The organism is Brachybacterium fresconis (genome assembly GCF_017876515.1).
In the GTDB taxonomy this organism is placed as follows: Bacteria; Actinomycetota; Actinomycetes; order Actinomycetales; family Dermabacteraceae; genus Brachybacterium; species Brachybacterium fresconis.
In genome coordinates, this window is record NZ_JAGIOC010000001.1 from 4,166,555 (window position 1) to 4,281,897 (window position 115,343).

Below are 115,343 nucleotides of genomic sequence, written 5' to 3' on the forward strand. Positions count from 1 at the left end.
GCGTGGTCCTCGGGGAGGATGCGCTGTTCGGGCGGGGGAACGCGGGGGACATCGACACCATGCGCGAGCTCGGGCGGCGATACGGCTTCGAGGTCGTCACCGTCGCGGACCTCGGACCGGAGGGGGAGGGCACCGGACGCATCTCCTCCTCGCGGATCCGCGACAGCCTGCTCGCCGGTGACGTCGAGACCGCGGCGGAAGGTCTGGGGCGTCCGCACACCGTCACCGACATCGTCCACCACGGCCATCGGCGAGGTCGCGAGCTCGGCTTCCCGACCGCGAACCTGGGGCCGACGCCCGACGGGCTGATCCCCGCCGATGGCGTCTACGCCGGCCTGCTCACCGTCGTCGACCAGGCCCCAGCGCACAGCGGCACCTCGCCTCTGACCGGGGCGCCCGCGACCATCTCGATCGGGACGAACCCGACCTTCGAGACGGGCGGCGCTCCGCGACGGACCGTCGAGGCCTACGTCCACGATGATCACGACCTCGACCTCTACGGGGACCGGGTCCGGCTCGAGTTCGTGGCCTTCCAGCGCCCCACCCTCACCTTCGACTCGATCGATGCCCTGGTCGAGGAGATGCAACGTGATGTCGAGGTGACGCGCCGCACTCTCGAGGCGGTGCACTCCCGCCCGGCCATGACCGACTGATATCCTGCGCAGGCCGTGAAAATCGGCCGCGGAGAGTTCGTCCGCCCCTCCTCCTGCTCGCGTCCTGGACGCGAGTGAGCCGTGGACGGGGCGACGCTCGTCCAGAGAGCCCGGGGCAGCAGGCCCCGGCGCGCCGCGCAACGACCCCAGGAGAGCCATGGCCTTCGACACCGCCACCAAGCAGGAGATCATCAAGGAATACGCGACCGCCGAGGGCGACACCGGCTCGCCCGAGGTCCAGGCCGCGCTCCTGACCCACCGCATCAAGTACCTGACCGAGCACCTGAAGACCCACAAGCACGACCACCACACGCGTCGTGGTCTGATGCTCATGGTCGGTCAGCGCAAGCGCCTGCTGAAGTACCTGCAGGCTTCCGACATCACGCGGTACCGTGCGCTGATCCAGCGCCTCGGCATCCGCCGCTGACACCCGCCGCCGCTCGCCCTCAGGGCGGGCGGCGGTTGCGTCTGCCCGCCTCCCGGCGGGAGACCAGACCCCGCCCCGACCAGGTTCGGTCCTCGGCAGTGACCTGCGGTCCGGTATGCGAACGATCCCGACCGCACCGCACGTGACTGGCGAAGGCCGCACCGGCAGGGGCACCCCCGGAACAAGGAGATATCCCATGGCCATGGAAGGCCCTGACGTCACCACCACCACCGCGGTCATCGACAACGGCTCGTTCGGCCGCCGCGAGGTCCGCTTCGAGACAGGGCGCCTCGCCCAGCAGGCCGCCGGCGCCGTCGCCGTCTACCTCGACGACGACACCATGATCCTGTCGGCCACCGCCGTCTCGAACCGTCCCAAGGACCAGTTCGACTTCTTCCCGCTCACGATCGACGTCGAGGAGCGGATGTACGCCGCCGGGCGCATCCCCGGAGCATTCTTCCGTCGCGAGGGCCGCCCCAGCACCGACGCGATCCTCGCGGCCCGTCTCACCGACCGCCCGCTGCGCCCCGCCTTCGTCAAGGGCCTGCGCAACGAGGTCCAGGTCGTGCTGACGGTCATGGCCAACGGCCCGGACGACGCCTACGACGTCGTCGGCATCAACGGCGCCTCCGCCTCCACCCAGATCTCCGGCCTGCCCTTCTCGGGCCCGATCGGCGCCGTGCGCATCGCGCTGCTGCCGACCGCCCAGGGCGGCCAGTGGGTCGCGTTCCCGACCTTCTCGCAGCTCGAGGACGCCGTGTTCTCCATGGTCGTCGCCGGCCGCATCGTCGGCGAGGGCGACCAGTCCGACGTCGCGATCATGATGGTCGAGGCCGAGGCCACCGACAACTCGTGGAACCTCGTCAAGGAGCAGGGCGCGATCGCCCCCACCGAGGAGATCGTCGCCGAGGGCCTCGAGGCCGCGAAGGTCTTCGTCCGCAGCCTGTGCGTGGCCCAGCAGGAGCTGGCCGCGACCGCCGCGAAGCCGGTCCGTGAGTTCCCGCTGTTCCTGGACCACCAGGACGACGCCTACGAGATCGTCGCCGCGGCCGCCACCGATCGGCTCGCGGAGGTCATGTCGATCGCCGCCAAGACCGAGCGCGAGGAGCGCACCGACCAGCTGCTGGCCGAGGTCACCGAGGAGCTCGCCGGCGAGGGTCGGCAGCTCGAGGGCCGCGAGAAGGAGGTCGGCGGGGCGTTCCGTGCCCTGTCCAAGCAGGTCGTGCGCCAGAGGGTGCTCACCGATGGCGTGCGCATCGACGGTCGCGGTCTGCGGGACATCCGTGCGCTCTCCGCCGAGGTCGAGGTGCTCCCGCGGGTGCACGGCTCGGCCCTGTTCCAGCGCGGTGAGACCCAGATCATGGGTGTGACCACGCTGAACATGCTCAAGATGGAACAGCATCTGGATTCGCTGTCGCCGGTGCGGCACAAGCGCTACCTCCACCACTACAACTTCCCGCCCTACTCCACCGGTGAGACCGGACGCGTCGGCTCCCCGAAGCGTCGCGAGATCGGCCACGGCATGCTCGCCGAGCGCGCCCTGGTGCCGGTGCTGCCCAGCCGCGAGGAGTTCCCCTACGCGATCCGTCAGGTCTCCGAGGCCCTCGGGTCCAACGGCTCGACCTCGATGGGCTCCGTGTGCGCCTCGACCCTGGCGCTGATGAACGCCGGTGTGCCGCTGCGCGCCCCGGTCGCCGGCATCGCCATGGGCCTGATCTCGGACACCATCGAGAACACTGCGGGGGAGTCCGAGGTTCGTTACGCGGCGCTGACCGACATCCTCGGCGCCGAGGACGCCTTCGGCGACATGGACTTCAAGGTGGCCGGAACCAGCGAGTTCATCACGGCGATCCAGCTGGACACCAAGCTCGACGGCATCCCCGCCTCCGTGCTGGGCAGCGCCCTCTCGCAGGCCAAGGAGGCGCGTCTGGCGATCCTCGGCGTGATGCACGAGGCGATCGACGCGCCCGACGAGATGAGCCCGCACGCTCCCCGCGTGCTCGCGGTCACCGTCCCGGTCGACAAGATCGGTGCGGTCATCGGCCCGAAGGGCCAGATGATCAACCAGATCCAGGACGACACGGGCGCCGACATCACCATCGAGGACGACGGCACCGTCTACATCGGCGCGACCGACGGCCCCTCGGCCGAGGCCGCCCGCTCCGCGGTCAACGCCATCGCCAACCCGATGGTCCCCGAGGTCGGCGAGCGCTACCTCGGCACCGTGGTGCGCGTGGTCGACTTCGGCGCCTTCGTGTCGCTCACCCCCGGCAAGGACGGCCTGCTCCACGTCACCCAGCTGCGCAAGCTGAACGGCGGCAAGCGGGTCGAGAACGTCGAGGACGTCGCCCAGGTCGGTCAGAAGCTCGAGGTCGAGATCCGCGAGATCGACGCCCGCGGCAAGATCTCCCTGGCCGTGAGCGAGGACGACGAGAAGCCCGCCGAGGGGGACTCCTCCGAGGCGGAGTGATCCGCACGGCGACCTGAGGGCCGCCGACAGCAGGACGGGGAGGCGCCGCACGGTGCCTCCCCGTCCTGCTGTGCGGACGTCCTCACCGCGCTGCTCATCGGCCTCCCCGCCGGTTTCCCCGCCGGACTCCTCGTCCGCCGGACGTCCGCCGGTGACGAATCCCGCGATCACCATCGCACCCGGCGTGGAACAATCGATCGATGCCTTCTCTCCTCGCCTACGACGATCCCGCCTCCGACGTGATGCTCGATGCCGCCACCGGCGTGCGGCGCAGCATCCTGCCCGGTGGGGTCCGGCTGCTGACCCAGACCGATCACAGCGTGCGCAGCGCGTCCATCGGACTGTGGCTGCCGGTGGGCTCGCGGGACGAGCGCCCGGAGCACGCCGGATCCACGCACGCCCTCGAGCACCTGCTGTTCAAGGGCACCGAGCGTCGCACCGCGATGGACATCGCCACCGCCTTCGACGAGGTCGGCGGGGACTCCAACGCCGTCACCGCCAAGGAGCACACCCTCTACTTCGGTCGCGTCCGCTCCTCCGATGTGCCCCGGGCCATCGACGTGCTCACGGACATGATCACCGCGAGCCGCCTCACCCCGGAGGCTCTTGAGACCGAGCGCGAGGTCATCCTCGAAGAGCTCGCGATGGCCGAGGACGACCCCACCGACGTCGGCTACGAGACCTACCTCGCCGACGTGCTCGGCGCGAACACCGCCGTCGGGCGGCCCGTCGGCGGCACCGCCGAGAGCGTCACCGCTCTGGACATCGAGGACGTGCGCGCCCACTACCGCGAGCACTACCGTCCCGAGAACCTGGTGGTCACCGCCGTCGGCGACATCGACCACGACGAGCTCGCCGAGCTGCTGAGCACCGGGCTGCGCCGAGGTGGCTGGGAGCTGGAGGCAGGAGAGCTGCCCCGTCGACGGCCGCACCTCACTGATCTCGCCGGGTCCGGCCCCGCGCTGACCACCGACGTCGCCGCGATCTCCCCGCACCGGCTGGTCCGCCCCACCGAGCAGAACCACATCTTCCTCGGCGGGCCGGGCATCAGCGCCGTCAGCGAGGACCGCCACACCCTGTCGGTGCTCATGTCCGTCCTCGGCGGCGGCATGTCCTCCCGCCTGTTCCAGAACATCCGCGAGCAGCGGGGACTGGCCTACTCCGTGTACTCCTTCACGGCCGGCTACCGCGACGTCGGCCTGTTCGGCCTGTACGCCGCCTGCCGGCCCGGCCGCACCGAGCAGGTCGTCGAGCTGCTCGCCGCAGAGCTCACGCAGATGGGCGCGGACGGCATCGGCGAGGACGAGCTGACGCGGGCGAAGGGCCAGATCACCGGGACCTTCGCCCTCGGGCTCGAGGACACCAGCAGCCGCATGGGCCGCCTGGGCACGATCGAGCTGGTCCACGGGCGATACACCAGCGTCGACGAGACCCTGGCGAAGATCTCCCGCGTCGACGTCGCCGCCGTGCGCGATCTGGCCGCCCGCCTCGGAGAGTCCTTCAGCACCCGCGTCGAGATCGGCCCCGACGCCTGAGGGCACCGGCCGCCACCGACCACCGATCACCTCGAGCATCCAGGAGAGCATCATGACCCCCACCGACACCATCCCGCTGCGCGTCGCCGTCCTCGGCGCCGGAGGCCGCATGGGGTCCGAGGCGTGCCGCGCCGTCGAGGAGGCCGCGGACCTCGAGCTGGTGGCCCGGATCAGCCGCGAGGACCCCCTCGAGAAGGTCGCGGAGGCCGGGGCGCAGGTCGCCGTCGATCTCACCGTCCCGGCCGTCACGGCCGAGAACGTCAGCTGGCTGGTCGACCGCGGCATCCACGCCGTCGTCGGCACCACCGGCTGGACCGAGCAGTCCCTCGCGCCGCTGCGCACCCAGCTCGAGGGGGCCGCCGGGGTGGGGGTGCTGATCGCCCCGAACTTCGCCCTCGGCGCCGTGCTCGCCATGCGCTTCGCCGAGGTCGCCGCCCGGTACTACGAGAGCGCGGAGGTGATCGAGATGCACCATCCGAACAAGCTCGACGCACCCTCCGGCACCGCCCGCCATACGGCGGCCGCCATCGGCCGCGGCCGTGCCGCCGCCGGCCTGGGCCCCGTCCCGGACGCCACCGAGAAGGATCCGGATGGCGCCCGCGGCGCGGTCGTCGACGGGATCCACGTCCACGCGGTGCGTCAGCGCGGCCTGGTCGCCCACGAGGTGGTCCAGTTCGGGGGCCCCGGGGAGCAGTTCCAGCTGCGCCACGACTCCTTCGACCGCGCGAGCTTCATGCCCGGGGTGCTGCTGGGCGTGCGCGAGGTCGCCGCGCACCCCGGGCTCACCGTGGGCCTGGACGGCTACATGGACCTCGGCTGAGACCGGCCGGGCAGATGCGAGCGAAGATCTTCGTCGCCGCGCTGGTGCTGATCACCGCGGCGTACTGCTGGGGCCTGGGCTGGATCGCCTGGGGCTTCGTGCAGGTCGACAGCGCCCTGGGCTACGGGCTCGCCCTCGGCATCGTCATCCTGCTGGCGCTGAGCGTCTGGGTGATCTGGCGGGAAGTGCTCTTCGGCCTGCGCGCCGGGGGCCTCGCCCGCCGGTATCAGGTGCCCCCTGACGCCGTCGAGGACGACCCGCGCGCCGAGTTCGAGGCCGCCCGGACCGCGGTCCAGGACGGTGGCGAACAGGACTGGGCCGCCTGGTTCCGTCTCGCGCTGGCCTACGACGCGCTGCGCGATCGCGCCGGCGCGCGCAGGGCGACCCGGCAGGCGATCGACGTCCACCGCGGCTGAGAGCGGCGGGGGAGCGGCCCGGTGACCGGACCCGACCGGGGACGGGTCGGGTCCCGTCCGGCCCTCAGCCCCACCCGAGGGCCCGCAGACCCGCCGCGACGACGGCCGCACCGATCACGACCACCAGGAACGGGGCGCGCAGCATCAGCAGGACCGCGGCCACCCCGAGCGCGGCCACCCGGGCGTCGAGCACGATCTCGGGCCCGCTGGTCGCCGCCTGCGTCGCGACCAGCGCCCCCAGCAGGGCGATCGGCAGCATCGTGGTGATCCGCGCGATCCGCGGACGCTCGAGCACGTCGGGCGGCGCCTGGTAGCCGACCCACTTCTGGGCGAAGGACAGCACCGACGCGGCGATCACCGCGACCCACAGCGTGCTCATGAGATCTCCTCCTCCCGGGTGCGGTGCGGGCGGTCGTCCGCGCTCTCGGCATCCTCCTCGCCCCCCGCCGCACCCCGGCGCCCGGGGAGCAGACCGGCGCCGACCGCCACCAGAGCCGCCGCCAGCACCGGCAGACCGGCCGGCAGCGCCGGAGTGGTCACCAGGGCCACGAAGGCCGCCGCCACCGCGATCGCGACCGCGTCCCGGGACCGCAGGCGCGGCCACAGCAGGGCGAGGAAGGCCGCGGCCGCGGCGGCGTCGAGCCCCCACGCGGCCGGATCGGCGATGTGCCGGCCCATGAGGGCGCCGAGCAGCGAGAACAGGTTCCAGAAGACGTAGACCCACACCCCCGCGGACCAGAATCCCGCCCGCCGCGACTCCTCGTCCGCGCCGGTCGCCGCGAGCGCGGCGGACTCGTCGATCGTCAGCTGGGCACGCGCCCACGCCTTCCAGCCGCGACGAGGGAGGGACGGCGCGAGGACCAGCCCGTACAGGGTGTTGCGCACCCCCAGCAGGAGCGCGGCCAGCGCCGCACCGAGCGCGGATCCGCCCCCGCCGAGCACCCCGACGAAGGCGAACTGGCTGCCGCCGGTGAACATCACCGCCGAGAGCACCATCGCCTGCCAGACGTCGAGCCCCGACGCGGTGGCGAGGGCCCCGTAGGAGATGCCGTACAGGCCGGTCGCGAGCCCGATGGAGATTCCCGTGCGGCGCACGGCGCGCAACCGGTCCGTCCCCTCGCGGGGCCTCGGCCCGACGGGCTGGGAAGCGGTGGTCATGATGGCCCTCACAATACGGTCACCTGGGCGGACGCCATCGCGGCGTCCGCCGTGCCCTGTGAGATCGTAGATCCATGACGGCCTCCCAGGACACCTCCGACGCGCCCCGGCCCGCCGCTGCGCTCCCGCTGCGCGCCCGGGCGCTCCTGCTGGACATGGACGGCACCCTGATCGACTCCGGGCCGGCCGTGGAGCGGGCCTGGAACACCCTGCTGCGCGAGCACGGCACCGACCTCGAGTTCGGGCACGCCCAGCACGGCCGACCGGCCCGCCAGGTGCTCGCCGAGCTGCTGCCCGAGCTCGACGCCGAGCAGCTCGACGCGGCGCATGCGCGCATCGAGCAGCTCGAGATCGCCGACGTGGACTCCATCGTGACGCTGCCGGGCACCGAGCGCATCCTGCGTGAGCTCGACGCGGCCGCCCAGCAGCTGGGACGCGACACCTGGGCGATCGTCACCTCCTGCACCGCGCCGCTGTTCGCCGCCCGCTGGGGCCGGACGGGACTGGCGGACCCCGCACAGCTGGTCACCGCGGACCAGGTCGAGCGCGGCAAGCCGGATCCGGCGCCGTACCTGCTCGGCGCCGAGCGCCTGGGCGTCCCGCCGGAGGCGACCATCGTCCTGGAGGACTCCGTCGGCGGCCTGGTCTCGGGCACCGAGGCGGGGGCCCGCACCGTCGCCGTGACGAGCACCACGCCGGCCTCGGAGCTGGCCCCGCTGGCGGACGCCCTGGTCACCTCGCTCGATGACCTGGAGGTCCGCGTCGACGGCGAGGATCTCGTGCTGGCCCGTCGCGGTAGCTGAACCTCACGCCGCGCCTGGGCTCGAGGGGCCGACGGCGTTGATAGGCTCAGGCGGCCGATCCCGGTCCCGCGTCGATCTGCGGCGATGCCCGTGCGGATCGGAGCCGCCCCCTCGAAAGGACTCGCCCCATGTGCGGAATCTCCGGCAGCTACGGATTCGGCGTCGACGCCGAGGGCATCGCCCGGCGGATGAACAGCGCCCTCGCCCACCGCGGCCCGGACGGTGAAGGCCTGTTCACGGACGGCCAGACGTCCCTGGCGCACCGTCGCCTCGCGATCATCGACCGCGAGCACGGCGCCCAGCCGATGACCACGGCCGACGGCCGCTACACGATCGTGTACAACGGGGAGACCTACAACTACCTCGAGCTGCGCGCCGAGCTCGAGGGCCTCGGCCGCACCTTCCGCACCGACTCCGACACCGAGGTGCTGCTGCAGGCGCACGTCGAGTGGGGCACCGCCGCCTACGATCGCTTCAACGGCATGTTCGCCTTCGCCATCCACGACGCGCAGACCGGCACGGTCACCGTCGCCCGCGACCACTTCGGCATCAAGCCCCTGTACTACTGGATCGACGAGACCGCGGCCGACGGTCCGCAGGTGCTGTTCGGGTCCGAGATCCGCGCCCTGCTGGCCGCGCAGCGCTTCGAGGCCGCGCCCGACGATCGCGCCGTCTACCGCTACCTGAAGTACCGCGTCCAGGACGACGACGCCCAGACCTTCTTCCGCGGCGTGCGCCGCCTGATGCCGGGACAGGTGCTCGAGATCAGCGCCGCAGGCACCTCGATCACGCCGTTCACCTCCCTGCAGGAGGAACTGCGCGAGATCGCGGCGCGTCCCAGCCGCCCGTACAGCGCCGAGGTCGTCGACGAGTACCGCGGGCGCTTCCACGAGGCGGTGCGGCTGCGTCTGCAGTCCGAGGTCCCCGTGGGCACCTCGCTCTCCGGCGGCCTGGATTCCTCCGCGGTCGCCGCTGTCATCGCCCGTCACCTGCGCGAACAGCCCCAGGACGAGAGCTTCAGCGCGGTGGGCGCACGACAGAACACCTTCTCCGCGGTGTTCCCCAACTCCTCCAACGACGAGGAGCGGTACGTCGACGCGCTGCTGGAGGAGAACACCGGGCAGATCACCTCCCACAAGATCCATCCGCAGCCGGAGACCTTCCTCGAGGACGTGCGCGATTTCGTGCGCACCCAGGAGGAGCCGATCATCTCCACCGGGCCCTACGCCCAGTACGCGGTGATGCGCGAGGCGAGCGAGCACGTCACCGTGCTGCTGGACGGCCAGGGCGCCGACGAGATGATGGCCGGCTACAACCCGTACTTCTACGTCTATCTGCGCCAGCTGCGCCGCCAGAAGCGGTTCAAGGAGCTGGCGAGCGAGGTCGTCGGCTCGCGCGACATCCTGCGCAAGCTCGCCCGGACGAAGTACTCCGGACGCACCTCGGTGCCGATCGAGGCGCTGCTGAACTCCGGCTTCGTCGCCGAGCACAGCTCCGAGAAGATCACCTCCGTGCAGGACGATCTCAAGGAGCGTCTGCTCGAGGACACCTTCCGCTCCTCGCTGCCCTCGCTGCTGCGGTACGAGGACAAGAACACGATGCGCTTCAGCATCGAGGGCCGTGTGCCGTTCGTCGACAAGGAGCTGCTGAAGTTCCTGTTCTCCCTCGACGAGTCGGCGATCATCCACGACGGCTGGAACAAGCGGATCCTGCGCGAGTCGATGGACGGGATCCTGCCCGATGCGATCTCCAAGCGGCGCAACAAGATCGGCTTCACGACGCCGGAGGGGGAGTGGTTCCGCACCATCGCCCCGGAGCTGATGGAGATCTTCGCCTCCGAGTCCTTCGCGAGCCGCCCCTACTTCGACGCCCCCAGCGTCATCGCCCTGTTCGAGGACTACATCGCCCATCCCGGCAACCACGGCACCATGATGTTCTGGCGCCTGCTGAACGTCGAGCTGTGGATGCGCACCTTCTTCGACGACCCCGAGAACTCCTCGCGATCCCTCGGGGACGAGGCCGCGGCCGATGAGCGTGCGGCCCTGGCCGCCGCGAGCGGGGCCGCCGCGACCGACGGGCCCGGGACCACGGCCGCCGCCGGGACGGGGGCCACAGCGGACCCTGCGTCGGCGAGCGCCGCCACCGACTCCGAGCAGCCCAAGAGCGACTACGTCGCCAATCCGGACAAGCAGCTGGACCTGGTCTCGGACGTCGATCGCCGCACCTGGCGCCGGCTGCCCCTGCAGACGGAGCTGGTGGCCCGGGGCGACGATCTCCAGACGCTGGTGCGCGAACGCATCGAGCGCTTCGCCGCCTCCCTGCCGACGGACGTCGTCCCGGACGGATCCCCGTGGTACTTCGTGATCAGCGAGAAGATCATCGCCATCACGCAGGGCCGTTCCTGGTTCACCTGGGAGATCACGCCCCGACCCGCCGCGAAGGTGCTCAGCCGCTTCGTCACCCGCACCCCGGCCGGCATCGGCCTGGGCGACCCGACCACGATGGAGCTGGCCATCAAGGAGGTGGGCCTGCCGCGGGTGGTGGCGGCCTCGGCCGCCGGGGCGGCCGGCAAGATCATCGGCAGGAAGGGGCTGTTCTACGAGGTCGTCGGCGCGAACGTGCGGGCGATCGACGGGCCGACGCCGTACTCGGCCTTCCCCTCCAACGTCTCCGCGAAACTGCCCCCGAAGGACCCCGACGCCGTGTCCGCCTCGCTCTCGGCGGCGATCCGCGGCGCCGACATCCCGGCCGCGCTGCGCGACAGCTTCGTGGGCACGGTCGTCATGGATGCCAACGACATCGGCCGCAACGTGCTGGGCTCGGACGTCTCCGTCCCGCACGAGCGGCTCGAGGCGACCTTCGCCGACAACCCCCTCGGCCAGGGCCGCCAGCGCACCCCGCTGGCGATCCTGGTCGATCTCGGCGCCGCGTCACAGCGCTGAGAGCGCACGGGGCTGGACTAGGCTCCGTGCGACAGACCTTTTCGGGAGGAGACCATGACCAGCACCGCCCCGCGACCCGCCCGGCCCTTCGGCACGGTGGGGACCGCCATGGTCACGCCGATGACCGAGGACGCCCACGAGCTCGACCTCGACGCCGCCCAGAAGCTCGCGGTGCACGTCACCGAGCACGGCAATGACATGATCGTCGTCTCCGGGACCACCGGAGAGGCCCCCACCCTGACCGACGTCGAGAAGCTGGAGCTCGCCCGGGCGGTCCGGGCGGCCGTCGGCCCCGAGATCAAGGTGATCGCCGGGGTGGGCACCTACGACACCGCGCACTCGATCGATCTCGCCCGGGAGCACGCGAAGCTCGGGCTCGACGGCCTGCTCGTCGTGACCCCGTACTACTCCAAGCCCACCCAGGCCGGGATCGTCGCGCACGTCTCGGCGATCGCCGATTCCACCGACCTGCCCCTGATGCTCTACGACATCCCCGGCCGCACCGGCACTCCGCTCGCGTACGAGACGCTGCTGCGCCTGGGGGAGCACGAGAAGGTCCTGGCGATCAAGGACGCCAAGGCGAACCTCCAGCAGGCCTCGCTGGTGATGGAGCAGACGGACCTGACGTACTACTCCGGCGAGGACGCCCTGAACCTGGCGTGGCTGAGCATCGGTGCGTCCGGCATGGTGTCCGTGGTCGGCCAGGTGGCCGGTGATCTGGAGCGGAAGATGGTCGACGCCGTGGACCGCTCCGATCTCGCCGCCGCCCGGGACGCCCACCACCGCCTCGTCCCCATCGTCGAGGCCATCATGAACCGCATCCCCGGGGCCGTCGCCGCCAAGGCCGCCCTCGCCCTGCAGGGAGTGCTGCCCCACGCCGCGATGCGCGGCCCCCACGTCCCCGCCGACGCCGACCAGCTGCGGGCGCTCGCCGCGGCGCTGGAGGCGGTGGACGGCATCCCCTCCTGCGACCCGTCTCGGAGGCCCTTGTGACCACTGCCTTCTCCCAGCGTCTGGACCCGGCCCCGACGCTCCGCAGCGGCTCCCTGCGCATCACGCCGCTGGGCGGCCTCGGCGACGTCGGCCGGAACATGACCGTGTTCGAGGTCGACGGTCGCCTGCTGATCATCGACTGCGGCGTGCTCTTCCCCGAGGACGCCCAGCCCGGCGTCGATCTGATCCTCCCGGACTTCGACCTCCTCCGGGACCGCCTCGATGACATCGCGGCGATCGTGCTGACCCACGGGCACGAGGACCACATCGGCGCGGTGCCCTACCTGCTGCGCATGAAGCCGGACATCCCGCTCGTGGGCAGCCGGCTCACGCTCGCGTTCATCGAGGCGAAGCTCCGCGAGCACCGGATCCGGCCCTGCACCCATGTGGTCGAGGAGGGGTGGACGGAGAGCTTCGGGCCTTTCGACTGCGAGTTCATCGCCGTGAACCATTCGATCCCCGACGCCCTGGCGGTCCATGTCTCGACCCCGGCGGGCACGGTGCTGCACACCGGCGACTTCAAGATGGACCAGCTGCCGCTGGACGGCCGGATCACCGATCTGCGCGCCTTCGGCCGCCTCGGCGAGGCCGGTGTGGACCTGTTCATGACCGATTCCACCAACGCCGAGGTCCCAGGTTTCACCGTCGGGGAGCAGGAGATCGGCCCGACGCTGGACTCGATCTTCGCCACGGCGCGGCAGAAGATCGTCGTGGCCTCGTTCTCGAGCCATGTCCACCGGGTCCAGCAGGTGCTCGACGCGGCAGCCGCCCACGGGCGCCGGGTGGCCTTCGTCGGCCGCTCCATGGTGCGCAACATGGGCATCGCCGCCGAGCTGGGGTACCTCGAGGTGCCCCCGAACACGCTCATCGACGTCAAGAAGATCGGCGATCTGCCCGATGAGCAGGTGGTGCTGATGTGCACCGGCAGCCAGGGCGAGCCGATGGCCGCCCTGAGCCGCATCGCCCACCGGGATCACCGCGTCAGCGTGGGCCCGGGCGACCTGGTCGTCCTCGCCTCCTCGCTGATCCCCGGCAACGAGAACGCCGTGTTCCGCGTGGTCAACGGGCTGATGGCCCTCGGCGCCGAGGTGGTCCACAAGGGCAACGCGAAGGTCCACACCTCCGGTCATGCGAGCGCCGGCGAGCTGCTGTACTGCTACAACATCGTGCGCCCGAAGAACGTGATGCCCATCCACGGCGAGGTGCGTCACCTCATCGCCAACGGACGCCTCGCCGAAGCCACCGGCGTCCCGCCGGAGCGCATCATCCACGCCCGGGACGGCCGCGTCGTCGACCTCCGGGACGGCGTGGCGACGGTCGTCGGCGAGGTGCCCAACGGGTACGTGTACGTGGACGGATCCAGCGTCGGCGAGGTCTCCGAATCCGATCTGAAGGACCGTCGCATCCTCGGCGACGAGGGCTTCATCTCCCTGTTCGCCGTGGTCAACTCCCAGACCGGCGCGCTGATCGCGGGCCCCGAGATCCACGCCCGCGGTGTGGCCGAGGACGACGTGGTGTTCGAGAAGATCCGCCCGGAGATCGTGAAGGCTCTCGAGCAGGCCGTCGCCGATGAGACCGACCGCCGCGACACCCACCAGCTGCAGCAGGTCATGCGCCGGGTGATCGGTCGCTACGTGTCCCAGCGCCTGCGCCGCCGCCCGATGATCATCCCGATCGTCATCGAGGCCTGAGCGACGCTGGATGGCCGGGACAACGACCGGCTCGGGCGTGAGATGCGTCCGCTGCGACGGGCCGCAGCACGCCGCCTCCTCGGCCTGAGGGGCGGGGAGCGGTACCCTGGGGTCCATGGCGACACGTACGTCTTCCCCCGCACGTGCGTCGAAAGGCTCGTCGCGGACCTCGGCTGCCGGTACGTCCCGCACCTCCGGCTCCGCAGCTCACGACCCGTCGACGCTCCCTCTGCCGGTGCGCGCAGTGCGCTCCGGCTATCTCGCGATCGCTCGCATGGTCGGCGGATTCGTCCGCTCCATCGGCGTGGCGCGCTGGGAGGTCGGCCCGGAGCAGCGGCGTGACGGCTACGCGCTCTTCCTCCTGCTGATCGCCGCCCTCGTGGCCATCGTGGAATGGTGGCAGTCCGCCGGGCCCGTCTTCGGGGCCGTGCACACTGTGGTCGCCGGCACCTTCGGCATCTCCTCCATGGTGATCCCGCTGCTCGCCGCCGGTTGGGCGATGCGCATGTTCCGTCGGCCAGACCACGTCCGGGCCAATACGCGCATCGCGATCGGCATCGCCCTGCTGCTCACCGCGATCTCCGCGATCGCCTCCGTCGCCGCGCGGCTGCCCGCCCCGGCCGACGGCATCGACGCCCTCGCCCGCGGCGGTGGTGTGCTCGGCTTCCTCGCCGCCGCCCCGCTGCAGGCCCTCGTGCCCCCGGTGGCCGTGGTGGTCCTCCATGCCGTGCTGATCGCTTTCGGGATCCTCGTGCTCACCGCGACCCCGGTGGAGTCGATCCCCTCGCGCCTGCGCGGCGTCTACGACGTGATGGTCGGGAACAGCGAGGAGGAGGACGCCGAGCGTGTCGCTTTCGGTCTGCGCTCCCGTCGGCCGGATCCCGCCGTCCACGAGCAGGCCACCGAGGCACAGCCGTCCGGTCGCCCGCGCCGCCGCACCCGCAAGGAGAAGGCCGAGGACGCGGCCCAGCGTGATCACGAGAGCTTCGGCTATGTCGGGGACGAGGCCTTCGAGCAGGGCGTGTCCGAGCAGGAGGGCGCCACCGCCGCGCCGAAGAAGGGACGCACGAAGGGCTCGACGCGCGGTGCGCCCGCCGACTCCGCCCGGGCGGTCGACTCCGTCGAGGGCGAGAACAATCGTGCCAAGACGTTCCCCGGTGCCGGGGCCGGCACGGCGGCCGCGGCCGGAGCCACCGGTGCGACCACCCCGATGCCCACGGCCGCGACCGGGAAGGCGCCGACCAAGCCGGCGTCCACCCAGGCTGCCCCGAGCTCGTCGGCCGCCGAGGAGAAGTCCGATCTGGTGCCGCCGCCGATGGGCGACCTGCCGCGAGCGGGGGAGCAGCTCGAGCTGGCCGGCGACGTCGTCTACACGCTGCCCGAATCCTCGTTCCTCAACGAAGGCCCGCCCCACAAGACCCGGTCCGAGGTCAATGATCAGGTGGTCGCGGCCCTCGGAGAGGTCTTCGAGCAGTTCAACGTCCACGCCGAGGTCTCCGGCTTCTCCCGCGGGCCGACGGTGACCCGCTACGAGATCGAGCTCGCTCCCGGCACCAAGGTCGAGAAGGTCACGGCCCTGGACAAGAACATCTCCTACGCCGTGGCCAGCGCCGACGTGCGCATCCTCTCGCCGATCCCGGGCAAGAAGGCGATCGGCATCGAGATCCCCAACACCGACCGTGAGACCGTCGTCCTCGGCGACGTGCTGCGCAGCTCGGTGGCACGACGCAATGAGCACCCCCTGGTCATGGGCGTGGGCAAGGACGTCGAGGGCGGCTACGTGGTCGCGAACCTCGCCAAGATGCCGCACCTGCTGGTCGCCGGCGCCACCGGCGCGGGCAAGTCGAGCTTCGTGAACTCGATGATCACCTCGATCCTGATGCGCGCCACCCCGGAGGAGGTGCGCATGGTGCTGGTGGACCCCAAGCGGGTCGAGCTCACCATCTACGAGGGCATCCCGCACCTGATCACCCCGATCATCACCAATCCGAAGAAGGCCGCCGAAGCCCTGGAGTGGGTGGTCAAGGAGATGGACGCCCGCTACGACGACCTCGCCACCTTCGGCTTCAAGCACATCGACGACTTCAACAAGGCGGTGCGCGCGGGTGAGGTGCAGGTGCCCCCGGGCAGCGAACGTCGTCTGTCCCCGTACCCGTACCTGCTGGTCGTGGTCGACGAGCTCGCGGACCTCATGATGGTCGCCCCGCGCGACGTCGAGGCCTCCATCCAGCGCATCACCCAGCTGGCGCGCGCCGCCGGGATCCACCTGATCCTCGCCACGCAGCGCCCGTCGGTCGACGTCGTCACCGGCATCATCAAGGCCAACGTGCCCAGCCGCCTGGCCTTCTCGACCTCCTCCCTGCAGGACTCGCGCGTCATCCTCGACGCCGTCGGCGCGGAGAAGCTGATCGGCCAGGGCGACGCCCTGTTCCATCCGATGGGCAAGGCCAAGCCCATGCGCGTCCAGGGCGCCTGGGTGGGTGAGTCGGAGATCCACAAGGTCGTCGACCACGTCAAGACCCAGATGAAGCCCAACTACCGCGAGGACGTGCAGGTCGTCGCGGCCAAGAAGCAGATCGACGACGACATCGGCGACGATCTCGACGTGCTGCTGCAGGCGGCCGAGCTGGTGGTCACCACGCAGTTCGGCTCCACCTCGATGCTCCAGCGCAAGCTGCGCGTGGGCTTCGCGAAGGCGGGCCGTCTGATGGATCTGCTCGAGTCCCGCGAGATCGTCGGCCCCTCGGAGGGATCCAAGGCCCGGGACGTGATGATCCACCCCGATGAGCTCGGCACCGCCCTCGCCCGCATCCGCGGCGAGGAGGCCTCCGAGGGCGACCAGGCGTACGGTGCGGACCGGGCCGTCGAGCTCGACGAAGCCCCGGGCGCGACGCCCGCCCCCGAGGGGGCCGACGGGCTCGACGGGGCGGAGGACCGCTACGGCAGCGATCCACTGGCCGACGACGGCTCCGAACCCGCCACCGACTACTACGACGCGGACGACGACGAGGACAGCGAGGACGCCTGGAGCCTCACCGGCCGCTGACCGCCCCCGGCTCTCGGAGCACCCCGCCCCGCTGAGCATCTCGGCCGCTGCCATGAGCGGGCGTCACCCTTCCACCACCGACTGCAGGAGCACCGATGACCACACCGCGCACGGAGCCGGTCCCGCTCTGGAACATCGCGAACATCCTGACCATGGTGCGGTGCGCGATGGTCCCGCTGCTCGTGGTGCTCGCCATCCTCTACCCGGACACCGTCCCCGGCCGACTGGTGGTCGCCGCGGTCTTCCTCCTGGCGATGATCACCGACTTCCTCGACGGCCATCTGGCCCGCAGTCGGAACCTGATCACCGATTTCGGCAAGATCGTCGACCCCATCGCCGACAAGGCGATGACCGGGGCGGCGCTGATCATGCTGTCGGTGTGGGAGTACGTGCCGTGGTGGATGACCGTGCTGATCCTGCTGCGCGAGATCGGGATCACCGTCATGCGCTTCACGATCCTGAAGTACGGGGCGCTGCCGGCGAACATGGCCGGCAAGGCCAAGACGATGGTCCAGACGATCGCGATCGCCTTCTGCCTGATCCCGTTCGAGCTGTGGTGGGAGCCTGCCCGCTGGATCGGTCTCGCCCTGGTGCTGCTCGCCGTGGTGCTGACGGTCTGGTCGGGCCTGGTGAACCTCAAGGACGGACTGCGCCTGCGTCGTGAGGCCCTCGCCGGTCCCACCTCATGAGCACGGACCCCGCGACGGTCATCGCCCGGGCGGCGGAGCAGGGGCTCACCCTCGCCACGGCCGAATCCCTGACCGCCGGTGCCGTCGTGGCCCGCCTGGTGGATGTCCCCGGGGCGAGTGCCGTGATCGCGGGGGGAGCGGCCTGCTACTCGTACTCCGCCAAGACCCGGGTGCTGGGGGTGGACGCCGGGCTCCTGGAGGAATCGGGAGCGGTGACCGCCGAGGTCGCCGCCGCGATGGCGGACGGAGCGCTCGCCCTGTACGACACGGACCTCGCGGTCGCGACCACGGGCGTGGCCGGCCCCGGCCCCGACGGTCGCGGCGTCCCCGCCGGAACGGTCCACCTGGGACTGGCGCGATCCGGCCGCACCACGTCCACGCGTGAACTCCATCTCACCGGGGGAAGGGCCCGGGTCCGGGCTGCGGCCGTCACCGCGGCGATCGACGAGCTGGCCGCCGCGCTCGAGGGCTGACCTGGTGCGCTGGTCAGCGCCGGACGGAAGGCGCCGCCGGCCGACGTCTCGTCATGCACACCTCCCGCTCAGCCCTCGGTGGCGTGCCGGTAGACTTCCGGGAACACTCTGGGCGGTCGGGGCGTTGTCCTGGTCATGATGACTTCGACGCACCGCACCCCCGAGGTGTTCCACCAGTTCCATCCGAGGAAGGGAGGCAAGGCCATGGTGCTGTTCCGTCAGGAGCTCGGAGACGTGCTGCGCGACGCGCGCCGCTCCCAGGGCCGCACCCTGCGGCAGGTGTCCTCCGACGCCCGCGTGTCCCTGGGGTACCTCAGCGAGATCGAGCGCGGACAGAAGGAGGCCTCCAGCGAGCTGCTGGTCTCCGTGACCGAGGCTCTCGGTCTCCCGTTGTCCTTCGTCCTGCGTGAGGTGTCCGACCGCATCGCCCTCGCCGAGCGCGTCACCATCCCCGACACGGTGCCCGAGGGCCTCGCCGACGACGCGAGCCCGCTGGTCGGCGCCCACTGAGGTGCGGCGCAGCGAATTCACGGAGCTGGCCGACCACGTGTTCGGCCCGACCTTGGCTCGCACCTATGTCCGGGACCTCGTCCTCGTGGACGCCGGCGGCCTGACCGCCGAGCAGGCCCTCGAGCACGGGGTCCCGGTGCGTGCGGTGTGGACCGCCCTGTGCGACGAGATGGATGTTCCCGAGCAGCGACGCTGGGAGATCCCCCTCGCGCAGCGCCGTCGCTGACGCCGCCGGGAGGGTCGATGATCGCTGATGCGCCCACGGCTCCGTGCGCCCGGCACGACCGCGCCGCATGGCGCGGACACGACACGCGACACGCCGCCGAGCGCCCCCGCCTGCGACGTGTTCGAACGCCTGTTCGGTACAGTGGTCCCCGACGGTCTCCCCGGCACGACCTCCACCACCTCGTCGATCCTCCCCAGACCCCGGCCATCCACACCGGGAACGGGGCGACGACGAATGTCGGGGGCCCGGCCTAGTGTGGCCGCACGGTCACAACGTCGGCCCGCCCGGCCACTCGGAAGGAACGAAGCACATGCCTGCACCGAAGTCCTCTGCTCCCAAGCCCACCGCGAAGGATCGCGGATCCTCCCTCGACAATGCGCTCGCGCAGATCGACCGCCAGTTCGGCAAGGGATCGATCATGCGGTTGGGCGATGACACGCGTCCGCCGATCGAGGTCATCCCCACCGGCTCCGTGGCGCTGGACGCCGCCCTCGGCGTCGGTGGCCTGCCCCGTGGCCGCGTCGTCGAGATCTACGGTCCCGAGTCCTCGGGCAAGACCACGCTCGCCCTCCACGCGGTCGCCAATGCCCAGCGCAACGGCGGCATCGCCGCCTTCATCGACGCCGAGCACGCCATGGATCCCGATTACGCCAAGAAGCTCGGCGTGGACACCGATGCCCTGCTGGTCTCCCAGCCGGACACCGGCGAGCAGGCCTTGGAGATCACGGACATGCTGATCCGCTCCGGGGCGCTGGACGTCGTCGTGGTCGACTCCGTCGCAGCCCTCGTGCCCAAGGCCGAGATCGAGGGCGAGATGGGTGATTCCCACGTCGGCCTCCAGGCCCGTCTGATGTCCCAGGCGCTGCGCAAGCTCACCGGCGCGCTGTCCTCCTCGGGCACCACCGCGATCTTCATCAACCAGCTGCGCGAGAAGATCGGGGTCTTCTTCGGCAGCCCCGAGACCACCACCGGTGGCAAGGCGCTGAAGTTCTACGCCTCCGTGCGCATGGATATCCGCCGCATCGAGACCCTCAAGTCCGGCACGGACTCCGTGGGCAACCGCACTCGCGTCAAGGTCGTCAAGAACAAGATGGCTCCGCCCTTCAAGCAGGCCGAGTTCGACATCTTGTACGGCGAAGGCATCTCCCGCGAGGGCGGCCTGATCGACCTCGGCGTCGAGCACGGGGTGGTCCGCAAGTCCGGCGCCTGGTTCACCTATGAGGGTGACCAGCTCGGCCAGGGCAAGGAGAACGCCCGCCAGTTCCTCAAGGACAATCCCGACCTCGCCGTCGAGATCGAGGAGAAGATCCTGCGCACCCTCGGTGTGGGCAAGTACGCCGCCGAGCCGGAGGCCCCGCAGGCCCCGGAGGCCGCGCCCGCGGAGGACGCGCTCGGCGAGGACGAGTTCCTCGACGAGGACGTCCCCGCCACCATCTGACCCATGGTGGATCCCCGACCCGCCGGGAGCGATGGCGCGCATCCGCCTGCCGCCGCTCCCGGCGCTCCGGGTCACCTCCGGACCGCGCCCGAGATCCGTGCCGAAATCGGGCGGCGCACTCAGGAGATCCTGGACGCGCCTCGCGATGCCGAGAACCCTCAGGCGCGCGATCGCGAGAAGGCCGTCGTGCACGAGTGCCGGTACCTGATGCGCCTGCTGGCGATGCGGCGTCGGTCGGACGGAGAGATGCGCACCCGGCTCGCCCGACGCGAGGTGCCGGCCGACATCGCCCACGAGGTGATGGCGCGCATCGACCGGGCGGGGCTGATCGATGACGCCGCCTTCGCCCGGGACTGGGTCGCTCAGCGTCGCGCACTGCGGTCCCTCGGCGACGAGGCGCTGCGCCGCGAACTGGCCGATCGGACGGTGGATCCCGCCGTGATCGACGCCGCCCTGTCCACCGGACAGAGCGATGAGGAGACCCGCTGCCGAGACCTGGTCCGCTCGCGGATCGACCACCGGGACCGCCAGCGGCTGCGCACCGACCGGGACGGCAGCCACCGGCGCCGCCTCTCCCGACGGCTCGATGCGCTGCTGACCCGCAAGGGCTACCCGGGCTCTCTCGCGGTCCACGTCATCTCCTCCGAACTGCGCGACGCCGCCGATCCCGCGGTGCGCTGAGGCCGTCCCGAGCCGTATTCTGGAGGCACTATGTCCCTCAGCTCCCTCACCACCGGCCCTGCGACGACTGCCGAGGACGAGGCCTCGACCCGCGGCACGTACCAGGTGCGCACCTTCGGCTGTCAGATGAACGTCCACGACTCCGAGCGCCTGACCGGCCTGCTCGAGGACTCCGGCTACGTCGCCGCCCCGCCCGGGGCGGAGGCGCGTCGAGGCGAGGTCGACGTCATCGTGTTCAACACCTGTGCGGTGCGCGAGAACGCCGACAACAAGCTCTACGGGACTCTCGGCGGCCTGCGCCCCGGCAAGGATCTCCACCCCGGCATGCAGATCGCCGTCGGGGGCTGTCTCGCCCAGAAAGACCGCGACGCCATCGTCGAGCGCGCCCCCTGGGTCGACGTCGTCTTCGGCACCCACAACATCGGCTCCTTGCCCGTGCTGCTGGACCGGGCCCGGCACAACTCCGAGGCCCAGGTGGAGATCCTCGAATCCCTCGACGTCTTCCCCTCCACGCTGCCCACCCGCCGCGAGTCCGTCTACGCCGCCTGGGTCTCCATCAGCGTCGGCTGCAACAACACCTGCACCTTCTGCATCGTGCCCTCCCTGCGCGGGAAGGAGAAGGACCGCCGCCCCGGCGACGTCCTCGCCGAGGTGCGCGACGTCGTCGACTCCGGTGCCACCGAGGTGACCCTGCTGGGCCAGAACGTGAACTCCTACGGCGTCGAGTTCGGCGACCGCGGGGCGTTCGCGAAGCTGCTGCGCGCCTGCGGCGAGATCGACGGGCTGGAGCGGGTGCGCTTCACCTCCCCGCACCCGGCGATGTTCACCGACGATGTGATCGACGCGATGGCCGAGACCCCCAACGTCATGCCGCAGCTGCACATGCCGCTGCAGTCCGGGTCCGACGACGTCCTGCGTCGGATGAAGCGCTCCTATCGCTCGAAGAAGTTCCTCGGCATCCTCGAGCGAGTGCGCGAGCGCATCCCTGCCGCAGCCATCACCACGGACATCATCGTCGGGTTCCCCGGGGAGACCGAGGAGGACTTCCAGCGCACCCTGGACGTGGTCGAGGCCTCCCGCTTCTCCAGCGCCTTCACGTTCCAGTACTCGATCCGCCCGGGCACCCCGGCGGCGACCATGGCCGACCAGATTCCGAAGGAGATCGTCCAGGAGCGCTACGAACGGCTGACGGCCCTGCAGGACCGGATCACCCACGAGGAGAATCGGAAGCTCGAGGGCGGCGTCGTCGAGGTCCTGGTCGCCGAGGGGGAGGGGGAGCGCGAAGAGATCACCCATCGTCTCTCCGGGCGAGCCCGGGATCATCGCCTGGTGCACCTGTCCCTGCCCGCCGAGCTGGCGGAGTCCGAGCGTCCGCGCCCCGGCGACCTGGTGACGGCGACGGTCACCCGCGCCGCCCCGCACTATCTGATCGCCGACAGCGCCCTCGACGTCGCTCCCGGCGCGTCTGCGACGAGGGAGCAGTTCTCGGTGCGTCGCACCCGATCGGGCGATGCCTGGGAGGCCGGCGCGGAGGGGATCGACGGCGGATCCGCCTGCGGCACCGGCCACGGAAGCGCGGCGGCGGGCGGCCCCGTCACCCTCGGGATGCCGAGCCTGCGCCGGGCGTGACCGGTCCGGACACGAAGGGCCGGCACCCCGGAGGGCGCCGGCCGTTCGTCGGGACGATCAGGGGCTCGCAGAACAAGCCGTCGAGGTCAGCCGTCGAGCTCGTCGAGCTCCGGACCGAGCCTCTCCTCGAGGCTGTGGAAGAAGGCGATCACGGTGCTCAGCCCGCACTTGATCGCGCTGTCGATCTGGGAGTCCAGCGCACCGGCGCGGAAGTCGGCGGCGAGCTCGCCGTAGACGCCCAGCAGGCCCTCGGACTCACGGCGCACGTAGACCTTGGGCCAGACGCGGTTCATGTTCCACTCGTTGCACAGCTTGACCATCTCCACCTTGCGGGAGATGTCCACGGAGTGGTTCCAGCGCCCACGGGTCTGCATCACGGCCTGGTCCTCGCCGGAGAGCATGAACTGGAATCGGTAGTCGTCGAACCGGGCGCGGAGGATCTCCGGGTGCTCCTCGTCCTCGACGAAGGCGTACCCACGACGGGCGAGACTCTCCTCGACCCGCGTCAGGGACATCGGGGCCAGAGCCGCGGCCGAGTCCGGCAGCGCGGAGGACTCGTTCGGTGCAGTCACTTCCAACCTCAGGTATCGCACTAGAAGATGAGGACGGCCCGGGGACCCGGACCGCGGCTCACCCTACTCCCTCCCCCTGGTATTCGGCCCCTCACCAGGAGTGATCCGCCTGACGATCGGTGAGCGCGCAGGTAGGGTGCAGGTATGGACGACCCCTCGGATTCCCGTGGCGGGCCACTCCCGGGCGCCGCCCCGCTGATCGCGATCGTCGGCGCCACCGCCACCGGCAAGTCCGACCTCGCCATCGCCCTGGCCCGGCAGCTGGACGGCGAGGTGGTGGGCGCCGACGCCCTCCAGCTCTATCGCGGCATGGACATCGGCACCGCCAAGGTGCCGCCGACCGAGCGGGATGGCATCCCGCATCACCTCATCGACGTGCTCGAGGTGACCGAGGAGGCCAGCGTCTCCGCGTACCAGCGCGCCGCCCGGGAGGCGATCGCGGCGATCCGCGCCCGGGGCCGCACCCCGATCCTGGTCGGCGGTTCCGGCTTGTACGTGCGCGCCGTGCTCGACGACATCGAGTTCCCTCCCACCGACGCCGCCACCCGCGCACGCCTGGAGGCTCGCGCCGCGCACGAGGGACCCCGAGCGCTGCACGCCCAGCTGGCGGGCAGCGATCCCGAGGCCGCCGCCGCGATCGGGCCCGGGGACACCCGTCGCATCGTGCGTGCCCTCGAGGTGGGAGAGCTGACCGGACGCTCCTTCACGGCCTTCCTGCCCCGTCCGCAGTACGTCCAGCAGGGAACCGTCCAGATCGGACTCCGCCTCGAGCGCGCCGACCTGCACTCCCGCATCGCCCGCCGCGTGGACCGGATGGTTGACCTCGGCCTGCTGCAGGAGATTCGCGATCTGCGCGTGCGCGGGCTGGACCGGGGTGCGACCGCGCGTCGGGCGATCGGCTACGAGCAGGGCCTGGCCGTGCTCGAGGGCACCATGAGCTGTGCCGACGCGATCGAATCCACCATCGTCGGCACCCGCCGCCTGGTGCGCAAGCAGGACACCTGGTTCCGCCGCGACCACCGCGTGCGCTGGATCGACGCCGACGCCGACGGCGACGCCGACGGCGCCCCGGGCGCTCCGGGGGCCCCGGCGACCGCCCCGCGCCGAACGATCGACAGCGCCCTGGCCCAGATCGAGGCGGGCATCACGGCTGCCCGGTCCGATTCCGACGCAGGCCGTAGGCTCGAGCCATGACCGAGAACGTGCGATTCACCAAGGGCCACGGCACCGAGAACGACTTCGTGCTGCTCGACGACCCCGAGGGCCGGGTGGAGCTGGATCCTCAGCAGGTCGTCGCCCTCACCGACCGTCGTGCCGGCATCGGCGGCGACGGCGTGATCCGCGCCGTGCGCACCCGGCGGGCCGGGATCGACGCCCCGGCGGACGCCCCCGAGTGGTTCATGGACTATCGCAACGCCGACGGCTCGCTCGCCGAGATGTGCGGCAACGGGGTGCGGGTGCTCGCCGCCCACCTCCGCCGCACCGGCCATGTCCGCGAGGACCGCTTCGCCCTCTGGACCCGCGCCGGGGCGCGCACCGTCGAGATCCTCGAGCGCCCCGCCGACGAAGGCGCTCCCTGGTCGGTGAGGGTGGGGATGGGCGTGAGCGCTCTCGTCCCCGCGGCCCGCGCCGTCGAGGTCGACGGGCACCGGCTCGAGGCGACCGACGTCGACATGGGCAATCCCCACGCCGTCGCGTTCCTGCCGGCGGATCTCGACCTGGCGGATCTCGACCTGATGCGCCGGCCCCCGGTCCTCGACCCGGCACCCCCCGATGGCGCCAACATCGAGCTGGTCGCCCGTCGCGGTGACCGTCACGTGGCGATGCGGGTGCTCGAACGCGGGGTGGGGGAGACCCGCTCCTGCGGGACGGGCGTGGCCGCTGTCGCGGTCGCTGCCGCTCACCGCGCCGGCGACGGGACCTGGGAGCCCTGGACGGTCGATGTGCCCGGTGGTCGTCTCCAGGTCGGCTGGAACGCCGAGGGCGAGGTCACCCTCACCGGTCCGGCCGTGCTCGTGGCCGACGTGACCCTGCTCGCCTGACCGGGGCTCAGCGCCGCGGCCCGACCTCCAGGACCCGGAAGCCCTTGGCGCTGGCCACCTTGGTGACCTCACGGTCTCCCAGCTGTTCGGCGAGCCAGCGGGCCAGCGGATCCGCCCCCAGGTTCTTTCCGACCACCAGGGCGGCGGTGCCCTGCGGCGACAGCCGTGCCATCCACCGCAGCAGCAGCGCGTGCAGGGCCTGCTTCCCGATCCGGATCGGCGGATTCGACCAGATCGCCTCGAACATCAGATCCTCGGGAACGTCCTCCGGGGCGGCCACGCGCAGGTTCGTGACCCCGGCCCGCACGGCGTTCTCGGCGGTCAGCGTCCGAGCGCGTTCGCTGACGTCCACCGCCCACACCTCCGCCCCGGGGTGCTCCAGCGCAGCGGTCAGAGCGATCGGCCCCCAGCCGCAGCCCAGATCCAGGATCCGGGCCCCGGGGCGCGGCACGGTGAGCGTGTCGAGACGTCCCAGCAGCACCGCGGTGGCTTTGTCCAGTCCGCGCCCGCTGAACACCGAGGCGCTGGAGACCAGGTCGAGGTCTCTGCCGGCCAGCCGCACGGGCAGGGGGACGCGCTGGTCGTCGGTCGCGGGGGAAGGGGTGAAGTAGTGCTCGTCCACCCCAGCAGGATACGGACCTCGCGGCCGGGCGTCGGCGCACGGGCCCCGTCGCGCCCCCGCAGCGGATCGCCGCCCGATCCGCCCAGGGCAAAATCGCTCGACCGCGGCGACGCGGCGTGGGATTCTGGGATGACAGCTCGTCCCCGACCCCAAGGAGCGCCCCGATCGTGCCCATTGCTTTCCATCCCGAACCCGATTCCGACACGGACGTCGACGGGACCACCACGGGAGGGACCGGGGCCACGGCGCGCACCGAGACCACGGACGCCGCGACCACCCCGTCCCGTCGGGACCCGTTGACCGAGCGGATCCTCTCCCGCGGCGACGCCTCCGTCTCCGCCGTGACCTACGACTCCGAGGCCGACGGCGCGCAGTACGACCTCGCCGACCGCCAGGCCCTGCGCCGCGTGGCGGGGCTCTCCACCGAGCTCGAGGACGTCACCGAGGTCGAGTACCGCCGACTCCGCCTGGAGCGCGTCGTCCTGGCCGGTCTGTACACCTCCGGCGACTCCGCCGAGGCGGAGACCAGCCTGCACGAGCTCGCGGCGCTCGCCGAGACCGCCGGCTCCACCGTGCTCGACGGCGTGCTCCAGCGCCGCGCCCACCCCGACCCGGCCACCTTCCTGGGCAAGGGCAAGGCCGCGGAGCTCGCGGAGGTCGTCGCCGAGCACGGCGCCGACACCGTGATCGCCGACGGCGAGCTCGGACCCGGCCAGCGCCGTGCGCTCGAGGACATCGTCAAGGTCAAGGTCATCGACCGCACCGCGCTGATCCTGGACATCTTCGCCCAGCACGCCAAATCCCGCGAGGGCAAGGCGCAGGTGGAGCTCGCCCAGCTCGAGTACCTGATGCCGCGACTGCGCGGCTGGGGCGAGTCGATGTCCCGGCAGGCCGGTGGCCAGGTGGGCGGCGCCGGTGCCGGTATGGGCTCGCGCGGCCCCGGCGAGACGAAGATCGAGCTGGACCGACGCCGCATCCGCGACCGCATGGCCAAGCTGCGCCGCCAGATCACGGCGATGACCCCGGGCCGGGACACCCAGCGCGCGGACCGCAAGCGCAACCAGGTGCCCGCGGTCGCGATCGCCGGATACACCAACGCCGGCAAGTCCTCGCTGCTGAACCGGCTCACCGGCGCCGGAGTCCTGGTCGAGAACGCCCTGTTCGCGACCCTCGACCCGACCGTGCGGCGCTCACGGACGCCCGACGGCCGCGAGTTCACCTACGCCGACACCGTCGGCTTCGTGCGGCACCTGCCCACCCAGCTGGTGGAGGCGTTCCGCTCCACCCTCGAGGAGGTCGGGGACGCCGACCTGCTGCTGCACGTGGTCGATGCCTCCCACCCCGACCCCGAAGGGCAGATCCGCGCCGTGCGCACCGTGCTCGGCGAGCTCGAGGGCTTCGACGTGCCCGAGATCGTCGTGCTCAACAAGGCGGACATCGCCGAGCCGGAGACGATCGCTCGACTGCGCAGCCAGGTCGGCGACCCGCTCGTCGTCTCCGCCCGCACGGGGATGGGCGTGGCGGAGCTGCGTGACCTGATCGCAGAGCGACTGCCCCGCCCGGCGGTCGAGGTCGACGTGGTCGTGCCCTATTCCCGCGGCGACCTCGTCTCGCGGGTGCACAGCAGCGGTGAGGTCCTGGCCGAGGAGCACATCATGGAGGGCACCCACCTCCACGCCCGCGTGGATGAGGCGCTCGCCGCAGAGCTGCACGGCGCGGCCTGACGGGGCGGGGACGACGGCGCGGATACCCTGATCCGATGACCACCGCCACCGCTCACCAGGCCGCCCCGGAGGCCGCCGACATCCAGCTGTCGACCCTCATGGACGCGGCGGTCACGGCGATCGGCGGCACCCAGCGTCCGGGCCAGCAGGCCATGGCACAGGCGGTGGAGACGGCCATGACCGGAGGGCGCCACCTGCTGGTCCAGGCCGGCACCGGAACCGGAAAATCGCTCGCCTATCTGGTGCCGGCGCTGCGCCACGCCCTGGTCAGCCGTCGGCCGGTGGTGATCTCCACCGCCACCATCGCGCTGCAGACGCAGATCGTGCGCAAGGACCTGCCGTACCTGGTCGAGGCGCTCTCCCCGCACCTGCCGCGCACCCCGACCTTCGCCCTGCTCAAGGGGCGGGCGAACTACCTGTGCCGCCACAAGATCGACGGCGGCTACCCCGTCGACATCGACCCCGGCGCGCTGTTCGCCGAGGCGTCCGCGGACCCCGCCCGGGGCGGCGGCGAACGCCTGGGCGACCAGGTGCGTCGCCTGCGCGAGTGGTCCGAGGAGACCGACAGCGGCGACCGCGACGCGCTGGACGACCCCGTCTCCGATCGCGCCTGGCGGCAGGTCTCCGTCACCGGCTCCCAGTGCTTGGGCGGCACCTGCCCGATGGTCGAGTCCTGCTTCGCCGAGCACAGCCGGGAGCTCGCTCGCGAGGTCGACATCGTGGTGACCAATCACGCTCTGCTGGCGATCGACTCCTTCGACAACCACGGCATCATCCCCGACCACGACGTCGTCGTCTTCGACGAGGCGCATGACCTCACCGGCCGGGTCACCGGCGCCGTCACCGAGGTCCTCAGCCCCGGCATGCTGCGGGGCACCGTGCGGGAGCTGCGCGGCCTGGGGGTCGCGGCGACGGCTCTCGACGACGCCGCCGAGGAGCTGCGGGAGGCCCTCGAGCTGGCGCCGGACGGCCGGGTGCTCGGTGACCTGCCCGACCGTCTGGCCGATGCCGTCCAGCAGCTGCGCGTCGAGGCGCGGACCGCCCACTCCGATGCGAAGGACGCCGGCGAGGACGGCTCCGCGTCCACGGCCGGGACCCGCAAGACGGTCCGGGCGAACCTGCAGGAGATCATCGACGTCTGCGAGCGGCTCGGCGCGCCGGGGGAGGACGACGTGGTCTCCGTCTCCCGCTCCCAGGCCACCGGTCGCTCCAGCATCCAGGTGGCGCCCCTCAGCGTCGCCGCCGCCATGCGCGGCGCGATCCTCGAGGACCGCACCGCCGTGCTCACCTCGGCGACGCTCGCCCTCGCCGGCCGTTTCGAACCCGCTGCCGGCGAGGTGGGCCTGGGCCGGGCCGGTCGCACCGAGGTGGACGAGCTGCCGCCGGGGGAGGACAGCGGAGCCTGGGCCGGCCTCGACGTGGGCAGCCCCTTCGCCTATCGGAGCCAGGGGATCCTCTACACCGCCCGCCACCTGCCGCAGCCCGGACGGGAGGGACCATCGCCGGCGATGCTCGACCACCTGACCGATCTGGTGGAGGCATCCCGCGGGGGCGCGCTGTGCCTGTTCTCCTCGCGCCGCGGCGCGGAACTGGCGGCCGAGCACGTGCGCGCCCGACTCGACCTCACGATCGAGGTGCAGGGGGAGGACTCGATGGCGAACCTGGTGCGGAACTTCCGCGAGGACGAGGACGCCTCCCTGTTCGGCACCCTCACTCTGTGGCAGGGGGTGGACGTCTCGGGCCGGTCGCTGCGTCTGGTCACCATCGACCGGATCCCGTTCCCGCGACCCGACGACCCGCTGACCTCCGCCCGCCAGGAGCGGATCGCCCGGCACGGCGGCAACGGGTTCATGTCCGTCTCCGCCCAGCACGCCGCGCTGCTGCTGGCCCAGGGCGCGGGGCGCCTGATCCGCTCGCAGGAGGACCGGGGCATGGTGGCCGTGCTGGATCCGCGCCTGGCCACCGCGCGCTACGGAGGCTTCCTGCGCGAGGCGGTGCCGCCGTTGTGGCCGACGGCCGATCCCGAGGTCGCGCTCGGCGCTCTGCGCCGTCTCGCCGATTCCTGAGACCGCCGCGGCGGCGGGCCCGAGGGCCGGTCGCAGCGGCCGGGGCGCTCAGACCGCGCGCAGCACCGCGACGACCTTGCCGAGGATCTCGGCGTGGTCGCCCAGGATCGGGGCGAAGGCTGGGTTGTGCGGCATGAGCCAGACGTGGTCGTCGCGCTGCACGAACGTCTTCACGGTGGCCTCTCCGTCGATCATGGCGGCGACGATCTCACCCTTCTCGGCCGAGCGCTGAGAGCGCACCACCACCCAGTCGCCGTCGCAGATGGCGGCGTCGATCATGGAATCGCCGACGACCTGCAGCAGGAAGAGGTTCCCGTCGCCGACCAGGCGCGAGGGGAGGGTGAAGACGTCCTCGACCTGCTCCTCGGCCGTGATCGGCACCCCGGCTGCGATCCGGCCGACCAGCGGCACCGTGACCGACTCGGGGGATATGTCCGGGATCGGCACGGGGGCCGGGGCACCGTCCTCCTCGGGCATCACGACCTCCATCGCCCGCGGGCGCTTCGGATCCCGTCGCAGGAAGCCCTTGCGCTCGAGCGCCTGGAGCTGATGGGACACCGACGAGGAGGACGTCAGGCCGACGGCGTCGCCGATCTCCCGCATCGTGGGCGGGTACCCGTGGGCGGAGACCGCGTCGTTGATGGTCTCCAGGACGAGGCGCTGGCGACGGGTGAGGCCGGCCGTCGCGGGATCCGCCGGGGCGTCGCCGCGGGACCGGATCGGCGGGGGGGTGCTCGGCGTCATCGTGCGGCCTCCTGGCTTCGTCTGTCGGACCCTCGCGGTTCCGTTGTCCTGTCACCCAGCCTAGGGCGGCGCGCACCGGATGCCAAACAGGTGTTCGAGATTCCTCTTGCGTGTCGCGCCGCTCCCCGGCTACAGTCGCACAAAGATTCGATCGAACAGGAGTTCGGATATGACGACGCAGACCGCGACGGTCCTTCCCTTCCGGCAGCATCGCGACCAGCACGACGCGCAGGCCTCTCGAGCGGATGTTCGACTCGAGCCCACCCGGCGCGGTCGCGCGCTGCTGACGCTGGCAGCCTTCGTGCTCGGGCTCCTCGTCGCCGGCGCCCTGCTGCTGGTGTTCGACGTGCCCTCCGCCGTGGCGGGCCCTGAGCCGGAGCCTCCGACGACCATCACGGTCGAGGCCGGGGACACCCTGTGGGGCTACGCCGAGCAGTACGCTCCGGCACCGATGAGCGAGCGGGAGTACATCGCCGAGGTGCGCACGCTCAACCAGTTGGCCACCGGGCGCGTCACCGCCGGTCAGCAGATCGAGCTGCCGTCGCCGGGATCCCTCGAGCGCTGAGCGGGCGACGTGCCGGTATCCTGACCGGATGCACTGCCCGTTCTGCCGCCATCCTGACTCCCGGGTCGTGGATTCGCGCACGTCCGACGACGGCGCGACCATCCGGCGCCGTCGTCAGTGCCCGAACTGTTCGCGGCGCTTCTCGACTTCCGAGACGGCCTCCCTGTCCGTGCTCAAGCGCTCCGGCGTCAGTGAACCGTTCAGCCGGGCGAAGGTGATCTCCGGCGTGCGCAAGGCCTGCCAGGGTCGCCCGGTCAGCGACGACCAGCTGGCGATGCTCGCCCAGCGGGTCGAGGAGACGATCCGCTCCAGCGGCCAGGCGGAGATCGACGCGCACCAGGTCGGCCTGTCGATCCTGCAGCCGCTGCAGGAGCTCGACCTGGTCGCCTACCTCCGGTTCGCGAGCGTGTACCAGGACTTCGACACGCTCGAGGACTTCGAGAGCGAGATCGCCCGGCTGCGCGCCGAGGCGGCCTCCGCGTCGGTCTGAGAGACGGGTCGATCCCGACGGAGCGTGGGGGTTTCCAGATTTCTGCGCCGATCGGTTCGAAGCAGCCGTCGGCTGTGCATAAGATGTCCCCCGTGCACTCTCGCAGTGCACGACCGATCGGCGGTCGCGGAGGGGAAGCCGCGGCCGCCGATCCCGGTCTCAGGACGGGCCGATCCCCGCCGGCAGATCCCGGGCGTGGACCACGCCGAGGTGCCGGGTCGGCCGGCTCATCGCGACGTAGAGGTCGCCGGCGCCGTGAGCGTCGATCAGCTCGGCCGGTTCCAGGATGATCACCCCGTCGAACTCCAGCCCCTTCGCATCCTGCGCGGTCATCACGGCGATCTCGTCGTCCACGCCGGCGGAGCCCGCGCCTGCCCGGGGCAGCTGAGGGTGATCGTGCAGCCGTGCGAGCACGGCATCGATGCGCTCGGCCACCGTGATCACGGCCAGGCGTCCGGTGCCGGTGTCGTACGCGGCGCTCACCGCCTCGGCCGTGCGGTCGGCGAGCTCGGTCTCCTCGCTCCGCTCGATCAGCGGATCATGATCGCCTTCCCGGACCGAGCTGACTTCGGTGACCGGCAGCTGATGGGCCTTCGCCATCGCGACGGCCCGGTCCATGATCCGGCTCGGGGTGCGGTAGTTGACGGTGAGATGCTCGACCTGCAGGCGATCTTGGATGTACGGGCCCAGCGCATCCGTCCAGGACGAGGTCCCTCCGGCCGAGGAGGTCTGGGCGACGTCCCCGACCACGGTGAAGGACTTCGTGGGAGCGCGCCGCATCAGGGCCCGCCAGCTCATGGGGGAGTGCTCCTGGGCCTCGTCGACCACGACGTGCCCGTAGGTCCAGCTGCGCTCGGCGGAGGCGCGCTCGGCGAGGGTGCGGCCGTCGCGGATCTGGCTGACCTGGTCGGCGAGGTCCTCGGCGCGCACGATGCCCGAGGTGTCGACGTTCTCGATCACCCGGCGGGCGTAGTCGACGTCGGCCTCCCGCCGGTCGGCCGCCTCCCGGGCCCGGGCCTCGGCCGGAGCGGCATCCTCGCCCAGCAGCTCGGCGACCTCGTCCAGCAGCGGGACGTCCTCGACCGTCCAGGCCGAGTCCTTCGGGCGGACCAGCAGCTGGAGCTGCCCGACGAGAGCCGGTGGCGCCGCGGCGCGCAGCCGGTCCGGTCGGGACAGCAGGATGCGCAGGAAGCCCTGCGGCGTGTAGGGGAGCCAGGCCAGGTTCAGCCGACGCTTGATCTCATGGTCGTGGCGGAGGTCGGACAGCAGGTCGGGACGGTCCTCCGGCACCACGGTCCTGCCGCGCGCGATCAGCGCCTTCTCGTAGGCCTCGACCAGGCGGTCCATCGCCGCCCGGACGAACACGGAACGGGCGGCGTTGTGCGGCTTGTGCGTGGAGCGGGCCTCCCGCCGCGCCGCGCGGAGCGCGTCACGGGTGAGCGTGATCGGGGTGCCGTCGATCCTCAGCTCGAGGTCGTCCGACGGGATGACCTGGCGCTGCTTGACCGCACGGGCGAGGAGCTCGGCCATCGCGGTATCGCCCTTGACCCGGGCGACCTCGTCGCGGTCGTGGACGAAGGTCTCGATGCCGGGGAAGAGCTCGCCCGGGGTCAGCATGACCACTCCGGACTCGCCGAGGCTCGGCAGGACCCGTTCGATGTACCGCAGGAACCCCGAGGTGGGGGCCATGATCAGCACGCCCGTGTGCTCGAGCCGGCGGCGATGGGTGTAGAGCAGGTAGGCCGCCCGATGCAGGGCGACGGCCGTCTTGCCGGTGCCGGGGCCGCCCTGGACCACGAGCACGCCGCGGTTCGTCGAGCGGATGATGCGGTCCTGCTCGGACTGGATGGTCGCGACGATGTCGCCCATGCGCCCGGTGCGCTGCCCGGAGACGGCCGCGAGCAGGGCTCCCTCGCCCTGCAGCACCACGTCGTGGTGGTCGCCCTCGAACACCGCCTGGTCCAGGACGTCGTCCTCGAGCCCGATCACGCTGCGACCGCGGCTGATCAGGTGGCGGCGCAGGCGCACGTTCTGGCGGTCGGTGCTGGTGGCCTGGTAGAAGGCGGCAGCGGCGGGGGCGCGCCAGTCCACCAGGAGCTGCTCGCGATCGGCGGTGAACAGTCCGATGCGGCCGATGTAGTGCCGGGCCGCCTCGTCGGTGTCGAGCCGGCCGAAGACGACGCTGCGGGCCACGGAGCGCAGGAGGGCCAGGCGGTCCTCGTACATCGCCATGAACGAATCCCGCTCGGACCGGTTCTGGTGGGTCGAGGCATGCTGGGAGGCCTGGATCTGCTCCAGGTTCCCCTCGACCTGCGTGATGAGCTCGTCGAGCCGAGCGTAGAGCCGGTCGGCGTAGGCCTGCTCGCGCGCGATCTCCCGGGCGATCTGCTCTTCCGCCTCGTCCACGGACCTGCCCCCTTCGACGGTTGATCCTGCCGCCGCCCAGGAAACACCCGGGGTCGGCGAAGCACGGTGGTCCATTATGGTGGACGGGCCTGGGTGCGCGTGCCATCCGGACCCCGACATCTGGCCGGCCACGAGGGAGGAGACGCCGATGCGTGACCCACGTGACCTGTACCGGTTCGAGGACGCCGAGGTGCTGGCCGCGGTCCCTCGCACGGGACTGACCCTGGTCCATGCCCTGCCGGGCCTGGTCGACGCCGGCAGCGCCTGCCGGATCGCCTCCACCTACCTGCGGGACGAACTGCGCCACCTGCGGCTGGTCACCTTCGACATGGACGAGCTGCTGGACTACCGCGGGTCCCGCCCGCAGGCTGTGTTCGACGGCACCTCCTACGCGAGCGTCGACATTCCGGAGCTGACCCTGTCCCTCATGTACGACGAGGCCGATCGCCCGTTCCTGTTCCTCGACGGACCGGAGCCGGACCTGCAGTGGCGGCGCCTGTCCGAGGCGCTCATCGATCTGGTCGAGTTCTTCGACGTCGAGCGCGTGGTGGGCATGCAGGCGGTGCCCATGGCGGTCCCGCACACCCGCCCGATCGGCTTGATCGCCCACGCCAACGACCCGTCCCTGCTGGGGCGGCCGGGGTCCCGGCCGACGCCGGCGCCGGGGACCGCCCCGGCGGCGGACAGCGAGGAGGCCGCCGAGATCGTGGTGCCGGCCGCCTTCGGCGCGCTGCTGGAGCACGAGCTCGGCCGCGCCGACCATCCGGCGATGGGCTACGCCGCGCAGATCCCGCACTACCTCACGCGGACCGACTTCCCGGCCGGCGCGCTCGCCCTGCTGCGCCGGGTCAGCGACGCCGCCGGCCTCGACCTGCCGCTGGTCCACCTCGGCGACCTCACCGATGCGGCGACCGTCGCCCTGCAGGGCACGCTCGCGCAGAACGACGAGGTGCGCCAGATCGTCACCGCCCTCGAGGAGCAGTACGACTCCCTGAGCGAGGGCGAGGACGCCTCGTCGCTCGCGACCACGATGGATCTGCCGACGGCCGACGAGATCGGCGAGCACTTCGAACGTTTCCTGGCCGATCACGACGGTGACGGTCCGGACGATCCGCGCTCCTGGTAGGCCCCGGGAATCCCGTGGGCGGTGCGTCCTGCGACGAGTTGTTACTGCTTCGTGACCGCTGATCGCCGATCGGCGTGTGAACGAGGACACTGCCGTGACAGAATGGCGGCGTTGCGGTGATGCAGGTCCAGCAGGACAGTCCGTCGAAGGTGCCTCGGCACAGCAGTACGGCTTGCACCTGACGCCACCCGCCTCGGCGGGGGACGGCTTCACGCGGCGCCGCGATCGCGTACCGCGATCGTTGATGGACGACACAGAAGGTGACAGGTATGGCACAGGGCTCGGTCAAGTGGTTCAACGCCGAAAAGGGCTACGGATTCATCGAGATCGACGGAGGCGGCGCTGACGTCTTCGTGCATCACAGCAAGATCGACATGGACGGTTACCGCGCCCTCGATGAGGGCCAGCGCGTGGAGTTCGAGGTCAGCCAGGGAGACAAGGGCCCGCAGGCCGAGCAGGTCCGCCCCCTCTGATCCCGGGTTCTCCGAGATATCACGGACCGGGCAGGAGCAGATGCTCCTGCCCGGTCCGTCGTCGTCCAGGGGTGGCCCGCCGCCGACGGCGGCCGAGCCGGCGGGTTCAGCGCTCGGTGAGCACCTTGCCCGCACGCGCCAGCGCCTGGACCTGAGCGGGCTGCGCGAGCCGCACCGAGACCGCGTCGGACCTCAGGTCGCGGTCGATCCCCTCGGGCAGAGGCCGGTCGGAGGCCAGGAGCACGCAGTTGCCCCGCCGCTTGCCGGACAGATGCGCCGGCTCGGCGATCACGCCGACGTGGACGAAGACGGAGCTGAGGGTGGCGACCTCATCGGCCATCAGCCCCGTTCCCGGGGGAGCGGCGCAGTTGGCGAGGTAGAGCCCACCGGGCCTCAGCACCCGAGCGGCGTGCTCGGCAGCCTCGCGGGAGATCAGCGGGGCGGGCGTCGTCGCCCCGGAGAACACGTCGCGCACCAGGACATCGAAGCGGTCCTCCCGCCAGGAGGCCAGGGCGCTGAGGGCGTCCTCGATCCGCAGGCGCAGCTGCGGTGAGCGCGGCAGGTCGAACCAGACGCGGACCTGATCGGCCAGCAGCTCGTCGAGCTCGACCACGATCTGTCGGGAGCCGAGACGACTCGCCGCGATCGCCCGGGGCAGCGAGCAGCCGCCCCCGCCGAGATGGGCGAGCTGGGGCCCGGAGCGCCCGCTCGTCGACGGGCCGGTCACGACGGGGCCGAGGTGCTGGTCGATGGCGATCAGCATCCACCGCATGTACTCGAAGACCAGATGCTCGGGATCCGGGTGCAGGTGCGAGGAGGGCACACCGTTGACCTCGAGCAGGACGGAGCCGTCGTTCTCGAGCGTGAGGCGGGCCGTCCCCGTCGAGATCGGCAGGGCGGTATCGAGCGGACCGAGGTGCTCGAAGGGGGCGTGGCGGACACGCGCGCGTCGGGGCATCGTTCCACTCTAGAAGACGCGACGCCGGGGAAAGGCGCGGTGCCGGCAGGAGACGTGCGGTGCCGGCAGGAGACGTGAGTGCCGGCAGGAGACGTGATGCCGACGGACGTCGCGACGGCGCAGACGGCGCCATGCCCATCCTCCCCACCCCCTGACCGTCCCCACCGACGGCCTGCCCCGTTCGTCTGTCGGACCCCGCACCTAGCGTGAGGGACATCAGCAGTCGAGGCGGTCCCGAGCTCGTGCGGGCGGCGGGGCCCGGGGAAGGAGGACCAGCGATGACCACCACCACGTCCCGCCGGCGAGGGCGGGCCGGTCAGCTCCCGTCCGACGGGCGCAGCCTCCGGCTGCGACTCGCGCATCTGGACCAGGACCAGGCGGATCTGGACCGGGCCCGCGACCTGCTGCGCCGGGGACGTGAGGCCGCCGCCGACGATCCGCGGGAGGCCTTCGAGCTCGTGCACCGGTCGGCGCTGCGGGGTGCGGGGATCCTGGTCGCCCGAGCCAACCGTGATCGGCGGCGCCGGCTCCCGCTGAACGTCTGGACGGCGCTGGAGAAGCTCGGCGGCGCGGAGGCCGAGCGGGCGAGCGCCCTGCCCCCGCTGGTGGCGGAGCGGGCGCGACTGGACCGCGACCCTTCGGCGCACCCCGACCCGCAGCTGCTCAGCGAGCATCTGCGGGAGACGGCGGAGCACCTCGACGAGGTCTCCCGGCGTCTGCTCGCCGATCTCCCGGATCACGTCATCTCCCTGGCCGGATGACGCATCCCGGGCGGGCCTCGCGCCGTGCCGCGCCGAGTACAGTGCCAGCACGAAGGAGGTGCCGATGCACGCACGGATGGGCGCGGAGTCCTCCCCGGAGATCCCCGGGATCCTCCACCTGGATATGGATGCCTTCTTCGCCTCCGTCGAGGTGCGCGACGACCCGGGCCTGCAGGGCCTGCCGGTCGTGGTGGGAGGGGCCGGGGCCCGCGGCGTGGTCGCCGCCGCCAGCTATCCCGCCCGCACCCGCGGGATCCGCTCGGCGATGCCGATGGCCTCGGCGCGGCGTCTGGCCCCGGACCTGGTCATCGTCCCGCCCCGGATCGCCCACTACCGCGAGGCCTCCGCCCGGGTGATGGAGATCCTCGGATCGGTGGTCGCCGAGGTGGAGCAGATCAGCATCGACGAGGCCTTCCTCGACGTGCGCGGCGCGCGGCGACTGTTCGGGGAGCCCGAACAGATCGCCGCCCTGCTGCGACGGACGATCCGCGAGGAGCTGGATCTGCCCAGCTCCGTGGGCGGCTCGGTCTCCCGCGCGGTCGCCAAGATCGCCTCGGCGCGGGCGAAGCCCGACGGTCAGCTGATCGTCGCGGCGGCGGAGACGGCCGACTTCCTGGCCCCGCTGCCGGTCTCTGCGGTCTCCGGGATCGGACCCAAGGCCGTCGCCGCCCTCGAACGGATCGGGGTCCACACCATCGGCCAGATCCGCGAGATCCCCGCATCCGCCCTGGCCCGCGCGCTCGGTCCGCGTGCGTCGGAGATCGCCCAGCTCGCCGCGGGCAACGACCGCACAGGTCTGGGACACCGCGTGCGCGACAAGTCCCTGGGCACCGAACGCACCTGGGACGAGGACCTCACCGACGCCGCGCAGGTGCGCCGAAACATCACCGTGATGGCCGATGACGTCGCCCGGCAGCTGCGCCGCGGCGAGCTCGTCGCCCGCACGGTCGTGCTCAAGCTGCGCAGCCCGGACGGGACCACCATCACCCGCTCCTCGACCCTGGACCAGCCGACGGCGAGCGGCGAGCGATTGCGCGAGCACGTGGTGGCTCTGTGGGAACGGGAGAGCCACGGCCTGCACCGCATCCGACTGGCCGGCGTGCGCGCCACCCACCTCGAGCCCGAGGCCTCGACCCCGTACCAGCACGAGCTGACCGTCCGGTCGGGGCAATGGCGAGATCTCGAAGCGGCGATGGACCGCGCCGTGGACCGTTTCGGGACCACGAGCCTCAGCCGCGGGTCCACCCTTTCGGGGGCCCCGGAAGCGGCACCGCGCGGGGATTCCCCGCCCTCTCCCGACCAGGATCGGCCCTGAGGCGCCGCCCGCTCGTGTGATGCTTCGCGGTCGGAGTTCCCATTACTCAGGAAGTGGCTCTAAACTGGGGGAAACGCCGATGGGGGCTCCGGACCACGATCGGCGGTCGGTGCGCCCACCAGCGCGAGAGGACCGGGGACAAGGAGCGGGAATCATGCCGCTGTCTGACCATGAGCAGAAGATGCTCGACGAGATGGAGCGTCAGCTCTTCGCTGACGATCCACGGCTCGCGCGCGCGTTCGCGCCGACCAAGAATCGTCGGCGCAGCGGGCGACGGATCGCGATCGGCCTCGGGGGCGTCGTCGTCGGCCTCGGAGTGCTGATCCTGGCCGTCTCGCTGCCCGCCATCTGGCTCGGCGTCATCGCCTTCATCGGGATGCTCGCCGGTGCCGTCTACGCGGTGACCACCCCGAGCTCCTCCTCGCAGGAGGGCCCCTCCGATTCCGGGGGCGGCGGCGGTGGGGGCAGCGGCCCCAGCACCCCGCGGGGCGACGACGGGGGAACCTTCATGAGCAAGCTCGAGGCGCGCTGGGAGAAGCGCTCCGGAGACGACCCGCGCCTCTGAGGCGGTCTCGCCGACGCGGCATCACGCGCCCGTCACCACCACGACCCTGAAGCCCCGGCTCCCGCGAGCCGGGGCTTCGTCGTGCCCGGGCCCGGGTTTCGCGCCCGCCGGCCACCCGCGATCGGTCGCCGGACCCGAGTGATCCCCGCCGTCCGCCCGCGATCGGTGGCCAGGCGCCGGTGATCCGTCCTCCCCGGGATCCGCGTCGACCCGGACGGCTGGAGCCCTGGCCGACCGCACGGTTCGTGCGGCGATCCGGCCCGTCCGACGCGCTGCGCGAGCCGTCGTGCCGACCACTTCCCCGAGAATCCCCACTTCCCTCCACCCCATCCCTCCCTGACCCTCCACCTCCATCCCCGCCAGACCTCCGCGGCCCCCTGAAACGCTGTGACCTGCGAAGTTCTCCGGGCTGTCGCGGGGAGAGGGCTCGCAGACCGACCGGTGACTCCGTCTGAGGCCTGCTGCCGACGCGCCGCGCGTGGAAATCCCCCCACTGTCCACCACCGTGTTGACCTGCGGTGACGCATGCCATCTGCGGCGATTTCGCCGATTCGGTAGCCCTGTGTGGGGGTTAGTGGGGTAAAGTGGAGCGCGTTGGGAGGAGATGGGTTTCGGATCGCGAGTCTCGGCGAGTGAAGGAGGGCCTGGATGTTTCTCGGCACCTTCACGCCCAAGCTCGACGACAAGGGGCGCCTGATCTTCCCGGCCAAGTTCCGCGACGAGCTCGCCTCGGGACTGGTCATGACTCGTGGGCAGGAGCACTGCATCGCCGTGTACCCGCTCGCCGAGTTCCGCCAGAAGCTCGAGGAGGCCCGTCGGGCGCCCACCACCGACCGGCGCACCCGCGACTACCTGCGTGTGCTGCTGTCCGGAGCGGAGGACGTCATCCCGGACAAGCAGGGCCGCATCACCATCCCGGGCCACCTTCGCGGATACGCGGATCTGGACCGGGAGTGCGCCGTCATCGGCGCTCTCGATCGACTCGAGATCTGGTCGCTCCCGGCCTGGGAGACCTATCTCGAACAGAAGGAAGAAGGCTTCGCCGAGACCTCCGAGGAGGTGGTCCCCGGCTTGTTCTGAGCTCGGCTCGAGGGACATCCGTCCTGTGAGACCTCTCGTCGTTCCCGCCCCGATGCAACTTCCCCGGTGGCGGGTCGGGAACGACGGGGAATCTGACAGGGCGGCGCCGCAGCCGGACAGCGGAGCCGAGGGGAGCGGAGAGATCTGTTCCCGCCAGCAGCACAGGAACGACCCAGGACAGGGGGGACATGGACGAGACGACGGACGGCCCGCCGGCCCACGACCGGCACGTCCCGGTCCTGCTCGCCACCTCGGTCGAGCTGCTCGTGCCCGCGCTCCAGGAGGCGGGCGCGATCTACGTCGACGCCACCCTGGGCATGGGCGGGCATGCCGCCGCCGTGCTCCGCGCCGCTCCCCAGGCGCAGCTGGTGGGGATCGACCGGGACCCCCAGGCGCTCGAGCTGGCCCGGCAGCGGCTGGACCGCGAGGGCGTCGGCGACCGCGCCACCCTCGTCCACGCCACCTACGACGAGATCCGCGACGTGCTGGCGGCCCTCGACCTGCCCGGCGCCCACGCCGTGATGATGGATCTGGGGCTGTCCAGCTTCCAGATCGACACCACCGATCGCGGCTTCTCCTACGCGGCGGACGCGCCGCTGGACATGCGCATGGACACCGACTCCGACGGCCCCACGGCCGCGGACCTCCTGCGCGAGCTGCCCGAGGCGGAGATCTCCCGGATCCTCCACGACCTCGGCGACGAGCGCTTCGCCCGCCGCATCGCTCGCCGCATCGTCGAGCAGCGCGAGACCGCGCCGCTGGAGCGCAGCGGCGAGCTGGTCGCCCTGCTGGACCGGGCGATCCCGGGCGCCTCCAAGGCCTCCGGCGGGCACCCCGCAAAGCGCACCTTCCAGGCGCTGCGGATCGCCGTGAACGAGGAGCTCGAGATTCTCGCCTCCGCACTCGAATCCGCTCTCGACTGCCTGCACGTCGACGGACGCATCGTCGTGGAGTCCTACCACTCGGGCGAGGACCGCCTGGTCAAGACTGCCTTCGCACGCAGGACCCACTCCTCGGCCCCGCCCGGACTCCCGGTCGAGCTCGACGAGCACCTGCCGACGTTCACCCCGCTCGTGCGCGGTGCCCTGAAGGCCGCCGACGCCGAACGAGACACCAACTCCCGCGCCGCCTCCGTGCGCCTGCGCGCTCTCACCCGTACCCGTCCCGCCCGGAGAGGTCACTGATATGGCCAGCACGTCAGCCGTTCACGCCCCCGCGGTCCGCCCCGTCCGCGGACCGCGATCCTCCGCCGTCCCTCGGCCGCGCCTGACCGTCGTCTCGTCGCCGCGGACCGCCGGCGGGTCGATGCCGTTCACCCTCCTGTGCACCCTGATCGTGGTCTCGGCCCTGGCCGCGCTGCTGTACCTGAACATCCAGATGTCCGACACCAGCTACGAGATCACCCGTCTCCAGAGCCAGTCCCAGCGGTTGACCGAGGAGAAGCAGGCGCTCTCGGAGACCAACGAGCGTCTGGGCACCCCGCAGTCGCTCGAGCGCCAGGCGCGCGAGATCGGCATGGTCCCGGTCACCGATCCGGCCTATATCGACCTCGACACGGGCAAGATCCTCGGCGAGACGTCCCCGGCACAGCAGACTGAGGTCAATCCGGAGCTCGCGGACGTTCCGGCCGAGAAGGCCGTCCCGCCGGCTGAGATCTACGACGAGCCCACCACCTACCACGGCATGGGCAACGAGGGAGCCTGACCATGGCGCGGTCCCGCACCACCCGGTCCACCGGGGGCACGCGTCGCCCCCGCGGCGGCGGCGGCAGCACCCGCCCGGGCAGAGGCACCCGGTCGGCGGCGTCCCGGGTCGGGGTGCCGCACGTCCGCCACCGTCTGCTGATCTGCATGATCCTGGTGGCCGTGCTGATGATCTCCGGGCGACTGGTCTGGGTCCAGGGCCTGGACGCCAGCGCTCGCGCCCAGGAGGCCATCGAGCAGCGCACCGTCACCCGCTCGATCCCCGCTCTGCGCGGCGACATCCTGGACCGCGACGGCACCACGATGGCCAGCTCCGTCGAGCGATACGACCTGTGGGTCAACCAGAAGCAGGTCGACCAGTACCGCCAGGGCGAGGACGAGGGCCCCACGGGCATCGAGGCCGCCGCCCAGGAGCTCGCCCCCGTACTGGGCTGGTCCGTCTCCGACACCGAGAAGGCGCTGACCGGCGATCGCGGCTTCCTCTATCTCTCCAAGAACGTCGAGCCCAAGGTGCGCGACGCGGCCCTGGCGCTGAAGATCCCGGGCATCGGCGCCGACCGGGTCGCCGACCGCATCTACCCGTCCGGATCGGTGGGCGGCAACGTCCTCGGCTTCGTCGGTGCCGACGGCGCCCCCCTGGCCGGCATCGAGTACTCCTACGACGACGCGCTGAGCGGCACCGACGGCGAGCGGACCTACGAGCGCGGCGCCGGCGGTCAGATCATCCCCACCGGCACGCAGCACACCACCCCCGCGGTCGACGGGAGCGACCTGATGCTGACCATCGATCGCGACCTGCAGTGGAAGGCGCAGCAGATCGTCGCCGGGGCCGTGGACAAGTGGGGCGCCGAGGGCGGCAGCGCCGTCGTGCTGAACTCGCACAGCGGTGAGGTCCTGGCCCTGGCCGACTACCCCTCCTACGACCCCAACGCCCCCAAGGAGGACGAGTACCTCGGAAACCGGTCGATCTCGAACGTCTTCGAGCCCGGCTCCACCGGCAAGCTGTTCACCTTCGCCGCCGCCCTCGAGGAGGGCACGGCGACCATGGACTCCGAGTACGAGATCCCCTACGAGCAGTACTTCGAGGGGGAGCGCGTCAAGGACTCCCACCACCACCCGGACCAGCAGCTCACCCTCGCGGGCGTGCTGAAGCACAGCTCGAACGTCGGCTCCGTGCAGATCGCCGAGGAGATGACCCCGCAGGTCCGGTACGACTACCTGCGGGCCTTCGGACTCGGGGAGCCGACCGGCGTGCAGCTGCCCGGAGAGTCCGCCGGCACCGTGCACCCGCCCGAGGACTGGAACGGCCGCACCCGCTACACCACCGCCTTCGGCCAGGGCTACAACGTCAACGCTCTGCAGATGGTCTCCGCCGTCGGCACCTTCGCCAACGACGGCGTGCGCGTCCAGCCCTCCCTCGTCTCCGGGGTCCGGCAGGACGACGGCACCGTACGGCCCGCGGGCCAGCCCGAGAGCACCCGGGTGATCTCCTCCGACACCGCCGCGACCATGCGGTCCCTGATGGACAACGACGTCGACGAGGAGAAGGACCGCGCCGCGGTGAGCGGCTACGCCACCGCCGGCAAGACAGGCACCGCGCAGGTCGCCGACGGCACCTACACCGCCTCCTTCATCGGCTACGCCCCGGCGGACGACCCGGACATCGTGATCGGCGTGTTCGTCTTCGGTCTGGACTCCTTCATCTCCGGCAGCCGTGCCGCCTCCCCGGCGTTCTCCGAGCTGATGACGTTCACCCTGCAGAACCAGGGCATCCCGCCGACCGGAGTCCCCGGCCGTGAGCTCGAGAACGAGTGGTGAGCGCCTCATGAGCACGCAGCGCGATCCCGCCGCCGAGCCGCCCCGGCCGCGCCGCCCCCTCGGCGCGGCCGGGGCAGCCCTCGCCATCGCCCTCGGGGCCGAGGCCCCCTCGAGGGACCTGACCGTCACCGGGGTCACCCTGGACTCCCGCAGCGTCGCCCCCGGGGACCTCTGGTGCGCCCTGCCCGGGGCCAACGCCCACGGCGCCGACTTCGCCGCCCAGGCGAGCGCCCGCGGAGCCGTGCTGGCCCTCACCGACCCCACGGGGGCTGAGCGCTGCCGGGACGCCGGACTGCCGGCCCTCGTCGTCGCCGACCCGCGCGAGGCCACCGCCCGGGCCGCAGCGCTGGTCCAGGGCCGACCCGCCGAGCGCCTGGCCACCATCGGAGTGACCGGCACCAACGGCAAGACCTCGGTGACCACCGTCGTCACCCGCACCCTGGACGCCCTCGGCGTCGCCGCCGGCATGATCGGCACCAGCGGCACCAGCTACCGGGACGCCCACGGCGACGAGCACGCGATCGGCACCGTCCGCACCACTCCGGAGTCCCCCGAGCTGCACGGCATCCTCGCCCGCATGCTCGAGGACCGGGTCCAGGTGGCCTCGATGGAGGTCTCCAGCCACGCCCTGGTCCTGCACCGGGCCGACGAGGTCGTCTTCGACGTCGCCTGCTTCACCAACCTCACCCAGGACCACCTCGACTTCCACGGCACCATGGAGGCGTACTACGAGGCCAAGCGAGCTCTGTTCACCCCGGAGCACTCCGCGCGTGGCATCGTCTGCGTCGACGACGAGTGGGGTCGTCGCCTGGCCCGCGAGGCGAGCGTTCCCGTGACCACCTACACCACCGCCCCCGACGCCGAGGCCGACCACAGGGTCCGCGAGATCGTCCCCGAAGGCTACGGAAGCACCTTCACCGTCGACGGCCCGGAGGGGACGCGGACGCTGCATGCCGCGCTGCCCGGACGCCACTACGTCGCCAACACCCTGGCCGCCGAGCTGCTGCTGGCCGGTATCGGCCGGCACGGTCCCGAGGTCACCCGCGCCCTCGGCGAGGCCGGGACCGTCCCCGGCCGCATGGAGCTGGTCGCCCGCACTCCCATCCGCGGCGTCGTCGACTACTCCCATACCGCCGATGCCCTCGACCAGGCCCTGACCACCCTGCGCGACGTGCCCGGCACCCGTCGGCTGCTCGTCGTCATGGGGGCCGGCGGCGACCGTGATCGCGGCAAGCGCCCCGCCATGGGAGAGGTCGCCGCCCGCCTGGCCGACGTGGTCATCGTCACGGACGACAATCCCCGCACCGAGGACCCCGCGGCGATCCGAGGGGCCGTCCGCTCGGGCATCCCGGCGGACACGAACGCGCAGGTCCACGAGGTCGACGGGCGCGGGGCGGCGATCGATCTGGCCGCCGATCTGGCCGACGTGTCCGACACCATCCTGGTCGCCGGCAAGGGCGCCGAGACGGGGCAGCAGATCGGCGGTATCGTCCATCCGTTCGACGACCGTCTCCGCCTGCGCACCGCGCTGGCCGGCCCCGGCGGCGCGGGCGACGACGACACGGACGGAGAACGCTGACCATGCTGCAGATCACGGCACGGGAGATCGCCGACATCACGGGCGGGCACCTGGTGGCCGGTGCCACCGGTGACGAGCTCGTCACCGGGACGGCCCGGATCGACTCCCGGGACGTCGCCGCCGGGGACCTCTTCGCGGCCTTCGCCGGCGAGCACGTCGACGGCCACGAGTACGTCGCCGCCGCCCAGCAGGCCGGAGCCGCGCTGTCCCTCGTCTCGCGGGAGACGACCGTCCCGGCGGTGCTGGTCGGCGACGTCCGCACCGCCCTGTGGGACCTCGCCCGGGCCCAGCTCGAGCGCGCCCGGGGAGAGAACCCCGAGCTGGTGGTCCTCGCGATCACCGGCAGCGCCGGCAAGACCGGTGCCAAGGACCTGCTCGGCACGATCCTGCGCACCACGGGCGAGACGATCGCGCCCGCCGGCAGCTTCAACAACGAGCTCGGTCTGCCGCTGACGGTGCTGCGGCTCACCACCGGCACCCGCTTCCTGGTCCTGGAGATGGGCGCGCGCGGCATCGGCCACATCGCCCAGCTGACCTCCATCGCCCGCCCTGACATCTCCCTCGTCCTCAACGTCGGCAGCGCCCACCTCGGCGAGTTCGGCAGCATCGAGGCGATCGCCCGCGCCAAGGGGGAGCTGGTCGAGGCGCTGACGCCCGCGGGCCGTGCCGTCCTGAACGCCGAGGACCGTCTGGTCTCCGCGATGGCCGAGCGCAGCAGCGCCCCGGTGCTGACCTGGGGCTTCACCGCCGGCGACGTGCGCGGCCAGGAGCTCACGCTCGACGACGACGCCCGCGTCGCCTTCACCCTCGTCGTCCCCGAGGGTCTGCGGACCCTGGGCGGGACCCCGATCACGGCCGGCCGCTTCGCCGTCCGGCCCGATCTGATGGGGGAGCACCAGGCCGCCAATGTCCTGGCCGCGCTGGCCGCCGCGCTGAGCGCCGGAGTGGACCCCGCGGCCGCCGCCGCCGCGCTCGAGGGCGCGAAGCTCGCCTCCGGCCAGCGGATGGAGGCCCTGCGCGCCGGGGGCGTGCTGGTGATCAACGATGCCTACAACGCCAACCCCGATTCGATGCGCCAGGCGCTGAAGACCCTCGCCCACCTCGGGCGCGGCCGCCGCACCGTCGCCGTGCTCGGCGAGATGCTGGAGATGGGACCGGACTCCGTCGCCCTGCACGACGGGATCGGCCGCCTCGTGGTGCGGCTGAACATCTCGCAGCTGTACGTGATCGGCGACGGCGCGGCCCCCATCCACCACGGGGCCAGCCTCGAGGGCAGCTTCGGTGGGGAGTCCGAGTACCTCGACACCGTGGACGAGGCGATCACCGTGCTGGAACAGACCCTGGCCCCCGGAGACGTGGTGCTCCTGAAGTCCTCCCGGGATGCCGGACTGAGGCAGATCGCACGCCCCCTGATCGAACATCTGGGACGATATGAGGCGCCCGAGGAACGGGCGGACGGAGGGGACGACGCATGATCGCGATCATCATCGCGGGAGCCGCCTCTCTCGCCCTGTCCATCCTCGGCACCCCGCTGTACATCCGGCTGCTGGTCAAGAAGAGCTACGGCCAGTTCGTCCGCGACGACGGCCCCACCTCCCACGCCACCAAGCGCGGCACGCCGACCATGGGCGGCGTCGCGATCATCCTGGCCACCCTGCTCGCCTACGGCCTCTCGCACGTGCTCACCCAGACCTGGCCGAGCGTCTCGGTGCTGCTGGTGCTGTTCCTCATGGTCGGCCTCGGCGTGGTCGGCTTCCTCGACGACTACCTCAAGATCGCCCAGCAGCGCAGCCTGGGCCTGCGCCCTCGCGCGAAGCTGCTCGGCCAGTTCCTGGTCGCCACGGCCTTCGCCGTGCTCGCCCTGCTGTTCCCGGACGGCACCGGCAACACCCCGGCCTCCACGCAGATCTCCTTCGTCCGCGACATCGAGTGGCTCGATCTCGCCTTCGCCGGCACCGTGGTCGGCTTCATCCTCTTCGCGATCTGGGCGAATTTCCTGGTCGCGGCGTGGTCCAACGGTGTGAACCTCACCGACGGGCTCGACGGCCTGGCCAGCGGCGCGACCATCATCTTCACCGCCGCCTACCTCATCATCTCCTTCTGGCAGTGGCGTCAGGTGTGCAATGTCGACCTCGACGCCGGGGGAGTGGTGCACTGCTACGCCTCACGCGACCCGCTGGACGTCGCCGTGCTGTGCGCCGCGATCATCGGCGCCTGCGTCGGCTTCCTGTGGTGGAACACCTCACCGGCGAAGATCTTCATGGGTGACACCGGCTCCCTCGCCCTCGGCGGCGCGATCGCCGGGCTGACCATCGTCTCGCGCACCGAGGTCCTCGGCGCCATCATCGGCGGCCTGTTCGTCCTCATCTCGCTGTCGGTGATCATCCAGGTCGGCAGCTTCAAGATGACCGGCAAGCGCGTGTTCCGGATGGCGCCGCTGCAGCACCACTTCGAGCTCAAGGGCTGGAACGAGGTCACCATCGTGGTGCGCTTCTGGATCGTCGCCGGCATCCTCGCCGGCGTCGGCCTGGGCATCTTCTACCTCGACGCCCTGCCGAGGCTCACCTCATGAGCGGGCCCGTCGCGGACCGTCCCTGGCCCGGCCTCGACGTCTCGGGGGTGCGGATCCTGGTCGCCGGCTTCGGCGTCTCCGGCTATGCGGTGGCCGACCAGACCATGCAGCGCGGCGCCGACGTGCTCGTCGTCGACGGCGCCGAGACCTCCGAGATCCGCGAACGCGCCGACGTCCTCGAGGTCCTCGGGGTCGAGGTCCGCCTGGGGGCCGAGCACACCCGCGCGCTGCCGGAGGACCGCGAGATCGACCTCGTGGTCACCTCGCCCGGATGGCGCCCCGACCAGCCCCTGCTGGCCGCCGCGGCCGCCGCCGGGATCCCGATCTGGAGCGAGGTCGAGCTGGCCCGACGCATGCAGGCCGCCGACGGCCCCGCCTGGCTGGCCGTCACCGGCACCAACGGCAAGACCACCACGGTCACCATGCTCGAATCGATCCTCCAGCACGCGGGCCTGCGCGCCGTCGCCTGCGGCAACGTCGGCCTGCCCGTGATCGAGGCGGCCCTGGACCCCGAGGGCTTCGACGCGCTCGCGATCGAGCTGTCCAGCTTCCAGCTGCACTGGACCGAGCACCTGGACTGCGAGGCCGCGGCGGTGCTGAACGTCAGCCCCGATCATCTGGACTGGCACGGGGGCGCCGCGGAGTACGCGCGCGCCAAGGGCCGGATCTTCGAAGGCGTGGCCACCGCCTGCGTCTACAACACGGACGACGCGACCACCCGGGAGCTGGTCGAGGAGGCCGACGTCCGCGAGGGCGCCCGCGCCGTCGGCCTCACCCTGGGCCCCCCGGGCCTCTCCGAGCTCGGCGTCGTCGACGGCATGCTGGTGGATCGGGCCTTCCTCACCGCGCGGCGGACCTCCGCCGCAGAGCTGGGAACCCTCGAGGACCTCGCGCACCTGGGCCCGCACGGAGCCGGCCCCCACGTCGTGCTCGACGCCCTCGCCGCCGCGGCCCTGGCCCGCGCCCACGGCATCCAGGCGGTCGCGATCCGCGACGGCCTGCGGGCCTACCGGATGGGCAGTCACCGCGCCCAGCTGCTGGCCACGCACGAGGGCATCAGCTACGTCGACGACACCAAGGCCACCAACCCTGCGGCCGCCTCCGCCTCGCTGCGCGCGGCCGAGCGGATCGTGTGGATCGCGGGCGGCGACACCAAGGGCGCGGATCTCGACGAGCTCATCGGCCAGGTCCGCGACCGGCTGGTCGGCGTGGTCCTGCTGGGGGCCGACGACCGGCCGTTCACCGCCGCCCTGGCGCGACACGCCCCCGAGGTCCCCGTCCGTCGGATCGATCCGGGTGACACTGGCGACGTCGCCGGGCGCTCCCGACTCATGGAGGACGCGGTGCGGGCCGCACGATCCCTCGCCTCGGCCGGGGACGTGGTGCTGCTGGCACCGGCCGCAGCCTCCATCGACCAGTTCCGTGACTATGCGGAGCGGGGGGATCTGTTCGCGGCGGCCGTCACCCGAGGGCCAGGAGCGAGCACATGACGATCGAGGAGACCCGGCGGGACGGCCGACGGTCCACCGGCGTCGTCCGCCCCGATGAGGACCAGCCCCTGGGGAACATCAGCTCCCGCATGCGCGAGGGCGTCGGATCCTGGCTGAAGTCCCCGGCCCTGGACTTCTACGGACTGATCGTCGTCGGAGCCCTGCTGATCAGCGTGGGGCTCGTGATGGTGCTGTCCTCGACCGCCGTGCTGAACATCGCCCGCGGCAACTCCGGCTACGCGGGCCTGCTGCGCCAGGGCACCTTCGCCGCCATGGGGCTCGTGCTGCTGGTCGTCGCCGCGTGCCTGCCCCCGGGCTTCTACCGCAAGGCGGCCTGGCCGCTGTTCGGCGTCGGCATCGCGCTCCAGTCGCTCGTGCACACCCCGCTCGGCGTGGCCGTGGACGGCAACCGCAACTGGATCAGCATCGGCGGGCAGACCCTGCAGCCCTCGGAGTTCCTCAAGCTCGCCCTCGCCGTATGGCTGGGGGCGCTGCTGGCCACCAAGCGCCCGCTGCTGCACAAGCCCTTCCACCTGTTCGTGCCGCTGTTCCCCGGGGTGGTGCTCGCCCTCGGCCTGGTGATCCTCGGCCATGACCTGGGCACCACCTTGGTGATGGCCATGCTGGTGGCCGCCGCGGTGTGGGTGGCCGGGGTGCCGCGTCGCTGGTTCATGGCCGCCGGTGTCGCCGGAGTCCTGGCCGTGACCGCGCTGACCATCACCAGCTCCAACCGCATGGCCCGCATCACCAACTGGCTCCACGGCACCTGCCCCGGGGACAGCTGCCTCCAATCCGACCAGGGCCTGATGGGCCTGGCGGAGGGCGGCTGGTGGGGCGTCGGCCTCGGCGAGTCCCGCCAGAAGTGGGGGCGCCTGCCCGCCGCCGAGGACGACTACATCTTCGCGATCATCGGCGAGGAGCTCGGACTGATCGGCACCCTCGGGGTGCTCGCCCTGTTCACGGTGCTGGCCCTGCTCATGTTCCGCATGATCACCCGCATCGACGACCACTTCCTGCAGATCACCATCGCCGGCATCAGCGCCTGGCTGCTGGGCCAGGCCTTCGTGAACATGATGGTGGTCACCGGGCTGCTGCCGGTGATCGGCGTGCCGCTGCCGTTCATCTCCTCCGGCGGCTCCGCCCTGCTCGCCTCGATGACGGCGCTGGGAGTGCTGATCTCCTTCGCCCGCCGCGAGCCCGGTGCGCCCGAGGCGATCAGCGCCCGTCTGGGGTCGGTGCGCCGCTCCATCAGCGTGCTGCCCGCCCCGCGCGACGCCGCACCGTCCCGCGCCCAGCGCTCGAGCCGTCCGAAGCGCGCGAAGCCGGCCCCGCGCTCCGGCAGCGCGACACGAGCACGCGGCCCGAAGCGCTCGCGTCGCCCGAAGCGTGCGAACCGTCGGGCGGGCCGCACCTCCCCGTCCGCCTCGTCCCGGAGGACCCGATGACCACCCAGCACCCGCCCCGCATCCTGCTCGCCGGGGGCGGCAGCGCCGGACACGTCTCCCCGCTGCTCGCCACCGCTGCCCAGATCACCCGCCGCAGCCCGGAGGCCGAGGTGCTCGTCCTGGGCACCCCGGACGGCCTGGAGACGGACCTCGTCCCGGCCGCCGGCTACGAGCTCGCGACGATCGAGAAGGTCCCCTTCCCGCGCCGTCCCGACGGCGCCGCACTGCGCTTCCCCGGTCGCTTCGGCGGCACCCTGCGCCAGGTCCGCACCCTGCTGCGCGAGCGCGGCATCGGCGTGGTGGCCGGTTTCGGCGGCTACGTGTGCCCGCCCGCCTACCTCGCCGCCGCCACGGCGCGGCTGCCCGTCGTGGTCCACGAGGCCAACCGCCGTCCCGGCCTGGCCAACCGGCTCGGCGCCCGTCGGGCCGCCGCCGTCCTGACCGCCTTCGAGGGCACCCCGCTGCCCCGGGCGCGCCGCATCGGCATGCCGATGCGCGAGGGCATCGCCCACCTCGATCGCGCGGCCCGCCGCGAGGAGGCCGTGGCGAGCTTCGGCCTCGACCCCGCCCGGCCCGTGCTGCTGGCCACCGGCGGCTCCCTCGGCGCCCTGCGGCTGAACGCCGCCGTGGCCGCGGCCGCCGGGGCCTTCACCGACGCCGGAGCCCAGATCCTCCACGTCACCGGCCGCGGCAAGGCCGAAGAGATCCGCGAGCACCCCGGCTACCGCGTGGTGGAGTACGTCAGCGCGATGGAGGACGCCTACGCCGCCGCCGACCTCGCCCTGACCCGCTCCGGCGCCGGCACCGTCAGCGAGCTGACCGCCGTCGGGCTGCCCGCGGTGCTGGTCCCGCTGCCGATCGGCAACGGCGAACAGGCGCTGAACGGCCAGGAGGTCGTGGCCGCCGGCGGTGCTCTCATGGTGCCCGACGCGGAGCTCGACGCCGCCCATCTGCGCGAGCAGGTGCTCCCGCTGCTGCAGGACGAACCGCGCCGTCTCGCGATGGCCGAGTCCGCCCGCGCCTTCGGCATCACCGACGCCGCCGAGGTGATGGCCGACGTCGTGACCGGCGTCGCACGCCGAGCCTGATCCGGATGCCGAACCCGGCGGACTACGGTGATCCCATGACCTCCGACGCACCCCCGACCGGCCCTTCCGGGGCCCCCGCGCCCCGCACGATCCTGCGCCCCGGGGCCGTCATCTCCCAGGCCGACTGGCCCGCCGCGGGCGAGGTCCGCTCCGTCCACGTCATCCGCATCGGCGGTGCCGGGATGTCCGCCGTCGGCCGTCTCGCCCTCGAGGCCGGGCTCGCCGTCAGCGGCTCCGACTCCCAGGACGGCCAGTTCATCGCCCCGCTGCGGGCAGCCGGCGCCCGCATCACGATCGGCTTCGACGCCGCCGCTGTGGGGCCGGACGTGGACGTCGTGGTGGTCTCCACCGCGGTGCGCGCGGACAACCCCGAGGTGATCGCCGCCCGCGAGCGCGGGATCCCCGTCGTCCACCGCGCCGCGGCGCTGGCCGGGCTGCTCGACGGACGCGACCTGGTCGCCGTCGCCGGCACGCACGGCAAGACCTCCACCACCGGCATGGCCGTGATGGCGCTGCGCGGCGCCGGCGAGGACCCCGCATGGGCGCTCGGCGCCGCGGTCCCGGATCTGGGGCGCAACGCCGGCTTCTCCGCTTCGGCGGAGCTCGGCCGGCCCGCTGCCGCCGCGGGGACCGCGGTGATCGAGGCCGACGAGTCCGACGGCTCCTTCCTCGCCTTCACCCCGGCCTCCCTCGTGGTCACCAATCTCGAGCCCGACCACCTCGACTTCCATGGCGACGCCGCCACCCTCACCGCCGCCTTCGACGCCGCGGTCGGCCGGCTCCGGCCCGGCGGCACCCTGGTGGTGTGCGCGGACGACGCCGGCGCCCGCAGCCTGGGGGAGCGGGCCGCGGCCGACGGGATCGCCGTGGCCACGTACGGCGCCGACCCGGGATCCGACTGGCGGATCCTGGACGAGCGCGGCGGTGCCGGGGGTGCCGAGGTGGAGCTGGGGACCCCGCACGGTCGCCTGCGCCTCGAGCTGTCCGTCGCCGGTCACCACAACGTCCTCAACGCCCTCGGGGCGCTGGCCGCGACCAGCGCCGTCGTGCCGCCGGGGGACCTCGGAGCCCTGGCCGCAGGCCTGTCGGCCTTCACCGGGGCCGCCCGCCGCTTCGACGTGGCCGGGGTGGCCGGGGACGTCACCGTCGTCGACGACTACGCCCACCACCCCCGGGAGGTCTCCGCCACCCTCGCCGCCGCCCGGGGCATCGTCGAGGCGCAGCAGCGCGGAGGACGGGTGCTGGCGGTCTTCCAGCCCCACCTCTTCTCCCGCACCCGCGACTTCGCGGCGGACTTCGCCGCCGCCCTGGCGACGGCGGACCGCGCCTGGGTGATGCCCGTCTACGCCGCCCGCGAGGACCCCGATCCGAGCATCGACGCCCGCACCATCACCGATCACCTCACCGGCGAGAAGGTCCGGCCCCTGACCGACCGCGACCAGATCCCCGCCGCGGTGCGCGAGGCCGCCCGACCCGGCGACCTGTTGCTCATGCTCGGCGCCGGGGACGTCGTCGAGATCACGCCCGCGGTGATGGCCGCCCTGGACGCTCCGCGGGAGCAGGGCTGATGGCCCGTCGCCCCACCGCCCCGCGTCCGCGAGCGGGCGCCCGCCGCCCCGCGGCTCCCGGAGCGCAGCGCCCCGCACCGCCGGCCCGGCCCGCCCCGTCGGCCCCGGCGGGGGCGCCGGCCGCCCCGACCCGGGCCTCGGCACCTCCTCCTGACAGCGCGGCCCCGTCGTCCGCGAGCCCGGCCGCGCCTCCGGCGGGACCGGACGCACCGCGGACCCGCCCCGCGGCCCGTCGGAGCGCCTCCGTGGGCCGCTCCCGCCCCGCTCCGGCGCCTGCCGAGGCCCCGTCCCCGGCCGACTCCGCGCCGCAGGAGGGCGGCGGTCGCGTGGTCCAGGCCGCCGGCCGCTTCCGCGAGCTGGTCGCCGGTCGTCCCTGGCGCCGCCGTCGTCGCGCGATCCTCACCACCGCCGCCGCCACGGTGCTCGTCCTCCTCGCCGCCGTCGCCGCGGCGATCTTCCTCCCGGCCCTCCAGGTCCAGCAGGTCGGCGTCTCCGGCCTCGGCTACGTCGAGGAGGACGAGGTGCTCGCGGCGGTCGAACCCCACCGCGGCGACAGCGTGCTGCTGCTGCCGACCTCCGACATCGCGGCGGACGTCGCCGCGGTGCCCGGGGTCCGCGAGGCCGAGGTCGAGCGGTCCTGGCCCGACGGCGTCCGCGTGAGCGTCACCGAGGCCACCCCCGTCGGGATGCTGACCCGGACCGATGGCTCCACCGCCGTGGTCGACGCGCAGGGGCAGCAGCTGCCCGAGGCTGCGGCCGAGGGAGCGGAGCTGGTCCCGATGACGGTCGACGCCGGTGCCGCCGACCCCGAGGGGGCGGCGGTCGCCATGAGCGAGGTGCTGGCGAGCATGCCCGAGGACCTGCGCGGCTCGGTGCGGTCGGTGACCGCCTCGAGCGCGAGCGACGTCCGCTTCTCCCTCGCTCTCGAGGACGGCGGCACCCGCACGGTCGTGTGGGGCGACGCCGCCGACTCCGAGCTCAAGGCCGAGGTGGTCCAGGCCCTGCTCGCCGAGCCCGGCACGGAGATCGACGTCTCCTCCCCGGTGGCCCCGGTGACCCGCTGACGGGCTTTTCGCGCCCCGTTCTCCGCCCGGCCGTGACGCTGCCGACCCTGCGGGGCCGACACGCGCCCTTTGTATTTGCGTGGGCGTGCTCCCGTCCCTAGCGTCAAAGGAAAGAAGAGGCGCCCCGAAGTCCAAACCTCAACTCGAGGTTGAGGGTTTCGGCAGTCGATGACCAGGCACGACGCAGGCCCCTTTTCCCCATCGAACGACAAGAGCAAGGACCCCAAACGTGGCCGGAACCCAGATCTCCCTCGCAGTCATCAAGGTCGTCGGCGTCGGCGGCGGAGGTGTCAATGCTGTCAACCGCATGATCGAGTCCGGTATGAAGGGCGTCGAATTCATCGCGATCAACACTGACGCCCAGGCGCTGCTGATGTCCGACGCCGACGTCAAGCTCGACGTCGGCAAGGACATCACCCGCGGACTCGGCGCCGGCGCCGACCCCGAGGTCGGCAAGCGGGCCGCCGAGGACCACGCCGAAGAGATCGAAGAGGTGATCCAGGGCGCGGACATGGTCTTCGTCACCGCGGGCGAGGGCGGCGGCACCGGCACCGGCGGCGCCCCCGTGGTCGCCAAGATCGCTCGCAGCCTCGGTGCGCTGACCATCGGCGTGGTCACCCGCCCGTTCACCTTCGAGGGGCGTCGTCGCTCCACGCAGGCGGAGTCGGGCATCGCCGGCCTCCAGGCCGAGGTCGACACGCTCATCGTCATCCCGAACGATCGTCTGCTGTCCATCGCGGACAAGCAGGTCTCCATGCTCGACGCTTTCAAGAGCGCCGACCAGGTGCTGCTCTCCGGCGTCCAAGGCATCACGGACCTGATCACCACACCCGGGCTGATCAACCTCGACTTCGCCGACGTGAAGTCCGTGATGCAGGGAGCCGGCAGCGCCCTGATGGGCATCGGCTCCGCGCGGGGCGACGACCGCGCCCTCCAGGCCGCCGAGCTCGCGGTATCCAGTCCGCTGCTGGAGGCCTCGATCGACGGTGCCTACGGCGTGCTGCTGTCCATCCAGGGCGGCAGCGACCTGGGTCTGTACGAGGTCTCCGAGGCGGCCCGTCTGGTCCAGGAGGCGGCCCACCCGGACGCGAACATCATCTTCGGCTCCGTGATCGACGACGCCCTCGGCGACGAGGTGCGGGTGACGGTCATCGCCGCCGGCTTCGAGGGAGGCGGCCCGGCCCCGCGCCAGGACGTCACCCCGCAGCAGCGTCCGGCCCCGCGCCCCGAGCCCACCCCGGCACCGCGCCCGGCCCCCGCCCCGGCGGAGCAGCGCCCCGCCGGAGCCGGCACCGGTGCGGCCGGCGCCCCGGGCGCCTGGGGTCTGCCGCAGCAGACCTTCTCGCCCTCCCGCCAGGGCCAGGCCTCCGCCGAGCCGGAGACCGAGGTGATGGAGCCCACCGAGGCCGATCAGGAGCAGTCGGGTCAGGGTGCGCCCCAGCAGGCGCAGTTCCCGCCGCAGCCGGCCCCGCGTGCCCCCGAGCAGCAGCCGGCCCGGCCCCCGCAGATCGAGGAGCCGCCGTCGGACGACGACGACCTCGACCTGCCGTCCTTCCTCAAGTGACGAGCACTCTCCCGGCACGGGCCTCGCGAGTTCGCGGGGCCCGTGCCCTGTTCACGGGGCGCGCCGGGGGAGTGAGCACCGGGGTCCACGCTGCGCTGAACCTCGCCCGGCATGTCGGCGACGACCCCGCTGCCGTCGAGCGCAACCGGGAGCTGGTGGCCGCGGAGATCGGGGCCCCGCTGGTGTTCGTCGACCAGGTCCACTCCGCCGAGGTGCATGTGGTGGCCGACTCCTCGCCGAGCCGCGGAGCCGCAGAGATCCCTGTCGTCACGGCCGACGCGCTGGTCACTCGGCGCACGGACGTGGCGCTGGCGATCATGGTCGCGGACTGCCTGCCCGTGCTCCTCGCAGACCCGGTCGCCGGCGTGATCGGCGCCGCCCACGCGGGCCGCGCCGGGCTGCTGGACGGGGTGCTGGAGGCCACGATCGCCGAGATGGTCGAGCTCGATGCCCGCCCGGGCGACATCACCGCCGACATCGGCCCCTCCATCTGCGGCAGCTGCTACGAGGTGCCCGCACAGATGCAGGAGCAGGCCGCCTCCCGCCTGCCCGCCGCCCGCGCCCGCACCCGCTGGGGCACCCCCGCCCTCGACCTGCGCGCCGGCGCGATCAGCGTGCTGCGTGCCGCCGGGATCCCGTCGGCCGCGATCGAGGCCGATCATCCGTGCACCCTGGAGGACGAGAGCCTGTTCTCGTACCGCCGACAGGCCGGCACCGGACGGCTGGCCGGGGTGATCCGGCGGAACTGAGCGACGCGACACGGGCACGACACGCCGAGCGCCTCCCGAGGTCGTGGAAAACCCTGGGGTACTTTCAACGTGCAAGGGCTCCCGCGCACTCCCCGTGCTTCCCCGGAGCCCAGGTCAGCGCGAACAACAAGCTGGGAGAACTGCGATGGGCAACTGGCGCAACGCCATGGTCGCACTCGGCCTCGCCAACGAGGTCGACGACGAGTACTACGAGGACGAGCGGCTCCGCCAGGACGAGGCGGCCGCTCCTGCTCGCCGCACCGAGCGCGGCCCCGAGCCCGCTCCCGAACGGGAGGCCCAGGTGACCCCGATCCGGCAGCGGTCGAACGTCGTGTCCATGGCCCCGGCAGTGGAGGAGTCGATGCACCGCATCACCACCATCCATCCGCGTTCCTACAACGACGCCAAGGCGATCGGCGAGTCCTTCCGTGACGGGGTCCCCGTCATCGTGAACCTCTCGGACATGCAGGACGGCGATGCCAAGCGCATGGTCGACTTCTGCGCCGGTCTGGTCTTCGGTCTGCGCGGCAGCATCGAGCGCGTCACCTCCAAGGTGTTCCTGCTCTCCCCGGAGTTCGTCCAGGTCGACGGAGACACCTCTGCCGACGAGGGCAGCTTCTACAACCAGAGCTGAGCGCCTTCGTGCAGATCGTCGCCGGGGTGCTGTACCTCGCAGTCCTGCTGTATCTGATCGTGCTCATCGCGCGCCTGGTCCTGGAGTGGATCCAGTCCTTCGCCCGGGAGTACCGACCCAGCGGGCTCGTGCTGGTGCTGTTCGAGGTCGTCTACACGCTGACCGACCCGCCCGTGAAGGGTCTGCGGCGGATCATCCCGCCGCTGCGCCTGGGTGCCGTGGCCCTCGACCTGAGCCTCATGATCCTGCTCGTCGTGGGCTGGATCCTGCTGTCCGTGCTCTCCGCCTTCACCTTCTGAGGGTGACCGTGGCCCCAGGTGCGTCGTGGGGCGCCCCCGACATCCGCTAGGCTGTCGGCACCGCGCTTCACCGCGCATTTCGATCCCAGACTGACGAGAAGGTGACCCATGGCTCTGATGCCCGATGACCTGCTGTCCAAGCGGTTCACCCCGGTTCGGTTCTCCGAGGGCTATGACATGGACGAGGTGGACAACTACCTCGACAACGACATCCTGCCGCGCCTCCAAGAGCTGATCGACGAGAACAGCCGACTGACCAAGGAGCTCGAGGAGGCGCACAACCGTCTCGCCGAGGCCGAGTCGGCCCCCGCCTCCGCGGACGCCGCTGCCGCCCCGGACGCCCCCGCCGCCGCGGACATGCCTGCCGAGGCGGAGGAGACCGACTCGGACGAGGTCATCGACGAGACCCCGGTCTCGTCGACGTCCGCGCAGGACGAAGGCGCCACGGCCCAGCAGGCCGTGGTCGAGGACGCCCCGGTCGAGGAGGAGCCCGCCGCTGCCCCGGCGCCCGCCGCCGAGACGCCGGACCAGTCCGCGGCCGGCATCATCGCCCTGGCGAACCGTCTGCACGACGAGCACGTCAAGAACGGCGAGGACGAGCGCGACCGACTGATCACCGAGGCCAATGATGAGCACAAGCGCATCATCGGCGAGGCCGAGGAGACGTCCCGCACCACGCTGGCCGACCTCGAGACCAAGAAGGCCGAGCTCGACAAGACGATCGAGGGTCTGCGCAACTTCGAGCGCGACTACCGCAACCGGCTGCGCAACTACCTGGAGAACCAGCTGCGTGATCTCGACACCAGCGAGACGCAGGACAAGCAGGCGAACTTCGGTCTGTGAACCCCGCTGATCCCTCCTCGACGAGCGCCGGGCCCACGGGGTCCGGCGCTCGTCGCCGTCCGGGCCGAGCAGCCGTCCTCGGCGGCATGGTGATCGTCGGCGCCGTGATCGCCGTCGCCGACCAGCTGACCAAGAACTGGGCCGAGGCGACCCTGCCGCTGCTGGACCCCCAGCCCTTCCTCGGCGAGTTCCTGCAGCTGACGCTGCTGTACAACTCCGGGGCCGCCTGGGGTCTGGGCGCGGAGATCACCCCGGTGGTCACCGCAGTGCAGATCCTGATCGTGCTCGGCGTGATCGTCTTCGCCCTGCGCGCCGTGCGCTCGCTGTGGTACACCCTCGCCCTGGGCCTGATCCTGGGCGGGGCGCTGGGCAACATCCACGACCGCCTGCTGCGCCCGCCCGGCCCGTTCCACGGCGAGGTCGTCGACTTCCTCGAACTGCCGAACTGGCCCGTGTTCAACGTCGCCGACATGGCCGTCGTCGGCGGCGCGATCCTCGTCGTGCTGCTGGGGATCATCGGCCACGCGCCCGATCCCGTCGCGGACGCGGCCGAGCGAGCCGCGGAGGCCGAGGCGGAGGAGCAGGCGCAGGACGGGGAGGCCGGATGAGCACCTCGCGCACCCTCCTGGTCCCCGACGGACTCGCCGGGGAGCGCGTGGACGTCGGCATCTCCCGGATGCTGGGCCTGTCCCGGACCCGCGCCGCAGACCTCGTCATGGCCGGGAACGTCCAGGTGGACGGTCAGATGCCGGCCCGCTCCACCCGGCTCGAGCCCGGCGCGACCGTGGATGTGGAGCTGCCCGACGAGCGGCCCGCCGCCGAGGTGCGTCCCCAGATCGCCGCCGGCATGAGCCTGGTCCACCAGGACGAGGACATCGTGGTGATCGACAAGCCCGTCGGCGTCGCCGCCCACCCCAGCCCCGGCTGGTCCGGCCCCACCGTGCTCGGCCACCTCGCCGCGGCCGGCGTGAGCATCCGCACCAGCGGCGACCCGGACCGCCAGGGCATCGTCAGCCGCTTGGACGTCGGCACCAGCGGACTGATGGTCGTCGCCCGCACCGAGCGCGCCTACACCACGCTGAAGGACGCCTTCCGCGCCCGCGAGGTCGGCAAGGTCTACCACGCCGTCTGCCAGGGCACCCCGGACCGGTCCGAGGGGACCATCGAAGCGGCGATCGGCCGCTCCCCGAACCACGACTACAAGTTCGCGGTGCGGCGGGACGGCAAGCATTCGGTGACCCACTACGAGACCCTCGAGGCCCTGCACGGCGCGACCCTGCTGAAGGTGCGCCTGGAGACCGGCCGCACCCACCAGATCCGCGTGCACCTGGCCGCTCTGCACCACCCGCTGGTCGGCGACCCGCTCTACGGCGCGGACCCCACCCTCGCCGAGCGCATCGGCCTGATCCGGCAATGGCTGCACGCGATGGAGCTGACCTTCGACCACCCCGCCACCGGGCGCGCAGTGACCTTCACCTCGCAGTACCCCCACGACCTCTCCGACGCTCTCGAGGCGCTGCGGGACTGACCCGGGCCCGGCGCCGCAGGCGGTAGCGTCGAGACATGAGCGACGAGCAGACCTCCACCGCGCTGAGCCCCACCCGGAACGCGGCCCTGGCCCGCCCCGACTTCCCCTTCACGCGCGTCGCACGCCGACTCGGCATCGATCCCGCCGAGGCCGAGGTGGCGCTGCGCGACGACGACCGGGCGCGGGCGGCGATCGCCCGCACCGTGGGCGAGTTCCTGGAGGCCGACGACGCCCGCCGCGCCGGTCGTGCACCGGAGACCGCGATGGGGCTGGACCCCGACTTCCCGACCGGCGTCGGCATGGCCCTGGTCGGTGCGGCCGTGCTGTGGGAGGCCCGCGACCTGGTGCCGCAGGTCGCGCTGCGGGTGGCGAAGGACCACTACGAGGACGGGGCCGACGAGCTCGCCGCCAGCTACATCGCCCTGGTCCAGGAGTCCGTGGACCCGGGCGCGGAGAGCCGGGACGACGCCGTCGCCTGGGCCGCGCAGTCGCTGCTGGTCTCCGTGCTGCAGCGCTCCGGGGACCCCGCCCAGGCCGCCGAGATCGCCCGCGACCTCGCGGCCCACGCGATCCCGATCGACCTGTGGCGCGATGTCGACCCGTCCCTGCCGGACGATTCGATGTCCTGGCACGGCGGCGCCTTCGTCGGCGGCATCCCGCCGCGCCGCGACGAGCGCTCGCTGAGCTACGAGGACGTCCACGACTACATGAACACCCTCCTGGCCGACATGCGCCGCGAGCAGGAGGCGGAGGAGTAGGAGGGAGGGCCCGGGCCGCCGCCCGGGCCTCGCGCCGAGTGGAGGTTCCAGCGCCATGTCGTATCCGGCGTGCCATCTCGTAACCGGCGCGACATGTCGTAGGAGGTTCCAGGGAGATGGAACCTTTTCGGACGCGGCGCGAGGGAGAGGTGCGGGGTGCGCGCCGCAGGCGCCGTCAGCCCGCAGATCCGACACGCCGGGCGCGCCGAGGTGACCTCACCGACCCCTCTGCGGCGGCGCGTCGACCCCGCCGACTGGCTAGGCTGGAGAGCATGGCTCCCGCGGACTCCGATGACTTCGTCCACCTCCACGTCCACACCGATTACTCGCTCCTGGACGGGGCCTCGAAGATCGACAAACTGGTCGACGAGACCGTGCGACAGGGCCAGAAGGCCGTGGCCATCACGGACCACGGCTACCTGTTCGGCGCCTACGAGTTCTACAAGGCCGCCACCTCCGCCGGCATCAAGCCGATCGTCGGCATCGAGGCCTATGTGACCCCGGGGACCAGCCGCCACGACCGCACCCGCCAGCAGTGGGGCACGCGGGAGCAGCAGCTCGCCGGCGATGACGTCTCCGCCCGCGGCGCCTACACCCACCTCACGCTCCTCTCGCGCAGCACGGCCGGCATGCACAACCTGTTCCGCCTGGGCTCCTACGCCTCGCTCGAGGGACAGATGGGCAAGTGGCCCCGCATGGACCGCGAGATCCTCTCGACGTATTCCGACGGGCTGATCGCCACGTCCGGCTGCCCCTCCGGCGAGGTGCAGACCCGTCTGCGCCTGGGACAGTTCGACGAGGCGGTCAAGGCCGCCGGCGAGTACCAGGACATGTTCGGACGAGAGAACTACTTCATCGAGCTGATGGATCACGGGCTCGACATCGAGAAGCGCGTGACCAAGGACCTGCTCGAGGTCGCCAAGGCCGTCGGCGCGCCGCTGGTGGCCACCAACGACCTCCACTACGTCACCGAGCAGGACGCCCAGATCCAGGACGTCCTGCTGTGCATCAACTCCGGCTCCCGCCTGAACGACCCCGACCGCTTCAAGTTCGGCGGCTCCGGCTACTTCCTGAAGTCCGCGAAGCAGATGCGCGAGCTGTTCCGCGAGTTCCCCGAGGCCTGCGACAACACGCTGCGCATCGCCGAGATGTGCGAGGTCGAGTTCCGCACCACCGAGGACGGCGCGAACTACATGCCCAACTTCCCCACCCCGGCGGGGGAGGACGAGGAGTCCTGGTTCATCAAGGAGATCCAGCGCGGCCTGGAGTACCGCTACCCCGCCGGCATCCCCGACGCCGTCAAGCAGCGCGCCGACTACGAGGTCGGCATCATCTTGCAGATGGGCTTCCCCGGCTACTTCCTGGTGGTCTCCGACTACATCAAGTGGGCCAAGGAGCAGGGGATCCGCGTCGGGCCGGGCCGTGGCTCCGGGGCCGGCTCGATGGTCGCCTACGCCATGCGCATCACCGATCTCGACCCCCTCGAGCACGGGCTGCTGTTCGAGCGGTTCCTGAACCCCGATCGCGTCTCCATGCCCGACTTCGACGTCGACTTCGATGATCGCCGCCGCGGCGAGGTCATCGAGTACGTCGAGCGCAAGTACGGCGACGATCGCATCGCCCAGGTCATCACCTACGGCGTCATGAAGACGAAGAACTCCCTCAAGGACGCCGCCCGCGTGCTGGACTACCCCTACGCGATGGGGGACAAGCTCTCCAAGGCGCTGCCGCCGACGGTGATGGGCAAGGACATCTCCGTCAAGGGCATCTTCGACCCCGAGGACAAGCGGTACGCCGAGGCCGGGGAGTTCCGCAGGCTCCATGACGAGGACCCCGATGTCCAGAAGGTCGTCGAGATCGCGCAGGGCGTCGAGGGACTGACCCGCGGCTGGGGCGTGCACGCCTGCGCCGTGATCATGTCCAGCCACCCGCTGATCGACATCGTCCCGATGATGCGCCGCCCCTCGGACGGCCAGATCATCACCCAGTTCGAGTACCCCACCCTGGAGGCGCTCGGCCTGCTGAAGATGGACTTCCTGGGGCTGCGCAACCTCACCGTGCTCTCCGACGCCGTGGACAACATGGCACGCAACGGCAAGACGCCGCCGGACCTGGAGACGCTGCCCTTCGACGACGAGAAGACCTACGAGCTCCTCCAGCGAGGGGACACCCTGGGCGTGTTCCAGCTGGACGGCTCCGGCATGCGCACCCTGCTGCGGCAGATGAAGCCCGACCACTTCGCGGACATCACCGCGGTCTCCGCGCTGTACCGCCCCGGGCCGATGGGCATGGGATCGCACACCAACTACGCGCTGCGCAAGAACGGGCTGCAGGAGATCACCCCGATCCACCCGGAGCTCGAGGAGCCCCTGGCCCACATCCTGGATGAGACCTACGGCGTGCTGGTCTACCAGGAGCAGGTCATGCAGACGGCGCAGACGGTCGCCGGGTACAGCCTCGGCGAGGCCGACATCCTGCGCCGCGCCATGGGCAAGAAGAAGAAGGCCGAGCTGGACAAGCAGTACGTCTCCTTCGAGGCCGGCATGAAGAACAACGGGTACTCCGACGCCGCCGTGCAGGCGCTGTGGGAGACGCTGCTGCCCTTCGCCGACTACGCCTTCAACAAGTCGCACTCGGCCGCCTACGGCGTGGTCTCCTACTGGACCGGCTATCTCAAGGCGAACCACCCCACCGAGTACATGGCCGCGCTGCTGACCTCCACCCAGGAGAACCGCGACCGTCTGGGCCTGTACCTCGGCGACTGCCGCCACCGCGGCATCACCGTGCTGCCGCCCGACGTCAACGAGTCCGACCTGTACTTCTCCGCCGTCGGCGACGACATCCGCTTCGGCCTCTCGGCGATCCGCAACGTCGGCGCCCACGTGGTGAAGGAGATCATCTCCACCCGGGAGGAGAAGGGCGCCTTCACCTCCTTCACCGACTTCCTGGACAAGGTGCCGCTGACCGTGTGCAACAAGCGCACGATCGAGTCCCTCATCAAGGGCGGGGCCTTCGACTCCCTCGGCGCGAACCGTCGCTCCCTGGCGCTCATCCACGAGGACGCCGTCGATTCCGTGGTCGACGTCAAGCGCAAGGAGGCCCAGGGCCAGTACGACCTGTTCGGCGACGTCTTCGGCGGCGGAGGCGGCGAGGAGGTGGCGACCGGCTCCGCGGCCACCATCGTGATCCCCGACCTGCCGGAATGGGACCGCAAGGAGAAGCTCGCCTTCGAGCGGAACATGCTGGGCCTGTACGTCTCGGACCATCCACTGTACGGCCTCGAGCACGTCATCGCCCAGAACTCCTCGACGGCGATCAGCGCGCTCGCCGACGACGGCGCCGTCGAGGACGGCGCCATGGTCACCATCGCGGGTCTGATCACGTCCCTGCAGCGCAAGACCACCAAGAAGGGCGACATGTGGGCGATCGCCACGGTCGAGGACCTCGAGGGCTCGATCGACTGCCTCCTGTTCCCCTCCACCTACCAGACCGTCGCCACCGAGCTCGCCGAGGACCTCATCGTCTCGATGAAGGGCCGCGTGGACACCTCAAAGGGCATGCCGGAGCTGAAGGTGATGGACATGACCATCCCGGAGACCGGGGGAGGGCCCGACGGCCCGGTCACCATCGCCCTGCCCGCGATGCGCGCCACCACCAAGGTCGCCCAGCAGCTGCGCGGCGTGCTGGAGGACAACCCCGGCCCCAGCGAGGTGCGGCTGCGCCTGCAGGAGCCGGGCCGGTCCACGCTGATGCAGCTGGACAAGCGGCTGTCGGTCGCCCCGTCGGCCGCGCTGTACGCCTCGCTGAAGACGCTGCTGGGCCCCAGCTGCCTGCAGTGACCCGATGACGTCGTGGCGGGTGGCGACCTGCAACATCCGCCACGGACTCGGCCCCGACGGCCGGGTCGATCTGGCACGCACCGCCGAGGAGGTCCGGGCGCTGGGGGCCGACGTCGTCGGCCTGCAGGAGGTCGACGTCGCCTTCGGTCCCCGCTCCGACCATGGGGACCAGGCCGCAGAGCTCGGCGCTCTGCTGGGGATGCGGGTCGGTTTCGGCGCCGCCCTCGACCTGCCACCGGCCCGGGAGGGAGACCCGCGGCGTCGCTACGGGATCGCGCTGCTGACCCGCCACGAGATCCTCGCGCAGGAGATGCGCCTGCTTCCGGCTCATCCCGGCTGCGCCCCGCCGACGGAGCCCCGCGGCGTGCTCCATGCGCGTCTGCGGCGCCGCGACGGCGCGCAGCTCGAGGTCCTGGTCACGCACCTGGACAACGCGAGCCGCGCCCACCGCACCTCGCAGGTGCAGGGCATCGTCCGCCTCGCCGAGGACGTCGTGGGGCCGGCGGTGCTGATGGGCGACATGAACGCCGAACCCTTCTCGCGCGAGCTCGCCGCGCTCCCCGCCACGGGGTGGCGCGATGCGGCGCAGCACGTCGCGGCACCGCCGTCCCGAGCCGCCGGGCAGCTCGAGGGTACGCTCCGGGCGGAGCTCCTCCGGTCGGCAGCGGGCCGCGCGGTGCGGGCGCTCCTGGACGTCACCGGCCTGCGGCGCGGCTCCACCGGGGGCGCCACCCATCCCGCACGCTTCCCGCTGCGACGGATCGACGCGCTGTGGGTGCGGGGCGGGATCGCCGTGTCCTCGCTCGAGGTGGGCCCGTGCGGCAGCTCGGATCATCGGCCCGTGGTGGCCACCCTGCGCGTCGGTCGCTGAGGCCCCGCGCCGCGTCCGCCTCCTCGCTGGACTAGCGTGGACGCATGAGCACCATCGCCCAGGACCTGCTGCCCGATTCGCTGCTGAGCACCTTCCGAGAGCGCGCCGTGGTCCACGACCGCGAGAACACCTTCCCCACGGACGACCTCGCCGACCTCCGGGACCGGGGCTATCTGCGCCTGCTGGTGCCCACCGAGCTCGGCGGGCTCGGCGCGACCCTGCTGGAGGCGAGCCGGATCCAGCGCCGCCTCGCCCAGGCCGCCCCCGCCACGGCGCTGTCGATGAACATGCACCTGGTGGTGACCGGGGCCGCACTGCACGCCCACCGCCTCGGCGTCGGCGAGGTGCGCACGATCCTCGAGGACGCCGCCGCAGGACAGCTGTTCGCCTTCGGGATCTCGGAGCCGGGCAACGACGCGATGCTCTTCGACTCCTCCACCCGGGCCGAGGAGCAGGAGGACGGCGGCTACCGCGTCACCGGCACCAAGATCTTCACCTCTCTCGCCCCCGTCTGGGACCGCCTGGTGGTGCACGGCCGCGTCGCCGAGGCGACCGAGGCCGATCCGCGGCTCGCCTTCGGGGTGCTCGAGCGCACCGACGAGGTCGAGACCCTCGACGACTGGGACACCCACGGCATGCGCCCCTCCCAGTCCTGCACCACCCGCCTGCACGGGGCTCGGATCCCCGGCGACCGGGTGCTGACGCGCACCCCCGTCGGCCCGAACCCCGACCCGTTCGTGATGGGGATCTTCGGTGCCTTCGAGCTGCTGATCGCCTCCGTCTACACCGGCGTCGCCGAGCGTGCCGTGGCCGTCGGCGCGGACATCGCCGCGACCCGACGCAGCATCACCAAGGACATCGTCCACGCGGACGACCCCGACATCCGCTGGCGGCTGGCCGATGCCGCGATCGGCCTGGACGGCACAATGCTGCAGATCGAGAAGGTGATGGCCGATCTCGATGCCCTCGGCACCGGAGAGGGAGGCGCCGGAACCGTCGATCACGGTGCGCGGTGGTTCCTGCACTTCTCCGGCGTGAAGTCCCGGGCCACCGAGGCCGCGATCAGCGCCGTCGACCAGGTGCTGCGGGCCAGCGGCGGCTCCCAGTACTCCCGACGCAGCGAGCTGGAGCGGCTCTCCCGGGACGTGCGCGCCGGGATGTACCACCCGTCCGACGAGGAGTCCGTGCATGCCTCCTATGCCACGGCGCTGCTCGGCGAGGTCGGCGCGTCCCGGCCCCCGCTGGGTCGCTGAGCGCCACGCCGCCCCGCGCGTCCTGGAGGAGGCGGGCTTCCACCTCAGGCCCCCATCTCGAGCACGCCGTCGCCGACCTGCTGCCTGCGCGCCGGCCCAGCGGAGCGGCCGACGGCGGTATTCGGCCCGGTCGCGTTCGTCGGTCCGCTGTGCTTCCGACGCCGCGGTGCGCGACGACGTCTCACGATGTGTCCCTCACGTCCGCATGATGGGATCGCGGGTCTAAGGTCGTCCGCCGTGAGCACCGCACCAGATACGACCTCCGCCGCCCCCGCCGCGCCCGCCAACACCCGCGGGCGCGTCATCACCGCCTCGATGGTCGGCACGACGATCGAGTTCTTCGACTTCTACGCCTACGCGACCGCGGCCTCGCTGGTCTTCCCGGCCCTGTTCTTCCCCACCCAGACCCCGGCGAACCAGCTGCTGAGCTCCTTCGCGGTCTTCGGCGTGGCCTTCGTGGCCCGTCCGCTGGGCTCGCTGATCTTCGGGCACTTCGGCGACCGCGTCGGTCGCAAGACCACTCTGGTGGCGAGCCTGCTGGTGATGGGCATCGCCACCGTCCTGATCGGCGTGCTGCCCGGCGCCGCGACCCCGGGCTTCTCCGTCCTCGCCCCCACGATCCTGGTGCTGCTGCGCTTCTGCCAGGGCGTCGGGCTGGGCGGCGAATGGTCCGGGGCCGCCCTGCTCGCCACCGAGAACGCCCCGCCCGGCAAGCGCGCCCTGTACGGCACCTTCCCGCAGCTGGGCGCTCCCATCGGGTTCATCCTGTCCAACCTGATCTTCGTGGTGCTCAGCCTCCAGCTGACCCCGGAGCAGTTCGCCTCCTGGGGCTGGCGCGTGCCCTTCCTGCTCTCCTCGATCCTGGTCGCCGTCGGACTGTGGGTGCGCCTGAAGCTCATGGAGTCCCCGGCCTTCCAGAAGGTGATCGACGAGGAGCGGGTCGCCGCGGTCCCGATCGCCCGCATCGTCCGCACCGCCTGGCGGCCGCTGATCCTCGCCACTCTCGCGATGGTCGCGACCTATGTGCTCTTCTACCTGATGACGGCCTTCCTCATGGTGGTCGGCACCCGCCCGGCCGACGAGGCCTCCGCCCGTGCGGCAGCCGAGGCCGCCGGCAACTCCTTCGACCCCAGCACCTTCGTGCCGGGACTCGGCTACGACCGCCCGCATTTCCTGACCATGCTGATCATCGGCGTGGTGTTCTTCGGGATCTTCACCGTGGTCTCCGGCCCGCTCGCCGATCGCGTCGGACGGCGGCCGCTGCTGCTGGTCGTCACCGTCGCGATCGCGGTGTTCGGCATGCTGATCGAGCCGCTGATGAGCTCGGGCACCGTCGGCGTCATGGCCGCGCTGATCGTCGGGTTCACGCTGATGGGCCTCACCTTCGGCCCGATGGCCGCGTTCCTGCCGGAGATGTTCCGGGCCGACGTGCGCTACACCGGCAGCGCCGTCAGCTACAACCTGGCGTCCGTGATCGGGGCGGCCCCCGCCCCGTACGCGCTCATCGCGCTGTGGCAGGCCCTCGGCGGGTCGCTGTGGCTGGTCGGCGCCTATCTCGCGCTCGCCGCCGCGATCACTCTGGTGGCACTGCTGGTCGGCACGGAGACGCGCGAGGTCGACTACCTGGCCTGAGTCGCAGGAGCGGAGACGACGAAGGGCGGCACCCGATCGGGTGCCGCCCTTCTCCTGTCTCAGCGGTCGAACTCAGCGCTTCCTGTTCTCGCGGTAGTAGCGGATCAGCGCTGCCGTGGAGGCGTCCTCCCCGGCGATCGCGGACTCGTCGCCCGCGACCGCGCCGGCGAGATCCTTCGCGAGCTGCTTGCCCAGCTCCACGCCCCACTGGTCGAAGGAGTTGATGCCCCAGACGACCCCCTGGACGAAGGTGATGTGCTCGTACAGCGCGATCAGCTGGCCCAGCACCGAGGGGGTGAGCTTCGGGGCCATGATCGAGGTGGTGGGACGGTCACCGGAGAACTCGCGGGCCGCGACCAGAGCGCCCTCGGTGCCCTCGGCACGCACCTCCTCGGCGGTCTTGCCGAAGGCCAGCGCCTTGGTCTGGGCGAAGAAGTTCGCCAGGAACAGCTCGTGGACGTCCTGCTCGCCGTCGGCGAGGGCATGGTTCGGGGTGGCGAAGGCGATGAAGTCCGCCGGGATGATCCGGGTGCCCTGGTGGATCAGCTGGTAGAAGGCGTGCTGGCCGTTGGTGCCGGGTTCGCCCCAGAACACCTCGCCGGTCTCGGTGGTAGCCAGCGTCCCGTCCCAGCGCACGGACTTGCCGTTGGACTCCATGGTCAGCTGCTGGAGGTAGGCCGGGAAGCGGTGGAGGTACTGGGAGTAGGGGAGCACCGCATGGGTCTCCGCCTCCAGGAAATTCACGTTCCACACGTTCAGCAGCCCCATCAGCAGCGGCACGTTCTGCTCGGCCGGAGCCGTCGCGAAGTGCTCGTCCATCCCGTGGAAGCCGGCCAGCAGCTCCTCGAAGGCGTCCGGTCCCAGCACGGTGGCCAGCACCGTGCCGATCGCGGAGTCGACCGAGTAGCGGCCGCCCACCCAGTCCCAGAAGCCGAAGGCGTTGTCGGGGTCGATGCCGAAGTCCGCGACCTTGTCCAGCGCGGTGGAGACGGCCACGAAGTGCTTGGCGATGGCCTCCTTCTCCTGCTCCGGCGTCAGCGCCGCGTTCTCCCGCAGCCCTTGCAGCAGCCATTCGCGCACCAGACGCGCGTTGGTGAGGGTCTCCAGCGTGGTGAAGGTCTTCGAGGCGACGATGACCAGCGTGGTCTCGGGGTCGAGGTCCTTGGTGGACTCGTAGGCGTCGGTCGGGTCGATGTTCGAGACGAAGCGGGCGGACAGGCCGTCCTGGGCCCACGGCTTCAGCGCCTCGTAGACCATCACGGGACCGAGGTCGGAGCCGCCGATGCCGATGTTCACGACCGTCTCGATCCGTCGGCCGGTCATGCCGGTCCACTGGCCGGAGCGGACCTGGTCGGCGAAGGCGTACACGCGTCGGAGGGTCTCCTGGACGTCGGCGTCGATCTGCTGGCCGTCCACCTCGAGGGCGGGGGAGGCGCCGGCGGGGCGGCGCAGGGCGGTGTGCAGGACCGCGCGGTCCTCGGTGGTGTTGATGTGGGCGCCGGCGAGCATCGCATCGCGGCGCTCGAGGACCCCGACCTCGCGGGCGAGCTGCTGGAGCAGCTCCATGGTCTCCGCGGTCACGAGGTTCTTGGAGAGGTCGACGTGGAGGTCGGCCGCTCGGTGGCTGAAGCGCTCGGCGCGCTGCGGATCCGCGGCGAACCATTCGCGCAACGAGGTGCTCTGCTCGAGGTGATGCGCCTCGAGCGCGGACCAGGCGTCGGTGGTCGTCGGGTCGACGGGAGCGGTGGAGGAGTTCGGAGCAGTCATACGGCCATTGTGGCCCTCCGGGTGCACGGCGGCCACTCGGTCCGCCGGCACCTGGTGATCGAAACGTGACCCGCTGTTGCGCGTTCTGAGCGGCGCGACGGTGCAGACTGGCCCTACGATCATGGCGCACCCGCAACCCGGGTGCCCTTTATTGCACCCACAGGAGAACCCCAATGGCGATTTCGCGACGATCAATGATGCTCGGCTCCGCGGCGGGCGGCGTCTCCGCACTGGCACTGGCGGCGTGCGGCAACGGCGGCGACGGCGGCGGTGACGGCGGCAGCGACGGCGGCGGTGGTGGCGGTGGCAACCCGATCCTGGCCAACGGCACCGAACCGCAGAACCCCCTGGTCCCGACCAACACCAACGAGGTCGGCGGCGGGCGCATCGTCCAGAACATCTTCGCCGGCCTGGTCTCCTACGACGCCGAGGGCACCCAGCACAACGAGGTCGCGGCGTCCATCGACACCGAGGACAGCCAGACCTACACGATCACCCTCAACGAGGGATGGACCTTCACCGACGGCAGCGACGTGACCGCCCAGAGCTTCGTCGACGCGTGGAACTACGGCGCCAACGCCTCCAACGCCCAGCTGTCCGGATACTTCTTCGAGCCGATCGAGGGCTATGAGGACCTGCAGGGCGAGGACGTCGCCGCCGACGCCACGCTCACCGGTCTGACCGCCGACGACGATCTCACGCTCACCGTCAAGCTGGTCTCGCCGCAGGCCGACTTCCCCATCCGCCTGGGCTACACGGCCTTCTCGCCCCTGCCGAAGGTCTTCTTCGACGACCCGGAGGCCTTCGGGGAGATGCCGATCGGCAACGGTCCGTACACGCTGACCTCCTGGGAGCACGAGGTCTCCGCCGAGCTCGCGGTGAACCCGGACTACGCCGGCAACCGCAAGCCCGCCAACGGCGGCGTGCGCTTCACCTTCTACCAGGACTTCGAGACCGCGTACAACGACCTGCTGTCGGCGGGCGTCGACGTCATCGACAACATCCCGGCCAGCGCGCTGACCACCTTCGAGGACGAGCTCGGCGAGCGCGCCATCAACCAGCCGGCCGCCGTCTTCCAGTCCTTCACCATCCACATGGAGGACCCCAACTTCACCGGTGAGGCCGGCAATCTGCGCCGCCAGGCGCTGTCGATGGCGATCGATCGTCAGACGATCTGCGACGCCATCTTCCAGGGCACCTCCTCCCCGGCCACGGACTTCTCCTCCCCGGTTGTCAACGGCTACTCGGATTCGATCCCGGGCAGCGAGGTCCTGCAGTTCGACGCGAAGAAGGCCAAGCAGCTCTGGGACGAGGCCGAGGGCATGCAGCCCTTCGAGGGCCCGTTCACCCTCGCCTACAACGCCGACGGCGACCATGCCGCCTGGGTCGACGCCGTGACCAACCAGCTGCTGAACAATCTCGGCATCGAGGCCACCGGCAAGTCGTACCCGACCTTCTCGGCCCTGCGCGACGAGGTCCTGAACCGCACGATCACCGGTGCCTTCCGCTCCGGCTGGCAGGCGGACTACCCCTCCGTGTTCAACTTCCTCGGCCCGCTGTACGGCTCGGCCGCGGCGGAGGGGCGCGGCTCCAACGACGGCGACTACATGAACGACGAGTTCGACCAGCTGCTGGCCGAGGGTCTCGCGGCCACCGACGAGGAGGCCGCGTTCGCGAAGGCACAGGCGGCAGAGGAGCTGCTGTTCCGCGACCTCCCGGCGATCCCGCTGTGGAACGACAACGTCACCGGCGGCTCCGCGGAGACCGTCGAGAACGTCACGTTCGGCTGGGACAGCCAGCCGCAGTACCACGAGATCACCAAGACGGCCTGACCAGGACGTCATACCTCGCCGGAGCGGGGGTGCGGTACGACACCGCGCCCCCGCTCCGTGCCGGGACCGCCCGGGACGCCCCGGAGTCTGAGAGCGTCGTTCGCGCTCCTCCGCACTAGGGTGACCCGGAATACCCCCCGCGCGCCGCACGGCACACTCCGTCCCGGCGCGCCCGAACCACGCAAAGGTGCAACGCATGGCCTGGTATGTCATCCGGCGCGTGCTGCAGATGATCCCCGTCTTCTTCGGCGCGACGTTCCTGGTGTACTTCCTGGTGTTCTCGATGCCCGGAGACCCCATCGCGGCGCTCGGCGGCAACAAGCCGCTCTCGCCCGCGGTGCAGGATCGTCTCCGCGCGGAGTACAACCTCGACGAACCACTGCTCACCCAGTACTTCCTCTACCTGCAGGGACTGGTCCAGGGCGACTTCGGCACGACCTTCGCCGGTCGACCCGTCATCGACGACATCCGCAGCGCCTTCCCGGTGACCGCGCGGCTCGCGGTCATCGCGATCATCTTCGAAGCGGTGCTCGGCATCCTCGGCGGCGTCGTATCCGGACTGCGCAAGGGCACCTGGATCGATACGACGCTGCTGGTCACCTCCATCCTGGTGATCGCCGTCCCGACCTTCGTGATCGGCTTCGTCGCCCAGTTCGTCTTCGGGGTGAAGCTGGGATGGGTGACGATCAACGTCGGCGCGGATGTCACCTGGGGGACGCTGCTGCTGCCCGGCATGGTGCTGGGCGCGGTCAGCTTCGCCTACGTGCTGCGCCTGACGCGCACCCAGATCACCGAGACGATGACCGCCGACCACGTCCGCACGGCCACGGCCAAGGGCCTCTCCCGCCCCCGCGTGATCAACGTCCACATCCTGCGCAACTCGCTGATCCCCGTCATCACCTTCCTCGGCGTCGACCTGGGGCAGCTGATGGGCGGCGCGATCGTGACGGAGGGGATCTTCAACATTCCCGGACTCGGCTTCCACCTCTTCGACGCGATCCAGCGCGGGGAGAGCACGAAGATGGTCTCGATGGTGACGCTGCTGGTCATCATCTTCATCGTCTCGAACCTGATCATCGATCTGCTGTATGCACTTCTCGACCCGAGGATCCGCTATGACGCACGCACGTGACACCAGCGGCGCCACGGTGCGCCGCGGCCAGGAGCACTTCGTCGCTCCGGTCGACGAGACCCCGCTCCTCGCGGTCGACACTCTCAACACCGACGTCAAGCCGCGCTCCCTCTGGTCGCAGGCCTGGCGCGATCTGCGGCGCAATCCGCTGTTCATCGTCTCGGCGATCCTCATCGCCATGGTGGTGACCGTCGCCGTCTTCCCCCGCCTGTTCACCGACTTGGATCCGTACTCCCAGGGCGCCTGCAACCTGGCCGACAACTACGGCGATCCGGAGCCCGGGCATCCCTTCGGGTTCGACCGGCAGGGCTGCGACGTGTACTCCCGCGTCATCTTCGGTGCGCGCCCCTCGGTCATCGTCGGCGTGGTCACCACGATCGGCGTGTTCGTCCTGGGCGGGCTGATCGGATCCGTGGCCGGCTGGTTCGGCGGGTGGATCGACGCGATCCTCTCCCGCCTGACGGACATCTTCTTCGCGATCCCGCTGATCCTGGCCGCGATCGTCGTCGGCCAGCTCTTCGAGCTCAACGCCATCACGCTGGCGCTGATCCTGGTCGCGTTCGGCTGGACCGCGATCGCCCGCATCGCCCGCGGCAGCGTCATGAGCGTGATGAACTCCGAATTCATCGCCGCCTCCAAGGCGTTGGGGGCCACGTCCATGCAGAATCTGTTCCGCCACGTCGTGCCCAACGCGATCGCGCCGGTGATCGTCACCGCGATGGTGAACCTGGGCGTCTACATCGTCCTCGAGGCGACCCTGTCCTTCCTGGGCGTCGGACTCCCGGCCTCCACCATCTCGTGGGGCACGGACATCTCGACCGCGCAGGGCGCGCTGAGAGTCCGCCCCGAACTGCTGTTCTACCCCTCCGGAGCCCTCGCCATCACGATCCTCAGCTTCATCATGCTGGGAGATGCCGTGCGTGACGCCCTCGACCCGAAGACGAAGAAGCGATGAGCTACGATCCGAACTTCCCGCACACCGACGGCGAGCCCGTCGACGAGCACCGCACCTCGCCGGTCGAGCCGCAGACAGCGGACGACGAGGCGGCCGCGGAGGTGGACCTCGACACGATCCACCCCGCCGAGGGCGGCGCCGCCGGCGCGGTCCACGAGTGGGCCCAGGACCGTCCCTTGCTCGAGATCAGCGACCTCGACATCACCTTCACGACCTCCGGCGGCGACGTGCCGGCGGTTCGCGGTGCGAACCTGACCGTGTATGCCGGTCAGACCGTGGCGATCGTCGGGGAGTCCGGCTCCGGCAAGACCACCACCGCGATGGCCGTCGCGGGCCTGTTGGCCTCCAACGGCCGCGTCAGCTCGGGGAGCATCTCCTTCCAGGACGAGGATGTCTCGAAGGCCTCCGGCAAGCGGATCCGCCAGCTGCGGGGCGATGAGATCGGCATGGTCCCGCAGGATCCGATGTCGAATCTGAACCCGCTGTGGAAGATCGGCTTCCAGATCAAGGAGGCGCTGACCGCCAACAAGGTCGCCAAGGGCAAGGAGGCCGACCGCCGCGTCGTCGAGCTGCTCGAGGAGGCCGGACTGCCGGACGCGGAGCGGCGTGCGAAGCAGTACCCGCACGAATTCTCCGGCGGCATGCGCCAGCGCGCCCTGATCGCCATGGGTCTCGCGGCGCGTCCGTCCCTGCTGATCGCCGACGAGCCCACCAGCGCCCTCGACGTGACCGTCCAGCGTCAGATCCTGGACCACCTCGATACGCTGACCGGTCAGCTCGGCGTCGCCGTCCTGCTGATCACCCACGACCTGGGCCTGGCCGCCGAGCGGGCCCAGCACGTCGTGGTCATGTACCGCGGGCGCGTGGTGGAATCCGGCCCGGCGCTGGAGATCCTCCAGAACCCCCAGCATCCGTACACCAGGCGCCTGATCAGCGCGGCACCGTCGCTGGCCTCCCAGCGACTGATCTCCGGCTCCGACCGCGCCGAGGTGCGCGAGCGGACTCCGCGGCGGGAGGACGGCGGCGCCCCCGCCGAGCAGGCCGCCCCCGGTGAGCACGGAGCACGCGAGCAGGGAGCACCAGAGCACGAGGCACCGGAGTTCGGGTACGGCGACGTCGATCCCGACCTGATGATCCAGGTCCAGGACCTCTCCAAGGTGTTCGACATCCGTGGATCCGTTCCCTGGAAGAGCACGCCGTTCACCGCGGTCGACTCGGTCTCCTTCGACCTGGAGCGGGGGACCACCACGGCGATCGTGGGGGAGTCCGGTTCGGGCAAGTCCACCGTCGCCCAGATGGTCCTCAAGCTCCTGGAGCCCACCTCCGGGCGGGTGCTCTTCGAGGGCAAGGACATCACGACCTACCAGGGCGCCGAGCTGAAGCAGCTGCGACGCCGCCTGCAGCCGGTGTTCCAGAACCCCTACGGCTCGATCGACCCCACCTACTCGATCTTCCGCACGATCGAGGAGCCCCTGCGGCTGCACGGCGTGACCAAGCATTCCGAGCGGGAGGCCCGGGTCCGCCAGCTGCTGGACCAGGTCTCGCTGCCGGCGGCGACCATGCAGCGCTACCCCAACGAGCTCTCCGGAGGGCAGCGGCAGCGCGTCGCCGTCGCCCGTGCGCTCGCCCTGCGCCCCGACGTGCTGGTGCTCGACGAGGCCGTCTCGGCGCTCGACGTCCTGGTGCAGGACCAGGTGCTCAAGCTGCTGGGCGATCTGCAGGACGAGCTCGATCTGTCCTACATCTTCATCACCCACGATCTCGCCGTCGTGCGCCAGATCGCCGACGACGTGATGGTGATGGAGCACGGGAAGGTCGTCGAGCACGCCCGCACGGAGCAGGTCTTCACCGACCCCCAGCAGGAGTACACCCGGCGACTGCTGGAGGCGATCCCGGGCCGCGGCATCACCCTGGGTGCCGGGGGCTGACCGCCAGGGCGTCGAAGGTCTCACCGGCTGCCCGCTGACCGATGCGGCGCAGGCGGATAGACTCACGGGGGCCTTGGAGCGGGCCGCACCCCGGTGCGGCCGGGCGCTGCACGGTCCCCGACCCGCCGCGCAACCTGAAACGAGCACCTGCGTATGACTCCCCGCCTCCGCACCGACCTGCGAAACGTCGCCATCGTCGCCCACGTCGACCACGGGAAGACCACCCTCGTCGACGCCATGCTCACCCAGAGCGGCGCCTTCGGCGACCACGACACGCACGACGAGCGGGCCATGGACTCCGGCGAGCTGGAGCGCGAGAAGGGCATCACGATCCTCGCGAAGAACACGGCGATCCGGTACACCGGACCGTCGGCCGCCGAGGCGGGGGAGCCCGACGGCATCACCATCAACGTCATCGACACCCCCGGCCACGCCGACTTCGGCGGCGAGGTCGAGCGCGGTCTGTCCATGGTCGACGGCGTCGTGCTGCTGGTGGACTCCTCGGAGGGACCGCTGCCGCAGACCCGCTTCGTGCTGCGCAAGGCGCTGGCCGCGAAGCTGCCCGTGATCCTCGTGGTCAACAAGGTCGACCGCCCCGACGCCCGGATCGAGGACGTCGTCAGCGAGTCCACCGACCTGCTGCTGGGACTGGCCTCGGACCTGGCCGAGGAGACCGACGACGTCGACCTCGACGCCGTGCTGGACGTCCCCGTCGTCTACGCCTCCGGCAAGGCCGGACGCGCCTCGACCACGCAGCCGGCCGACGGCGAGCTGCCGGCGGAGGAGAACGTCGAGCCGCTGTTCAAGACCATCCTCGAGTCGATCCCGGCGCCGAGCTACGACGACGAGGTGCCGCTGCAGGCCCACGTCACCAACCTCGACGCCTCCCCGTTCCTGGGCCGCCTGGCGCTGCTGCGCATCAAGAACGGAGAGCTGCGCAAGGGCCAGCAGGTCGCCTGGTGCACCCGCGACGGCGGGACCAAGCAGGTCAAGATCACCGAGCTGCTGGAGACCAAGGGCCTGGCCCGCGAGCCGATGACCGACGCCGCCCGGCCGGGCGACATCGTCGCCGTCGCCGGGATCCCCGAGATCATGATCGGCGAGACCCTCGCCGACCTCGCGGACCCGCGCCCCCTGCCGCTGATCACCATCGACGATCCCGCGATCTCGATGACCATCGGCATCAACACCTCCCCGCTGGCCGGCAAGAACGCCAAGGGGCACAAGCTCACCGCCCGCCAGGTCAAGGACCGGCTGGACTCCGAGCTGGTCGGCAACGTCTCGCTGAAGGTGCTGCCCACCGAGCGGCCCGACGCCTGGGAGGTCCAGGGCCGCGGCGAGCTGGCGCTGTCCATCCTGGTCGAGCAGATGCGCCGCGAGGGCTTCGAGCTGACCGTCGGCAAGCCCAAGGTGCTCACCCGCGAGATCGACGGCACCATCCACGAGCCCGTCGAGCGGATGACGATCGACGTCCCCGAGGAGTACCTCGGCACGGTCACCCAGCTGATGGCCTCGCGCAAGGGCCGCATGGAGACCATGAGCAACCACGGCTCCGGCTGGGTGCGCATGGAGTTCACGGTGCCCGCACGCGGCCTGATCGGCTTCCGCACGCGATTCATGACCGAGACCCGCGGCAACGGCATCGCCGCCTCGTACGCCGACGGCTTCGAGCCCTGGATGGGGACCATCGAGTTCCGCTCCACCGGCTCGCTGGTCGCCGACCGCGCCGGCAACGTCACGCCGTTCGCGATGATCAACCTCCAGGAGCGCGGCTCGTTCTTCGTCGAGCCCACCTCCGAGGTCTACACCGGCCAGATCGTCGGCGAGAACTCGCGCAACGAGGACATGGACGTGAACATCACCAAGGAGAAGAAGCTGACGAACATGCGCGCAGCCTCCTCGGAGTCGTTCGAGAACCTCGTCCCGCCGCGACGGCTGACCCTCGAGGAGTCCCTCGAGTTCACGGCCGAGGACGAGTGCGTCGAGGTCACCCCGGCGGTCGTGCGCATCCGCAAGGTCATCCTCGATGCCACCGAGCGTCACCGCGCGCGCTCGAAGGCCAAGTCCGGGAAGTGATGCGGTGACGGACGCGCGCCACCGCGGGACCGTGGTCGAGACGACCTCCCCGAGCGCCCGGATCACCCAGGGCGTGCTGGGAGTCGTCCTCACGGTGCTCTCGGTGCTGCTGATGCTCACCACGCATCGGATGCGGCTGGCCCTCGGCGGGGTGGACCTGCCCGTGGGCCTGATCTTCGGCGGCGCGTTCCAGATCGTCACCTGCGTGTTCCTGTACGCGGCCACCGGGTCCCGGCTGCCGCTGATCGTGGTCGGCGCCCTGTGGGGGCTGGCGGCCCTGCCGTTCCTCGGCCACGGGGCCGGCGGCGGCGTCCTGATGCCCGCCGAGATCGCCGGCCGGCTCCAGCTCGCCGGCTGGATCGTCCAGGGGCTCGGGATCGGGATCCCCTTCCTGGCCGCCCTGCTCATCACCGTGGGCCGGGCCTGGCGACAGCGGCGGCGATGAGCCCCACCCGGCGCCGCGACTGGGCGACGATCCCGAACCTGATCACCCTCGCCCGCTTCGCCCTGCTCGCCCCGGTCTGCGTGCTGCTGTGGGACGGCGCCGGCACCCTCGCCGTCGTGCTGCTGCTGGCGTGGGCGTGCACGGACTGGGTCGACGGGCTGCTCGCCCGCGCCCTGGACCAGCGCAGCCGCACCGGGGAGATCATGGACCCGATCGCGGACCGGCTGGGGCTGGCGGCGATCGCGGCGACCCTCGCGCTGGTCGACCTGCTGCCCTGGGCGGCGCTGGCGATCATCATCATCGTCGATCTCGCCACCACGGTGCTGGCCTCCCGTGCCGCCCTTCGCGGTCGCATCGAGGTCTCGGTCCTCGGCAAGATCCGCACCGCGGTCCTGATGACCTCGATCTTCCTGCTGGTGGCCGCGGCGGCCTGGGCGCCGGGACTGCTCGACGCCGGGCGGGTGCTGGTGTGGATCGCGGTGGGCCTGCACGTGCTCTCGGGCGCGGACTACATCCTCAGGGCGTCTCGCGCGCCGCAGGGCGCGTCGGCGGGGGCGGGACCTCCTTCGCCGCGATGACCAGCCTCCGCGGCACGCGCACCTGACCCCGACGGGTCATCACCCGCACCTCGGTCTCATCGGCCGTCTGGATCGTGCCCAGCGCATCGGTCATCGACTCCCCGTGCGGGGAGGCCTCGCGATCGATCGCATAGCGCAGCACCACCCGGGTCCCGGCGCGGAGGAAGGGCGCCCAGCCGGCACGCCGGCGGTGCTCATCGCGGATCGTCATTCCTCGAGGCTATCGGGCAGCTGCCGGTGCCCGCGCCCGATGTTCCTCGCATCACGTCCGCCGGGCGGGCCGGGGCAGGGCAGGCCCCTGCGGCAGGAGGATGAGAGGATGGGGGTGTCTCCCGGACGGAAGGATGCTGCCCCATGACGTACGTCATCGCCCTGCCCTGCGTCGACGTGAAGGACCGTGCCTGCGTCGACGAGTGCCCCGTGGACTGCATCTACGAGGGCAACCGGATGCTGTACATCCAACCGGACGAGTGCGTGGACTGCGGTGCCTGCGAGCCCGTCTGCCCCGTCGAGGCCATCTTCTACGAGGACGACACCCCGGACCAGTGGGCCGAGTACTACAAGGCCAACGTCGAGTTCTTCGATGACCTGGGAGCGCCCGGCGGCGCCGCCAAGATGGGCGTGATCGACTCCGACCACCCGATCATCGAAGCCCTTCCGATCCAGCCCAACCCCCTGGCCTGAGTCGTGGCAGCCACCACTCCGGCCCCACCCGCCGCTGCCCGCCGCGGCCTCGCCGCACGCCTGCCCGCCTTCCCCTGGGATGCCCTGACCGCCGCGAAGCAGCGGGCCGCCGCGCATGCGGACGGGATCGTCGACCTCTCCGTCGGCACCCCCGTCGACCCCACGCCCGCCTCCGTGCAGGCCGCGCTGGCCGAGGCCGCAGACCGTCCCGGGTACCCGACCACGATCGGCACCCCCGCACTGCGCGAGGCCCTGGTCGACTTCGTCCGCCGCCACCGCGGCGCCCCCGCCGAGCTCGACGTCGACGGCGTGCTGCCGACGGTCGGCTCCAAGGAGCTGGTCGCCCACCTGCCCTTCCAGCTCGGCATCGGCCCCGGGGAGATCGTCGCCTTCCCCGCGATCGCCTACCCGACCTACGACATGGGCGCCCGCTTCGTCGGTGCCGACGCGCTCCCCCTGGACCTGGCCGACCTCGCCTCCCGGGGCGACGACGCGCTGCCCGATCCGTCGGCCGCGAGCCGGATCCGCCTGCTGTGGCTGAACTCCCCGTCGAATCCCACCGGCGAGGTGCTCGCAGCCGAGCAGATGGCCGCGATCGTCGCCTGGGCCCGCGCCCGGGGGATCATCGTCGCCTCCGACGAGTGCTACGCCCTGCTGCCGTGGACCGTCGACGAGGTCCCCTCGGTGCTGGACCCCCGGGTCAACGCCGGTTCGCTGGCCGACGTGCTGTGCGTGTACTCGCTGTCGAAGCAGTCCAACCTCGCCGGCTATCGGGCGGCTTTCGTCGCCGGGGACCCCGCGCTGGTGGGAGAGCTGCTCGCCGTGCGCAAGCAGGCGGGGATGATGCTCCCCGCCCCGATCCAGGAGGCGATGACCGTCGCCCTCGGGGACGACGCCGCGGTCGCCGCCCAGCGCGAGGTCTACCGCTGTCGTCGCGAGGTCCTCGAGCCCGCGCTGCGCGCAGCCGGGGGCACGATCCACGGCTCCCAGGCCGGCCTGTACCTCTGGACCGGCTTCGGCGAGGAGGCGATGACCACGGTCGATCGCCTCGCCGACCTCGGGATCCTGGTCGCCCCGGGGATGTTCTATGGTGAAGGGGGCGGGGACGTCGTCCGCGTCGCCCTCACCGCGACCGACGAGCGGATCACCGCCGCCGCCCGGCGCCTCGCCCGCCCCTGAGACCCGCGCCACCGGCGCACCCACCGATCCGACACTGCACAACGGAGAGCCCATGGATCACGACGCGACGTCGACTGCACAGCTCACGGTCCGGGAGAAGTCCCTCGACCTCCCGATCATCCCCGCCGTCGAGGGCAACTCCGGCATCACGATCGGACCGCTGCGCAAGGAGACCGGGGACGTCACCTACGACCCCGGTTTCATGAACACCGCGAACGCCAAGTCCGCGATCACCTACATCGACGGCGAGGCGGGTATCCTGCGCTACCGCGGGTACCCCATCGAGCAGCTGGCCGAGAAGTCCTCCTTCCTCGAGGTCAGCTACCTGCTGATCAACGGCGAGCTGCCCACCAAGGGCCAGCTGGAGAACTTCGAGGCGCAGGTCGAGCGGCGCACCCTGCTCGACGAGCGCTTCAAGCGGATGTTCGACGGCTACCCGCGCGACGCCCACCCGATGGCGGTGCTGCAGGCCGGGGTCTCGGGCCTGTCGACCTTCTACCAGGACTCCCTGGACCCCTTCGACATGGAGCAGACCCGGCTGTCGACCGTGCGCCTGCTGGCGAAGGTGCCGACGATGGCCGCCTACGCCCACCGCATCGCCCAGGGCCACGCCCTGCTGTACCCGGACAACCGGCTCTCCCTGATCGAGAACTTCCTGCGGCTGACCTTCGGCTTCCCCGTCGAGGAGTACGTGGCCGACCCGGTCGTGGTCCGCGCCATGGAGCAGCTGCTGATCCTCCACGCCGACCACGAGCAGAACTGCTCCACGTCTGCGGTGCGCCTGGTCGGCTCCGCCCAGGCGAACCTGTTCACCTCGATCTCCGCCGGCATCGGCGCCCTGTCGGGCCCCGCTCACGGCGGCGCCAACGCGGCCGTGATGGAGATGCTCGACGAGATCAGGACCCGGGATCTCGACCCGAAGGCCTTCATGGAGAAGGTGAAGAACAAGGAGGACGGGATCCGCCTGATGGGCTTCGGGCACCGGGTCTACAAGAACTACGACCCCCGCGCGAAGTTCGTCAAGAAGATCGCCGACGACGTCCTGGAGCGTCTCGGGGTGCACGACGAGCAGCTCGAGCTGGCCATGAAGCTCGAGGAGATCGCGCTGCAGGACGACTACTTCGTCGAGCGCAAGCTCTACCCGAACGTCGACTTCTACACCGGGCTGATCTACAAGGCCATCGGCTTCCCCACGCACATGTTCACCGTGCTGTTCGCCATCGGCCGCCTGCCCGGCTGGATCGCCCAGTGGCAGGAGATGGTCCACGACCCGGAGACCAAGATCGGCCGCCCGCGGCAGATCTACACCGGGCACGCCGAGCGCGAGTACGTGCCGATGGAGACCCGTACCGGCACCACCGAGCTGCGCCTCGAGCAGCTCGCGACCGAGCTGGACGAGGAGCGTCGTGCGCACCAGGAGCAGCTCGCCAAGGAGCACCGCCTGGACCACTGAGCGCGGATCATCGAGCCTGGATCGCTGAGTCAGGACCGCGAGCCAGGTCCGCTGAGTCAGGACCGCTGAGCCGGCACCACTGCGTCAGGACCGTCGTCTCCGTCGCTGCGGCGGGTCACTGACCGCTGACCAGCACGACCACGCGCTCGGGGTCGCCGCCGTCGAGGGAGGACCAGGCGGCGGCGTCCTTGCCGCGCAGCGAGCGGTCCCAGACCCGGCCCTGGTAGGACACCTGGACCACGCCGTCGTCGGCCGCTCGCGCGACCGCCCAGTTCGCGAGGGCCCAGCCGAGGCCCGTATCGCCCTGGGTGTCTATGACCAGCGCCGTCGCGCCCGCGTCGACCGGCAGCTGCGGAGCCGCCCCCGATGCGGCGGCCAGCGAGGAGCTGACCCGGCCCGCGTCCGTCAGCCGCGGGAACTGGCGGGCCAGCTCGGAGCGGAGCTGCCCGGGGGAGACGGTCGCGCCGACAGGGCCCAGCGTGCACACGAGGTTCGCCCCGCTCTGCCCGGTCAGCGCCGAGGCGTACAGCCGCCCCTCGGTCTCGTGATCCCGGTAGGCCTCCGGGTGGCCGCTGCGCTGGACCCGCTGGGCGACATCGTTGATGTCCGCGCCGGGGTACCCGTCGATCGTCTCGAGCTCGTCGTAGAAGGCGTTGGTGGAGTAGATCGGGTCCATGATCTGCGCCGCACTGCCCCAGCCCTGGGAGGGACGCTGCTGGAACAGGCCGAGCGAGTCGCGGTCGCCGTGATCGATGTTGCGCAGCTGTGATTCCTGGTACGCGGTGGCCAGCGCGATCGAGGCCGCCCGCGGCGGCAGGCCGCGGTCCACGGCGATCGCGCTGATCAGCGCGGCGTTCGCGGCGCGGTCGGTGGAGTAGCGGTGGCTCGTGCCCAATCCGCTGGCGGTGCAGGTGCCCGCATGGGCGGGCGACCCGTACCGCTGCAGGGCGAGGTAGGACCCACCTGCTATCCCGGCGAAGATCAGCACCATGACCAGGGGGACCACGAGGTGACGAGCGGCCGAACCCTGCCGACCCCGGCCGCGCGCCACCTGGTGTCCGTCCTCTCGATCAGTTCGCGTGCAGCGCGGCGTTGAGGGCGACGGTCTGGCCTTCGCGGGCCACCGCCTGCACCGCACCGCTGAGCGAGTTGCGACGGAACAGCAGGTTGGCCACGCCGGAGAGGTCCCGCGCCTTGACCACGTGCGCCTCCGCGCCGGCCTCGCCCACGAGCTCCACCTTCGTGCCGGCCGTGACATAGAGCCCGGCCTCGACCACGCAGTCGTCGCCGAGGGCGATGCCGACCCCGGCCTCGGCTCCGACCAGGGAGCGACGTCCGATGCTGACGCGCTCGGTGCCGCCGCCGGAGAGGGTTCCCATGGTGGAGGCGCCGCCGCCGACGTCGGAGCCGTCGCCCACGACGACGCCCTGGGAGATGCGGCCCTCGATCATCGAGGAGCCGAGGGTGCCGGCGTTGAAGTTCACGAAGCCCTCGTGCATGACGGTGCTGCCCTCGGCCAGATGCGCACCCAGGCGCACGCGGTCGGCGTCGCCGATGCGCACGCCGACGGGCAGCACGTAGTCCACCATCCGCGGGAACTTGTCGACGCTCAGCACGGTGGGCCGACGACCCGCCGCGATCAGGCGCAGCCGGGTCTCCTCGAAGCCGGGGACGGCGCAGGGGCCCTCGGAGGTCCACACCACGTTGGTGAGCTTCCCGAACAGGCCCTCGAGGTTCTGGGCGTTGGGCTGGACCAGGCGATGGGAGAGCAGGTGCAGACGCAGGTAGGCGTCGGCGGCATCGGCCGGGGCGGCCCCCAGCTCGATCTCGCGCACCATCACCTCCTGCGTGGTGCCACGCACCTCGTCGGCTCGGGCCGCGGCGGTCAGCTGCGCGTGCAGCGGATGATTCTGGGGCGCAGAAGGAGCCTCGCCGAGCTGCGGCGAGGGATACCATGCGTCCAGGACCGAGCCGTCGGCACCAAGGGTGGTGAGCGCGATGCCCCAGGCCTGGGTGGGGGAGGAATCAGGGGTCGTCGTGGTCATGCCTGGAGTCTACGGAGCCGAGCGAGGCCGGGTCACGTCCGTCCCGCCCGTCGGGGCGAACCGCACATCGGGGTCCGAGGGCCGACGCGGATGACCGTCCCCGCCCCGCCTTCGCCGCTGCGGCGCAATCCTGAGTACCTCCGGTGGTTGATCGGGGACCTCCTCCTCGACATCGGAACGGGCATCGGGGCCTTCGCCTTCCCGCTGGTGACCTTCATGGTCACCGATTCGCTGGGCATCACCGGGCTGGTGGCGCTGGTCCAGGGCGCCGGCGCGCTGGTCGGCCTGATCCCGGGCGGGCTGCTCGCCGATCGCGTCGAGCGGCGACGATTGCGACTGCTGGCCGGGGTGATCGGTGCGATCGTCCAGGCGGTGCTGGTTCTCGTGCTGCTGACGGGGGCGGCCGGCGCCGTGGTGCTCGCGGCGCTCGCGTTCGCGGACAGGTTCCGCGAGACGCTGCTGGGCAGCGCCTCCAACGCCATGCTGAAGCAGATCGTGCCGACCACGCAGCTGCCCCGGGCGGTCTCGGTCAACCAGGGGCGGGAGGCCGCGGTCGAGATGGCCTCCGGGCCCCTCGGCGGTGCCCTGCTGGGCCTGTCGATCGTGTTCCCCCCGCTGGCCCAGCTGTTGGGCAACCTCGGCTCGGTCGCCGCGACGCTCACCATGCGGCGCCGGTACCATCCGCGCGCCGAAGGTGCCGAGCACACGAAGGTCGGGGAGGACCTGCGCGAGGCGCTCTCCTGGATGATCTCGCAGCCCATCCGGATGCAGGTGCTGGCGATCGCGTCGTCCGTGAACCTCGGCGCCAACGGGCTGATCTTCGCCGTGCTGCTGGACCTGGCCTCCGACGGTGTGCCGGCCGCGACGATCGGTCTGCTGAACACGGTGCTGGCCGCGGCGATCCTGCTCGGTGCGTTCCTCGCGCCGCGCCTGGTGGACACCGTTCCGACGGGGGCGCTGGCGATCGTCCCGGTGCTGCTGATGGCCGCGGTCGGGGTGTTCCTCGCGTTCGCCCCCGGCATGCTCTGGATCGGCGCGGCCTATGCCGTCCTCGGGATCGGGCTGCCGGCGATCAACGCCTCCAGCCAGGGGTTCTTCACCCACATCACGCCGATCGCGATGCAGGGGCGGGTCAGCTCGCTGATGCGCCTTGTCTCCTCGGCGCTGATGCCGCTGGCCCCGGCGGTCGCCGGCTGGGGACTGGACCTCGTGGGCGTCTTCCCCACCATGCTCGTCTTCGCGGCGGTCCTGGTCCTGGGGGCACTGGTGGGGGTGCTGGGGCCGGATCTGCGCCGGATCCCCACCGCCCCGCAGTGGGAGCACTACGCCCGCCAGGAGGGGCTGGCCGTCGAGGAGTGAGGGGGCCGGCGCCGAATGCCCCTACGCGTCGAGCTGTCGGCTGAACTCCATGCCCCCCGCCGCCCTGACCTATCCGCGCCGTCCCTGAGGCGCGTCGTCGGGGCCGGCGTGCTGCTCGCCGACGGCCGCCCAGAGGACGCGATACGTCAGTGCTTCCCCCTCGGAATCCGGGTCGCCGGGGGTGTCTCCGCCCTGCTCATCGCGATTGAGCTCGCTGTACCGCGTGATCTCGCTCTGGACGGTGCGATTCAGCGCGGTGGCCTGCTCCCTCGACAGGCGCAGCGTTCCGGCGTACATCGACCCCAGCCCCTCGCCCGGCGTCGTGGGGCGCGAGGTCGACCGTGCGACCTCGCGCGCCCAGGCCGTGCGCATCCAGTCGACAGCGGCCAGCGACGTGGCGCCCGAGGCATCCATGTACTCGGGGTCCGCGCCGTCCGCATCGTCGAGGCTCTCGGTGTCGCTCCCGAAGCCGAATGTCTTCTGAGTCAGCCGCCACACCCGGTCGCGACGGTCGCGGGCGGCTTCGGGAGCCTCCTCGAGCACGCCCCCACGGGCGAGGATCCGCAGGTGGTAGCTCACGGAGTTCGCCGGCAGGGAGAGCCCCTCGGCCACGTCCGCGGCGCGGGCCGTGCCGCGACGTCGCACCTCGTCGATGATCTCCAGGCGCAGGGGATGAGCCAGCGCCCGCAGCTGCGCACGGGTCGCGGGCTGGGCCGACTGCATCGTGTCGTCGCCGCTCGCCCCTGGGGCGCCCGTCTCGTCTCCAGCACTCATGCCCGCAGTCTACGGACGGACGAACTCGTGCACGACCTGATGCGCAAGAGGCATTGCGCAACATCACGTGCGCGAGTAATGTCCACGCCATGACGACCACTGCCCCCGCCGCGACGACGCTGCGCAGAAACTCCGAATACGTCCGCTGGCTGATCGGGGACGTGCTGCTCGCCCTCGGCGCGAGCATCGGGGTCTTCGCGTTCCCGCTGGTGACGTACCTGGCCACCGGGTCGCTCGCGGCGACCGGTCTGGTGGGGCTCCTCGAGGGGGTCGGGGGCCTGATCGGGATGATCCCCGGCGGCCTGCTCGCCGACCGCTGCGAGCGCCGTCGACTGCGTCTGATCGCGGGCGGCACCGGGGCGCTGATGCAGGCCGTGCTGATCGCCGTGCTGCTGATGGGCTGGGCGAGCGTGCCGACGCTCGCCGTCATCGCCTTCCTCGACCGGTTCCGCGGCACACTGCTGGGCAGCGCGTCGGATGCGATGCTCAAGCAGATCGTCCCGCCCGCCCATCTGCCGCGGGCCTTCGCGGTCAACGAGGGGCGGGACGCGGCCGTGGACATGATCTCCGGGCCCGTCGGCGGCGTCCTGGTCGGGATCGCGCTCTTCTGCCCACCGCTCGCGCAGCTGCTGGGCAACATCGGGTCCGTCGTCGCGACCCTCGCCATGAGGGGCCGCTACCGCCCGCGGGCCGAGGACGCCGTCCGGACCCGGGTGCGGGACGACCTGCGCGAGGCCTTCGCCTGGATCCTGTCCCAACGCATCCGGCTGCAGCTGCTGGGGGTCGCGATCACCGTGAACCTCGGCACGAACGGGCTGATCCTCACCGTGCTGCTGGACCTCGCCGCGGACGGCATCCCCGCCGGGAGGATCGGCCTGCTGAACACCGTGCTGGCGGCCTCGATCCTGCTCGGCGCGATCCTGGCCCCCCGTCTGGTCGAGCGGGTCCCCACGGGCGTGCTCACGATCGTCCCGGTCCTGGTGATCGCGGTGGTCGGGGTGTTCGTCCCCCTCGCCCCGGGCATGATCGCGATCGGGGCGGCCTACGCGGTGATGGGAGTCGGGCTCGCCCCGCTGAACGCGGCCTCCCAGGGTTTCTTCATGCACCTCACCCCGGTGGCGATGCAGGGACGGATCGGCTCGCTGATGGGACTGGTGGCGATGGGGCTGATGCCGCTCGCTCCCGCGGTCGCGGGATGGGGGCTGGATCTCGTCGGACCGCTGATCACGATGCTCGCGTTCGCCGGCGTCACCGCGGTCGGTGCCGCCGTGGCGCTGCTCGGGCCCGACCTGCGGCGGGTCCCGGTCGCCGCGCGGTGGGAGAGCTTCGCCCGGGACGAAGGGCTCGCCGCGGGGGAGTGAGGACGAAGGGCCCGCGGTCAGGCCTCGTCCGCGTCGACGTCCGCCTCCCGCGTCGGCCGCAGGTCCCCGAACCACTCCGCGGCCCGCTCCCGCCGCACGATCTGCTCCAGCCGACGACCGCGCAGCTGCACGGCGAGGACCGCCAGCAGCAGCGCGAGCACCCCGCCGCCCAGGGACCACAGCGCCGCGGTGGTCATGGTCGCGGCGTCCGGGCTCAGCAGCGTGATCAGCAGCACGGCCGCCCCCACGCAGATCGCGATGATCCCCAGGCCCACCAGCACGGCGGGCCCCAGCGAGCTCAGGATCGCGGGACCGGCCGATGCGCCCTGCAGCGGACGTCTCATCGGCAGGCCCCGTCCCAGCTGACCCGGCCGGTCCACGGCCCAGCCCAGCAGGGACCGGTCCCGACGACGGCTCGCGACCGTTCCGACGACCGCCGCGATGATCACCAGGACGGCGACCCCGATCAGGAACGGCCCGGCGGACGGCGGCAGCGACGAGCGGCTCAGTCCGTCGGCCCGCAGGCCCAGGACGACCAGGGTGATGGCGAGGACCAGAGCCAGCAGCAGCAGCGCCCCCTCGAGGACCCGCAGCGGGAGCTGCCGGGCGGCGCGCTCGGCCTCCGCGGCGGAGGCGAGCTCGTCCTCGACCGGATCCGCACCCTCCTCGAGCACCACCCGGCGCTCATCCGCCAGGCGCTCCATGAAGTCCTCGACCTGGGAGCCCGCGCGCAGGGAGACCGCGTACCGGGCCCGCTGGGCGGCCGTCAGCCACGCCGTCATCACCATCGAGTCCGCCAGCGCCCGTTCCTGGGGCAGCTGGCTCGAGTTCGCGATCGCACGGATCCGTGCGGCCCGCCTCCCGGCGAGCAGCCCTCCCGAGGCGGCGGACGTACCGCGGGGGAGGTGCCGCGGCGGCGGGGGCGTGGTCATCATGCCTCCATGATCACAGACCTGGGCCCGCCCGGTGAGGCGCTCCGCCCGCGCCATACTGGGGGGATGACCGTCGCCACCCCCGATCTCGCCCGCACCGTCGCCGTGATCGGGGCGGGGCCGCGGGGCACGGCGATCATCGAGCGCCTGGTCGCCGCCTCCCACCGTCGCGACTGGCGCGGACCGCTGACCGTGCACCTGGTGGATCCCTTCGTCGGCCGCGGCGGCAGGGTCTGGCGGCACGACCAGTCCGAGGTGCTGCTGATGAACACCACCACCTGCCAGACCACGATGTATCCCGACGCCAGCTGCCACGCGGTGATGCCGTCCCTGCACTCCGAGACCCTCGCCGACCACCTCGCCGCGGAGGGCCTGGGTCCCGGCGACTTCGCCTCCCGCGCCGCCCATGGCCGTTACCTCGCCCGCGTGCTGGAGACCGCCGAGGCCGACGCGGACCCGGCCCGGCTGCGGATCGTCCACCACGGCGCCGAGGCGGTGGACATCACCGGGCCGGCCGACGGGATCCAGCGGGTGCGGCTCAGCGACAGCCGCGTGCTGCGGGCCGATGCCGTGGCCCTCGCCCTCGGCCACCTGCCCACCGCGCTCGGCCCCCGCTCCCAGCAGCTCGCCGACGCCGCCGTCCGTCACGGCCTGGTCCACCTCGGTCCCGACAACCCGCTCGAGGTGGATTACGTCTCGCTGCTGGGCCGCGAGTCGATCGCCGTGCAGGGCCTGGGCCTGAACTTCTACGACGCGGTCGGCATGCTCACCGCCGCCGCCGGCGGCCGCTTCGTCCCCGACGACCGCGCCCCCTCGGGACTGCGCTACCTGCCCGGCGGCGATGAGCCGCGCCTCGTCGTCGGCTCCCGCTCCGGCATGGTCTACCGCCCCAAGCCCGATCTCGGCCCCGAGCCGCCCGCCCCGCACTCCCCGCAGATCCTCACCGGCGAGCGGGTGCTGGAGCTGGCGGTGCGTTCGGCGGGCGTCGACCACGAGCGGGAGGTGATGCCGCTGATCCTCGCCGAGCTGCGCCGGGCGCTCGCCGGGGCCGGCTTCGCCGAGCTCGCCACCGACGAGGTGCTGCTGCGATGGCTGTTCCCCTTCGGCCGACGCGGCGGTGAGACGGCCGAGGCCCACCGGCGCACCCGCGAGGTGCTGCGCGGCTCCCTGCGCGCGGCCACCGATCCCGATCCCGCCTGGGTGCTCGTCTACCGGGTGCTGATCGCCATGCGCACCCAGGTGAACCGGCTCATCGACCTGGGGGCGTACACCACCGACTCCGTGCGCCGCGACATCGACGGACACCTGCGCAACGCCTTCGCCTCCTGGGCCTCCGGCCCGCCCGTGGCGCGGGTGCGCCAGCTGCTCGCCCTCGAGGAAGCAGGACTGGTGCGGTTCCTCGGGCCGCGCATGCACCTGGACATCGACGATGAGGCGGGGCGCTTCGCGGCGCGGGGGGCCGACGGCCCGGCCATCCTGTGCGACGGCGTGCTCGAGGCGCACCTTCCGCCGGTGGACCTGCCCGCCTACCGCAGCGCCCTGATCGGGGCGTGGCGCGAGCGCGGGGAGGTCCAGAAGGATTCCTGGGCCTCCCGCGGCAGCCGCCGACGGATGCTGACCGGATCCATCGCCGTGGACGGGCTCTACGCCCCCATCGGGACGGACGGGACCGTCTACGAGCGGCGCCTGCTGGTGGGGGTCCCGGTGTCCACCGCGCAGCCCGGCTCGGCGATCACCGCCGAACCCGGCACCTCCGCGCAGCTGCTGCGCCACGCCGAGGCCGTCGCCCTGCGTCTGGCCCGGGCCGGGGGAGCACTGGGCGATCTGTGACCCGCGCCCCGTGACCCGCAGGCGACGGGCCGACGGTGGCACGATGGCCGTATGCACACTGCTCCCGCGCCCGTCCTGGACCCTCACGCCGACATCGTCGAGCTGACCGCCGCGATCGTCGACATCGAATCGGTCTCCGGGAACGAGGCGGCGCTCGCCGATGCGGTCGAGGCCGCGCTGCGCACCCACGCCGATCACCTCGAGGTGATCCGCGACGGGGACACGGTCATCGCCCGCACCCACCGCGGTCTGGACCGCCGGGTGCTGCTGGCCGGCCACCTCGACACCGTCCCGGTGGCGGACAACCTGCCGTCGACCCGACGCACCCGAGCCGGCCGCGAGGAGCTCGTCGGGCGCGGCAGCTGCGACATGAAGGGCGGCGTCGCGGTGTTCCTGCAGCTCGCGGTCGAGGCCGTCACCGCCCCCGTCGACCTCACCTGGGTGTTCTACGACCATGAGGAGGTCGCGGCCGCGGACAACTCCCTGACCCGCATCGCCGCCGAGCATCCCGACCATCTCTCGGCGGACTTCGCGATCCTCGGCGAGCCGACCTCGGCCGGCGTCGAGGGCGGCTGCAAGGGCACCATGAAGCTCGCCGTCACCGCGCGCGGCATCGCCGCCCACTCGGCCCGCGACTGGGTGGGGGACAACGCGATCCACCACCTCGCGCCGGTGCTCGAGCGCCTGGCCGCCTACGAGGCCCGCCGCGCCGTGATCGACGGGCTCGAGTACCGCGAGTGCCTCAATGCCGTGGAGATCTCCGGCGGTATCGCCGGCAACGTGATCCCCGATCGCGCCACCGCCCTGCTGAACTACCGCTTCGCGCCCGACACCTCCGTCGAGCAGGCCGAGGCGCATGTGCGCGAGGTGCTGGCCGGGCTCGACCTCGAGATCACGATCACGGACTCCGCCGCCGGCGCGCTGCCGGGACTCTCCGACCCCGCCGCGGCGGACTTCCTCGCCGCCCTGGGGGAGGACGTCACCCTCGCCGCCAAGCAGGGCTGGACCGATGTGGCCCGCTTCGCCGCCCTGGGGACCCCGGCGGTGAACTTCGGGCCCGGTGATCCGCTGCTCGCCCACACCGACGACGAGCACGTGCCGCTGACCGACCTCCGCTCGACCCGCGAGGTCCTGGGCCGCTGGCTGGGAGTCACCCGCTGATGAGCGCCGACGGCACGGGCTCCCTGCACCGCAGCCTCGGCCTGCCGCAGCTGCTCGCCTACGGCCTGGTCTTCATCGGTCCGGCCGCCGCGGTGGGTGTCTGGGGCACGCTGGATGCGGTCTCCGGCGGCGTGGTGCCGGTGGTCTACCTGGTGGCCACGATCGTCATGGCGCTGACCGCGTCGAGCTATGCGCTGATGTCCGCGGCGGTGCCGCGCGCCGGCAGCGTCTTCGCCTATGCCTCCGAGGGCATCGGCCGCCGCACCGGCCACATGGGCGGGTGGATGATGCTGCTGGACTACCTGCTCATCCCCTCGGTCGCCTACCTCTTCAGCGGCATCGCCCTGCACTCGCTGCTCCCGCAGATCCCGGTGTGGGTGTTCGTGATCGCCGCGGTCGTGATCTCGACCGGGCTGAACCTCACCGGGGTCACGGTGACGGCCTGGGTCTCCACCGTGGTGGTGATCGCCGAGGTGGTGGTCCTGGCCGCCGTCCTCGTCGTCGGGATCTGGGTGCTGGCGACCGCCGGCCCGACCCGCGGCTGGCTCGACCCGCTCACCGGCGGGGCGGCCGGACTGGATGCGGGTCTCGTGCTCAGCGCCGTCAGCATCGCCGTGCTGTCCTATCTCGGCTTCGACGCCCTGGCCACCTTCGCCGAGGAGACCCGCGGGGGCGCGAAGGTCGTCGGGCGGGCCACCCTCGTCTGCCTCGTCGTGGCCGGCTTCCTGTTCATCCTCCAGTCCTACGTCGGGGCGCTGCTGTCCCCGCTGACCACCGCGGAGCTGCAGGCCGACCCCTCGCTGCAGGGCGACGCCTACTACGCCATGGTCGACTCCGAGATCTCCCCCCTGCTGCACGCCCTGCTGTCGCTGGCCAAGGGCATCGGAGCGATCTTCAGCGCCCTGGTGGGACAGGCCGCCGCCAGCCGCATCATCTGGGACATGGGGCGATCCGGCTCCCTGCCGCGCGTCTTCTCCCGCCTGTCGGCCCGCACCGGCGTCCCGGTGGTCGGCGTGCTCGTGGCCTCCGCCGGGAACGTCCTGGTCGCCGGGTGGGCCTCCACCCGCGGGGACGGTCTGAACCTGGTCTCCTCGATGGTCGACGTCGGCGCCATCACCGGGTTCGTGCTCGTGCACGCCTCCGTGATCGGCTACTTCGTGGTGCGCCGACGCGGGGGAGCGGTGCGCCCGATGCGGCACCTGGTCATCCCCGTGCTCGGCGCCGGCCTGCTGATCGTCGTGCTGGTCGCCGCCAGCCCGGTGGCGCTGGTCGTCGGCGCGATCTGGGCCGTGCTGGGCGTCGTGGTCCTGCTCCTGCGGCGACCGAGCACCCGCACAGCCGATACGCTTCGACGATGACGCCCGAGGAACGAGCACGCCACCGCAAGGGGCCCGTCACGCTGCGCGGCACCCAGCGCCCCGAGCGCACCACGGACCAGCGACTGCTGGAGGAGTCCGGGCCCGGGGACTGGGTCCACTCCGATCCCTGGCGGGTGCTGCGCATCCAGTCCGAGTTCGTCGAGGGCTTCGGGGCGCTGGCCGAGCTGGGCCCGGCCATCTCGATCTTCGGCTCCGCCCGACTCGGCCCGGAGCATCCCTACTACCGGTGCGCGCTCGAGATCGCCCACGGCGTGGTCGACCTCGGCTACGCCGTGATCACCGGAGGCGGCCCCGGCATCATGGAGGCCGGCAACCGAGGCGCCCAGGAGGCGGGCGGCGTCTCCGTCGGCCTCGGGATCGAGCTGCCCCATGAGGAGGGGATGAACGAGTATGTCGACCTCGGGGTCGACTTCCGGTACTTCTTCGCCCGCAAGACCATGTTCGTGAAGTACTCCAGCGGCTTCGTGGTGATGCCCGGCGGCTTCGGCACCTTCGATGAGCTGTTCGAGGCGCTGTGCCTGATGCAGACCCACAAGATCGACCTGTTCCCGGTGGTGCTGGTGGGGCGCTCGTACTGGCAGGGCCTGCTGGACTGGCTGGGCGGCGCCGTCCTCGAGGGCGGGACGATCAACGCGGTCGACGTCGATCTGCTGCGTGTCGTGGACACCGCCGAGGAGGCGCTCGAGGTGCTCCGTGAGGCCACCGACCGATGACCGCCGTCAGCCCGATCGTGCTGCTCCTGCTGCTGGTCGCAGCGGTGGTGGCGGTGCTCATGGTGCTGCTCGCCCAGGGTCGGATCGGCGACGGGATCGAGGCCCCGCGGCGCCGCCGGAGACGCCGGCGTACGAACCGCTCGCGGAACCTGAGATAATAGCCACCGTACGCGCGCTGTCCGAGGCCCCGTCCGGGGGAGCCCCTCGCAGGCAGCGACACCATCAAGGAGGCACGCCATGGCTGCTATGAAGCCGCGCACCGGGGACGGTCCGCTCGAGGTCGTGGAGGAGGGACGCAGCATCATCATGCGCGTCCCGCTCGAGGGGGGCGGCCGTCTGGTCGTCGAGATCGCCGCGTCGGAGGCCGTGGAGCTTCATGACGCGCTGAAGGGCGTGATCCCGTCCTGACCCGTTGAACGGCTCGTGAGGACGGCCCCGCACCGGTTCGGTGCGGGGCCGCCCTGCGTCGTCAGCGTCGGGCGGGCCGCAGCACCGCGGCGAGCACCCCGTCGCCGCTGCCGGTCAGCGCCGGCATCAGGTCCTCCGATGCGGAGACGGCCCGCAGCACCTCGCGCACCGAGCGGGTCCGCGCATCGCGTGCCGTGGGGTCGGCGACCCGGTCGTGATAGAGGGCGTGGGGGATCACCAGCACTCCGCCGGGACGCAGCAGGCGCCGGGCGTGCTCGAGCAGATCCAGGGCGTGCGGAGCCTGGGCCGGGAAGCTCACCAGGTCGTAGGCGTGATCGGTGAGGCGGCCGACGACGTCGCGCGGGCTGCCGGCGATGGTCCGCACCCGCGGGGAGCGGATCTGCGCCTCGGCGAAGGACACCCGTGCGGCGCGCTGATTCTCGACCTCCGGGTCGATGGTGGTCAGCACTCCGTCGGGGTGCATGCCCGCGAGCAGGTAGAGGGAGCCGACGCCGCTGCCGGTGCCGATCTCGACGGCCGACCGGGCCTGCACCGCGGCGGCGAGCACCCGCATCAGCGCCCCGGCGCCGGGCAGGACCGGGGTCGCGCCCAGCTCGTTGCCCCGCTCCCGGGCGCGGGCGAGGACGCCGTCGTCGGAGAAGAGCAGCGCCTCGTCGACGAACTCCTCGCCATGGGCCCAGCTGGTCACCTTTCCCGACGACATGTGCGCTTCCTTCCGATGGTCCGTACGAACGCGCCCAGACTATGCCAACAAGCCGCCCTGGCTGGGAACCCGGGGGCCGCCGCGATGCAATAATGGGTCTGCAGATCAGTCGACGACGCGTACAGGTGGGACATGGGCGGCACCGGATTCTTGGGACTCGGCGGGTGGGAGCTCGTCATCCTGCTGGTCGTGTTCCTGGTGATCGTCGGACCCCAGCGCCTCCCCGATCTCACGCGGCAGCTCGTGCAGTGGGTGCGGCAGGCCCGTCGCTGGGTCGACGACTCCCGTGCCACCGTCGAGGACGAGATGGGCATCGCCATGGAGGATCTGCGCAAGTACGACCCCCGCCAGTACGACCCGCGGCGCATCATCCGCGAGGCCTGGGGCGATACGGACCTCGAAGAGCTCCTGCCGGACAAGGACTCGCTGTCGATCGCCACCGGTGCGGGCGCCGCCGGCGCCGCGAAGAAGGCCGCCGGCGGGAAGAAGGGCGGCAAGAGCGCCAAGGACGAGGGCCCGAAGCGGGCGCCCTTCGACCCCGAGGCCACCTGAGCGGATCAGCTCCGGGCCGCGCCCGGCTCCGTGCCGCGCTCAGCTCCGTGCCACGCTCAGCTCCGTGCCACGGACAGTGGCAGCTTCATGCCCCCGAGGCCGCGCGGCCGGTTCACCAGCGAGCGGGCGATGTCCCGCAGCGCCGCCGTGGTGGGGGAGTCCGGATCCGAGGTGACCAGCGGCGTCCCCTGATCGGAGCCCTCGCGCAGCGCCGGGTCCAGGCCGACGCGGCCCAGCACCGGAACGTCGTGGCCCACCGCCTCGCCGAGGGTCGCGGCCACCCGGTCACCGCCGCCGGTGCCGAAGACGTCCATCACGGAGCCGTCGGGCAGGGTCAGCCCCGTCATGTTCTCGACCACGCCCGCGATCTCCTGCTCGGTCGAGGCGGCCAGCGAGCCGACCCGCTCGGCGACCGAGGCCGCCGACTGCTGCGGGGTGGTCACCACGACCATCTTCGCGCCCGGCAGCAGCTGGGCGACCGAGATCGCGACGTCCCCGGTGCCCGGAGGCAGGTCCAGCAGCAGCACGTCGAGATCGCCCCAGTACACGTCGGAGGCGAACTGTTCGATCGCCCGGTGCATCTTCGGACCGCGCCAGACGACGGCCTGCCCCTCGGGCACGAACATCCCGATGCTCATCACGGCCACGCCGTGGGCCGCCGGCGGCATCAGCAGGTCGGAGACCTTGGTGGGCTGTTCGGTGATGCCGAACATGCCGGGCATCGAGAAACCGTGGATGTCGGCGTCGATGACGCCCACCCGCAGGCCGTCCGCCGCCATCGCCGCCGCCAGGTTCGCGGTCACCGTGGACTTGCCGACCCCGCCCTTGCCGGAGGAGATGGCGAAGATGCGGGTCAGCGAGCCGGGCTGGTTGAAGGGGATCTCTCGCCGCCCCTCCCGCAGCTGCGCGGTCAGCGCCCGACGCTGCTGTTCGGTCATCGACCCCGTCTCGACCTCGACCCGGCTCAGTCCCGGCACGGTCGCGGCCGCCTCGGCGGTGTCGCGCTCGATCCGGTCTCGCATCGGGCAGCCCTCGATCGTCAGCAGCACCCGGACCCGGGCGGTGCCGTCCTCGTCGACGCTCACGTCGTCGACCATCCCCAGCTCGGTGATCGGCTTATGGATCTCGGGGTCGATCACCGTCGTCAGGGCCTCGTGGATCCGGGCGACGCGGTCATCGGCGTGATGCTCTGTGTGCTCTGTGTGCTCTGTCGTGCTCACGGTGCGTTCTGCTCCTTCGTGCGGTCGGGGGCGCCGGTGCGCTCCCGCTCGGTCAGCACCGCATCGATCTCCTCGCGCAGGATGGTGCGCAGGGCGGCGGCGTCGACCGGGGCGGTTCCGGCGCGTTCGGCGGACGTCTCATCGGTGGGCTCGAGGTCCTCGAGCAGGTCGCGCAGCTCGCTGCGCACGAAATCGCGGGTGGCGACGTCGTTCAGCGCCAGGCGCAGCGAGGCGATCTCGCGGGTGATGAAGTCCGTGGTGGCGTGGTTGCGGTCATTGGACTGGCGGTCCTGCTCGGCCTGGACGCGGTCGCGGTCGTCCTGGCGGTTCTGGGCCAGCAGCAGCAGGGGAGCGGCGTAGGAGGCCTGCAGCGACAGGATCAGCGTCAGCAGCGTGAAGTTCAGCGCCCGCGGATCGAACTGTGCGGAGACCGGCGCCAGCGAGTTCCAGGTCAGCCAGACCGCGCAGAACAAGGTCATCCCGACCAGGAAGGCCGGGGTGCCCATCATGCGGGCGAAGCCCTCGGCACCACGACCGAAGGCGTCGCCGCGCAGCGGGTTGCGCACGAGCGAACGGCGCCGGGGAGCCGGGTCGTCGAGCGGCGGCGGATGGTGCTCGGCCATGCTCAGCCCTCCTTCGCGTCGTCACGGGCGGTGGCCCGGGCGATCTGCGAGAGGTCGATCTGGCCGGTGGTCGGCACCGGCTCGTCCTGCTCGCGCCAGTCGTCGGGCAGCATGTGGTCCAGCACGTCGTCGACGGTGACCGCGCCCAGCAGGCGCCCGTCCTCGTCGATCACCGGGATCGAGACCAGGTTGTAGGTGGCCATCTCGCGGGTCACCCCGGACAGCGGGGCCGTGGGGGGCACGGCGACCTTGTCCGCGTCGAGGATCTCGCCGACGGGGCGGTCCGGGCGCTCCCGCAGCAGCTGCTGGAAGTGGACGATGCCCAGCAGACGGCCGGTCGGAGTCTCCAGCGGGGAACGGCACACGTGGACCGTCGAGGCGAGCGCCGCGTGCAGCGCCTCCCGGCTGATCATCGCCAGGCAGTGCGCCACCGGGGTCTCCGGGGCGACGACCAGCGGCTCCGTGGTCATCATGCCGCCGGCGGTGTACTCGTCGTAGGCGAGCAGGCGACGGACGTCCTCCGCCTCCTCCGGCGCCATCAGGTCCAGCAGCTGACCGGCGACCTGCTCGGGCAGCTCGCCGACGATGTCGGCGGCATCGTCAGGGTCCATGACGTCCAGCACGTCCGCCGCGCGGGCGGCGTCCAGCCCGGTGACGACCTCGACCCGGATGTCCTCCGGCAGCTCGCCGAGAACGTCCGCCAGGCGGTCGTCGGCCAGCTCACCGGCCAGCTCGATCCGCCGCTTGGGGTCCAGCTCCTGGATGATCTCGCCGAGATCGGCGGGATTGAGGTCCTGATAGGAGGCCGCCAGCAGGTGCGCGGACTGCTCCGCCTGCGTGCCGTACAGGCCGCTGACCTCCGCCACCGGGGAGGTGATCGTCTCCCCGCGGGAGACCAGGCGGCCGAGCGGGCCGCCGCCGCGGCGGCGACGGCGCAGGAACAGGCGGGAGACCGTCCAGTCCTTGTGCCGGTCCTGGTCCAGGGCGATGTCCAGCACCGTCGCCTCGCCGGAGCCGTCGGAGAGGGTGACCACCCGGTCCAGCAGATCGCCGATCACCAGCAGCTCACCGGTGCGCTTCTCGAAGCGGCGCACGTTGAGCACCCCGGTGGAGATCACCTGGCCCGGGGAGATCGCGGTGACCCGGGTGATGGGCAGGAACGCACGGCGCTTCGCGGCGACCTCCACCACCAGACCCACGGCGCGCGCCGATTCCCGCGCCTGCGGCACCACCACGACGTCGCGCACCGTCGCCACCACGTCCCCGAGCGGGTCGAAGACCGTGGTACCGGTCAGGCGCGCCGCGTAGAAGCGCGGCGGGGCGGTGGAGCTCACCGCCGCAGACCAGCCATCCAGGCCTCGACGTCCTCCGGACGACGGGGCGCGGCGGCCGAGAGGTTCTCCACGCCGTCGGCGGTCACCAGGACGTCGTCCTCGATGCGCACCCCGATCCCGCGCAGCTCCTCGGGCACCAGCAGATCGTTCTCCTTGAAGTACAGGCCCGGCTCGATGGTGAAGACCATCCCGGTCTCCAGCTCCGCGTCCAGGTACATCTCGCGGCGGGCCTGCGCGCAGTCGTGCACGTCCATGCCCAGGTGATGGCTGGTGCCGTGCGGCATCCAGCGGCGGTGCCACTGTCCCTCGGGGGCGAGGGACTCCGCGGCGGTGCCGGGAAGCAGGCCCCACTGCTGAAGATGTCCGGCGAGGACCTCCATCGCCGCGGCATGCAGCTCGCGGAAGCGCAGCCCGGGGCGGGCCACGGCGAAGGCGGCATCCGCCGCTTCCAGCACGGCGGAGTAGACCCTGCGCTGGACGGGGGAGAAGGTGCCCGAGACCGGCAGGGTGCGGGTGACATCGGCGGTGTACAGCGAGTCGACCTCGACGCCGGCGTCGACCAGCACCAGCTCGTCGGCGCGGACGCGCCCGTCATTGCGGATCCAGTGCAGCGTGCAGGCGTGGTCACCGGCGGCGGCGATCGTGTCGTAGCCGACGCCGTTGCCGTCCGCGCGGGCGGTGGCCGCGAAGACGCCCTCGATGATCCGCTCGCCGCGGGGGTGGTCGACCGCCTCGGGCAGGTGGCCGATGATGTCCTCGAAGCCGCGGATCGTGGCGGCGACCGCCTCCCGCATCTGGCCGATCTCGTACTCGTCCTTGACCAGTCGCTGCTCGCTGGCGGTCTCCTTCAGCGCGGCGTGGGCGGCAGCGGCCTCGTCCCCGCCCGGCAGGCCGTTCTGGGTGCGGATCTCGTCGACCATCGCCTCCACGGCGGCGTCCACGCCCGGCATGATCGACAGCGACAGCTGCGCGCCGACGTCCTTGGCGAGGTGGTCGCGCAGGTCGTCGATGTGGCGCACCTCGATGCCCAGACGCTGGGAGGCCTCGGCCAGCGTCGGACGGCGGCCCACCCACATCTCTCCGTAGCGCGCGTCGGCGTAGAACTCGGCGGTGTCGAAGCCCGCACGGGGGCGGAAGAAGTAGATCGCCTCCGACCGCTCGGGATCCTCCGCAGACGGCTCGACGACCAGAACGCTGTCGGGCTCCTCGTCGGTGCCCAGTCCGGCGTAGTACGCGAAGGCCGTGTCCGGGCGGAAGGGGTAGTCCGTGTCGTTGGAGCGGACCTTGAGCACACCGGCCGGCAGCACCAGCCGCGTCGCCGGGAGGGCGCGCACCAGCGCGTCACGACGAGCCGGGGTCGCGTCCGCGGCCGCGCGGCGCTCGGCGTCCGGAACCGTCTCGTCCCATCCGGAGGCGATGAACTCGCGGAACGCCGCATTGGTGGGGCGCTGACTGCGCGAGTCGCCGCGGGAGGCGAGGTCCTTGCTGAGGTCCTTGGGGCTGGTCTCGGTGTTCTCGGTGCTCACCCCTCGATGGTCTCACGCCGCGGTCTACGCTGGGCCTATGAGTGAGCGCATCGACCTGCACACCCACTCGTCCTGGTCGGACGGTACGTGCGGTGTCGACGAGCTGCTGCGCCGTGCCCGGCGGGCGCAGCTGGACGTCCTGGCCCTGACCGATCACGACACGATCGACGGCTGGGCGGAGCTGCCGCAGGCGGTCGCCGCGACCGGCGTCGCGGTGGTGCCCGGCATCGAGGTCTCCGCCGAGCACGAGAGCCTCAGCGTCCACGTGCTCGCCCTGCTGGTGGAGCCCGATGCGGACTCGGAGCTGGCCCGGGAGATGGCGCGGGCCCGCTGCTCCCGCGTCGAGCGGGCGCGGTCCATGGTCCAGCTGATCGCGGCCGACCACCCGATCACCTGGGAGGACGTGCGCGCCCAGGCCGCCGGGGAGACGACCGTGATCGGGCGCCCGCACATCGCCGACGCCCTCGTCGCCCGAGGGGCGATCCCGGACCGCTCGGCGGCGTTCCAGGAGATCCTGAGTCCCTCGGGGCCCTACTACGTGCCCTACTACGCGCCGGGCCCGGTGCAGGCCGTGCGGGCGATCCGGGAGGCCGGCGGGGTGGCGATCGTGGCGCACCCCGGATCGGTGACCCGCGATGCGGACCTGCCGGTGGATCTGCTCGAGGAGATGGTCGGCGCGGGCCTGGCCGGGATCGAGGTCGAGCATCGCGAGCACGACGAGGCCGAGCGAGCCCGGCTGCGGGACTTCGCCACCGCCCATGATCTGCTGATCACGGGCGGCAGCGACTACCATGGCGCGGGCAAACCCAACCGGCTCGGAGAGAACCTCACGCAGCCGGACGTCCTGGCCGCGATCACCCACCGCGCCACGAGCAGCACCGAGGTCATCCATCCGTGAACCTGGTCGACTTCAGCTTCCTCACGGGAGTATTCGTCACCCTCTTCGTCATCATCGATCCCCCGGGCACCGTCCCCATCTTCCTCTCGCTGACCAGCACCTTCACCGCGAAGCAGCGGTCTCGGGCCGCGCTGGTCGCGGTCGGCGTCGCGGTGCTGATCATCTCGGTGTTCGCCCTGTTCGGGCAGTTCATCCTCGACTACATGCACATCTCGCTGCCGGCGCTGCAGTTCTCCGGCGGTCTGCTGCTGCTGATCGTCGCCCTCCAGCTGCTGGCCGGCAAGGAGGACGAGATGGGGGCGAGCGAGGGCGTCAACGTGGCGCTGGTGCCGCTGGGCACCCCGCTGCTGGGCGGGCCGGGCGCGATCGTGGCCGTGATGCTCTTCGTGCAGCAGACCGGCGGCGAGGCCGCGCGCATCGGGTCCCTGGTCCTGGCCATGGTCCTGCTCGCGGCGACCATGTACCTCGCCATGCGCTTCGCGGGTGTCATCGCCCGGGTGCTCGGTGACGGCGGCGTCACCCTGGTCACCCGTATCTCCGGGGTCCTGCTGGCGGCGATCAGCACCCAGATGATCTTCGACGCCGTGCGGGCCTTCCTCACCGAGTGGGGGATCGTGGCCGGATGAGAGATCGGCGCCCGGGATCCGTGGGGATCCCGGGCGCCGATCGTTCGTCCTGGGGCGGCGGGCCGTCAGCCCTCCTGGGAGCCGCCGGAGCGTCCGCCGCGGCCACGTCCGCCGCGGGAGCGGCGGCGACGCTGCGAGGAGGAGCCGTCGGAAGCTCCCTGCGACGACCCTTCAGCGGCGGTCTCGCCCGGCTTCTGTTCGCTGACCACTTCTCCGTGCACGCGTCGGGTGCGGGACCGGCTGCGCTGACGGCGCGGACTCCCGCCCTCGCCGTCGCCGCGCTGGGAGCGCCCGTCGCGCACGGCGTCGCGCTCGCCATCACTCTCGTCGCGGCGCCCGCCGTCGCGCCGGGGGTGTTCGCGGCGCTCGCCGCTGCGACCCCCTTCGCGACCGCCGCTGCGCCCGCTCTCGCGACCTCCTCGGCCGCCGCGTCCCCCGCGGCTGTCCTCGCGACCGCCGCGTCCGGCATGGTCGGGGCCGCCGAGGTCCTCGATCGTCTCCGCGTCCAGACCGTCGCGGGTGCGCTCGTCCTTCGGCAGCGTGCCCTTGGCCCCGGCGGGGATGTCGAGCTCGGTGAAGAGGTGCTCGGAGGTGGAGTAGGTCTCCACGGCCTCGGCGGACTCCAGTCCCAGCTGTCGGGCGATGAGCCCCCAGCGGGCCAGGTCCTCCCAGTCGACGAAGGTCACCGCGGTGCCCTTCTTGCCGGCGCGGCCCGTGCGGCCGGTGCGGTGCAGGTACGTCTTGTCGTCGTCCGGGCAGTTCCAGTTCACCACGTGCGTGACGTCGGTCACGTCGATGCCGCGAGCGGCGACGTCGGTGGCCACGAGCACGTCGATCTTGCCGTTGCGGAAGGCGCGCAGCGCCTGCTCGCGGGCGCCCTGGCCGAGGTCGCCGTGCAGCGGGGCGGCGGCGAAGCCGCGGTCGGCGAGATCGCCCGACACCCGGTCCGCCTGGCGCTTGGTGCGCATGAAGATGATCGTCAGTCCGCGCCCGCGGGCCTGCAGCACCCTGGCCATGACCTCGATCTTGTCGAGCTGATGGGCACGGTAGACGACCTGCTTGATGTCGGCCTTGGTGCGCGCGCCGTCGCCCGGGTCATGGGCCCGGATATGGGTGGGCCGGCTCATGAAGCGACGCGCCAGGGCCATGATCGGGCCGGGCATCGTCGCGGAGAACAGCATGGTCTGGCGCGTGGTCGGCACCGCCTGCAGCAGCTTCTCGATGTCCTCGAGGAAGCCGAGGTCGAGCATCTCGTCGGCCTCGTCCAGCACCGCGGTGCGCACCTGGGACAGGTCCAGGTACTTCTGGCGCATGAGGTCGATCAGGCGCCCGGGGGTGCCCACGACCACCTCGACGCCCTTCTCGAGGGCCTCGATCTGCGGTTCGTAGGCGCGGCCGCCATAGACGGTCAGGATGCGCACGGGGCGCTTCGCCGAGGCCGCCTGGAGGTCCGTGGCGACCTGCACCGCGAGCTCGCGGGTGGGCAGGACCACGAGGGCCTGCGGCTTGCCGACCGGGCGGCCGTCGGGGTTGTCCTCCCCGGGGGCGACGGCGGCCTGCAGCAGCGGGATGCCGAAGCCGAGCGTCTTGCCCGTGCCGGTCTTGGCCTGGCCGATGATGTCGCGGCCGCGCAGGGCGATCGGCAGCGTCATCGACTGGATCGGGAACGGATGGATGATCCCCTTGGACGCGAGCGCCTCGACGATGTCCTCGCGGACGTCGAAATCGGCGAACGTCTCCTCGGGGGTGCCGGAGCTCTGCTCGACGGCGGGGGAGGCCGACGCGGCCTCCTCGGTGTGCGGGATGGTTTCAGGCACCGTTCAACTCTCTGATCATGGGTAGTCCTGTCCATGGTAGCCCCCGGCGTCGAGGGTGCTCGGCGATCAGCCCTCGCCGCCGTCGCTGACCTCGGGCAGCGGACTGCTCGGAGCCGTCGGGGTGACGCGATCCTCGTCCGGCAGCCCCTCGCCCGGCTCGACCTCCTGCTCGGAGGGGATCGGGGCCTCGGGGGTCTCGGCGTCCTCGGGCACCTCGAGCGGCTCCTGCTCGGGCTCCATCTGGGTGCGCTGGATCGAGACCGACACCAGTCCGAGACCGCCCATGACGATGTCGTCATAGGCGACCAGCTGCCCGCTGGTGCGGTCGAAGTAGAGCATCCGGGCGGTGAGATCCAGGGGGGAATCGCCCTGCAGCACCGGGGCCACGCCGCCGGAGGCGAGCGCCCCGCCGGTGGAGCCGACGGTCAGCCAGTCGGTGCCCGAGCCGTCGCGGTCCAGCTCGACCTTCGAGGTGTGCATGTGTCCCGAGAGCACCAGCGGCACGCGCCCCTCGAGGCCCGCCGGCTGCGTCGGATCATGGATCAGGGCGAGGTCGACGGGCGCGTCGGGGTGCTCGTCGTCGTAGGCGGTGATGGTGTCGCCGAGCTGGAAGCCGCTGGCCTCCACCGCTTCCTTGCCGGCCTGCCAGCCGGTGGTGTCGGAGTCGTCGTCCGCCGCGAAGCGCGGATCGCCGATCCCGGCGATGGTCAGTCCGTCGACCTCGACGACCTCGTTGTCCAGGACCAACGCATTGGGCTGGGCCTCGATGGTCGCGGCCGCCGTGGCGCCGTCATGGTTGCCGCTGATGTACACGTAGGGCACGTCCAGCTCGCCGATCACGCTGAGCTGCTCGGCCTCCAGCGGCGTGCCCCAGGAGACGATGTCGCCGGTGTCGATCACGAGATCGATCGCGAACTGCGTGTGCAGCTGCTCGATGACGTCGTAGGCCTGGGGGTTGTCGTGGATGTCGGAGACATGCAGGACCGTGACCAGGTTCTCCTCGCTCAGCCCCACCGGCAGCGAGTCCGCCGCGATGTACAGGGCGGAGACCTGGCCGACGAACTGGGCGAGGGTGTCCCGGTAGCTCTGGTAGTCGGCGACCGTGGCCTGGCCGATGTCGGCGACATAGGCGGCCTGGGAGAGCAGCCCGTCGAACTTGGGCTGGTACAGGGCGTCGGGACGGAAGGTCACCGAGGTGACCACCACGGACACCCCCACCACCGCGACGGTGGTGCCGCCCGCGATCAGGGCGCGCCGGGCGCGACGGAAGGTGAGGCCGACCGCGAGCCCGGCTCCGGCGGCCGCGAACAGCGCGTTCAGCACGGCGTTCTTGGCGGCGGCGGCGGTCAGCGCCTCGGGAGCGGTCTGCGTGAGCTCCGTGAAGCCGGTGTCGGAGTAGAACAGCGCCTCCGCCTTGTCGATGTCCACGCCCTGGACCCGGGCCTCGATGCGCACCGGTGCCGCGTGGGTGTCGAAGGCGACCTCACCGACCGGCGGCAGCAGCAGCACGGTCTGGGAGCTCAGCGAAGGGCGCAGGTGCACGCTCGCGGTCAGCGGGCCGACGTCGACCCGGGTGGCGGGAACCAGCAGGATGCCGACGATCGCTCCCAGCAGGGCGACCACCGCGGTGGTCGTGATGTGCAGCGCGCGGACCCGACGGATCCGGCGCCGACGCCGCTGTGTGGCGGACTCCTCCGAGGCCACCGGCTCCGCGGACGCGCCGGGTTCCTCGGCAGAACTCTCAGCGGCGTTCACGGAGCATCAGCCGAGGAAGCCGACGCGGCGGGGCTCCTCGGTGGAGATCTCCGCGAAGGCCACCTTCGCACCGGGGATCAGCACGGTGCGCCCCTTGTCGTCGACGAGGGTGACGGGAGAGCCGTCGGCGACGGCGGCGTCGAGCCGCGCGAGCAGCTCCTCGGTCTTCTCCTCGGACTCGATGACGATCTCGCGGGGCGAGTGCTGGATGCCGATGCGGATCTCCATGGCGATGTCCTTCCCTCCGCCGAACTGGCGGGATGAGCAGTGCGTGACGAGGGAAGTCTACCCGTCGGACCCGGGGTGCGCGGTCCCGTCCGCTCCCAGCACAGTGCCGACGATCCGAGGGTTCTCCAGCGGGGCGAAGCCCGTCAGCCCGTGCACCATGAACGTCGTCATCATCTCGAGGATCTCCTCGCGCTCGGCGTCGTCGGAGGCCTCGTGGAGCAGCCGGGCGGTGGACTGGGTGGCGGTGATCAGCCCCCGGCCGATGACCCGGGACTCGATGGTGCTCATCCGGCGGGAGGCGGCCAGCACCTCGGCCAGCTCGACGGCCATCTGATCCAGCACTGCGTCGGCGCGCCGTTGGACGGTCTCGGAGACGGGCTCGTTGCCCGTGAACAGCCGCAGCGCGTTCTCGAGCGAGACCAGCTGGTAGAAGCGCTCGAGCCCGTGGCGGACGCGTCCGCGGGTGTCCCCGTCGAAGGAGCCGATCTCGCGCACCTCGTCGAACAGCTGCTCGGCGATGATGTCGATGACCTCGACGTACAGCGTCTCCTTGGACGAGAAGTGCTGGTAGAGCACCGGCTTGGTGACCCCCGCGGCGAAGGCGATGTCATCCATGCTCGTGGCCTGGAACCCCTTCTGCGTGAACACGCGCGTGGCGAGCTCGAGCAGCTGGGTGCGCCGCTGCGCGCGGGGCATCCGGGGCGTCGGTGACGGCGACATGGCGTCGGCCTCCTCGCAGATGACGGGGCACGGTGATCCATCGCACTCTACCGCTCCGTCACCACCGCGTGGTGGCCCCCGTCCGTCACCCCGGTGAGGTGGAATGGGCTCATGCGAGGCGACGGGCCCGGAGCGGGCGAGCGGGGCGGGACGGGCGAGCGGATCCGTCTGCTCGGACCGGACCTGGCTGCCCTGCCGGTGGTGCTCGACCCGGACGCGCTCGATGCGCAGCAGCGCCGCGCACGGGACCTGGTCCTGGCGGGGACCGATGTGCTGGTGCACGGCGGGCCCGGCAGCGGGCGCACCGCGCTGGCCCTGGCGACGGCGGCCGATGCCGGGGCCGGCACGCTGCTGCTGGCCCCGCGCCGTCTGGCCGCCGGACGCCTGCGCGATGCCCTGGCCGTCCACGGCGCCGGGGGAGCCCGCGCGATGACCCCGCCCGCCCTCGGCCATGCACTCCTGCGGGCCGACGCCCTCGGCCGCGGCCTCGGCGAGCCGACCCTCGTCACCGGCGCGGAGCAGGACGCCCTGCTGGCCGAGCTGATCGGTGAGAGGGAGGCCTGGACGCTCGAGGTCGACCCCGGGGCCCGCACCCTGCCCGGCTTCCGCACCGAGCTGCGAGACCTCATCACCCGCGCCACCGAACTGGGCCTGACCCCGCACGACCTCGAGCAGCTCGGGCGTGCACGGGCCCGACCGGCCTGGTCCGACGCCGCCGCGATCCTGCGCGACTATCTCGGCGTGCTGGATCTGGAGGCCGCCGCCGCCCTCGACGCCGGGCCCCGCCTCGACTCGGGCGGCCTGGTCCGGCGCGCTGCCGGACTGCTCGAGGACCCCCGGACCCCGCCGCCCTTCGCCACCGTGGTGGTCGACGACGCCCAGGACCTCACCTCCGCCGGCATCGCCCTGGTCGCCGCGCTCGCCGCCTCGGGGTCGACCGTGATGCTCTGCAGCAGCCCCGACATCGCCGTGGACACCTTCCGCGGGGCGCTCCCGGACGCCGCGGACCGGCTCCGCGGCCTCCTGCCCCGGCCGGTCTCCGAGGTGACGCTGGAGGGCTCTCACGCCTGCGCCGACGGGATCGTCGCGGCGGTCGACACCCTGCGCGGGAGGCTGCCGCTGTCCGGATCGAGCGTCGCCTCGCGGCGCCCGCGGGCGACGCCGGGGCGGGGCCTGGCGGTGCTGGAGGCGGAGGACCCGCTGGACGAGGCCCGCCTGATCGGCTCCGCGCTGCGCGACCTGCACCACCGCGAGGGCGTGGCCTATGACGACATGGCCGTGGTGTGCCGCTCCGGGGCCGCCGTCGCCGACGTCGCGGACCTGCTCTCCCGCACCGGGCTGCCCGTGCGCACGCCCCGACGTCCGCAGCCGCTGCGGGAGGTGCCCGCGATCGCCGACCTGCTGACCCTCCTCGAGCTGGGCTGCGCCGGGGACGAGGTGGTCGTCGACCCCCGGGTCGCCTCCCAGCTGCTGCGGGGGCCCTTCGGGGACGCCGACACCCTGCGACTGCGGCGCATCCGCCGCCTGCTGCTGGGCGCCCATCGGGCGGCCGATCCCTCCGCGGAGATCCCCAGCGAGCAGCTGCTGGCCCGGGCGCTGGTGGATGAGGAGGTCCCCGGGCTGCCCGAGGAGGGGGCCCGCGACCGCGCCGCCGCCCCCGTGCACCGGCTGCGGGCCATGATCCGCGCGGTGCGGGAGCACCGCCAGGACGCCGCCGACCAGGTCCTGTGGCACGCGTGGGACGCCTCCGGGCTCGCCGGGGGATGGCGCCGCGCCGCCCTCGGCGCCCCCGGCGACGTCGACGGCGCCCGCTCCCGGATGGCCGGGGCCCGGCTGGACGCCCTGCTCGAACTGTTCGCCGCCGCCGAGCGGCTCACCGACCGCCGTCCCGGCGCCGGGGCCCTGGATCTCGTCGAGCAGATCCGCGCCCAGGCCGTCGTCGAGGACACCCTCGCTCCGGCCGCAGCCCCCCGCGGCCGGCTCGCCGTGCTCACCCCGGCCCAGCTCGCCGGGGAGCACCGCGACACCGTCGTGCTCGCCCGCGTCCAGGAGGGGGCCTGGCCGGACCTCCGCCTGCGCTCGACCCTGTTCGGCGCCGCCGACCTCTCCCTGCTGGCCGGGGCCCGCGCCGGCACGGAGCTGCCCGCCGACCCCGAGGCGCTGCGGGCCCTCCAGCGCGAGCAGGTGATCGCCGACGAGCTGCGCCTGGCCGTCAGCGCCATGACCCGCGCCCGCACCCGCGTGCTGATCACCGCCGTCCAGGACGAGCAGCTCGAGCCCTCCGCCCTGCACGAGGCGGTCGCCGCACTCGCCGAGCGGGCGGGAGAACCGTGGATCACGTCGGAGGCCCTGAGACAGGACCCGGGCCCCGCCCCCGACGTGCGGTCCCTGGTGGCCGCGCTGCGGGCACGACTGCGCCAGGAGGACCCCCGCCGCTCGCGCGAGGCGGCCCTCGCCCTGGACGCGCTGGCCCGTGCCGGAGCCCCCGGCACCGATCCCGCGCGCTGGTACCACCAGGACCCCAGCAGCCTCGAACCCCTGCACGAGGAGGGCGCCCCCATCGCCCTGTCCCCCTCGGCCCTCGAACGCGCTGTGGACTGCCCGCAGTCCTGGCTGATGGAACGGGCCGGCGGCACCCGTTCCGGCGGACCCGCCCAGCTCATCGGCACTGCTCTGCACCACCTCGCCCAGGTCCACCCGCGCGGCCCCGAGGGCGACAGCGCAGACCTGCTCGCCGAGCTGCACACGCTGATCCGCTCCGTCCCCGGCACCGAGACCTGGTCCGGCAGGCGCCGGGTGCGGCGCGCCGAGGACGCGGCCCTGCTGCTGGCGCAGCACCTGCGCACGGCGGGGGAGCCGCTCGCGGTCGAGGCCCCCTTCGAGGTCGAGCTCGGCCGCGTGCACCTGCGCGGCAGCATCGACCGCATCGAGGGCGATGCGAGCGGCCTGCGCGTGGTGGACCTCAAGACCGGCCGCAGCCCCAAATCCGCCGCCGCGGCGGAGAGCGACCTGCAGCTGGCCGCCTACCAGGCCGCCGTGCGCGAGGGGGCTCTGGCCGAGGAGCTCGGCGAGGACGCCCCGGGCCGGCTGAACGGCGCCCAGCTGGTCTACGTCGGCACCGGCGCGAAGAAGGCGGCCGTGCGCACCCAGGGCGCCCTGGCCCGGGCGGAGGATCCCGCCTGGTTCGACGACCTCGTCAGCCAGGTCTCCCGCGACGTCTCGGGCCGCCGCGTCACCGCCCGGCTGAACGCCCACTGCTCCCACTGCGCGGTGCGCAGCAGCTGCCCGCTGCAACCCGAAGGAGACCAGCTGTGAGCGCGAACGCCTCCGCCCCGCTCAGCGCCGCCCGCCTCGCGGCCCTGCTCGACCAGCCCCCGCCCACCGCCGAGCAGACGGCCGTCATCGAAGCCCCGCTGGCCCCGATGCTGGTGGTCGCGGGCGCCGGCTCCGGCAAGACCGAGACCATGGCCTCCCGCGTGGTGTGGCTGATCGCCAACGCGGTGATCGAGCCCCGGCAGGTGCTGGGGCTGACCTTCACCCGCAAGGCCGCCCACGAGCTGTCCGCCCGCATCACCGCGCGCCTGGCCGCGCTGGCCGCGGCGCTTCGCGCCGAGGGCCTCGCCCTGCCGCCGGGCCTCGAGCGCGGCGGCGACGAGCTGGTCGGCCAGCGCCCCCTCGTCCACACCTACAACGGCTTCGCCCTCGACCTGGTGCGCGAGCACGCCCTCGCCGTCGGCATCGACCCCGAGCTGACCATGATGTCCACCTCCGCCTCGTGGCAGCTCGCCCACGAGATCGTCGAGGGCTGGGACGACTCCCTGGACCTCGAGGCCTCCCCGGCCACGCTCACTGCGGCCCTGCTGTCGCTGACCTCCTCGATCGCCGACCACCTCGTGACCCCCGAACAGCTGCGGTCCCACCTCACCGAGATCCGCGACCACCTCTCCCAGATCCCGCTGCAGGTCGAGGGGCGACGCCGCACCACCCCCAAGGCCGTCGCCTCCGTCCTCGCGGCGCTCGAGTCCCGGCTCGCCCTGATCCCGCTGCTGGAGCGCTTCGCCGCGGTCCGCACCGACAGCTCCGCCCTCGACTTCGCCGACCAGGTCTCCCTCGCCGCCCGGATCGCCCGCGAGGTCCCCGCCGCGAGCCGGCTCGCCCGCCGCATGCACCGCGTGGTGCTGCTGGACGAGTTCCAGGACACCTCCGTCGCCCAGCTGCGGATGCTCACCGACCTCTTCGGCCCCGGCCACGCCGCCTGCGCCGTCGGCGACCCGCAGCAGGCGATCTACGGCTGGCGCGGCGCGTCGGCCGCCTCGCTGGCCGGCTTCGCCGCCTCCTTCGCCACCGCCGAGCAGCCCGTGCTGCAGCGCACCCTGTCCACGTCCTGGCGCAACGACGAGGCCGTCCTCGCCGTCGCCAACACGCTCGCCGCCCCGCTGCGCGCGGCCGACGCGGGACTGAGCATCCCCGAGCTGCAGGCCCGCCCCGGCGCCGGAGAAGGGGCCGCCGAGATCCACGAGGCCTCCGACGAGCGGGCCGAGGCCCGGGCCATCGCGGCGTGGATCCGGGAGCGCCGGGCCGAGGACCCGCAGGAGGAGCCCCCGGCGTCGGCCGCCGTGCTGGTGCGCGCCCGCCGCCAGATCCCCGCCCTGGTCGAGGGGCTCGAGGCCGCAGGCCTGCCCGTGCACGTGGTCGGCCTCGGCGGCCTCCTGCACCGCCCCGAGGTGGCCGACGTCCGCGCCGTCCTCGTCTGCGCCCACGATCCCGGTCGCGGCGATGCGCTGATGCGGTTGCTGACCGGGCCGCGGGTCCGTCTCGGCGCCCGCGACCTGTCCGTGCTGGGCCGCTGGCGGGACCGGATGGGCTCGCGCCTGCGCCGCCGCGCCGACGCCCCGGGCGGCGAGGACGAGGCCGAGACCGTCTCCCTCGTCGACGCGGTCGACGACCTGCCGCCGCGGGACTGGATCGATCCCTCCGGGCGGGCCCTGTCCGCCACCGGCCGAGCCCGGCTCGAGCAGGTCCAGCAGATGCTGCGCGAGATGCGGCGCCTGCTGCCCCTGCCGCTGCCCGATCTCGTCACCGCCGCCGTGCGGCTGCTGGACGTCGACCTGACCCTGCTCGCCCACGACCCCTCCTCGCGGGCGCTGGCGGACCTCGAGGCGCTGCGCGACCACGCGGCCGCCTTCGACCGCACCGCGCAGCGCGGCGGCCTCGGCGCCTACCTGGACCTGCTGGAGATCAGCGAGGACGAGGAGGCGGGCCTGGCCGTCACCGCGGCCCCCGCCCCGGAGACCCAGGAGGACGCCGATGCCGCGGTGACCATCGTGACGATGCACTCCGCGAAGGGTCTGGAGTGGGATCTGGTGGCCGTCGCCGGGCTCACCGAGGGCTCGGTGCCCTCCTACGACCTGCGCCGCGCGAAGACCGACGAGGCCGGGCGGGTGCGGGTCCCGGCGGGCGGCTGGCTCGACAAGCTCGCCTCCGCCTCCGTGCCCACCGCGCTGCGCGGCGACGCCGACACCCTGCCGGAGCTGGCCTGGGCCGAGGCGGACACGCAGGTCGACGCCGAGGGTCTGATCGAGGAGTACCGCTTCGCCCAGGGCGAGGAGTCGCTGCGCGAGGACCGCCGCCTGATGTATGTCGCGGTCACCCGGGCCCGCCGTCGCCTGCTGCTGACCTCCGCGGCCTGGCGCACGGGCCTGGCCTCCGCCCGCCCCCGCTCGCGCTACCTCGTCGAGGCCGGGCCGCTGGTGCCCGAGCGCTTCCGCACCGCGGACGAGATCCCCGATCAGAACCCGATGGAGGCCGAACGGCCCCAGGGGCAGTGGCCCCCGCCGGAGGGGGAGGCGGAGCGGGCACGCCGCCGCGCCGCCGAGCTGCTGACGGCGGTGGGGGAGGACCCCGCCCCCGAGGAGCTCGCGGCCGGCGACCCGGCGCTCGCCGAGATCGTGCGGCGGACCATCGCGGACCTCGAGCAGCAGGCCGCGCCCCCGGCCGTGCACTCCCCGCCGCGGCTGTCCGCCTCCCAGGTGGTCCACCAGGCCCGCGACCCGCAGGACGCCGCGATCGAGCTGCTGCGGCCCCTGCCCCGTCGTCCGTCGGCGGCCGCCGCCCGCGGCACCGCCTTCCACGCCTGGCTCGAGTCCCGCTACGACAGTGCGACCCTGCTGGATCTCGAGGACCTGGTGGACCTGGCCGATCGCGCCGACCCCGATGCCGAGGGCGGCGGGGAGGACCGCGCGCTGCGGGAGGCCTTCGTCGCCTCCCCGTGGGCGGACCGCACCCCGATCGCGGTCGAGCACCCGGTCCAGACCCGGGTGGGCCGGATCGCCGTGCGCGGCGTCATCGATGCGGTCTTCGCCGACCCGGACGACGACAGCGGCGTGATCATCGTGGACTGGAAGACCGGGCGCGTGCCGCGCCCCGCCCAGCTGCGCGAGCGCGCTCTGCAGCTGTCGCTGTACCGCCTGGCCTGGCACGAGAGCACCGGGCTGCCGCTGGGCAGGATCCGCACGGCCTTCCACTTCGTGGCCGACGGGATCACCCACGAGGTGCGCCGCCATCCCTCTCGCGAGCGGATCGCGGCGATGCTCACCGGCGAGTGAGGCTCAGGGCTGCTCCTCGCGGGCGCCCATCGCGTCGTAGGTGCGCTCGGCCTCGTCCCGCGCCAGCTGCGCGAGATCGGCATCGAGGTCGGCGATCATGCCGCGGGCGTCGGAGACGATCGCCTCGTCCCCGGTCTCCAGGCCGTGGATGAGCCACTCGGCCACGGCGAACTCGCCGAGCGCCTGCGCCCGTTCCATCAGGCGGGGATGGACCGCAGTGGGCAGTTCCTCGCGGTAGGCCGCGTACAGCTCGTCGAAGCGCTCCGGATCGAGCGTGGAGATCAGCCAGGCCAGGTCCGTCGCGGCGTCCGCGACCCGGGAGGAGGACCAGTCGCGCAGGGCGCTGACGCTGTCCTCGCTGCAGAACAGGCTCTCCTCGGACAGGTCGCCGTGGATGAACTGCGGGGTGACGTCCCACAGCTCCCGGTCCTCGAGCAGGCCCTCCCAGCGCTGCGAGACCGCCGCCGGCAGGTGCCCGCCCTCCTTCGCGGCGAGGATCCGCTCGTGGTGCTCGGCGAGCAGGGCCTCGGCGGTGAAGGACTCCACCCCGGCCGCTTCGGCCGCATAGCGCGGAACGGTGTGGATCCGGGCCAGGATCTGGCCCAGGGAGCGGGCCAGCTCCGGACTGTCCTGCAGGTTCTCGAGCATCAGGGGTCGGCCGACGGGGGCCTCGGTGACCGCGGCCCGGCCGCCCTCGGAGAGCTTCACGAAGCCCAGCACCGGCGGGATCACGACGTGCAGCGGAGTCCCGGTGAGGGCGTCGGTGACCTTCAGATCCTTCTCGAGACGGACCCCGGAGGCCGTCGAGGAGGGAGAGGTCACCATGACGCGGCGGCCCTGCTCGCCGACGATGCCGGCGACGTCGAGGTCCTCGGTCGGGGTCGCGATCGGCGTGGTCCGCACCGGCACGAGTCCGGGGACCGCCGCCGCGGCCAGAGCAGCCAGGGAATAGGAGTTGCGATGCACCCCTTCACCGTACCCGGACGGCCCGCCCGATCCGCGTAGGCTCCGGGGTATGGCGAAGCTCCGCGGCCCGCATCTGGGCACCCCTCTGACCCTGCTCGGCTCCGACCGCGATGCGCTCAGCCGCATCGACCCGGCGATGATCGCGCCCGGCCAGGACGCCCGCTACCTGGTCACCCGTGCCGGGGAGGCGGCCATGCGCGAGGACGAGGACGGCTCGCTGCATCTCGCGCTGGAGACCGAGGACCCGCGCCGCGGTGCCCAGCAGCCGCTGGTGCTGCTGGGCCGACGTCACGGCCTGCGGGTCCTGGCCGTCGAGATCCTCGAGCCCAGCGCCGAGATCGACGATCCCGGGCGTGATCTGCGCGACCTGCGGCGCGTCGCGGAGATGCTCGAGCCGGCCGACGCCGATCTCGCGCTGACCGCCGTCGCCATGGGCGCCTGGCACCGCTCCATGCGCGTCTGCCCCCAGTGCGGGCAGGGGCTCGAACCGGAGGTGGGCGGCTGGGTGCTGCGCTGCCGCGAGGACGGCACCGAGCACTTCCCCCGCACCGACCCCGCCGTGATCATGGCCGTGCGCGACGGTGAGGACCGGCTGCTGCTGGCCCGCAACGCGAACTTCCGCGGTCGCTTCCATTCGGTCCTGGCCGGCTTCGTCGAACCGGGCGAGAGCCTCGAATCGGCGGTGGCCCGCGAGGTCGCCGAGGAGGTCGGGCTGAGGGTCGAGGAGGTCGAGTACGTCGGCAGCCAGCCATGGCCCTTCCCTCGGTCGCTGATGATCGGCTACCGCGCCTGGGCGCCGGGCTCCGTGGAGCTCACGCTGCAGGAGGACGAGATCGCCGAGGCCCGCTGGTTCACCCGGGACGAGCTCGCCGCCGCCCTCGCCGCCGAGGAGGTCGAGCTGCCGGGCACGGCCTCCCTCGGCCGAGCCCTGATCGACGACTGGTACGGCGGCCCCGCCGCGGTGTGAGGCACGCGCCGTCCACAGCGGCCCGCAGAAGGTCGGGGGTCGCTGGCAGGATGAGCGGTGATGACCACAGCCAGCCCTGAGACCCCCGCCCCGCCCGCCGACGCCGAGAGCATCCTCGCCGCCCTCGACCCGGAGCAGCGGGAGGTCGCACGCACCTTCGGGACGCCGGTGTGCGTGCTCGCGGGCGCCGGCACCGGCAAGACCCGCGCCCTGACCCACCGCATCGCCTACGGCGTCGCGACCGGCCAGCTGAACCCGCGCCACGTGCTCGCGGTCACCTTCACCGCCAAGGCCGCCGCCGAGATGCGCTCGCGCCTGCGCGACCTCGGGGTTCCCGCCGTGCAGGCCCGCACGTTCCACGCCGCCGCCCTGCGCCAGCTGCGCC

General features: G+C 72.1%; 101 protein-coding genes (2 of these 101 running past the window's edge). 78 read left to right on the plus strand and 23 right to left on the minus strand.

Features of this window, described 5'->3' with window-relative positions; all coding sequences use genetic code 11:
* The 6 genes from JOF44_RS18480 to JOF44_RS18505 all read left to right on the plus strand — a co-directional run.
* On the plus strand, positions 1-653 hold the 3' portion of the coding sequence (locus tag JOF44_RS18480) for a bifunctional riboflavin kinase/FAD synthetase (protein ID WP_209894936.1). Its footprint begins 364 nt before the window's first position; 653 of the gene's 1,017 nt are visible here — the last part of the coding sequence; its start codon lies off the left edge, out of view; the stop codon is at positions 651-653.
* A gap of 157 nt (positions 654-810) precedes the next feature.
* The gene (gene rpsO, locus JOF44_RS18485; protein ID WP_209894938.1) at positions 811-1,080 is read left to right on the plus strand and encodes a 30S ribosomal protein S15; all 270 of its coding nucleotides are present in this window, start codon (positions 811-813) and stop codon (positions 1,078-1,080) included.
* Positions 1,081-1,282: 202 nt separating this feature from the next.
* Entirely contained in the window at positions 1,283-3,550 is a 2,268-nt protein-coding gene (locus JOF44_RS18490; protein WP_209896217.1) for a polyribonucleotide nucleotidyltransferase, read from the plus strand.
* Between the two features lie 200 nt (positions 3,551-3,750).
* A complete protein-coding gene (locus tag JOF44_RS18495; RefSeq protein ID WP_209894940.1) occupies positions 3,751-5,085 on the plus strand; it encodes a M16 family metallopeptidase in 1,335 nt (444 codons plus the stop codon).
* 52 nt (positions 5,086-5,137) lie between these two features.
* Positions 5,138-5,905 carry a 4-hydroxy-tetrahydrodipicolinate reductase gene (dapB, locus tag JOF44_RS18500; RefSeq protein ID WP_209894942.1) on the plus strand — a complete coding sequence of 256 codons (768 nt, stop codon included), beginning with the start codon at positions 5,138-5,140 and terminating at the stop codon, positions 5,903-5,905.
* Positions 5,906-5,919: 14 nt separating this feature from the next.
* Complete coding sequence (locus tag JOF44_RS18505; protein WP_209894944.1) at positions 5,920-6,321, plus strand: hypothetical protein; 402 nt, start codon at positions 5,920-5,922, stop codon at positions 6,319-6,321.
* Between the two features lie 64 nt (positions 6,322-6,385).
* On the opposite strand, the gene JOF44_RS18510 is transcribed toward JOF44_RS18505, so the two are convergent.
* Together JOF44_RS18510 and JOF44_RS18515 are read right to left on the minus strand one after the other, a co-directional pair.
* Positions 6,386-6,700, minus strand: coding sequence for an AzlD domain-containing protein (locus JOF44_RS18510; RefSeq protein WP_209894946.1), 315 nt, complete (start codon positions 6,698-6,700; stop codon positions 6,386-6,388).
* Entirely contained in the window at positions 6,697-7,479 is a 783-nt protein-coding gene (locus JOF44_RS18515) for an AzlC family ABC transporter permease (RefSeq protein ID WP_209894948.1), read from the minus strand. The genes JOF44_RS18510 and JOF44_RS18515 overlap by 4 nt, the downstream gene beginning before the upstream one ends.
* 74 nt (positions 7,480-7,553) lie before the next feature.
* Here JOF44_RS18515 and JOF44_RS18520 point away from each other — a divergent pair, with 74 nt between their 5' ends.
* From JOF44_RS18520 to miaB, 12 genes are all read left to right on the plus strand, one after another.
* The gene (locus tag JOF44_RS18520) at positions 7,554-8,282 is read left to right on the plus strand and encodes an HAD-IA family hydrolase (RefSeq protein ID WP_209894950.1); all 729 of its coding nucleotides are present in this window, start codon (positions 7,554-7,556) and stop codon (positions 8,280-8,282) included.
* Positions 8,283-8,410: 128 nt separating this feature from the next.
* Positions 8,411-11,224 carry an asparagine synthase (glutamine-hydrolyzing) gene (gene asnB / locus JOF44_RS18525; protein ID WP_209894952.1) on the plus strand — a complete coding sequence of 938 codons (2,814 nt, stop codon included), beginning with the start codon at positions 8,411-8,413 and terminating at the stop codon, positions 11,222-11,224.
* Positions 11,225-11,278: 54 nt separating this feature from the next.
* On the plus strand, positions 11,279-12,217 hold the full coding sequence (dapA, locus tag JOF44_RS18530; protein ID WP_209894954.1) for a 4-hydroxy-tetrahydrodipicolinate synthase: 939 nt from the start codon (positions 11,279-11,281) through the stop codon (positions 12,215-12,217).
* Positions 12,214-13,908 carry a ribonuclease J gene (locus JOF44_RS18535; RefSeq protein ID WP_209894956.1) on the plus strand — a complete coding sequence of 565 codons (1,695 nt, stop codon included), beginning with the start codon at positions 12,214-12,216 and terminating at the stop codon, positions 13,906-13,908. Before dapA ends, JOF44_RS18535 begins: the two co-directional genes overlap by 4 nt.
* 235 nt (positions 13,909-14,143) lie before the next feature.
* A complete protein-coding gene (locus tag JOF44_RS18540) occupies positions 14,144-16,954 on the plus strand; it encodes an FtsK/SpoIIIE family DNA translocase (protein WP_425351061.1) in 2,811 nt (936 codons plus the stop codon).
* A 95-nt stretch (positions 16,955-17,049) separates the two neighbouring features.
* Positions 17,050-17,643, plus strand: a complete 594-nt coding sequence (gene pgsA, locus JOF44_RS18545; protein ID WP_209894960.1) for a CDP-diacylglycerol--glycerol-3-phosphate 3-phosphatidyltransferase — start codon at positions 17,050-17,052, stop codon at positions 17,641-17,643.
* Positions 17,640-18,116, plus strand: a complete 477-nt coding sequence (locus tag JOF44_RS18550) for a nicotinamide-nucleotide amidohydrolase family protein (RefSeq protein WP_209894968.1) — start codon at positions 17,640-17,642, stop codon at positions 18,114-18,116. Before pgsA ends, JOF44_RS18550 begins: the two co-directional genes overlap by 4 nt.
* A 204-nt stretch (positions 18,117-18,320) precedes the next feature.
* Positions 18,321-18,626, plus strand: a complete 306-nt coding sequence (locus tag JOF44_RS18555; RefSeq protein ID WP_076811644.1) for a helix-turn-helix domain-containing protein — start codon at positions 18,321-18,323, stop codon at positions 18,624-18,626.
* Position 18,627: 1 nt separating this feature from the next.
* Positions 18,628-18,852 carry a DUF3046 domain-containing protein gene (locus JOF44_RS18560; RefSeq protein ID WP_209894971.1) on the plus strand — a complete coding sequence of 75 codons (225 nt, stop codon included), beginning with the start codon at positions 18,628-18,630 and terminating at the stop codon, positions 18,850-18,852.
* A gap of 310 nt (positions 18,853-19,162) precedes the next feature.
* The gene (gene recA, locus JOF44_RS18565; protein ID WP_209894973.1) at positions 19,163-20,290 is read left to right on the plus strand and encodes a recombinase RecA; all 1,128 of its coding nucleotides are present in this window, start codon (positions 19,163-19,165) and stop codon (positions 20,288-20,290) included.
* Positions 20,291-20,293: 3 nt separating this feature from the next.
* On the plus strand, positions 20,294-20,971 hold the full coding sequence (locus JOF44_RS18570) for a regulatory protein RecX (RefSeq protein WP_209894975.1): 678 nt from the start codon (positions 20,294-20,296) through the stop codon (positions 20,969-20,971).
* Between the two features lie 30 nt (positions 20,972-21,001).
* The gene (miaB, locus tag JOF44_RS18575) at positions 21,002-22,600 is read left to right on the plus strand and encodes a tRNA (N6-isopentenyl adenosine(37)-C2)-methylthiotransferase MiaB (protein ID WP_209894977.1); all 1,599 of its coding nucleotides are present in this window, start codon (positions 21,002-21,004) and stop codon (positions 22,598-22,600) included.
* A gap of 86 nt (positions 22,601-22,686) precedes the next feature.
* On the opposite strand, the gene JOF44_RS18580 is transcribed toward miaB, so the two are convergent.
* Positions 22,687-23,172: a type III secretion system chaperone family protein gene (locus tag JOF44_RS18580; protein ID WP_342591844.1), complete on the minus strand. Its 486-nt coding sequence runs from the start codon at positions 23,170-23,172 to the stop codon at positions 22,687-22,689.
* A gap of 144 nt (positions 23,173-23,316) precedes the next feature.
* Here JOF44_RS18580 and miaA point away from each other — a divergent pair, with 144 nt between their 5' ends.
* Positions 23,317-24,366 (plus strand): tRNA (adenosine(37)-N6)-dimethylallyltransferase MiaA, encoded by a 1,050-nt coding sequence (miaA, locus tag JOF44_RS18585; RefSeq protein ID WP_209894979.1) that lies wholly within the window; start codon positions 23,317-23,319, stop codon positions 24,364-24,366.
* Positions 24,363-25,214 carry a diaminopimelate epimerase gene (dapF, locus tag JOF44_RS18590; protein ID WP_209894981.1) on the plus strand — a complete coding sequence of 284 codons (852 nt, stop codon included), beginning with the start codon at positions 24,363-24,365 and terminating at the stop codon, positions 25,212-25,214. The genes miaA and dapF overlap by 4 nt, the downstream gene beginning before the upstream one ends.
* Positions 25,215-25,221: 7 nt before the next feature.
* On the opposite strand, the gene JOF44_RS18595 is transcribed toward dapF, so the two are convergent.
* Positions 25,222-25,836, minus strand: coding sequence for a class I SAM-dependent methyltransferase (locus tag JOF44_RS18595; RefSeq protein ID WP_209894983.1), 615 nt, complete (start codon positions 25,834-25,836; stop codon positions 25,222-25,224).
* 167 nt (positions 25,837-26,003) lie between these two features.
* Here JOF44_RS18595 and hflX point away from each other — a divergent pair, with 167 nt between their 5' ends.
* Positions 26,004-27,560, plus strand: a complete 1,557-nt coding sequence (gene hflX / locus JOF44_RS18600) for a GTPase HflX (RefSeq protein ID WP_209894985.1) — start codon at positions 26,004-26,006, stop codon at positions 27,558-27,560.
* Positions 27,561-27,595: 35 nt separating this feature from the next.
* Positions 27,596-29,626, plus strand: a complete 2,031-nt coding sequence (locus JOF44_RS18605) for an ATP-dependent DNA helicase (protein ID WP_209894987.1) — start codon at positions 27,596-27,598, stop codon at positions 29,624-29,626.
* Between the two features lie 48 nt (positions 29,627-29,674).
* Here JOF44_RS18605 and lexA read toward each other — a convergent pair whose 3' ends face one another.
* Positions 29,675-30,370, minus strand: coding sequence for a transcriptional repressor LexA (lexA, locus tag JOF44_RS18610; protein WP_209894989.1), 696 nt, complete (start codon positions 30,368-30,370; stop codon positions 29,675-29,677).
* A gap of 169 nt (positions 30,371-30,539) precedes the next feature.
* Between lexA and JOF44_RS18615 the strand changes: the two genes are divergently transcribed.
* Both JOF44_RS18615 and nrdR read left to right on the plus strand, forming a co-directional pair.
* A complete protein-coding gene (locus tag JOF44_RS18615) occupies positions 30,540-30,935 on the plus strand; it encodes a peptidoglycan-binding protein LysM (RefSeq protein ID WP_209894991.1) in 396 nt (131 codons plus the stop codon).
* Between the two features lie 28 nt (positions 30,936-30,963).
* Positions 30,964-31,425 (plus strand): transcriptional regulator NrdR, encoded by a 462-nt coding sequence (gene nrdR, locus JOF44_RS18620; RefSeq protein ID WP_209894993.1) that lies wholly within the window; start codon positions 30,964-30,966, stop codon positions 31,423-31,425.
* A 159-nt stretch (positions 31,426-31,584) separates the two neighbouring features.
* Here the strand turns inward: nrdR and JOF44_RS18625 are convergent, their stop codons facing one another.
* Positions 31,585-33,831, minus strand: coding sequence for a HelD family protein (locus tag JOF44_RS18625; RefSeq protein ID WP_209894995.1), 2,247 nt, complete (start codon positions 33,829-33,831; stop codon positions 31,585-31,587).
* 148 nt (positions 33,832-33,979) lie between these two features.
* On the opposite strand from JOF44_RS18625, the gene JOF44_RS18630 reads away from it, so the two are divergent.
* Both JOF44_RS18630 and JOF44_RS18635 read left to right on the plus strand, forming a co-directional pair.
* On the plus strand, positions 33,980-34,957 hold the full coding sequence (locus JOF44_RS18630; protein ID WP_209894997.1) for a proteasome assembly chaperone family protein: 978 nt from the start codon (positions 33,980-33,982) through the stop codon (positions 34,955-34,957).
* A gap of 269 nt (positions 34,958-35,226) precedes the next feature.
* A complete protein-coding gene (locus JOF44_RS18635) occupies positions 35,227-35,430 on the plus strand; it encodes a cold-shock protein (protein WP_010551414.1) in 204 nt (67 codons plus the stop codon).
* Between the two features lie 106 nt (positions 35,431-35,536).
* On the opposite strand, the gene JOF44_RS18640 is transcribed toward JOF44_RS18635, so the two are convergent.
* Entirely contained in the window at positions 35,537-36,388 is an 852-nt protein-coding gene (locus JOF44_RS18640) for a spermidine synthase (RefSeq protein ID WP_209894999.1), read from the minus strand.
* Positions 36,389-36,666: 278 nt separating this feature from the next.
* Between JOF44_RS18640 and JOF44_RS18645 the strand changes: the two genes are divergently transcribed.
* The 27 genes from JOF44_RS18645 (at position 36,667) to JOF44_RS18775 (ending at position 68,406) form a co-directional block, all read left to right on the plus strand.
* Positions 36,667-37,149 (plus strand): SAV_6107 family HEPN domain-containing protein, encoded by a 483-nt coding sequence (locus JOF44_RS18645; RefSeq protein ID WP_209895001.1) that lies wholly within the window; start codon positions 36,667-36,669, stop codon positions 37,147-37,149.
* A gap of 64 nt (positions 37,150-37,213) precedes the next feature.
* Positions 37,214-38,464, plus strand: a complete 1,251-nt coding sequence (gene dinB, locus JOF44_RS18650) for a DNA polymerase IV (protein ID WP_209895003.1) — start codon at positions 37,214-37,216, stop codon at positions 38,462-38,464.
* Positions 38,465-38,618: 154 nt separating this feature from the next.
* Entirely contained in the window at positions 38,619-39,029 is a 411-nt protein-coding gene (locus JOF44_RS18655; RefSeq protein ID WP_209895005.1) for a DUF3040 domain-containing protein, read from the plus strand.
* 648 nt (positions 39,030-39,677) lie between these two features.
* On the plus strand, positions 39,678-40,109 hold the full coding sequence (mraZ, locus tag JOF44_RS18660) for a division/cell wall cluster transcriptional repressor MraZ (protein ID WP_076810555.1): 432 nt from the start codon (positions 39,678-39,680) through the stop codon (positions 40,107-40,109).
* Between the two features lie 188 nt (positions 40,110-40,297).
* Positions 40,298-41,293, plus strand: a complete 996-nt coding sequence (gene rsmH / locus JOF44_RS18665; protein ID WP_209895007.1) for a 16S rRNA (cytosine(1402)-N(4))-methyltransferase RsmH — start codon at positions 40,298-40,300, stop codon at positions 41,291-41,293.
* A 121-nt stretch (positions 41,294-41,414) separates the two neighbouring features.
* Positions 41,415-41,813, plus strand: coding sequence for a cell division protein FtsL (gene ftsL / locus JOF44_RS18670; protein ID WP_245349015.1), 399 nt, complete (start codon positions 41,415-41,417; stop codon positions 41,811-41,813).
* Between the two features lie 2 nt (positions 41,814-41,815).
* On the plus strand, positions 41,816-43,630 hold the full coding sequence (locus tag JOF44_RS18675; RefSeq protein ID WP_209895011.1) for a peptidoglycan D,D-transpeptidase FtsI family protein: 1,815 nt from the start codon (positions 41,816-41,818) through the stop codon (positions 43,628-43,630).
* Between the two features lie 7 nt (positions 43,631-43,637).
* A complete protein-coding gene (locus tag JOF44_RS18680; RefSeq protein WP_209895013.1) occupies positions 43,638-45,209 on the plus strand; it encodes a UDP-N-acetylmuramoyl-L-alanyl-D-glutamate--2,6-diaminopimelate ligase in 1,572 nt (523 codons plus the stop codon).
* Positions 45,210-45,211: 2 nt separating this feature from the next.
* Entirely contained in the window at positions 45,212-46,684 is a 1,473-nt protein-coding gene (locus JOF44_RS18685; RefSeq protein WP_209895015.1) for a UDP-N-acetylmuramoyl-tripeptide--D-alanyl-D-alanine ligase, read from the plus strand.
* Positions 46,681-47,781 carry a phospho-N-acetylmuramoyl-pentapeptide-transferase gene (gene mraY / locus JOF44_RS18690; protein WP_209895017.1) on the plus strand — a complete coding sequence of 367 codons (1,101 nt, stop codon included), beginning with the start codon at positions 46,681-46,683 and terminating at the stop codon, positions 47,779-47,781. Before JOF44_RS18685 ends, mraY begins: the two co-directional genes overlap by 4 nt.
* Positions 47,778-49,271 carry a UDP-N-acetylmuramoyl-L-alanine--D-glutamate ligase gene (gene murD / locus JOF44_RS18695; RefSeq protein ID WP_209895019.1) on the plus strand — a complete coding sequence of 498 codons (1,494 nt, stop codon included), beginning with the start codon at positions 47,778-47,780 and terminating at the stop codon, positions 49,269-49,271. The genes mraY and murD overlap by 4 nt, the downstream gene beginning before the upstream one ends.
* Positions 49,268-50,716, plus strand: coding sequence for a putative lipid II flippase FtsW (ftsW, locus tag JOF44_RS18700; RefSeq protein ID WP_209895021.1), 1,449 nt, complete (start codon positions 49,268-49,270; stop codon positions 50,714-50,716). The genes murD and ftsW overlap by 4 nt, the downstream gene beginning before the upstream one ends.
* The gene (gene murG / locus JOF44_RS18705) at positions 50,713-51,804 is read left to right on the plus strand and encodes an undecaprenyldiphospho-muramoylpentapeptide beta-N-acetylglucosaminyltransferase (RefSeq protein WP_209895023.1); all 1,092 of its coding nucleotides are present in this window, start codon (positions 50,713-50,715) and stop codon (positions 51,802-51,804) included. The genes ftsW and murG overlap by 4 nt, the downstream gene beginning before the upstream one ends.
* Before the next feature lie 35 nt (positions 51,805-51,839).
* Positions 51,840-53,372 (plus strand): UDP-N-acetylmuramate--L-alanine ligase, encoded by a 1,533-nt coding sequence (murC, locus tag JOF44_RS18710; RefSeq protein WP_209895025.1) that lies wholly within the window; start codon positions 51,840-51,842, stop codon positions 53,370-53,372.
* Between the two features lie 245 nt (positions 53,373-53,617).
* A complete protein-coding gene (locus JOF44_RS18715) occupies positions 53,618-54,436 on the plus strand; it encodes a cell division protein FtsQ/DivIB (RefSeq protein WP_342591846.1) in 819 nt (272 codons plus the stop codon).
* A gap of 229 nt (positions 54,437-54,665) precedes the next feature.
* Complete coding sequence (gene ftsZ, locus JOF44_RS18720) at positions 54,666-56,000, plus strand: cell division protein FtsZ (protein ID WP_209895029.1); 1,335 nt, start codon at positions 54,666-54,668, stop codon at positions 55,998-56,000.
* Entirely contained in the window at positions 55,997-56,749 is a 753-nt protein-coding gene (gene pgeF, locus JOF44_RS18725) for a peptidoglycan editing factor PgeF (RefSeq protein WP_209895031.1), read from the plus strand. Before ftsZ ends, pgeF begins: the two co-directional genes overlap by 4 nt.
* Positions 56,750-56,894: 145 nt before the next feature.
* Positions 56,895-57,383 carry a cell division protein SepF gene (locus JOF44_RS18730; RefSeq protein ID WP_209895033.1) on the plus strand — a complete coding sequence of 163 codons (489 nt, stop codon included), beginning with the start codon at positions 56,895-56,897 and terminating at the stop codon, positions 57,381-57,383.
* An 8-nt stretch (positions 57,384-57,391) separates the two neighbouring features.
* On the plus strand, positions 57,392-57,682 hold the full coding sequence (locus JOF44_RS18735) for a YggT family protein (RefSeq protein ID WP_209895035.1): 291 nt from the start codon (positions 57,392-57,394) through the stop codon (positions 57,680-57,682).
* A gap of 108 nt (positions 57,683-57,790) precedes the next feature.
* Complete coding sequence (locus JOF44_RS18740) at positions 57,791-58,525, plus strand: DivIVA domain-containing protein (RefSeq protein ID WP_209895037.1); 735 nt, start codon at positions 57,791-57,793, stop codon at positions 58,523-58,525.
* Positions 58,522-59,133 carry a signal peptidase II gene (lspA, locus tag JOF44_RS18745; protein ID WP_342591847.1) on the plus strand — a complete coding sequence of 204 codons (612 nt, stop codon included), beginning with the start codon at positions 58,522-58,524 and terminating at the stop codon, positions 59,131-59,133. The genes JOF44_RS18740 and lspA overlap by 4 nt, the downstream gene beginning before the upstream one ends.
* Complete coding sequence (locus JOF44_RS18750) at positions 59,130-60,053, plus strand: RluA family pseudouridine synthase (RefSeq protein ID WP_209895039.1); 924 nt, start codon at positions 59,130-59,132, stop codon at positions 60,051-60,053. Before lspA ends, JOF44_RS18750 begins: the two co-directional genes overlap by 4 nt.
* Before the next feature lie 35 nt (positions 60,054-60,088).
* Positions 60,089-60,811, plus strand: a complete 723-nt coding sequence (locus tag JOF44_RS18755; RefSeq protein WP_209895041.1) for a hypothetical protein — start codon at positions 60,089-60,091, stop codon at positions 60,809-60,811.
* 272 nt (positions 60,812-61,083) lie between these two features.
* The gene (gene dnaE / locus JOF44_RS18760) at positions 61,084-64,650 is read left to right on the plus strand and encodes a DNA polymerase III subunit alpha (protein WP_209895043.1); all 3,567 of its coding nucleotides are present in this window, start codon (positions 61,084-61,086) and stop codon (positions 64,648-64,650) included.
* A gap of 4 nt (positions 64,651-64,654) precedes the next feature.
* The gene (locus tag JOF44_RS18765) at positions 64,655-65,521 is read left to right on the plus strand and encodes an endonuclease/exonuclease/phosphatase family protein (RefSeq protein WP_209895045.1); all 867 of its coding nucleotides are present in this window, start codon (positions 64,655-64,657) and stop codon (positions 65,519-65,521) included.
* 44 nt (positions 65,522-65,565) lie between these two features.
* Positions 65,566-66,774 (plus strand): acyl-CoA dehydrogenase family protein, encoded by a 1,209-nt coding sequence (locus JOF44_RS18770; protein ID WP_209895047.1) that lies wholly within the window; start codon positions 65,566-65,568, stop codon positions 66,772-66,774.
* Between the two features lie 186 nt (positions 66,775-66,960).
* Positions 66,961-68,406, plus strand: a complete 1,446-nt coding sequence (locus tag JOF44_RS18775; protein ID WP_209895049.1) for an MFS transporter — start codon at positions 66,961-66,963, stop codon at positions 68,404-68,406.
* A gap of 72 nt (positions 68,407-68,478) precedes the next feature.
* Here the strand turns inward: JOF44_RS18775 and pgi are convergent, their stop codons facing one another.
* Positions 68,479-70,173 carry a glucose-6-phosphate isomerase gene (pgi, locus tag JOF44_RS18780; RefSeq protein WP_209895051.1) on the minus strand — a complete coding sequence of 565 codons (1,695 nt, stop codon included), beginning with the start codon at positions 70,171-70,173 and terminating at the stop codon, positions 68,479-68,481.
* Between the two features lie 173 nt (positions 70,174-70,346).
* Between pgi and JOF44_RS18785 the strand changes: the two genes are divergently transcribed.
* The 7 genes from JOF44_RS18785 (at position 70,347) to JOF44_RS18815 (ending at position 79,119) form a co-directional block, all read left to right on the plus strand.
* Complete coding sequence (locus JOF44_RS18785; RefSeq protein ID WP_209895053.1) at positions 70,347-72,005, plus strand: peptide ABC transporter substrate-binding protein; 1,659 nt, start codon at positions 70,347-70,349, stop codon at positions 72,003-72,005.
* Between the two features lie 196 nt (positions 72,006-72,201).
* A complete protein-coding gene (locus JOF44_RS18790) occupies positions 72,202-73,137 on the plus strand; it encodes an ABC transporter permease (RefSeq protein WP_209895055.1) in 936 nt (311 codons plus the stop codon).
* Entirely contained in the window at positions 73,121-74,092 is a 972-nt protein-coding gene (locus tag JOF44_RS18795) for an ABC transporter permease (protein ID WP_209895057.1), read from the plus strand. The genes JOF44_RS18790 and JOF44_RS18795 overlap by 17 nt, the downstream gene beginning before the upstream one ends.
* Positions 74,089-76,020: a dipeptide ABC transporter ATP-binding protein gene (locus tag JOF44_RS18800; RefSeq protein WP_209895059.1), complete on the plus strand. Its 1,932-nt coding sequence runs from the start codon at positions 74,089-74,091 to the stop codon at positions 76,018-76,020. Before JOF44_RS18795 ends, JOF44_RS18800 begins: the two co-directional genes overlap by 4 nt.
* 153 nt (positions 76,021-76,173) lie before the next feature.
* Entirely contained in the window at positions 76,174-78,096 is a 1,923-nt protein-coding gene (gene typA, locus JOF44_RS18805) for a translational GTPase TypA (RefSeq protein WP_209895062.1), read from the plus strand.
* Between the two features lie 4 nt (positions 78,097-78,100).
* Positions 78,101-78,541, plus strand: coding sequence for a hypothetical protein (locus JOF44_RS18810; RefSeq protein ID WP_209895064.1), 441 nt, complete (start codon positions 78,101-78,103; stop codon positions 78,539-78,541).
* A complete protein-coding gene (locus tag JOF44_RS18815) occupies positions 78,538-79,119 on the plus strand; it encodes a CDP-alcohol phosphatidyltransferase family protein (protein ID WP_209895066.1) in 582 nt (193 codons plus the stop codon). The genes JOF44_RS18810 and JOF44_RS18815 overlap by 4 nt, the downstream gene beginning before the upstream one ends.
* Here the strand turns inward: JOF44_RS18815 and JOF44_RS18820 are convergent.
* A complete protein-coding gene (locus JOF44_RS18820; protein ID WP_209895069.1) occupies positions 79,058-79,330 on the minus strand; it encodes a putative acetyltransferase in 273 nt (90 codons plus the stop codon). The two genes, JOF44_RS18815 and JOF44_RS18820, sit on opposite strands and share 62 nt — an antisense overlap.
* Before the next feature lie 143 nt (positions 79,331-79,473).
* Here JOF44_RS18820 and fdxA point away from each other — a divergent pair, with 143 nt between their 5' ends.
* The 3 genes from fdxA to JOF44_RS18835 are packed head-to-tail and all read left to right on the plus strand — an operon-like array spanning position 79,474 to position 82,435.
* Complete coding sequence (gene fdxA / locus JOF44_RS18825) at positions 79,474-79,803, plus strand: ferredoxin (protein WP_209895071.1); 330 nt, start codon at positions 79,474-79,476, stop codon at positions 79,801-79,803.
* 3 nt (positions 79,804-79,806) lie between these two features.
* The gene (gene dapC / locus JOF44_RS18830) at positions 79,807-80,982 is read left to right on the plus strand and encodes a succinyldiaminopimelate transaminase (RefSeq protein WP_342591849.1); all 1,176 of its coding nucleotides are present in this window, start codon (positions 79,807-79,809) and stop codon (positions 80,980-80,982) included.
* Between the two features lie 52 nt (positions 80,983-81,034).
* Positions 81,035-82,435, plus strand: coding sequence for a citrate synthase (locus tag JOF44_RS18835; RefSeq protein WP_209895078.1), 1,401 nt, complete (start codon positions 81,035-81,037; stop codon positions 82,433-82,435).
* A 115-nt stretch (positions 82,436-82,550) separates the two neighbouring features.
* Here the strand turns inward: JOF44_RS18835 and JOF44_RS18840 are convergent, their stop codons facing one another.
* The gene (locus tag JOF44_RS18840) at positions 82,551-83,426 is read right to left on the minus strand and encodes a hypothetical protein (protein WP_245349609.1); all 876 of its coding nucleotides are present in this window, start codon (positions 83,424-83,426) and stop codon (positions 82,551-82,553) included.
* 79 nt (positions 83,427-83,505) lie between these two features.
* Positions 83,506-84,480, minus strand: a complete 975-nt coding sequence (dapD, locus tag JOF44_RS18845; protein ID WP_209895082.1) for a 2,3,4,5-tetrahydropyridine-2,6-dicarboxylate N-succinyltransferase — start codon at positions 84,478-84,480, stop codon at positions 83,506-83,508.
* A 90-nt stretch (positions 84,481-84,570) separates the two neighbouring features.
* Here dapD and JOF44_RS18850 point away from each other — a divergent pair, with 90 nt between their 5' ends.
* Complete coding sequence (locus tag JOF44_RS18850; protein ID WP_209895084.1) at positions 84,571-85,839, plus strand: MFS transporter; 1,269 nt, start codon at positions 84,571-84,573, stop codon at positions 85,837-85,839.
* Positions 85,840-85,908: 69 nt separating this feature from the next.
* Here JOF44_RS18850 and JOF44_RS18855 read toward each other — a convergent pair whose 3' ends face one another.
* Positions 85,909-86,613 carry a winged helix-turn-helix domain-containing protein gene (locus tag JOF44_RS18855; protein ID WP_209895086.1) on the minus strand — a complete coding sequence of 235 codons (705 nt, stop codon included), beginning with the start codon at positions 86,611-86,613 and terminating at the stop codon, positions 85,909-85,911.
* An 89-nt stretch (positions 86,614-86,702) separates the two neighbouring features.
* Here JOF44_RS18855 and JOF44_RS18860 point away from each other — a divergent pair, with 89 nt between their 5' ends.
* Complete coding sequence (locus JOF44_RS18860) at positions 86,703-87,974, plus strand: MFS transporter (protein WP_209895088.1); 1,272 nt, start codon at positions 86,703-86,705, stop codon at positions 87,972-87,974.
* A gap of 17 nt (positions 87,975-87,991) precedes the next feature.
* On the opposite strand, the gene JOF44_RS18865 is transcribed toward JOF44_RS18860, so the two are convergent.
* Entirely contained in the window at positions 87,992-88,909 is a 918-nt protein-coding gene (locus JOF44_RS18865; protein ID WP_209895090.1) for a hypothetical protein, read from the minus strand.
* 6 nt (positions 88,910-88,915) lie between these two features.
* Between JOF44_RS18865 and JOF44_RS18870 the strand changes: the two genes are divergently transcribed.
* The 6 genes from JOF44_RS18870 to JOF44_RS18895 all read left to right on the plus strand — a co-directional run bounded on the left by JOF44_RS18870 (position 88,916) and on the right by JOF44_RS18895 (position 94,397).
* Entirely contained in the window at positions 88,916-90,736 is a 1,821-nt protein-coding gene (locus JOF44_RS18870) for an FAD/NAD(P)-binding protein (RefSeq protein ID WP_245349017.1), read from the plus strand.
* A gap of 51 nt (positions 90,737-90,787) precedes the next feature.
* Positions 90,788-91,897 carry a succinyl-diaminopimelate desuccinylase gene (gene dapE / locus JOF44_RS18875; protein WP_209895092.1) on the plus strand — a complete coding sequence of 370 codons (1,110 nt, stop codon included), beginning with the start codon at positions 90,788-90,790 and terminating at the stop codon, positions 91,895-91,897.
* Positions 91,897-93,255 carry an APC family permease gene (locus JOF44_RS18880; protein ID WP_209895094.1) on the plus strand — a complete coding sequence of 453 codons (1,359 nt, stop codon included), beginning with the start codon at positions 91,897-91,899 and terminating at the stop codon, positions 93,253-93,255. Before dapE ends, JOF44_RS18880 begins: the two co-directional genes overlap by 1 nt.
* Positions 93,252-93,989 carry an LOG family protein gene (locus JOF44_RS18885; protein ID WP_209895096.1) on the plus strand — a complete coding sequence of 246 codons (738 nt, stop codon included), beginning with the start codon at positions 93,252-93,254 and terminating at the stop codon, positions 93,987-93,989. Before JOF44_RS18880 ends, JOF44_RS18885 begins: the two co-directional genes overlap by 4 nt.
* A complete protein-coding gene (locus JOF44_RS18890; RefSeq protein WP_209895098.1) occupies positions 93,986-94,147 on the plus strand; it encodes a hypothetical protein in 162 nt (53 codons plus the stop codon). The genes JOF44_RS18885 and JOF44_RS18890 overlap by 4 nt, the downstream gene beginning before the upstream one ends.
* Before the next feature lie 79 nt (positions 94,148-94,226).
* Positions 94,227-94,397, plus strand: a complete 171-nt coding sequence (locus JOF44_RS18895; protein ID WP_076810596.1) for a DUF3117 domain-containing protein — start codon at positions 94,227-94,229, stop codon at positions 94,395-94,397.
* Between the two features lie 61 nt (positions 94,398-94,458).
* Here JOF44_RS18895 and JOF44_RS18900 read toward each other — a convergent pair whose 3' ends face one another.
* Positions 94,459-95,121: an O-methyltransferase gene (locus JOF44_RS18900; protein WP_209895100.1), complete on the minus strand. Its 663-nt coding sequence runs from the start codon at positions 95,119-95,121 to the stop codon at positions 94,459-94,461.
* Positions 95,122-95,253: 132 nt separating this feature from the next.
* Between JOF44_RS18900 and JOF44_RS18905 the strand changes: the two genes are divergently transcribed.
* Entirely contained in the window at positions 95,254-95,673 is a 420-nt protein-coding gene (locus tag JOF44_RS18905; RefSeq protein WP_209895102.1) for a twin-arginine translocase TatA/TatE family subunit, read from the plus strand.
* A gap of 56 nt (positions 95,674-95,729) precedes the next feature.
* Here the strand turns inward: JOF44_RS18905 and JOF44_RS18910 are convergent, their stop codons facing one another.
* Genes JOF44_RS18910 through JOF44_RS18925 form a run of 4 tightly spaced genes read right to left on the minus strand, consistent with a single transcriptional unit; the run spans position 95,730 to position 100,376 of the window.
* The gene (locus tag JOF44_RS18910) at positions 95,730-96,893 is read right to left on the minus strand and encodes an Mrp/NBP35 family ATP-binding protein (RefSeq protein ID WP_209895104.1); all 1,164 of its coding nucleotides are present in this window, start codon (positions 96,891-96,893) and stop codon (positions 95,730-95,732) included.
* Positions 96,890-97,516, minus strand: coding sequence for a DUF1003 domain-containing protein (locus JOF44_RS18915; protein ID WP_209895106.1), 627 nt, complete (start codon positions 97,514-97,516; stop codon positions 96,890-96,892). Before JOF44_RS18915 ends, JOF44_RS18910 begins: the two co-directional genes overlap by 4 nt.
* Before the next feature lie 2 nt (positions 97,517-97,518).
* On the minus strand, positions 97,519-98,850 hold the full coding sequence (locus tag JOF44_RS18920; RefSeq protein WP_209895108.1) for a magnesium transporter MgtE N-terminal domain-containing protein: 1,332 nt from the start codon (positions 98,848-98,850) through the stop codon (positions 97,519-97,521).
* Positions 98,847-100,376 (minus strand): aminopeptidase P family protein, encoded by a 1,530-nt coding sequence (locus JOF44_RS18925; RefSeq protein ID WP_209895110.1) that lies wholly within the window; start codon positions 100,374-100,376, stop codon positions 98,847-98,849. The genes JOF44_RS18920 and JOF44_RS18925 overlap by 4 nt, the downstream gene beginning before the upstream one ends.
* Before the next feature lie 37 nt (positions 100,377-100,413).
* Between JOF44_RS18925 and JOF44_RS18930 the strand changes: the two genes are divergently transcribed.
* Together JOF44_RS18930 and JOF44_RS18935 are read left to right on the plus strand one after the other, a co-directional pair.
* On the plus strand, positions 100,414-101,274 hold the full coding sequence (locus tag JOF44_RS18930; protein ID WP_209895112.1) for a PHP domain-containing protein: 861 nt from the start codon (positions 100,414-100,416) through the stop codon (positions 101,272-101,274).
* Positions 101,271-101,900: a MarC family protein gene (locus JOF44_RS18935; RefSeq protein ID WP_209895114.1), complete on the plus strand. Its 630-nt coding sequence runs from the start codon at positions 101,271-101,273 to the stop codon at positions 101,898-101,900. Before JOF44_RS18930 ends, JOF44_RS18935 begins: the two co-directional genes overlap by 4 nt.
* A 65-nt stretch (positions 101,901-101,965) precedes the next feature.
* Here JOF44_RS18935 and JOF44_RS18940 read toward each other — a convergent pair whose 3' ends face one another.
* The 4 genes from JOF44_RS18940 to JOF44_RS18955 all read right to left on the minus strand — a co-directional run bounded on the left by JOF44_RS18940 (position 101,966) and on the right by JOF44_RS18955 (position 106,420).
* The gene (locus JOF44_RS18940) at positions 101,966-103,717 is read right to left on the minus strand and encodes a DEAD/DEAH box helicase (RefSeq protein ID WP_209895116.1); all 1,752 of its coding nucleotides are present in this window, start codon (positions 103,715-103,717) and stop codon (positions 101,966-101,968) included.
* A gap of 66 nt (positions 103,718-103,783) precedes the next feature.
* On the minus strand, positions 103,784-105,472 hold the full coding sequence (locus JOF44_RS18945) for a metallophosphoesterase family protein (RefSeq protein WP_342591850.1): 1,689 nt from the start codon (positions 105,470-105,472) through the stop codon (positions 103,784-103,786).
* Between the two features lie 6 nt (positions 105,473-105,478).
* Positions 105,479-105,700: a DUF3107 domain-containing protein gene (locus JOF44_RS18950; protein ID WP_209895118.1), complete on the minus strand. Its 222-nt coding sequence runs from the start codon at positions 105,698-105,700 to the stop codon at positions 105,479-105,481.
* Positions 105,701-105,757: 57 nt separating this feature from the next.
* Positions 105,758-106,420, minus strand: coding sequence for a TetR/AcrR family transcriptional regulator (locus JOF44_RS18955; protein WP_209895120.1), 663 nt, complete (start codon positions 106,418-106,420; stop codon positions 105,758-105,760).
* Between the two features lie 111 nt (positions 106,421-106,531).
* Here JOF44_RS18955 and JOF44_RS18960 point away from each other — a divergent pair, with 111 nt between their 5' ends.
* Positions 106,532-109,735 carry a UrvD/REP family ATP-dependent DNA helicase gene (locus JOF44_RS18960; protein WP_209895122.1) on the plus strand — a complete coding sequence of 1,068 codons (3,204 nt, stop codon included), beginning with the start codon at positions 106,532-106,534 and terminating at the stop codon, positions 109,733-109,735.
* Positions 109,732-113,025, plus strand: coding sequence for an ATP-dependent helicase (locus tag JOF44_RS18965; RefSeq protein ID WP_209895124.1), 3,294 nt, complete (start codon positions 109,732-109,734; stop codon positions 113,023-113,025). The genes JOF44_RS18960 and JOF44_RS18965 overlap by 4 nt, the downstream gene beginning before the upstream one ends.
* Before the next feature lie 3 nt (positions 113,026-113,028).
* Here the strand turns inward: JOF44_RS18965 and JOF44_RS18970 are convergent, their stop codons facing one another.
* Positions 113,029-113,991: a phosphotransferase gene (locus JOF44_RS18970; protein WP_209895126.1), complete on the minus strand. Its 963-nt coding sequence runs from the start codon at positions 113,989-113,991 to the stop codon at positions 113,029-113,031.
* 49 nt (positions 113,992-114,040) lie between these two features.
* Between JOF44_RS18970 and nudC the strand changes: the two genes are divergently transcribed.
* Positions 114,041-114,958: an NAD(+) diphosphatase gene (gene nudC / locus JOF44_RS18975; RefSeq protein WP_209895128.1), complete on the plus strand. Its 918-nt coding sequence runs from the start codon at positions 114,041-114,043 to the stop codon at positions 114,956-114,958.
* Positions 114,959-115,018: 60 nt separating this feature from the next.
* Positions 115,019-115,343, plus strand: partial view of an ATP-dependent DNA helicase UvrD2 gene (locus JOF44_RS18980; RefSeq protein ID WP_209895130.1) — the beginning only. The gene runs 1,805 nt beyond the window's last position; the window shows 325 of its 2,130 coding nt (coding positions 1-325); the start codon lies at positions 115,019-115,021; the stop codon falls past the right edge of the window.

Coding starts and splice junctions, on each gene's coding strand:
- rpsO (WP_209894938.1), top strand. CDS start 811: ATGGCCTTCGACACCGCCACCAAGCAGGAGATCATCAAGGAATACGCG.
- JOF44_RS18490 (WP_209896217.1), top strand. CDS start 1,283: ATGGAAGGCCCTGACGTCACCACCACCACCGCGGTCATCGACAACGGC.
- JOF44_RS18495 (WP_209894940.1), top strand. CDS start 3,751: ATGCCTTCTCTCCTCGCCTACGACGATCCCGCCTCCGACGTGATGCTC.
- dapB (WP_209894942.1), top strand. CDS start 5,138: ATGACCCCCACCGACACCATCCCGCTGCGCGTCGCCGTCCTCGGCGCC.
- JOF44_RS18505 (WP_209894944.1), top strand. CDS start 5,920: ATGCGAGCGAAGATCTTCGTCGCCGCGCTGGTGCTGATCACCGCGGCG.
- JOF44_RS18510 (WP_209894946.1), bottom strand. CDS start 6,700: ATGAGCACGCTGTGGGTCGCGGTGATCGCCGCGTCGGTGCTGTCCTTC.
- JOF44_RS18515 (WP_209894948.1), bottom strand. CDS start 7,479: ATGACCACCGCTTCCCAGCCCGTCGGGCCGAGGCCCCGCGAGGGGACG.
- JOF44_RS18520 (WP_209894950.1), top strand. CDS start 7,554: ATGACGGCCTCCCAGGACACCTCCGACGCGCCCCGGCCCGCCGCTGCG.
- asnB (WP_209894952.1), top strand. CDS start 8,411: ATGTGCGGAATCTCCGGCAGCTACGGATTCGGCGTCGACGCCGAGGGC.
- dapA (WP_209894954.1), top strand. CDS start 11,279: ATGACCAGCACCGCCCCGCGACCCGCCCGGCCCTTCGGCACGGTGGGG.
- pgsA (WP_209894960.1), top strand. CDS start 17,050: ATGACCACACCGCGCACGGAGCCGGTCCCGCTCTGGAACATCGCGAAC.
- JOF44_RS18550 (WP_209894968.1), top strand. CDS start 17,640: ATGAGCACGGACCCCGCGACGGTCATCGCCCGGGCGGCGGAGCAGGGG.
- JOF44_RS18555 (WP_076811644.1), top strand. CDS start 18,321: ATGGTGCTGTTCCGTCAGGAGCTCGGAGACGTGCTGCGCGACGCGCGC.
- recA (WP_209894973.1), top strand. CDS start 19,163: ATGCCTGCACCGAAGTCCTCTGCTCCCAAGCCCACCGCGAAGGATCGC.
- JOF44_RS18570 (WP_209894975.1), top strand. CDS start 20,294: ATGGTGGATCCCCGACCCGCCGGGAGCGATGGCGCGCATCCGCCTGCC.
- miaB (WP_209894977.1), top strand. CDS start 21,002: ATGTCCCTCAGCTCCCTCACCACCGGCCCTGCGACGACTGCCGAGGAC.
- miaA (WP_209894979.1), top strand. CDS start 23,317: ATGGACGACCCCTCGGATTCCCGTGGCGGGCCACTCCCGGGCGCCGCC.
- dapF (WP_209894981.1), top strand. CDS start 24,363: ATGACCGAGAACGTGCGATTCACCAAGGGCCACGGCACCGAGAACGAC.
- JOF44_RS18605 (WP_209894987.1), top strand. CDS start 27,596: ATGACCACCGCCACCGCTCACCAGGCCGCCCCGGAGGCCGCCGACATC.
- lexA (WP_209894989.1), bottom strand. CDS start 30,370: ATGACGCCGAGCACCCCCCCGCCGATCCGGTCCCGCGGCGACGCCCCG.
- JOF44_RS18615 (WP_209894991.1), top strand. CDS start 30,540: ATGACGACGCAGACCGCGACGGTCCTTCCCTTCCGGCAGCATCGCGAC.
- nrdR (WP_209894993.1), top strand. CDS start 30,964: ATGCACTGCCCGTTCTGCCGCCATCCTGACTCCCGGGTCGTGGATTCG.
- JOF44_RS18630 (WP_209894997.1), top strand. CDS start 33,980: ATGCGTGACCCACGTGACCTGTACCGGTTCGAGGACGCCGAGGTGCTG.
- JOF44_RS18635 (WP_010551414.1), top strand. CDS start 35,227: ATGGCACAGGGCTCGGTCAAGTGGTTCAACGCCGAAAAGGGCTACGGA.
- JOF44_RS18640 (WP_209894999.1), bottom strand. CDS start 36,388: ATGCCCCGACGCGCGCGTGTCCGCCACGCCCCCTTCGAGCACCTCGGT.
- JOF44_RS18645 (WP_209895001.1), top strand. CDS start 36,667: ATGACCACCACCACGTCCCGCCGGCGAGGGCGGGCCGGTCAGCTCCCG.
- dinB (WP_209895003.1), top strand. CDS start 37,214: ATGCACGCACGGATGGGCGCGGAGTCCTCCCCGGAGATCCCCGGGATC.
- JOF44_RS18655 (WP_209895005.1), top strand. CDS start 38,619: ATGCCGCTGTCTGACCATGAGCAGAAGATGCTCGACGAGATGGAGCGT.
- mraZ (WP_076810555.1), top strand. CDS start 39,678: ATGTTTCTCGGCACCTTCACGCCCAAGCTCGACGACAAGGGGCGCCTG.
- rsmH (WP_209895007.1), top strand. CDS start 40,298: ATGGACGAGACGACGGACGGCCCGCCGGCCCACGACCGGCACGTCCCG.
- ftsL (WP_245349015.1), top strand. CDS start 41,415: ATGCCGTTCACCCTCCTGTGCACCCTGATCGTGGTCTCGGCCCTGGCC.
- JOF44_RS18675 (WP_209895011.1), top strand. CDS start 41,816: ATGGCGCGGTCCCGCACCACCCGGTCCACCGGGGGCACGCGTCGCCCC.
- JOF44_RS18680 (WP_209895013.1), top strand. CDS start 43,638: ATGAGCACGCAGCGCGATCCCGCCGCCGAGCCGCCCCGGCCGCGCCGC.
- JOF44_RS18685 (WP_209895015.1), top strand. CDS start 45,212: ATGCTGCAGATCACGGCACGGGAGATCGCCGACATCACGGGCGGGCAC.
- mraY (WP_209895017.1), top strand. CDS start 46,681: ATGATCGCGATCATCATCGCGGGAGCCGCCTCTCTCGCCCTGTCCATC.
- murD (WP_209895019.1), top strand. CDS start 47,778: ATGAGCGGGCCCGTCGCGGACCGTCCCTGGCCCGGCCTCGACGTCTCG.
- ftsW (WP_209895021.1), top strand. CDS start 49,268: ATGACGATCGAGGAGACCCGGCGGGACGGCCGACGGTCCACCGGCGTC.
- murG (WP_209895023.1), top strand. CDS start 50,713: ATGACCACCCAGCACCCGCCCCGCATCCTGCTCGCCGGGGGCGGCAGC.
- murC (WP_209895025.1), top strand. CDS start 51,840: ATGACCTCCGACGCACCCCCGACCGGCCCTTCCGGGGCCCCCGCGCCC.
- JOF44_RS18730 (WP_209895033.1), top strand. CDS start 56,895: ATGGGCAACTGGCGCAACGCCATGGTCGCACTCGGCCTCGCCAACGAG.
- JOF44_RS18740 (WP_209895037.1), top strand. CDS start 57,791: ATGGCTCTGATGCCCGATGACCTGCTGTCCAAGCGGTTCACCCCGGTT.
- JOF44_RS18750 (WP_209895039.1), top strand. CDS start 59,130: ATGAGCACCTCGCGCACCCTCCTGGTCCCCGACGGACTCGCCGGGGAG.
- JOF44_RS18755 (WP_209895041.1), top strand. CDS start 60,089: ATGAGCGACGAGCAGACCTCCACCGCGCTGAGCCCCACCCGGAACGCG.
- dnaE (WP_209895043.1), top strand. CDS start 61,084: ATGGCTCCCGCGGACTCCGATGACTTCGTCCACCTCCACGTCCACACC.
- JOF44_RS18765 (WP_209895045.1), top strand. CDS start 64,655: ATGACGTCGTGGCGGGTGGCGACCTGCAACATCCGCCACGGACTCGGC.
- JOF44_RS18770 (WP_209895047.1), top strand. CDS start 65,566: ATGAGCACCATCGCCCAGGACCTGCTGCCCGATTCGCTGCTGAGCACC.
- JOF44_RS18775 (WP_209895049.1), top strand. CDS start 66,961: ATGTGTCCCTCACGTCCGCATGATGGGATCGCGGGTCTAAGGTCGTCC.
- pgi (WP_209895051.1), bottom strand. CDS start 70,173: ATGACTGCTCCGAACTCCTCCACCGCTCCCGTCGACCCGACGACCACC.
- JOF44_RS18785 (WP_209895053.1), top strand. CDS start 70,347: ATGGCGATTTCGCGACGATCAATGATGCTCGGCTCCGCGGCGGGCGGC.
- JOF44_RS18790 (WP_209895055.1), top strand. CDS start 72,202: ATGGCCTGGTATGTCATCCGGCGCGTGCTGCAGATGATCCCCGTCTTC.
- JOF44_RS18795 (WP_209895057.1), top strand. CDS start 73,121: ATGACGCACGCACGTGACACCAGCGGCGCCACGGTGCGCCGCGGCCAG.
- JOF44_RS18800 (WP_209895059.1), top strand. CDS start 74,089: ATGAGCTACGATCCGAACTTCCCGCACACCGACGGCGAGCCCGTCGAC.
- typA (WP_209895062.1), top strand. CDS start 76,174: ATGACTCCCCGCCTCCGCACCGACCTGCGAAACGTCGCCATCGTCGCC.
- JOF44_RS18815 (WP_209895066.1), top strand. CDS start 78,538: ATGAGCCCCACCCGGCGCCGCGACTGGGCGACGATCCCGAACCTGATC.
- JOF44_RS18820 (WP_209895069.1), bottom strand. CDS start 79,330: ATGACGATCCGCGATGAGCACCGCCGGCGTGCCGGCTGGGCGCCCTTC.
- fdxA (WP_209895071.1), top strand. CDS start 79,474: ATGACGTACGTCATCGCCCTGCCCTGCGTCGACGTGAAGGACCGTGCC.
- JOF44_RS18835 (WP_209895078.1), top strand. CDS start 81,035: ATGGATCACGACGCGACGTCGACTGCACAGCTCACGGTCCGGGAGAAG.
- JOF44_RS18840 (WP_245349609.1), bottom strand. CDS start 83,426: ATGGTGCTGATCTTCGCCGGGATAGCAGGTGGGTCCTACCTCGCCCTG.
- dapD (WP_209895082.1), bottom strand. CDS start 84,480: ATGACCACGACGACCCCTGATTCCTCCCCCACCCAGGCCTGGGGCATC.
- JOF44_RS18850 (WP_209895084.1), top strand. CDS start 84,571: ATGACCGTCCCCGCCCCGCCTTCGCCGCTGCGGCGCAATCCTGAGTAC.
- JOF44_RS18855 (WP_209895086.1), bottom strand. CDS start 86,613: ATGAGTGCTGGAGACGAGACGGGCGCCCCAGGGGCGAGCGGCGACGAC.
- JOF44_RS18860 (WP_209895088.1), top strand. CDS start 86,703: ATGACGACCACTGCCCCCGCCGCGACGACGCTGCGCAGAAACTCCGAA.
- JOF44_RS18865 (WP_209895090.1), bottom strand. CDS start 88,909: ATGATGACCACGCCCCCGCCGCCGCGGCACCTCCCCCGCGGTACGTCC.
- JOF44_RS18870 (WP_245349017.1), top strand. CDS start 88,916: ATGATCACAGACCTGGGCCCGCCCGGTGAGGCGCTCCGCCCGCGCCAT.
- dapE (WP_209895092.1), top strand. CDS start 90,788: ATGCACACTGCTCCCGCGCCCGTCCTGGACCCTCACGCCGACATCGTC.
- JOF44_RS18880 (WP_209895094.1), top strand. CDS start 91,897: ATGAGCGCCGACGGCACGGGCTCCCTGCACCGCAGCCTCGGCCTGCCG.
- JOF44_RS18885 (WP_209895096.1), top strand. CDS start 93,252: ATGACGCCCGAGGAACGAGCACGCCACCGCAAGGGGCCCGTCACGCTG.
- JOF44_RS18890 (WP_209895098.1), top strand. CDS start 93,986: ATGACCGCCGTCAGCCCGATCGTGCTGCTCCTGCTGCTGGTCGCAGCG.
- JOF44_RS18895 (WP_076810596.1), top strand. CDS start 94,227: ATGGCTGCTATGAAGCCGCGCACCGGGGACGGTCCGCTCGAGGTCGTG.
- JOF44_RS18900 (WP_209895100.1), bottom strand. CDS start 95,121: ATGTCGTCGGGAAAGGTGACCAGCTGGGCCCATGGCGAGGAGTTCGTC.
- JOF44_RS18905 (WP_209895102.1), top strand. CDS start 95,254: ATGGGCGGCACCGGATTCTTGGGACTCGGCGGGTGGGAGCTCGTCATC.
- JOF44_RS18915 (WP_209895106.1), bottom strand. CDS start 97,516: ATGGCCGAGCACCATCCGCCGCCGCTCGACGACCCGGCTCCCCGGCGC.
- JOF44_RS18930 (WP_209895112.1), top strand. CDS start 100,414: ATGAGTGAGCGCATCGACCTGCACACCCACTCGTCCTGGTCGGACGGT.
- JOF44_RS18950 (WP_209895118.1), bottom strand. CDS start 105,700: ATGGAGATCCGCATCGGCATCCAGCACTCGCCCCGCGAGATCGTCATC.
- JOF44_RS18955 (WP_209895120.1), bottom strand. CDS start 106,420: ATGTCGCCGTCACCGACGCCCCGGATGCCCCGCGCGCAGCGGCGCACC.
- JOF44_RS18960 (WP_209895122.1), top strand. CDS start 106,532: ATGCGAGGCGACGGGCCCGGAGCGGGCGAGCGGGGCGGGACGGGCGAG.
- nudC (WP_209895128.1), top strand. CDS start 114,041: ATGGCGAAGCTCCGCGGCCCGCATCTGGGCACCCCTCTGACCCTGCTC.